Here is a 115,343-nt window from a genome sequence, read left to right as displayed (position 1 = left end):
AGAGTTAGGAGTTAGGAGTATAGGAGTTAGGGCTTGTTAAAGAACTGCTAAGGAGGTAGAGAGAATTAAGTAAAGAGAGTTTAGGAAGATTAGTATAAAAATAATATGGAAGTAAGTAGACAGGTAGGCAGACGAAGTAAATTAAGTAAATTAAGTTAGTTAGTAAATGGATGGACGAATGAATGAATGGATGAGTAAATAAGCAAATAGGTTGGTTAGTAGCAAGTAAATGATAGGTTGTAAGGTTGTAAGTTAGTAGGTAAGTTAGTTGGTAAGTAAGCGGATAGACGAACGGATGAGCAAGCAGATGGATAAGCAGGTAGATAAGCAGACGAACAATAAACGTTTAGTACTTAAGAAAGGGCAGATGGATATACTTGAGGGGTTGTATGGGGGTAGGTTTGGGAGATGTTGGTTGTTTTGGGTTGGGGTTGCTAAACCGTACAAGCCTAATTTTAACAAAACGGAAAAAATGGTGGCTCTTTTTGTATGTAGGAGTGTTGCAGTTGAGTGGTTGGTGTAGGCACTTTATTGACAAACCCCTAATAGTAATGCATGATATAGAAATATGACAAAGAAGACATTGCCCAAGCTGATTACATTGCTACAAAATTTATCAACGAACTCAACTCGAAAAAATCAGACATCTACTAAAGAAAACAAAAAGGCCTTTACTGTTATAGGCATTGTCGCTGCCATCGTTTGTGTGCTTACTGTAATATCTGTCGGCGTGACTTATGTCGCTGCTCTCAAAGATCAATCTCGCCTCGAAAATGACAACATTCCAATTACTATCTCTGGAATCGATGATGAAATAGAGTTAGGCTACCATACAGATAGCCATGAAATAAGCGGAGAGCTTTCGGGGGTTAGTACGTTCTCTCAAGTAACGATTGGTAATACGATCGGAAACCTAACCGATCGCCATAATAACACTGCCAAATTTAAGCATAGATTCGAAAATATCCCTGAAGGTAAAAGGGACATCGTTGTTTCTGTTGTCGACGGTAACCGCCACACAGACAAAACCATTACATTTAAGCGTCAAACCAAAGCCGAGTATGACAAACAAAAGCTTGAGGAAGCTCTCAAAAAAGCTGAAGAATCAACTAAGAAGGCGGAAGCTGAACCAACCGATGAACATATCGAAGGCGCTAAGTTAGATATCAAAAACTTGCCGGACAATAAACGCATGCCATTCTCTGAACGCATTGCAAAATTAGAAAAAGCCAAACAAGAGGAAAAAGAGCGTGCTGAAAAAGCGAAAAAAGACGCTGAGGAGCAAAAAAAACAGGGCAGAGCAAGCTGCTGCCGCGGCAGCAGCAGCCAAAAAAACTCGCCAACAACAAATTCAACAGCAACGACAGCGCCAAGCTGCTGTAGCTCCAGCAGCTACCCCTGCGCAAAACCAAGCGGCAGGCGTGTTCTTCCGGAACTGTAAAGAAGCACGTGCCGCTGGTTATAGCAATATGAGTCGCGGCACGCCTGGATATCGGGAAGAGCTTGATCGTGACCACGACGGGATTGCGTGCGAGAGATAGAGAAGGAGCATGCTATCTGTGCACCAAAGTAGGAGCGCAGTCCTTTTTATGAGATAAATCCCAATAAAGAAATGACAGCTATTTAATGGCAGTATGCTTAAAAGTCCATAGTCGTTTGTGTATATGGAATATCATTACGGGCGAATTGTTAGTTTGATACAACTTAATCGTATAGCAAGCAAATTTAAATTTCAGCGCTATCTCAAAATAAACCAGGGCAAATTACGTAATTAATTGTTTGGGTGTTGAATGACAGACTACTCATAGTGCCATCTCTGCTACTACTTGCGTCCAATAAACTTATTCATTGATTCGTTTACGTTATTAGAGCCAAGGCCACTCCAAGGCTACTCTGTGTTGTATAATATGGATATGAAGATACTTGCAATCGCTGACACAAATCCTCAACTAGATTACCCGCAGTTTGTTGCTGAACATGCTATAGATATCGTGATGACACTAGGTGATTTGGATCGCTCGCAGCTTATCGGGTTAGAGCGTGTTACTACGCCAAAGATTGGCGTGTATGGCAATCACTGTAGCGGTACGTATATGAATGAGTTTGGGATTGTTAATATGCATCTCAACGTATGGCAATGGCGTGGTGTGTCTTTTGGCGGTTTCCAGGGGTGTGTTCGTTATAAAGAAAATCCTGACGCAATTATGTATACACAGCAAGAAGCACGTGAGCTGCTTGCAGGTATGCCGCCAGTTGACGTGTTCTTAACGCATTGTCCGCCGCGCGGCATCAACGATGAGGAAGAATTGGCGCATCAAGGATTTGACGGCTTGCGTACGTATATAGAGCGTACGCCGCCAAAGTTACTACTGCATGGTCATACGTACCCAGCTGAGACAACAATGGTGCGGCAGTTTGGTTTAACACGGATTGAGTACGTGCATAAATATAAGGTGATAGATATTGATTTAGGCGAAGCGTAAAAGATCATATTCAATTACTTGAAACAGGGAGACGATAATGGCATTTGGACCAATCATGAAGTTAACGACCGAATCTGGACTGAAGCTAGAGCTTGCACCGTTTACGCGCGAAGAAGTGTTAGTTTTTATCGCAGGGTTTCAAAAACAGAGCACCAACCAATATAATGGCATGCTGCCGGTAACGGCAGAGATGGAGCAAGAGTGGTTTGACAAGAGGTCGAAAGAGAGCAATGTGATGCTGTGGGGCGTCTGGGTTGTTGAGCGTGATAAGAGGAAACTTATTGGCTACACAGAGATAAATGAAATTAGCCCTTTGGTACCAACTCAGCGTAATATTACACAGGGCTCTACGAGTATTACTCTAACTAATAACAGCTACTGGCGTAGAGGTATTGCAAGTGCAGCGCACTATGCTCGTACGTGGTATGCATTTGAGCAACTGGGGCTAGTTAGGCTAAGGTCGGCGGTTGCACAGGAAAACACTGCGAGCAGACGAGCGCTTGATAAAGTAGGATACTCTCATGTATATGTTGAGCGAAATTTTCAGTTTATTGATGGACATTATGTTCATGAAGATATGCTTGAGTGTCTCAACCCGGCGGATTGGGCATGGCGCTTGTGGTGGGGTGATGATCGTCCGCCACGTAAAAATTTACAGGCACGTAAGAAGACGGAAGCGGCGTTGGCGTGGTCGCGTGAGCACGTTGTGCTCCCCTAGGCGTGGGTGACGCGTAAGGTGTATAAGCGCTGGAAAGTAATGGTCGTAGACGGCGAAATTATGTATGTACATTTTTGTATGCGGCGTGTCGTATAGAGATAGTGTATAATACAAATGTATTTATAGCGTAAGGAGTGCATTATGGCATTTGGACCAATCATGAAGTTAACGACCGAATCTGGACTGAAGCTAGAGCTTGCACCGTTTACGCGCGAAGAGGCGACGACGTTTGCGGATGGTTTTGCACATCACTCAGTTATTCAATATGTGACAAACCGCGTGCAGACGAAAGAAACTGAGGAAGAGTGGTATGACAAGATGATTAAGGACAGGACCTCGCGCGTGTGGGGGATCTGGGTGGTTGAAGATAATGAGCGCCGGCTTATCGGCAATAGCGCATTGACGGATATGGAGCTTCGTAAACATATTCGCCAGGCGGTTAGTGGTTCAGTGATCTGTGATGCAAGCTACTGGGGCAGGGGAATCGCGAGTGCGTGCCACAAAGCACGGACATATTTCGCATTTGAGCAATTGGGGCTGCATCGTATAAAATCGGCAGTGCTACAGCCAAATGGTGGCAGCCGAAAAGCACTGGAACGCAGCGGCTACGCGCTTGTCTACACTGAACGCAATGAGACGTTCGTTAATGGCGCGCTCGTCCATATGGACTGTTTAGAGTGTCTTAATCCGACAGACTGGGCATGGCGGCAGTGGTGGGGCAGCGACCGTCCAACTCAAAAAAGCCTGGAGGCGCGCAAGAGAACCGAGGCGGCGTTAGAGTGGGCGCGGGAAAACGTTGAATTAGTATAAGTTTGCGGCTGTATTAGCGCGCGTACCTTAAAATGCCGGCGGAAAGAGGGCTTTGCTAGTTTTTATGTATTTCATGCAAATTATCAATAACAAGTGCTGGACGGTCGTTATTGATATAATCCGCAAGGTCAATTGACTGTAGAAACTCGGGATAGAGCGTGACGCTAGCAGGATCGACAAATTCACACACAGCGAGCTCTTTAATACCGTGGCTGGTGTTCTCAAGGTTAATGTTGGTGAAGTTGTCAGGGTTTTTGATGGCAAAGAAGAATTCTAGCTCTTCGGCGTAACCAGCACGCGCAGATGGGAATTGCTGGATAAATAATAGATTGCCAATGACGGCGTCTATGCCTGTTTCTTCGTGTAGCTCGCGTGCTAATCCGTCGATCAGCGATTCTTGCGGATCAAGCCCACCGCCGGGTACAGCGTAATAGTGTGATATGTTGTCACCATGCTTGTGTTTAACAGCAAGTAGTTTACCATCTTTATAGATGATGGCGCGGACATTAATGCGCCGTCCGGTGTAGTATTCCATAGATTCTCCTTGGTTTTTTTAGTGATGATAACCAGAGGAACGGATGTTCATTCGTTACAACTCATTGTAGCAGATACGCGGTGAGTGCGATATAATAGGAGTATAGTAACTGGCAGAAAGTGATGGATATAAATTTTGCCCTTTGCCTTTCGGGCGGATCATGCAAAGTTTACACCTGTTACTCTTCTGCTACAAGAAAGGAGCTCTGAATATGAGTATTATTAACCCGAGTGGCAAAGAAATTTTCTCTGTCACGACTGATTTTTGCGGTCGTCCGCTCACGCTAGAGGTTAACCGCGTCGGTTTTCGCACGACTGGAAGCGTGCTGGTGCGCTACGGCGATACGGTGGTACTAGGTAGTGCGCAAGTCGGTTCGCGACCAGTGACGCTGGATTATTTCCCCTTGAGCATTGACTATGAAGAAAAGTTTTATGCAGCCGGCAAGATATCGGGTAGTCGATTTATTAAGCGCGAAGGTCGTCCGAGCGACGATGCGGTATTGGTTGGGCGGCTGATTGATCGTCCGATTCGTCCGCTATTTCCGAAGGGCTATCGCCAAGAGGTGCAGGTAGTAGCAACGGTGCTGAGTATGGATCCGGCATTTCGTCCTGATGTAATCGCGATGATTGCGGCGTCAAGCGCGCTTATGCTAACTGGTACGCCATTTGACGGACCGGTGGCGGGTTTGCGCGTTGGGCGCGTGAACGGCGAGTTTAAAGCGTTCTTAACGCCAGAAGAGCGTGCAGCGAGCGACTTAGATTTGGTAGTCGCTGGTATTGAGCACGGCATCACGATGGTGGAAGCAGGTGCTAAAGAGGTATCGGAAACTGTGATTGTCGATGCGATGACATGGGCGCACCAGATGATGCAGCCGGCAATTCGCTTGCAGAAAGAGCTGGCAGAAAAAGTTGCACCTGTTCGGCAGGAGTATGAGTTAGTATTGCCTAATGAAACCGTTCAGGCAACGGCTGACGCGTGGGTTGACGGCAAGCTGGGCGAGAAAATCCGCCGTCCGTACCCAGAGCGTAATGAAGTCGTCAACGAAATTCGTTGGCAGTTCCACGAGGAGATGGCAAAAACCCTTGATGGCGAGGTTGATTACGATGAGGTTCGCGACGAATACGACGAAGCCTTCACGATGGCGCTGCATAAAGACGTGCGGCGTGGCATCGTTGAAGATGGCATGCGCCCTGATGGTCGTGCACTGACAGAAATCCGCCCGCTGTCAAGCGAGGTTGGTATTTTGCCACGCGCCCATGGTTCAAGCCTGTTTACGCGCGGTGTGACACAAGGTATGAATATCGTAACGCTCGCACCGCTTAGTTATGCACAGCTAGTTGATACAATGGAGCGGACTGACGACGAGCGGCGCTATATGCACCACTACAATGCACCAGGCTATACTGTCGGTGAAGTTAAGCGTATGGGCAGCCCGGGACGCCGCGAGATCGGACATGGCTATCTGGCAGAACGTGCGCTTACAGCGGTTTTGCCGAGCGTTGAGGACTTCCCGTACGCGATTCGCAGCGTAACGGAAATTATGTCGCAGAACGGCTCAACGTCAATGGCGGCAACGTGTTCAAGCTGTCTCGCATTGATGGATGCTGGCGTGCCGCTGACGGCGCCGGTAAGCGGTATCGCTATGGGTTTGATGATGGATGGCGAGACGCCGTATGTGCTAAGCGATATTGCTGATGCTGAGGACTTTGCAGGTGACATGGACTTTAAAGTGACCGGTACAAGCAAGGGTATCACTGCCTTACAGATGGATATGAAGGTGCATGGTTTGCCAGTTGATGTACTGCGCCAGGCGCTTGAGCAATCAAAGTCGGGGCGCGCCTTCATTTTGGAGCATATGCTAAGCATTCTGCCAGCTCCGCGCGAAACCCTCAGCCCGTATGCGCCGCGCATTGAAAAGCTTAAGATTAATCCAGACAAGATCGGTGCGGTTATTGGTAAAGGCGGCGAGGTGATAAACAAGATTACTGCCGAGACGGGTGCTGAGGTTGATATTAAAGAAGACGGCTTAATTACGGTAGCAAGCCCGGATGGCGAGTCAATTGCGAAAGCGGTTGCGTGGATTAAGCGTTTAGTTGAAGAACCGGAAGTTGGTAAAACGTATAGCGGTACGGTAGTTACAATTAAAGATTTTGGCGCATTTGTAAACATCTTACCAGGTGTCGATGGTATGCTCCATATTTCACAGCTATCAAATAAGCGCGTCGGCAAAGTGACGGATATATTGAAAGAGGGGCAACGTGTGCGCGTGAAGCTAACAGCGATTGATGAAAAGGGTCGTCTAAGCTTGACAATGAAGGACGTAGCCCAATCATAGTTACCTCGTGTGGTATGCCGATAAAAATCGTGCACAGTAGCCGGCTATTCTGTTATAATAAGCTAAAACAATATAGGTAAGGGGAAATATGAATAACCAGCCAACACCACCAATGCCACAGACACCACCGCCAACACCGCAGATGCCTCCAGCGCCTACGCAGCCGACAAACGGCCAGCCGCCGGTACCACAAGGCGGACAGCCTTATTCGCCGCCGCCAATGCCGGGAGCTCCATTGCAGCCAGTGCAACCAGTACAGCCGATGATGCCTGGCCAGATGCCGAGAAGCGGCATGAATAAAGGGCTATTATGGGGGATTATCGGAGGAAGTATCGCGCTTGTATTGCTGATCATTGGTGTCATCGTTGCGATTATGCTGCTTAGCGGCCCAAGTACGCAAGACTATAAAGATGCCGCTAAAATGATGTCTGATTTTAAATATTCCGACAATCTGAAAAAGGGGATATCAAATACGAAAGATGCGAGTCAACTTAAGAAGGCTATGGACGGTGTTCTAGCAGAATCGGATGCGCACTTTAATAAGCTCGAAAAGGCAAAAGCGATGCGCGATCCGGAGGTAAAGAAACTATACCAGGAATACCATAGTGAGTATAATAAAGCAAAGAAGCTGTTGCAGAGGTTTGTGAATGTATATTCGGATTACCTAAACTATGTAGAAGCTTGTAACAGCACATCTGTTGGATACGTTTCGTATTTTGATAAGAGCGGCACTCAAGTCGGAGAAGAGTTTGATAAAAGTATTGCAGACTGCTCGAAAGTTCTGAATAAGATGAAAAACTCCGATGACAGCGATACGAAGAAGTATGCTGAAACGATGATCAGTTACTACAATAGTTTGAGAGAGTACTACGTCACGATGGCGAACCTTTATTCGGCGAAGGACTACACTACAAAGTTGCCAAAGTACCCTGATCTTCCGGACGTGAAGGATCCGGTAAGCAGCGTATCAGACAATCTTGATAAGAATGGATTATCTAATAAGGAACAAGACTTGTATAATTTATTGCTAAAAAAAGCTAAAGAGTAGATAATCATAGTAAAAGTAGACGGCGTGCTTTTATGCGCCGGATCGAGAGAAGTTTAAACAGCTCGCTTAGCCTTTTTGGAGAGCGTAAGCACAACTTCAGTAAGGGTGTACAAAGATATACGGGATATAAAGTCTAAGCGTAACAAACTAACCAAGAAAAAATATTCCGGTGGCGTTAGTCACCGGAATATACTGGGATTTGGTGTTGTGGTTGAAGGGCTAAGGTGGTACTGTCGGGGCTATCCGAAGCTAAAGATTAAGAAGTAACTTTTTAAAGCTTATTGTGGATAGAAGCACTATCGGATGTTATGTAACCAATCATGAAAATAGGTTCTCGTTAAGGCTGCAAGTACCGTTGGAGCAAGCGGATATTGTAGAATAGACGCAATAAATGGACAGAGTTTCGCAATTATTGGGGTTAACCCTCTCGCTCGAATAGATGCTGACTCTTATGGTATTGATGTAGCTACAGAGATACTTAAGTTTGCAGTACGTCTAGAAGAAAGAGAATGAAGAGATATCGGTTCAGCACATTTTACTGGGATAAAGAAAAATCCACAAAAGTGAAATTTCAACCGCTAAAAAGAATGCCTATATTGAAGGTTATAGCATGCATGGTTGTTGTCTTCGTGAATAACAATACGGTAGCCATAGCTAGACCGAAACGAGGCTGAGGTCTACCTGGTGGATATGTCGAAAAAGGCGAGACGCCTCAACAAGCTGCAATCCGCGAGGTATATGAAGAAACGGCAGTTGTAATAAAGGATGTAAGGATAGTTGGCGGCTGGTTAGCAGAGAAATTGTTTGAATCAACCCTAAACAAGGACTCCCCGAAGAAATCATACCAATTACTGTTTGTTGCTAAAGCAGAACGAGTTGATGAGTTTGTGAATAAATTTGAAATAATGGAACGCGCTTTTGTGCCAGCATCAAAGCTAACTGAGTACATAACGAGCAACTCTTTTGCGGAAATTTATAATTACCTGAGGCATGAGCATTTCTGTGAGTAGTATAAATTATGCCTGGAAATTTATTTCTAGATGAGCCTGTGAAAAAATCTCTGTAAATTAGACAATACAAAGGTCTCCTATGAAAAGCCCTCAAGCGTTTTTTCTGTAGGGAGCAAGTATATTGCGCCGGCAATGCATCATAGATATATGATTAACGTGCCGACGGATCCCACCTTCACAACGAATGAACCAGAGTCAACTACTCCGTTCTTAATATTATGGTGATACTTCTTGGGTTGAGCCATCAACTACCTCATCTTCCATGGAATTAACCTTTATAGATCAACTATTTAGTTAAAAAGGCATTCTCTATTTTTAGTTTAAGAAGTTCATCTTCTAATTCTTTTATATGCTCAGCACTTGTATTAACAATTCTCTCAGCCGTTTCTTCTTTTATATCTTTCTTAGGATTATCCAAAGTCTTCTTTCGCCCTTTCCTATGAAGTCTTAACGTATCAGGGCCGGCTGTACGAAAGCGGCTAACCCAGTTAATAATCATCTACAACAAAAAGTTTCTTTTCAAAAGAGTATTTTTCTTGTTTTCTGGATCGTATCAAAGCATTATCACCGAATGATTGGTAATTACTCACCCATAGCTTAACGCTATTCTTATCAGGAATACCATATTTTTTGCTAGGCATAGATATCCACCTTCACTATTAAGATAGGCGGTAACAATTTTCTTTTTGAACTCATAGCTATATTTTGTCGTAAGAACCGACCTCCAATTATTAGATTTTAGGTATGACTTTTGGGGGTCGGGTCAGGTTTTGGTATCGTCAACCGAAAAGGATAAGCTGTATCTTTGGCTGAAAGACCATGACTTCGTGGTTATTTTAACGCCGTATGTTAACAGGCGGACTACGTCTGTTGATAATAAGGTCATTATTGTTACGGCATTTCCCATTTATCCTTATCGGCGACGTGATTTTGATAAACTTCTTAAAAAATCTTTTAGAGTACTGTAAAAACAAGAAGTGCCCGTGAGGACACTTCAAGGGCTAATCATACAACATGGTACGTTAACCCTGTTATTGTAGCATACCTTTTGAGGTGAAGCATAATGTACCTACCGACGCATACACGGAGTTGATATTATATCGCTTATTTGCTATAATACAACTAACGTTTTAACTTGGGAATGTCTGCAATTAGTATATGTCTGACTAGGCTTCCCTCGCTTTAGCTAAAGATTTCAAATAGTTTTAATTAAAGGAGTGACATCTATGGGTCAGCAGCGACTCGCAAAACCACAGGCGGACGACGCATCTAAGCGCCCGCAACAACGTAAAAAAACTAATAACACTGTCCTTGACGCTACGACAACACGCAAAGGGGAAGTTTTTCGAGCACAGCGCCGTACGAGTGAAGGTGTGCAAGCGCAGGCGTCGCAGCATGTAATTAACGTGCCGGTGAATAAGTCTGTGTATAACGGCTATGGCGGCAAACAATTTAGTTTGACGATGCAACCGAAAAAACCACGCGCACCGCGTCCAACGCTTAAAATTATTCCGATCGGCGGCGTTGGCGAGATGGGTATCGGCAAAAATATGACCGCGATTGAATACGATAACGATATTATCGTGATCGACATGGGTTTTTTGTTTCCAGGCAGCGATTACCCAGGCGTTAATTACATTACACCGGACATTACCTGGCTTGAGGAGAATAAACACCGTATCCGCGCGCATATTTTTACACACGGGCACTTAGACCATATTGGTTCATTCCGGCATTTTATTTCGAAGATTCCCGCGCCTGTATATAGTACAAAGTTTACGATTGGCATGCTGCAACGCACGTTAGCAGAAACCGATAACACATACGAGCCGGAGTACCATGAAATGAACCCGGAGAATCACGATAGTATTCAGCTTTGCGACTCGTTTAGCGTGGAGTTGGTACGCGTGAATCACTCAATTCCTGATTCGGCGGCGGTCGTGGTGCGTACGCCAGTCGGCAACATCTTAAGTAGCGGCGACTGGCGCATTGAAGAGAACCCAGTGGATGGCAAGAAGTTTGACTTTGATCGTATTCAAGAAATCGCGAAGAATGAAGGTTTCTTGGCCTTCCTGAACGAGTCGACAAACTGCGAATCGGCAGGTACGCACACGCATGGCGAGTTTGATATCCAGCATAGTATTGGCGAAGTCATGGATAAATGGGCAGGCTCGCGTATCATTATTAGTAGTTTTTCGAGCCAGCTGCATCGTATCCAGCTAATTTTAGATGAAGCGCAGCGGCATAGGCGTAAAGTAGCATTTGCCGGCTTTAGTATGATCCAAAACCTTGAAGTGGCACTGCGTACGGGCGTAATCAAAGTACCGAAAGATACGGTTGTCAAAATGGAAGATATTATCAAAATGGCAGATAATAAGGTGACGATTATTTGTACGGGTAGCCAGGGTGAATTTAACGCGGTACTTAACCGCATGGCGACGGGCGCACATAAATATGTGAAGATTAAGAGCTCAGATGTTGTCGTTTTTAGCTCAAACCCGATTCCAGGTAACGAAAAATATGTCGTGCGTACCGTTGACGGACTGATGCGCGAGGGTGGTGAAATCATTCAAAATGGCAAGACGCACCTTACGGGCGTCGGGCCGCTACACTTGTCAGGGCATGGATATTATGATGATCACGTGCGGGTTATCAACGCAGTGAAGCCAACGTATTATATTCCGAATCACGGCGAATTTCATATGTTAGTGCACAATGCGGAGTTGGCAGAAAAAGAGTGCGGTATTCCGCGCGATCATATCTTTGTGTGCGACCCGGGCGATATTATTGAACTCACCCCGAATGGCGCGAAGAAGATCGGGCGTATTCACGCCGGCGGTGTTATGTATGATGATGCAGGGGAAATCGTGAGTGAAGTCGTGTTAAAAGACCGCATTCACATGAGCCAAGAGGGTATGTTTGTCGTCGTGCTAACAGTGCAGCGCGGTACAGGACGACTGCTTACGAGCCCAGATATTATTAGCCGCGGGTTTATTTATTTGCGCGATAATGAAGAGTTGATGGGCATGATTCGCCAGTATCTTAAGCAGAAGGCGTCGCGTAGCTTCACTGGGCGGTACGATATTGAGGTGGTTAAGAAAGAGATTCGCGACGAAATTACACACATTCTCTACGATCAGACGCGTCGTACGCCGATCGTTATCCCGGTTATCAATGAAGTTGGTGTGAATAAAACTGTTGCGCAGCGCCCGCAGATGAATGCGCGTGTGGCAAAACAGCCGCTTATGCCTGCGCCGTCGAAACGGAAATTTCCGCGTAAACAAGTACCTGATACCGAAACTGTCGTGCCGCGCGAACGGCCAGACAGCCGGTCGTACTAGCTGCATGCTTTAAGCAATGAGGGGTTGCTAAATAATCTATCATAGTTTATGATAGGATTTGTATAAGCATTATTGTGATAGGGCGTTAAAAACAAATAACAACTTCGGGAGGGAAAACGTGTTAACGATAGTTGTACAGAAGCACGGAAGACGGGCATCTTTGTTGATGCTAGCGTCTCTGCTGATCGGGGGAGGGTCGGCAGCATATTGGTTTGCATATAATTCACGAGCTCGTGCCGATGCAATTAATAGTACAGATTTCGTGATAACGATTGATACAACAAAAGGCGCGGGACTTAACGGGGCATCAACAGATACGCAGTTTACGTATCCGGGGCTGGGCAGCGATGCGTATACGATTGACTGTAATAATGACGGCGTCGTTGACGCATCGGTTGCTGCAAATACGCCGCATACATGTAATTATTCAACGCCGGGTGTGTATACGGTTCGTATCGCAAGCGCGATACCTCGCGTGAGCTTTAGCGGTCAAGGGGATAAACTGAAGTTGCTTTCTGTCGATCAGTGGGGCACGGGTAAGTGGAGGTCGATGATGAACGCCTTCTATGGGTGTTCAAATATGGACGTTAAGGCATCTGATGTTCCAGATCTTTCGTTAGTGCAGGATTTGTCCGGTATGTTTGGAGATGCTACGTCGTTGAAGGGTGAAGGCGCAAATTGGGCGTGGAATACATCAAATGTAAAATATACCGACACCATGTTTGTGCGTGCGCGTAACTTTAATCAAAATATTGGCAGTTGGGATATGTCAAACGTTGAAAGCATGACTCGTATGTTTAACGATGCGGCGGCATTCAACAACGGCGGCAGTAGCTCAATTAGTGCGTGGAATACCGCTAAGGCAACAAGCATGGAGGGGGTATTCTGGGGCGCAAAAGCTTTTAATCAGCCGGTTGGTAGCTGGAACGTGAGTAATGCGACGAGTTTCGCGATTGTGTTTATGGATGCGGAGAATTTCAATCAGGATCTTTCCCATTGGGATACTTCGAAGGCGACTAATATGAGTAACGCGTTCTATGGCGCTCGGGCATTTGACCGCGACGTTGGGTCATGGGACGTTGGCAGCGTGACGAATATGAATTATATGTTTGATGGCGCCACAGCATTCAACAACGGCGGCAGTAGCTCAATTAATGGCTGGAATACCGCTCACGTCACAACCATGGAAGGAATGTTTCATCGGGCGTCTGCATTTAATCAGCCGGTTGGTGGCTGGAATATGGCTAATGTGGTGAATATGAAGCACATGTTTAGTAACGCAACAGCGTTCAATAACGGCGGCAGTAATTCTATTGGCAGTTGGAACACTGCCAAGGCTGCAAGTATGGAATCTGTGTTTGAGTCGGCAAGGGCTTTCAATCAAAACATTGGCGGCTGGAATATTAGCCACGTTACATCGCTTCATAGAATGTTCAGAGAGGCGGCCTCATTCAACAACGGTGGCAGTAGCTCAATTAATACCTGGGACACTTCAAATGTTACTGACATTGGTGGTGTATTCTGGGTCGCAAAAGCTTTTAACCAGCCGGTCGGTAATTGGAATTTATCGAATAACACCACTTTGTGGGCGGTATTCTTATCGGCGGAAGCGTTCAATCAAGATCTCTCTCACTGGAACACCGCTAAGGTAACCGATTTTTCGCATACTTTTGAAAAAGCATCTTCATTTAATCAATCTCTCAGCAACTGGAATCTTACGGCGGCAAATACCGCTGAGGATATGCTATCAGGCAGTAAACTATCAGTGGGAAATTATGACGCAGCATTGATATCGTGGGATGGGCAATCCGTCAAGCCAAACGTAAAACTAGGAGTTGATAAATTGAAGTATTGCGTTGCTGAATCGGCTCGCGCTCATCTTGTGCAGCAACAGCCTGGTGGCCATGGTTGGACATTGGGCGGCACTGATAGCAAGGACTGCGCTATCTACCAGCCAGCCACGACAACCTTCACCGGTGCAACAACGTTTAATAGTACGACGCCGGTACCGCACGCTCTTGGCACGCTGACCACTGTTGATACTGACCCGACTGTTACGCCGCTTGATACCTTTACCTACAGTTTAACGTGCGCTACGCCGTCTGCACACGATAATCTGTTTAGCGTCTCTGGCAATACGCTTAGTCTGTCGCGAAGTGCCGCGGCTGTTTCTGGACCGGTGCACGTGTGTGTTCGTGTCACTAATAGCCAAGGCCAAACGCTTGATACCGTTTTCACCTTTACTGTCATTGATACAACGCCGCCTGCTACACCAACTGTTGCGCCCGATCTTGTTGCTAGCTCAGACAGCGGCATCAGTGATACAGATAACATTACAAACGTCACTACGCCGACATTCACTCTTCGGTGTAGCGAGCTTGGCGGTCATGTGACACTGTATATTGATGGTGTTGCTCGCGGGACAGCAGCCTGTACTGCTATTGGCCCGGTGACTGTTGTAGCGTCGTCCGCGTTAGGCGATGGTTCGCACACAGTTACATTCACTGAATCTGATGCGCTCAATAATGAATCAGCTGTTTCGCCGAGCCTTGTTGTCGTGATAGATACGACACCGCCGCCAGCGCCGGTTATTACCGTTAACAGTATCACACCGGATAATATTATTAATATAGCCGAGTCAAAAACCAACCAAACAATTACAGGCACTGTTACTGGAGCGAGGGAAGGCGATTTGGTTACAGTTACTGTCAATGGGGTCGCGAAGACTACGCATGTTGCTACCGGCGGCACTTGGTCTGTAACTGTTGCCGGCAGCGACCTTGCTGCTGATGCTAATCATGCGGTTGACGTGCGCATTACAACTGCCGATGATGCCGGCAACCAGGCTACGGGTACGGTAAGCAAGCAGTATGTTGTAGATACTGATGTTGTTGCTCGACCTGCTACGCCGCATCTCGATCCGTCGTCTGACACTGGTGCGAGCAATACGGACAATATCACAAGCACTCTCACGCCAACGATTGTTGATTTTGTGTGCGCACGCGCAGGCGATACGCTAAAGCTGTATGATAACGGCGTTTTATTCAAGACGATTGTTTGTACGAGTGCAGGTACGCATTCCGTAACAATGAATCCGCCGCTTTCTGAAGGTACGCATGCGATTACGTACACAACGACTACTTCGTCTGGTAATGTTTCCGAACCATCACACCCGCTGTCGCTAGTTATTGATACGACTGCGCCAACTGGCTCGCTCACTACGAGTAAAACGAGCGATCAGACGCCGGCGTTAACAGGGAACGTTGATGATCCGCACGCTACAATTACAGTAAAGATTGGTGGTGTAACCTACAATGCTATTAATAATGGCAATGGCACGTGGACGTTGCCGGATAATAGTATTGCGCCAGCTCTTGCTGAGGGTGACCATGATATCACAATTACATTTACGGATCTTGCTGGCAACGTGTATACAACACCAAACACGCTTAAACTTTCGATTTCGATCAACCCTCCAGTTGTAACGAAATCGTCAAAATTTCTTAACCGGCAAACGAATGAAGTAGAGTGGACGATCTCAATTCGTAATCCGAATGATGCAACGCAAACTGTTTCAGCCACTGATCAGTTACCGGGTCAAAGCGCATTTGTTGCGAATAGCGCTGTTTGTGCCGTGACGAGCACCAACTCAACGATTAATACGTGCAATTTTGATCAGCCAGTTAATCCAACGCGCCTCAATGTCGTTGTCGCCCTTGCTGCAAATGAGACGCTTACAGTGAACGTTCGAACAACGACTGCGCTTGATCGTGCGACTGTTACAAATACGGTAAGCGCTCAGTTTACTGCCGACACTGACCCCGACGCTACTGTCGTCGCTAATGCCACTGAAACATTAGCGATTAGTCGTCCAGTAATACCTAATCCTGGCGAAGTTATTAGTAACGTAACTGCTTCTCTCGCAAGCACTGGTACAAATGTGTTTGCTATTGCTGCATGTGCTGGTGTTTGTATTGGTGGCGCGGTGATAGTGTGGAGGAAAAGGAGCTAACGGAGTAATATAGGAAAGGATGGCAAAAAGAAAATCAACCAAACGTGCGGCAACACGCCGCAAAGCGGCGCCACAGCACGAGTTGCCGGAGGGGTATTGGCAGCAGGCGGCGGCAGTGCTATTGATGGCGTGCGCCGTGTTGATTATTGTATCGTGGTTTGGTGCAGGTGGTCCGGTATTGGATTGGCTGCAGCATACGCTGCAAGATATGATTGGTTGGGCAGTATATGTTGTGCCGATTGTTGCATTCTTCATTGCAGTGGAAACGTTTCGTGCTGAAGGTAACCGGTTGCCGCTTAGCGTGAAGATCACATCGCCGCTTGTTGTTGTATGGTGCAGTGGCATTTGTGGGCTGATAATGACAAAGCAGGGAAGCCGTCCGTCGGGCGGTGGCTTGCTGGGCGACGGCATAAACTTATTGATGCTTTCCCTTGTGAGTGCGCCCGTCGGGATTTTTATATACATCTTACTACTTGCGCTCACGATGACATTTATATTCCAGCTGTCATTTGATGATGTGCTGCAGTTTTTAAAAACAGCAGTTATGTCAAGTAGAGAAACAGCGGAAAATGAGGCAAACGTTGAGGTAATGCGCAAAGCTTCCAAACCAAAGCCAAAAGCTATGAGCGAGTTCAAACTCAACGAAGGCGTCCCTACGATGACTGAGGCGGATAAGAAGAAGCTGAAACTTGCGGCGTTGCACGCTCATGACAAGAAAGACGAGCCGGAAGAAAAAGCCGCGATGCTTGCGGTAAGCGATCCGAACTGGCAGTTTCCGAGCCTTGATTTGCTTGAGAAGAGTCAATCGCCTGCCGACGTAGGTGATATCAAGCAAAATGCTGGTATTATACAGGATACGCTACATGAGTTTAACATTGACGTCGAAATGGAGGGCGCAAATATTGGCCCGAAGGTGACGCAATACATGCTGCGACCGCCTGCTGGCATTAAGCTAAATCGCATTACAGCGCTTGAGACAAACATTGCGTTGAATCTAGCAGCGTCAAGTTTGCGCATGGAAGCGCCAATTCCAGGTAAAAAGGCTGTCGGTATTGAAGTTCCAAACAAAAAAGCGGCTGATGTGCGCCTCTACGGCATTCTAAACAGCAGCGAGTGGCGTAAGAGTAAAGCACCGCTCAGTATTGCTATTGGCAAAGACATTTCGGGGCAGCCGTTTGTTGGTGAGCTTAATAAAATGCCGCACCTATTAGTGGCGGGGCAAACGGGTAGCGGTAAGTCGGTAATGATTAATACGCTGTTGTGCAGCTTGCTATACCGAAACGCACCAAGCGATCTAAAACTCATCCTTGTTGACCCGAAACAGGTCGAAATGGCGCCTTATCAAGACATTCCGCATTTGTTAACGCCGGTGATCGTCGAGCCGGAAAAGACGGTAAGCGCGCTAAAATGGGCTGTGAATGAAATGGAGCGCCGTTACACGCTTCTCGCAGATGAACGTGTGCGCGATATTAAGACATATAATCAGAAGGTTGAGTCGAAGGGCAAGAAAATTGGCGTTCAAGATGAGGCGGGTAATGTACAGCAAGTTGATGGCGGTAAGATGCCGTACATCGTGATCGTGATTGATGAGATGGCAGACTTAATGATGATCGCGAAGCGTGACGTTGAAGCACTGATTGTGCGGATTGCGCAGAAAGCGCGTGCAGTTGGCATACACTTAGTGCTAGCAACGCAGCGTCCGAGCGTAGATGTAATTACTGGGCTCATTAAAGCGAATGTACCAGCGCGCATCGCTTTTACTGTGGCAAGCCAGACGGATAGTATTACAATCCTAGACCAAGCGGGTGCGGAGAAGTTGCTGGGGCAGGGCGACATGCTTATGAAAACCGCTAGTATGCCGAAACCGAAGCGTATCCAGGGTGCGTGGGTGATGGATAACGAGGTGAACAAAATTGCTGATCACGTGCGTATGCAGTCGGCGCCGCAGTATAACAATGAAATCATTAGCCAGCCGGTGCAGCTTAATGGTAAAGGCGGCGTAGTGATGGACTTTGGCAACGAGGGTGGCGACGATATGTTTCGCGATGCAGTGAGCGTCGTTGTGCAAATGCGTAAAGCGTCGACAAGCTTGTTGCAGCGCAAATTACGCATCGGCTATTCGCGGGCGGCGCGTATTATTGAAGAGATGGAGGAACAAGGAATTATCGGACCGGCAGACGGTTCGCGTCCGCGTGAAGTACTTATCAGCAGCGTCGACGAGCTTGACAATGGCTCCTAGACAATTGCGCGCGAAATTGCTATAATTACCCTGATATTAAACCTAAGGTTGCGTGCGATAGCGCAACCATCCGTACGGATACCAAAGGAGGTGAGAACGTATGAAAGAGTACGAATTGACCGTGTTAATTCGTCCTGATCGCGAGGCGGAGCTTGATAAGAGTCTCGGTGCGGTTAAAAAACTCGTGGCTGACAATGGCGGCAAGCTGTTGTCAGAAGATAATTGGGGCAAAAAACGCCTCGCATATAAAATTAAAGGCGAAGATTTCGCCGTCTATGTGCTGTTGAATGTTGAGTTGCCAGCTGCGGCGCCATTGAAAATCAGCAATGCGCTCAATATCAGTGATGACGTGATTCGCTACTTGCTTGTGAAAGTCGACGAAAAAGCGCGTATCGCACTTGCTGAAGCAAAAAAGCGTGCTGAAGAACGCGGCGAAGTAAGCAGTGATTTAGAAGCGTAACAGTAAACCATAAGGAGGAGGTCTTATGGCAAAGGGGTTTAATAAAGTAATACTTATGGGCAACCTGACGCGCGATGTTGAGGTGCGTACGACAGCAAGCGGGCAAAGCGTAGCGAACTTCAGCCTTGCCGTTAACCGCAGTTGGCGCGGGCAGGATGGACAGCAGCAAGATCAAACCAGTTTTATTAACTGTGTGGCGTGGGGCAAGGTTGGTGATATTATTGCGCAGTATGTGCATAAAGGTTCGCCGTTACTCGTAAGCGGCCGCTTAGATCAGCGTAGTTATCAAGACAAGGACGGCAATAAGCGCTCCGCGGTTGAAGTTGTTGTCGAAGATTTCAATTTTGTCGGTGGCGGGCGTAGCGATGATCCGTCGCTCAGCGCACCAAGCAGCAATCAATCAACAAATAATAAATCACAAGATGTCGTGGTCGAGGATATCGACGACAAGCCGATTGACCTCAGCGAGATCCCATTCTAAAAAGGAGTTTTAGTATGACAAAGCGATTACGTAAGGATGCGCCAGTCGCATTCGACTACAAAGATGTAAAAACGCTGTTGCGCTTTATTGATCCGTACGGTCAGATTGAGCCGATTGGTAAAACCGGCTTGACCGCCAAGCAGCAGCGGCAGCTAGCACGCGAGATAAAACGCGCGCGCCACTTGGCACTGATGCCGTTTGTGTCGCAAGGGCAATAGCAGAAAATTTTTCAGCGCGTGACCACAATGCTAGTCGTGCGCTGGCGAGTATTTCTACAGGATAAACAAAGGAGGCACTATGTATCAACCAACCGATTTGAAAAAAGGCATCGTTTGCCAAATTGATGGGCAGCCGTACCGTGTTATGGAATATAACCAAAAAGTTATGGGACGCGGCGGTTCAATTGTCAATGTAAAATTGAAGAATTTAATCACGGGGGCGGTAATTCCTAAAACATTTAAGGGGCAAGAGAAAATAGAGCCAGCTGAGGTGACAAGTCGTACGGTACAATATCTCTATAATGACGGATCGGCGTTTTTCTTCATGGATCCGGCAAGTTTCGAACAATTTGAGCTGCCAGCAGACACTGTGGGTGATGCGAAGCAATACTTGAAAGAGGGCGACGAGCTGGCATTGCAATTTTTCGGCGAGCGCGTTATTACTGTTGAGCTGCCAAAAAATCTATATCTGGAAGTGACCTATACTGAAGATGTTGTTAAAGGTGATACGACTTCGAGTGTCTTGAAGGATGCGACGCTTGAAACGGGCGCTGTTGTGAAAGTGCCAGCATTTATTAAAGTTGGTGATGTGATTTCAATTGACACGACAACGGGCGAATACCGCGAGCGCAAAAAGTAGTATACTAAAGAGCATGGCAATAAAGCCAAAACAAACAGCACATGCATCAAAGCGCCGCTCAACTGCATTTCGGCGGCGCGCGGCAAAAACGAAAGAACATTTTAGCCGGCACTACTATTCGCTTATGCCCGAGAAAAAACATCACCGCGTGATGGTGTGGACGGTGTTTTTGCTTGTAACGAGTACAATTATTGGACAAATGATGTATCCGATTGATCGCGCTTTGCCGTTTGCCCGGTTAGGCGATCAGATGGTTGGCTGGCAGACTGATCTGGAGCTGCAAGGCCGCGTTAACAACCGGTTTGAGGTGGCGCACGTAAGGTTCTCAAGCGAAAATACGACATCGAAAGAACGTACGTTAGCAAGCGTTGGCGTGGAGCCGAAATCAACCGATATGGTAGCGAAGCTTATGGAATATCCGTTTTGGCTGCGGTTTGTGCCGGGATCAGTGCTGTGGCAATTGCCAGTGGTGCGTGAGTGGGATCTGCAGATTTCTGACGCGCCGCTGCGCGAATTCAGCCAAACACTGAGCGCGGAGCTAACGCGCCTGCCAGAAAACGCCGAGCTATCAATTGAAAATGGGCAATTGGTTGCGAAGCATGATTCGTTGGGTGTACAGGTGAGCGCGGAGCAGGTGCAAGCGGCGGTACGCTCAGCTGTGATTGCCTATAACGGTACGCCGACAATTGTGGTAGCTGGGACGGTGCAGCAACCGGAAAAAACAGCGGCGGCGCTGGCTGATGTTCGTGCGCAGGCGGAACGCGCGCTTGCATTGCCGCTGCAAATTCAAGCGAACAATATGACGTTTACACCATCGCGAGAAGAAAAAGCGCAATGGTTAGTGCTTGGAACAGACGCATCAGGTAAGACGACGCTGCGGATTGACGACGCGAAGCTTCAGTCGTATCTTACAAACGTTGTGACGGTGCGTGCTGGGCGTGTTGCTGGCGTGACAAAGATTCAACTGCAGAATGGGCGCGAAATACATCGCGAGATAGGCGAAACTGGTTTGGGCGTCAATGCGCCGCCATTAGCTGAAGCGCTGACAAAGTATATGTTGCAGTACACAGGGCGTTCGCCGTTCGTTGCTGAAATGATTGAGATTCAACCGAAAGTCGCATATAGCGGCGACTATACGACGACGCGTGATGGCTTGCAGGCATACATTGATAAAAAAGCTCGTTGGAATACGTGGATTAGTATTCAACAGCTTGATGGCGAAAAATGGCCGCTTGGCGCACGTGATACTGAGAGCGTCGTGAGTGGCAGCACGTATAAGTTGTATGTGGCGCTGTATTTATTTAAAGAGATGAATGAAGGTAGGCACGACTGGAATACGCCAATCCTTGGCACGACAACAAATGCGTGTTTTGACCGCATGACAATCGCGAGCACAAACCCCTGCGCCGAAGAGTGGTTGAACCAATTCGGACGTACAAATCTGAACAATTATTTGTATAGCCGCGGCTTTAGCGCGGCGACGACATTCACGCACCCAGAAGCGGCGCATACATCAGCGCGCGACCTGACGAACTACATGATTGGTCTTGAGCGCGGTACGCTTATTGGCGGCGCGCAGCGCGAGCGGTTGCTGAGCTCGCTGAGTCGTCACCCGTACCGCTATGGCATTCCAGCGGGTAGCAAAGGCAAGGTATGGGATAAGGTTGGATTTGTGTGGGATTATGTCAATGATACAGCGATCGTGCACCATCCGCGCGGTACGTATGTGATGACGATTTTAACGCGCGGGCAGTCGTATGGCGCTATTGCCGCGATGACACGCGACATTGAACGGATTATGTATCCGTGATTGGTATAATGAGGCTATGAAACAGCGGCTTGATAAATTGATGGTTGCGCGTGGACTAGTGGCAACGCGTAGTGAGGCGGCAAACTGGATTCAGCTGGGGCGCGTACACGTGAACGGGCGGGTTGCGGTAAAAGCAGGCGAATTCGTTGATGAAGCGAGCGATGTGACAATGAACGCGCCGGAGCGCTACGTGAGTCGGGCAGGACTCAAGCTTGCGAGCGTTGCGCATAAGTTTGCCGTGTCGTTTGATGACGCGGTTGTGCTTGACGTTGGCAGTAGCACGGGCGGATTTACCGATTACGCACTGCAGCATGGTGCGCGATTTGTGTATGCGGTTGACGTTGGTACGAATCAATTGCATCCAACACTACGCAAGGATGCACGCGTTGAATTACATGAAAAAACCGATATTCGTGATTTTTTACCTGCACAAGTACCTGACATTATTGTGATTGACGTGTCGTTTATTAGTTTGCGCCAGATTTTACCGCACATCCGTACGCTAGCCGGTTTGAACACAAAAATTATTGTGATGGTGAAACCGCAATTCGAAGCGGGACGCAGGCAACTTGGCCAGAGCGGCGTGATTAAAAATAATACGATTCGCCGCCAAATCTTAGCTGACTTCGAGGCGTGGGCAAAGCACTACTTCGTGATTATCGACAAAAAAGATAGCGATGTCGCTGGCGTAAAGGGAAACCTCGAGCGGTTTTATGAGCTTCGATTGGCAAAAAACGGTGGGTAGTTAAATAGGATTGAAACGTGTGTCGCCAGAACAATTACTGCAATGTTATTGACAAATTATAAAATTTATGATAACATGACAAACGATTTAACTTAAGAATTATAGAGAAGGAACCCACCACATGCCCCAAGTAAAACGGAAAACGCCAGAGCAATTTGTTGCTCAGTCACCGATCGGCGAAAGGCTATCAGGGGGGGTATTTGAGCGCAATCTCGCTTCGGGTGCACTGCGTCTTATTGAAATAAATAACCAGTCACAAGAGCACCGAAAGCTTGGCAATAATGAGGCTAAGATTAGTGAAGTGCTGAAGAGTGGTTATTTTGGCATTACTAATGAAAATCCAGAGTTTATTGAGGCAGAGATTAATGATTTATTGATTACCGAAGCTGATGTGCCGCAATCATACTATGATTTGCAAAAGCGAATTGCCCGTGAACGTGGCTATGGCGACATGGAAATTACCGATGAGCTGGAAGAAAAGATCAAGACACTGCAAGACGATCAAGCCGAAAGTTTGATGAAATGGTCGGAGTACTTGCGTAGCGACGAAAATGGTCACGTCTATCCAGATTGGTTCAAGGTCTACACCTGGGAATCGCTCAAGAAAATGGGCGAATTTGACAGAGAAAAAGGCAAGTTTAAAAAGCGTACCAAATCCACCACTGCGCCGTGGCCGGAGCTGAATGCCGAAGCGTTGGTCTATGTTTGGGACAAAATCAACCGCGGCGTGGTTAAAGGCGATGCAGTTGATGATGAAAAGTTGGCTAACCTACTGAATAACGGTAATTTTTCGACGCTTTATGCGCACGCCCTGCACGAAGCTGAGACTGGCGGCATTACGCCGGAACTGAGAGAAATAACCGAGGGTAGGTGGGTGAAATACGATCAGACTCAGAGTTCAGACTACTCTGATTCTTACGAAGAAGATGGCGAATATACAGATGATGCGTTTGTTGATGCTGATAATGATACAGCGATGAGCTTATCACAATCACTGTATGGCAAGGGGACAGGCTGGTGCACGGCGCATGGTAGAACAGCTGCAGATCAATTGCGGGAAGGTGATTTTTATGTGTATTACACTCTGGATGATCAGGGCAATTACACGATACCTCGCATCGCGATTCGCATGGAGAACGGTGTGGTCGCAGAAGTACGCGGGATTGAGTCTGGTCAAAATCTTGAGAGTAATATGATAGATATTGTCGTCGAGAAGCTAAAAACACTCCCAGGTGGCGATGAGTACTTTGAAAAAGTCGAGAACATGAAGCGCTTGACTGAAATTGACGAGCGAGTAAAGGGTGGTGGTGAGTTAACGGCGGATGATATTATATTTTTGCGCTTTAGCGGAGAGATCAAAGGTTTTGGGCATCACGAAGATCCGCGTATTGAAGAATTGCTGCAAGATAGAAGCCTTGATGACGATCTAGATTTAGTGTTAGACGATCCGTCTGTAACTGCGAATGATATTAACGAGATTGTAGAACATTTAAATAATGAAGAAATCGTGAAGAATGTAGATAAGCTATTTTCGGCAGGAGTGAGTATCATTAAACTAGCTGATAGTATTAGATGTTATGAAAAAGAAGAAACTAAAACTACCTACAGAGTTGCGATGGACAAATTAGTGCAAAAAGGTGCTAATAGAGAATATATTTATGGATTATTAGGTGCCATGCGGGCTAGCAGTGATATTTTGGTAAGGCGCTATGATGATAGCTACAGTAACATTGAACAATGGGCTGACAGTTTGAAAAATGCCGTGAATAGTTTATCATGCGACGATGAAATGAAAAACGTGATTGCGCGCGATATAATCTCGTACGAAATGCCAACGCTGGATGGTTATGAGATATACGGCAAAGATTTAATTAATAAACTCATAGACCTTGGCGGTGATCGCACTGAAGTATCTAGGCGTGTACTTCAATCTATGCCGGATTGGGAGATTGATATATTTGGTGTTGATGGATTAGTGCAAGATGGTCTTGATGAAGAAGAAGTTAAAAAATATGTCGCCTCTATGCCGGATGTTATATGAGTAGCTAATTGAAAATCATATAAGGCTAGGTGTTAAATGGGGTGGGCGAAACATTGAATCGAAATTCAACGACATCGTCGGGCTGCATGACGTAATCTTTACCTTCGGTGCGGATTTTGCCGGCGGCGCGTGCGGCTGCTTCTGAGCCAGCGGCTACAAGGTCGTGATAGCTAACGATTTGTGCGGCGATAAATCCGCGCTCAAAATCGCTGTGGATAACGCCAGCAGCTTGCGGTGCAGTCCATCCTTGATGAATTGTCCAGGCGCGCACTTCTTTCGGTCCAGCAGTTAGATAGCTTTGTAATCCGAGGATATCATAGGCGGCGTGAATCATTTGCGTCAATCCCGTTTCCGGCACATCATAACTTTGCAATAGTTCAAGCGCATCGCTTTCGTTGAGCCCTTTGAGCTCGTCCTCAAGCTTCGCACAAATAAATAAGCTGCGTGCATGCGGCACGAGCGCGCGTAATTCTTGCTTGGTCGCATCGTCTGATAACGTTTCCTCATTCACATTGAATACATAAATAACTGGCTTGGCGGTGAGTAGATGAAGATCGGCGATATCGTCGGTAGCAACGGCGGCCATTTCGTTGATTGGTGTGCTGTTCTGCAGCTGCGCCATAATCGTCTGAAGGCGTTCATGCGTAGCGAGCGCTTGAGGGTTTGCTTTTGCTTCTTTTGCGAGGCGCGCCAACCGCGTTTCAAGCGTTTGAATATCGGCGAGAATAAGCTCGGTATTGATCGTTTCAATATCGCGCTTTGGATTGACGCTATTTTCTACATGAACAATATCGCCGTGCGCAAATGCGCGTACAATATGCACAATTGCGTCGCAGTTTCGTATATTTGCGAGAAATTTATTTCCTAAACCTTCGCCGTTTGCTGCGCCTGCGACGAGTCCTGCAATGTCGACGAACGTTACAGTTGCGGGAACTATTTTTTCGGCATGATACATCGTCGCGAGCGTCTCCAGTCGTTTGTCTGGGACAGGCACGACGCCAGTATTCGGTTCAATCGTAGCGAATGGATAATTTGCCGCTAAAATATCATTGTTTGTTAAAGCATTAAATAGCGTAGACTTGCCGACATTAGGCAAGCCAACAATTCCAATTGATAGACTCATATTATCTAGTATACCGCACAGGAGAAAACTGGTGAAATGCTTGTGTTTTTCGAAAAACTTATGCATAATAGAGCCATATGAAATTTCAAAAAGGGCTGGGCGATTTTTTTGCACTGGATATCGGTACCAACGCAGTGCGCGTATTGCAGTTATCTGCAGCTGGCCAGAATAGTTGGAATCTTGTGGCGCACGGCTATGTGCCTGTTGACCGCAAGGTGACCGCGAGTGATTCGCCAGAGGCGCGCCGCCAACTTGGCGAAGTCATTATGACCGCTGTCGGACAAAGCGGCATTAAAACAAAAAATGTCGCGATCGGATTACCGTCTGGCAAGACGTTTACGACAGTCGTTGACATTCCAACGATGTCTGACGCCGAACTAAAAGCAACAATGAAATACCAAATTGATCAGTACGTACCGATGGGTACGGATGACGCTAAGGTTGACTGGGCGCTTTTAGGTAGCTCGCTGCGAGCGCAGAATCAGGAAGAGGTTTTGATAACAAGCGTATCGAAGGACTATAGCGAGGAACGACTTGAGTTGGTCGAGTCGCTTGGATTGAATGTTATCGCTGAAGAGCCGGATCCGCTTGCGATGGTGCGCGCGCTTGTACCGGCGAATTCGGCAAATACTGCGTTAATGTTGGTTGACATGGGCGAACTTTCGACAGACATTGCAATTACCTACGGTGATACGCCGCGGCTAATTCGTACGATCCCGACGGGACTGAATTCGCTTGTTAAGGCTACGGTACAAAACTTAAGCGTACAGGAAGACCAAGCGCGCCAGTTTATTTTGAAATTCGGACTCGCGAAAGACCGACTAGAAGGGCAAGTATTCCGTGCGATTGAAATGACGCTTGATAGTTTCGCCTCGGAGTTGTCAAAATCAATTAAGTTTTTCCAGACGCGCTATCCGAACGTCAATGTGTCGCAGATTCTGCTTTCTGGATTTGGCTCGACGATTCCACAGCTTGATGCATATTTTTCGGATAAGACGAATACGTCTGCGTCGCCAGCGAACCCATGGCAGAATATTCAGATGTCGCAGTCCGAACAGCAAGATCTGGCGACGGTCGCGGCTGAATATGCGACGGCTATCGGTTTAGCAAAAAGGAGGAATCTCTCATGATTGAAGTAAACCTGATTCCGGATGTAAAACGCGAATATCTGCGCGCCCAGCGGATGCGCAATATGGTGGTGTCGGTATCGATCATGGTGATGATTGTTGCCGGCGGTGCAATTGCGGTGCTTGGCGTCGGACTTGGCGCGATCAGCGCTGCAGGATTAGTAAAAGACGGCGAGATTAAGTCGGGTTACCGCCAGCTAAGCGGACAATCAGGTGTGAATGATATAGTGACAATTCAAAATCAGTTAGCGCATGTGTCAGAGTTGGACAAAGCGCGCGGCATCAATTCGCGTGTGTTTGAGGTTGTGAGCGCGGTTAATCCGCCAGCCCCAAATAATATCAAGATTTCGACGATTCGGTTTAAACCGTCGGAAACGTCAATTGCAATTGACGGATCAGCGGCAAATAGCTTCACGGCGACTGACATTATGAAAAAGACGATTTTGAATACAAAAATTCAATATCGCGATGACTCATCGACAAAAGAGGTGCCGCTCGCAAGCGAAGTGACGATTACGAATACGACGTATGCGCAGGAATCTGACGGTTCAACAGCGCTGCATTTTACACTGACATTCTCATATCCGAAAGAGCTGACGTCGAATGGGTACAAAAATGTTACGATCGTGACGCCGACCAGCAGTATCGACGTGACCGACTCAAAGACGCATGTACCGGACGGACTATTTTCGTCGAATTCGTCGAAAAAGGAGGAAAAATAATCATGCCGGAGGTAAAAAAAGATCAATCAGCTGGCAAGCGGCAACAAATCTATAAATCAGGTCGCACAATGTTTGCCTGGGTAGCCGGTGCGTCAGTGATCGCCGGTTTTGCGGTTGTGGTTGCGGGATTCTTGATACAGCGCATCGTGTTTGAATCGAAAGTGGTAGTTGAAAAGCAGAATACCGTGAATACACTTCAGGCGAATAACAAAGCGGTTGATAAGCTACGCGATGAAATTCGTGTCTTGAATACTAATGCGGCACTTAGCTCGGTGAAACTGAATGATAACGAGGAACCGCTGCGCGTTATACTGGATGCCTTGCCGGCGGACAATAATGCGCTTGCGCTTGGCGCATCAGTGCAGAGTTTAGTGGCGCGGACGTCGGATGTGAAGCTTGAATCATTCCAAGTTGGCGAAGATGTTGCGACTAGTGACGATACGGCAAAGTTGGGATCAAGCGTCAAGGGCGTACAGCAAATTCCATTTACAATGTCGATATCAGCAGCGAACCCAGATGCGCTCCGTGATGTATTGAAAAACCTTGAGAAATCTATCCGAGTGATTGATATTGATGCGATGACGATTGAACAAGGGGACTCGCGCGTTGTTATGACGGTAAACGGACATGGATATTATTTGCCGGCAAAAACTATTCAGTTAACGAAGAAAGAGGTAAAGCCGTGAAAAAGACCGATATTGCGATGCTTGTGCTGATCGCTGGGATATCAATGTTATCGGCGTTTTTGATTGCTGATAACATCCCGGCGCTAAAAGTGTCGTCAAAAGGCACGCAGGTTGATACGATTGAAAAAATTAGCGATACTGTCGAAAAACCAAGCGAGGATACGTTTAATTCCAAAGCGATCAACCCAACAGTTGAAACAGTTATCGGACAATCGTCGAGCTAGTCGGAGCATATTCGCATGGCGTTGATGACCGATGATATGCAAGAGAAGCTTATCAAGCTCTTAACGGACGAAGGGCTTGTTTCTCGTGATGTCATCAAACGGGCAGCGCAAGCAGCGAAGCAGAGTAACACGCCTCTCCTTGCGACGCTCACGTCGAACGGAACGATTGATGAAGAGCTATTGACGCACGCAATTGCACAGGTATCGGGTGTACCGTATGTTAATTTAACGTCAAGTATCATTGATCAGAGCATTTTGTCGCTATTGCCGTCCGATATTGCTGAGCGGTTCATGGCAGTGCCACTTGCCGAGGTGCAGAATCGCCTCGCTGTAGCGATGATTGATGCGAATAATGTGCAGGCGGTTGATTACCTAGCGAACCGTATTCAGCGACCTCTGAAAGTCTTTATGGCATCGGAAGCAGGTGTGCGTCACGTACTTGATCAGTATAAGACCGATCTATCAAGCGTTGATGAGGCGGCGCAAGTCTCACAGGCAGAAGCGGCGCAGGAAGCGGCACGCGATATAAAAACAATCGTGCAAGACTCGCCGATTAGCCGAGCACTAAGTACAGTGCTTGAATATGCCGTAAAGAGCCGCGCAAGCGATGTTCATATTGAGCCGCTTGAAAAATCGCTGAAGATCCGCTGTCGTATTGATGGTGTGCTACGCGAAGTGATGCAGCTGCCAAAAAGTATTGAGCCAGCACTGGTGAGCCGTATAAAGATTTTATCCAACTTAAAGATTGATGAGCATCGTATTCCGCAGGACGGACAATTCACAGTGCGCGTAAGCGATAAAGAAGTTGACCTACGTATTGCAATTAGTCCGGTAGTGTGGGGTGAGCAGGTTGTTATTCGCCTGCTTGATAAAGCGGGAAATTTGTTTGATCTAGAACAAATGGGATACGCTGGACGCTCGCTCCGCACGATTCGCAAGGGTATCAAGCGACCGAACGGCATGGTGTTGACAAGTGGTCCAACAGGAAGCGGTAAATCGACGAGCTTATATGCGTTGATTAAGGAAATTAAAACGGACGCAATTAATATTGTCACGCTTGAGGATCCGGTTGAGTATAAGATGGACGGCGTGAACCAGATTCAGGTTAATACTGATGTTGGGTTGACGTTTGCAAATGGACTACGCTCAATTCTGCGTCAAGATCCAGATGTGGTAATGGTTGGTGAGATGCGTGACGGCGAAACTGCGAACCTTGGTGTGCAGGCAGCGCTGACAGGGCACTTAGTGTTTTCAACACTGCATACAAACTCGGCGGCAGGTGTGTTGCCACGCTTGTTGGATATGGGAATTGAGCCATTTTTGATCGCAAGCACGGTTAATACAATTATCGGTCAGCGACTTGTGCGGCGCGTGGCGAATCGACGTGATGCATATTGGTCGACGCCGCTTGAAACGCAGATGATTAAAGAAACGGTCGGGCATTTACTGCCGAAGACAAAAGAGGAAGTCGCGAACATTTCGGCGGATTTAGGCTATAAAGACTTGCCACTTGCCGGTCAAACCGCTTATACTTTAGTGAAGGGGCGCGATACGCCGGCAACGCCACATGGATACGCTGGTCGCGCTGGTATTTTTGAGGTGATGGATGTAACCGAAGCAATTCAGAATTTAATTGTGAAACGTGCTACAAGCGCCGAAATACAGCATAAGGCAATTGAGCAAGGTATGATTACGATGCGTCAAGATGGTTATCTAAAGGCGCTAACAGGAATCACCACATTGGAAGAAGTTAATCGCGTGACGTCGGCAGACACCGCATAAAAGAAAGGGAAGGCTATGCAAAACGAAGAACTTATGATGGAGATATTGCTTGAGGAAGTTGTTAAGAAACATGCGAGCGACTTACATATTCAGGTTGGATTGCCTCCGATGCTGCGTGTTGATGGTTCGCTTTCGCCGGTTGCGGGGACGCAGTCGCTTGACGAAGCGACAGTAGAGCGGTTAGTGTTTCGCATTCTTGATGAAGACCAGCAACAGATCTTGCTGAAAGATAAAGAGTTTGACTTTAGCTTTGCGTTTGGCGATCTTGGGCGTTTCCGTGTGAACGCATTCCATGAGCGCGGTAATCTGGCGGCGGCGCTGCGCTTAATCCCAAATGAAATTAAGTCTGTGCAAGAACTTGGGCTGCCACCAGTGGTCTTATCGTTTGCAGATTATCCGCGCGGACTTGTACTCGTAACCGGACCAACTGGTTCTGGTAAGTCGACGACGCTTGCAGCGCTTGTTGATAAAGTTAATAGCGAAAAGGCGCAGCATATCATCACGATTGAAGATCCGATTGAATTTACACATAAGTCAAAGAAGTCAGTAGTAGTACAGCGTGAAGTCCACTATGATACGTACTCGTTTTCGGCGGCGCTGCGTTCAAGCTTGCGCCAAGATCCGGATGTCGTGCTGATTGGAGAGATGCGTGATCTTGAGACGATTTCGGCGGCGATCACGATTGCTGAAACGGGGCACTTAGTGTTTGCGACGTTGCACACTAACTCAGCAGCACAAAGTATTGATCGTATGATCGACGTCTTTCCGCCGCACCAGCAGCCGCAAATCCGCGCGCAGCTCGCAAATATCTTGATGGGTATTTGCTCGCAGCGTTTAGTACCGTCAATTGGTGGCGGACGCGTTGTTGCGGCTGAAATTTTGGTAGCAAATCCGGCAGTTCGCAACGTTATTCGTGAAGGCAAGAGCCATCAGCTTGACGCAATTATTCAAACTGGCGCCGATCAGGGTATGCAGACGATGGATCGTACGCTTGTAAATTTGGTACAAAGCGGTACGATTACGTACGATAACGCACGGGAATTCGCTGTTGATCTGACGGAGTTTGAAAGGTTGATGAGGGGGTAAAGTGTGAAAAAATTTAACTACGAAGCGCGCGACAAAGCGACAGGCGAAATCGTAAAGTCGCTTGTGCAGGCGGATTCTGAAACATCGGCGGCAAAAGTATTGATTGAGCAGGGCTATATGCCGCTCACGATTAAGGAAGAGGGCGGCGATAACAATGTCTTTGCGCGGTTTGCAAATCGTATTACTAACAAAGACAAAATCGTATTTTCGCGCCAACTTGCGACGTTGATTGGCGCGGGGTTGCCGCTAACGCAGAGTTTACGTACTGTGCTTGACCAGACGAGCAATAAGCGTATGCAAGAGGTTATTCAAGAGATTGTTGCGGATGTCGAGGGCGGTAAAACTCTATCGAGTGCTTTTTCAAAACATCCGGAGGTGTTCAATAAAATTTATATCGCGCTTGTTACTGCCGGCGAAGCGTCTGGCACGCTTGATGAAGCGCTTAAGCGTATTGCCGCCCAGCAAGAAAAAGACGCTGCTATGCTTAGTAAAATCCGCGGCGCTATGATATACCCGGCAATCGTGCTCGTTGTAATGGTTGCGGTCATGCTATTTATGATATTTACCATTGTGCCGCAAGTCGAAAAACTGTACAGTGACATGAAAGAAACGTTGCCACTTCTAACAGCTGTTCTCATATCAGTATCAAACTTTATGATAAAGTTTTGGTGGCTGGCGCTCATTATTCTAGCGGTTATTGCATACTTTGCGCGGCAGTACTTCAAAACAGATGCTGGTATTCGTACGCTTGATACGATTAAGCTCAATATGCCACCGTTTAACGGCATGATGCGCCGTCTGTATATGGCACGGTTTACGCGTACTGGACAGACGCTTTTGGCAACGGGCGTGCCGATGCTTGATATGCTTAAGATATCATCCGAAGCCGTGAATAATGTGATTGTAAGCGAAGAGATTACGCGCGCTGCTGGTAAAGTGCAAAGTGGCAAGGCACTTTCGGCGGCTCTTGAACACGAGGACTATATTCTGCTTATGGTGCCGCAGATGATAAAAATCGGCGAGCAGTCGGGTAAAATTGATGAGATGATGGGTAAGACAGCGCAAGTTTACGAGGATGAGCTTGACGAGCAGATTAAAGCGATCTCGACGATGATTGAACCGGCGTTAATGGTTGTTTTAGCTATTTTTGCGGGTGGCTTGATCGGGGCAATTTTGTATCCTATTTATGGCTTAGTGACTAAGATTCACTAACGAAGCTCTGGACAATGACGCACTCGTGCGTTATGCTGGATATAACCATAAGAAGTGTTCATAAGAAAGGTGGAACGGGAATATGAGCAAACAACAACTTAAAGAGCGTGGATTTACGATTATTGAAGTCGTGCTCGTGCTGGCAATCGCGGCATTGATATTTTTGATGGTGTTTATCGCACTGCCGGCATTGCAGAGCAGCCAGCGTGACACAGCGCGCAAAGAAGATGTGAGCACGGTGGCGTCGGCAATAAATAGCTGGACGAGTAACAACAGAGGGGCGGCTACTTTGACTGATACTGCGCTACGTCCGTATTGGGAGAATCACGTTTCTAGAAATACAACAACCGTGAATGTGAGGGCAGCTCTGACGGCAGCTCAGGCGGTTACTGTAACTGATGCTACTATTGATATCTACCCAAGAGCGACTTGCGGTGAACAGGGAGGTAGCGGTACGTTTAACTTAAGAGTTGGTACGGCGCGTCAGTACGCTCTTGTAACACGAGTTGAGGCTGGTAACGGTTCAGCATTCTGCCAGCAGTTGTAATAAGGTCTGCTAATTATAAAAAGAGGTTGCGGAAAAACGCAACCTCTTTGCTATAATAACAATATGAATATGACTATTCTGGCATGGTTGTTTGGTGTACTCGGGCTTATTATGGGGAGCTTCGCTGGTGCACAGGTGTGGCGGTTGCGCGCGCGGCAGCTATACGAAGATAAAGAAGCCCATGAGTCCTATAGTAAGGATGAGTTTAAACAGCTCAAGCCGCTCCTGGGCAAAAAAGGCAAGCACGATCGCTCGTGTTGCTTGCAGTGTCATCATACACTCGCCTGGTATGACCTAATTCCGATCGTTAGCTGGCTGTCAACGGGTGGAAAATGTCGTTATTGCCGTAAACCAATTGGCTGGTTTGAGCCGGTTATTGAGCTGATAATGGCGGCGCTTTTCGTGGCGTCATATGTGTGGTGGCCGTTTTCGCTTACCGGTGTGGGCTGGGTATTGGCTGCGGGTTGGACATTGTTTGCTTTGTGGTTGGTGTCGCTCGTATTGCTCGTGATGCTTGCGACATATGACTTAAAGTGGCAATTATTGCCAAATCGTCTCACTTGGGCATATGCAGCGCTTGCACTTATCGTTGTTGTGCTGCGATTTGTGCTTGTCCATGATATTGATATATGGTCGCTGGCGGGGGCTGTAGCAATTATGTCGGGATTGTATTTTGTACTGTGCGTTTTATCGCATGGTACATGGATCGGTGAGGGCGACGTGAAGCTCGGACTCGGACTCGGACTCATGCTTGCTAGCTGGGAAAAGGCATTTTTGGCGTTATTTTTGGCGAACTTCATCGGCTGTATTATCGTGTTGCCGGGGCTTATCAGCAAAAAACTGAAGCCGGGCAGTGAAATACCATTTGGTCCACTATTTATTTTAGGCATGTTGATCTCGTATTTTGCAGCTCATCGTATCATAACATGGCTGTTTGCAGTGACAACTTTCTAGTGTTAATTCTGCTACGCTTATGGTAAAATAATCAGTATGAAGAGGGCATCGCGCGGGTTTACGATCATCGAAGTTATGTTATTCCTGGCGGTGACAGGTGTGCTCGCAGCAGGAATCTTAGCATCAGTCGGTTCGACGCTTGGGTTGCAGCGGTATCGCGATGCGGTTGATGGATTTTCGTCGTATATTCAGGGGCAGTACGGGCAGACAATTAATGTGCGCAATGATATTGATAACCATCGTGAATGTGCAGCAGACGGCACATTTCTAGCAGCCCACTCTGCGCCGCCTGGTACAAGTGAGACGTGCGTGATTATCGGGCGTCTGGTCACGACAGCAAATGGACAAACATTCCGATCTCAGCCAATTTATATGTCCGGAGTGACGAGCGCGTTCTTGAAATCTGGCATCGGCGATGATGCAGTTTTTACGGCGGATGCGGCAGCGAATCGGCGGTTGCTTATTGATAGTGGCGTTCAGCCGCAGACTTATCAGCTTGATTGGGGCGTGCGTACGCAGCCGCCGGCAACGGGCGATAATGCGTGGGCGATTGCAATTGTACGTTCGCCGATTAGCGGAGTAATTCATACTTATACAATGCGTCGAGCGTCAGTGGTGCTAGATCAGCTCGTTGTTGATAGTAACCGCCGTGATGATTCGGTGATGTGTATTGATCCATCCGGCTGGTTGGCGGGGCAAGTACTCGGTGTTGTAATTGCAAAAGACGCGCCAGGCGCAAGCGGCGTTGTTACGCGTACGGAGGGCTGTAACTGATGAAACGGTTTGTACGTGGCGATACGGTGATTGAAGTGATGTTTAGCTTCACGGTACTCAGTATGCTTGTTGTCGGTACATATGCGTTAATGAACCGCGGTATGCAGGTGGCGCAACGTTCGCTTGAAATCACGCTCGTACGCCAACAGATTGATTCGCAGATTTCAATGGTACGTTATATCCAGGCGCATCATACCGACGCGTGGCAACAAATCCGTAGCCGATACGTGATCCAGTCTGCGAGTCACGGATCGCATATTAATGTGACGGATTTTGTTGAAAAGAATAGCAATCGGTGTCCGACGCTTGAGAACAACGGACTAACAAGCGGTAGTAAAGCATTTTTCTTGGCGCAAAATTCAGCCCGCAACGATGTGCGCGTCGTTGACGTGACGACATCAGCGGCATATACTGAACCGGCTGTATTTGCGCGTGTTGATCTGTCGAATGCGAGTGCGCCGCAAGCTCAAGGATTATTTATCCAAGTCGTCCGCTCCGAAGCGCACAAGCCTGGTGAAGAAGCTGGCAATGCGTATGATGTATATGTTAATGCGTGCTGGGATAGCGTTGGTACATCTGTACCAACGACAATAGGAACGATAACGAGGATTTATGATGGCAAAAACTAAGAGGGCGACAAGTAGAGGATTCACATTGGTCGAATTGTTGCTCGCGATGGCGGGCGTTGCGGTGCTGCTGATATCAATTGCAGTAACAACGATTCAGCTAACAAATATGTATCATAAGGGTATTACGATAAAGTCGATTAATCAGTCGGGGCGTGAAGTCGGTGATCTGATTCGACGTGATGGCTTGACGATCGGGCAGGGTGAGGTGCGGTTTGTCGCCGCTGATACACAGGGTGCCGGCGGACTTGGGCGGCTCTGTATCGGTTCTCGTAGTTACATATGGAATAGGCCGGAGAGTCTACGCTCCAGCGATCCGTCGGCGGCAGTTCGTTATAATAGTACGGGCGATGCGATTATCTTAGCGCGTGTGGCCGATCCGCTTGGTACATTTTGCATTTCGCAGAATGGTGTGTATGCAACCGATGTTTCGACGACCGGCACAATGCGCGCAACAGAGCTACTCAAGGGGCAAGCTGATTTGGCGGTGTATCAGATGAGTGTGACGCCGATTTTTGATCGAGACGGTGATCGCGCCTTTAACATTTCCTATACACTTGGCACGAACCAAGGTGAAGAAATCAATACGACTGATCAAACATGCCGTACATCAAATGAGGCTGAAAATAACTTTACATTTTGTGCAATTAACCAGTTCAATGAAATTGTAATCATGGAGAAAGCATCATGAATCGGCAGTCTGAAAATGGTATGGTTTCGATTATCGTTGTAATGTTTACGTCGCTTCTATTGATAATCATATCAGTTGGTTTTGTGCGGTTGATGTCGCAGGAAGAAACGCAAGCATCTGATAATAATCTGTCGCAAAGTGCTTACGATTCGGCGGTTTCTGGCGTTGAAGATGCAAAACGCGTTATTACAGCGTGCGCAAATGGCGGTACTGCGAGTGCGGCGTGTACGGCTATTTTGGCGCAACGATGCGATACTGTGCAAAAAGCTGGTATCGCTGCGTCAACAACTGACACGCGGGTGACGATCCGTAGTAATGGTGCGCCGGCTGATAGTACCCAAGGACAGGCGTACACGTGCGTCAAGATTGAGAACGCGACAGATGATGTGAAACATACGCTTGAGGAGGGTGTATCAAAAGTGATTCCGCTTAAAGCAACAAAAGATACGGATCATATTATGGTACAGTGGACGCTTAAAAGCGATGACACGCCGACAATCGCTAATCCGAATGATACGAACCCAAATCATCTGCCACAGCATGATGCGTGGGGCGCGGATGCTCCAGCGATGCTGCGTGTGCAAATTGTTGTTCCTGAAAAGCCAGATGGCAGTATGGAACAGGCTGACTATGACAGCAACCAAGTGATGACGGTGCTCTTGCGACCGACCAGTGTGCGCGGATCAGGCGCGATGATCAATGCGATTTCGCTGCAGGCGACGCGCGCTGCTGGTTCGCAGACGAACGTGACAGTGTCACCGTCGCCGGTGCTATGTTCAGAGACTCGCTTCAATGCGAATCAATATGCGTGTGCAGCAGTCCTTACTATTCCGAATGGACGCCAATTGAAGGCTGGTTCGCGAATGGCATTCATGCGGGTTACGAGCTTGTATGCGCGCACACAGCTTCGAGCATCGTTTGAGGATATCAGCGGTAATGTGACGGCGCAGTTTGATGGTGTACAGCCTCTTGTTGATTCAACTGGTCGCGCTGGCGATGTTTATCGACGCGTTCTGAGTCGTGTCAGCCCGGACGGAGCATTCACGTTCCCCGAATATGCTGTTGATACAACGGGTAGCCTATGCAAAGACTTTTCGGTGAGCGATACGATGGCTATTAGTGGCATATGCGATCCGCGCCCAAAGAAATAATGTAGGTTTGATCATAACCATAACCGATTTAGTTTTCAAAGTGTGGTTTTATATTTCGGTACTGTCGCTGTGAAAACGTTCATATACGTCCCGCAAGTGTTGGTCTGTGACATGCGTGTATACTTGCGTCGTGGCGATACTACTATGTCCAAGCATACTTTGTACACTGCGAATATCCGCACCATTCATGAGTAGGTCGGTTGCAAAGCTATGGCGCATCGTGTGCGGACTGACATGTTTGGTGATTCCAGCAAGCCGTGCGTATTTTGTAACCATTCGCTGTACACTGCGCTGATTAAGCCGCCGGTAGTCCCCGCTTGTGCTCGGCGCTTGAATATTGCGACTGTAGCTTAAGAATAATGGGATGAGCGAATCTGTCCGTGCATGAAGGTATAGTTCTAATTGAGCTGCCGCACGTTTACTAACAAATACTGGGCGGTCTTTCTGGCCTTTTCCGCGTACTGTAAACTCTCGTCGGGCAGTATTGACGTGGTCGCGGTTTAGTCCAACAAGCTCCGAGACGCGCAGTCCACTTGAGTACAATAGCTCTAGGATTGCTCTGTCGCGCAGGTGTGAGATTTCGCCGTCATTTGGTACGGTGTCGAATATTCGTTCAACCTCATCATTGTATAAAAATGTTACTTGTTTTCTATGGACGCGCGGTAGTTCAATTTTATTTGGTGCCATGCTTGGAATGCTTCGTTTGCTGAGGTAATTAAGAAAGCCACGTAATGCAATGAGGTGGTAATTTTGCGTGATTAGTGCGAGCTCATTGTTATTGTCGTCTTTTTGGCGGTTGAGCCATAGGCGGTATTTGCGAACAAGCTCTGGTGTGATTTTGTCAACAGTAAGATCCATGCCTGCAAATTGTAAAAAGCGCTCAAGATACCGGGTATAGTTCTCCGATGTGCGGCTTGATCGACCACGTTCAATCTCAAGATATTCAGCGAAGTCTAATAGCAGCGCAGACATTTCCATACCTCTAGCATACCGCAATTCAAGGTAACTGTAAAAGACATCTGAATAACTTCATTGTTCAGTGGAACGTCGTAGAGAAACGGGGCAATATTTGCTACAATACGAGCTATAAGATAATAGGTATAGGAGGATCCAGTGGCAGGAATAGTAGAACGAACGTTGATTATATTTAAGCCCGATGCTGTGCAGCGCGGCATAGTTGGTGAGATTTTGACGCGATTTGAGCGAGTTGGACTAAAAATTGTCGCGACAAAAATGATTGCGCCAACCAAAGAACATTATTATCGTCACTATGAAGAAATTGGGCAGATGATTACTCGCCGTGGCAAAGAAAAATTTGACATCACGCTTGACATGATGGTGCAGGGGCCAGTGATTGCGATGGTGCTTGAAGGAGTTGAGGCGGTGCAACTAGTACGCAAACTTGTCGGTACGACTGAACCGAAAAGTGCTGCTCCTGGGACAATCCGCGGTGACTATTCACATATGAGCTTCGTGTATGCTGACGCTGAGCATAAGGGTGTGCCAAATCTTATCCACGCTAGCGGCAATGACAAAGAAGCGATTGAGGAAATTGGACACTGGTTTTCAGACGACGAAATTTTTGAGTATAAGTCGCTCAACGATAAATTTACCTTATAATAAAATATCGCATATACCGCTTGATTCGTATTACCATTTTACGAGCTCAAGCGGTATACTAGGTATATGCCTCGGTAGCTCAACTGGATAGAGCAGATCCGTCCTAAGGATAAGGTTGTAGGTTCGACTCCTATCCGGGGTACCAGATAGCAACAGTAGACAAGGTAGGTATGGACGCGACGTTTGAAGGTCAGCATGCGGACGAAACGATTCTTTTCGTTTTTCGGCGCCATATTATTGCGATGCGTAAAGGATTCTATTCATTGCTCATTCCGCTTGCGGTTGGATCAATTCCGCCGCTTATTTGGCAAACGAAGCTTGAGCTATTTCTGATACCGCTTGCTGGACTCGTGCTTGGGTCAATCCTGTTTTTTTACCACTTTCTAATGTGGTACTTTACCGTGTACGTCGTAACGAACGAACGGATTCGTCAGATCACGCAGCGCGGGTTTTTTGGTAAGGATGTTGTAGAGTTGAGTCTAGATAAGGTGCAAAGTATCAGCTATAATATACCAGGGTTCAGTGGCGAAGTTTTTAAATTCGGCACGATTATAATCCAAACATTTGTTGGCGATCTCGTTATCCGTATGGTTGAACACCCGAGTGAGATATACAATAAATTGCAAGACGCGGTTTATGCTGCTGAAGCAAGCCGCCGGAGTACAGATGAAAAGAAAATTGTTGATCAGGCGTAAGAAAAAAGAGCAGGCGAAGGTTCCGCCGCGTATTACAAATGAAACAGTTGCAGAACATCGCGAGCGAGTCATTGCGGGTGGGCGTAAATTTAAGTATCCGATTCAGTATGCACGTCATCGTCTAGTGTTCAACGCGACTATTATTGCAACCGTGGGCGTATTCTTACTTCTTATTGCGGGCTGGGTGCTGATGTATCCAATGCAGAATTCAAGTGGTGTCGCGTATCGTATCTCGCGCGTTATTCCACTGCCGGTAGGATCGATTAATGGTGAAGCGGTTCTGTATAGCGATTACCTCGCATCGTACCGTTCATCGGCATATTATCTGAATAAGAATCCGGAGGTGCGACTCAACACAAACGACGGGCAAGTGCAGCTTAATCACATCAAGCGCCAATCGCTTAATCTTGCGGAGCGTGTTGCATATGCACGTCAATTAGCTCGCCAACATAATATTTCAATCTCTGGCAGTGATGTTGATGCGGTGATTGAACAGGAGCGAATAACAGCAAACGGGCGTGTCTCGCAGGATACGTATGATGCTTCTATAAAGATGTTGTTTGGCGAAAATGCGAGTGACTATCGGTTTAGGACAGCAAACGCAATGCTTGAGAGCCGCGTAGCATTTGCAGTTGACGTAAAGGCGAAGCAGCAAATTGAAGCGGCTATGACAATGCTCAAACAGGGAAAATCATTTGATGATGCTGTGGGTGGAGCGAACGCACTCTCTGGCGGTAAAGCGAACGCAGGGAAAAGCGGATTGATTGATGTGACAAGTAAATTTAACGGATTACGTGTACAGAGTGTTGCGGGGCTAAAAAAAGACGAGCTCTCTGGTATTATGCAGAGCGCGACAGCGGATGGGTTCTATATTGTGAAAATTACCGAAAAAACTGAAAAGAAAATTGCTTTCGATTACGTCCATGTCCCGCTACAGGAATTTACGACGCAATTTGCAAAGCTCAAGACAGACGGCAAAATTCAAGAGTATATCTCCGTTCCTGAGTCGCGGTAGTCGTGGTTGCAATTTAGCGCGTCGTTTGGTACACTACGTCTAGCATATTTGCGCTCGTAGTGAAGCTGGTCTATCACGCCTCCCTGTCACGGAGGAGATCGCCGGTTCGAATCCGGTCGGGCGCGCCATAGAAAATACCTCACGAGTCTGTGGGGTATTTTCTATAGTATAAACGTACTATCTCTGATATAATAAATGCATTGCCGTCTTAGCTCAGTTGGTAGAGCGGCGCATTCGTAACGCGCAGGTCGCCGGTTCAATCCCGGCAGACGGCTCCATGGCATCTATGAATAAGAATAGTACAATACACACTATCAAAAAAATTGTGATGAAGAACCGCTCTCTGATGTGGATGTTGAGCGGCATTTTTATTGCAGCTCTTATATGTAGTATTTGGATTGGCGTGTTGATTCATCCGAGCGATATTACAGTATACTCGCGCTATAGTGCTTTTGGCCAAGCTCATTTTTACAAAGAGCACTGGCAATATTTCTTCTTATTCGTTGCATTTTTCTGGATTGTTGCAGTACTGCATAGCGGCATGATGATTAAATTTACCGTGCTTAGTCGCAAGCTTACGAGCAAGGTTATATTTTGGTATACGCTTGCTGTGTTTGTAGTAGGTTTAATGTATGTACTGAATGTCATATCCCTTGGACAAGCGGCATGACGCACATGGTGGACGACCGGGAGCTGCCTCTTGGTAAGCGTACAAAGCTATATCGATTTTTCGAGATTCTTCCTGGCTTTCTAACGTATTTTATGCTAGCGCTTGTTGTTGTTCTGTCAATCATGCAACCACTATGGGCGGCGATTTATATTTTGCTTGTGATACTAGCGATGTTTGTGCGCGCGATTGGTGTTGCGTATCGGACGATTCATGGGCATCGGGTACTTGTTGCGGCTCAAAAAGTTGATTGGAGCCAGCGACTCCATGATTTAGTGCAGGCGTATCAAGGAAAACTGCCGCCGCACGAAACAAATTTACGAGCGTTTGAATCGCGGCGCCACGCAGCGATTATACGTGCGGTGGTTGATAGGAAACTCAGCATACCAAATCCGGAGCTAATCTACCATGCGGTTATTATCGCTGCGTATAATGAGTCGTACGATGTTATCAAGCCAACCGTCGAGTCGGTTCGGGCGACGACATACGACAATCATAAGCTGATCGTCTATCTCGCATACGAAGAGCGCGGCGGCGAAGGTATTGAGAAAACGGCGCAGCGGCTTAAAAAAGAGTATGCATCGGTATTTAAAACATTTCAGATTATTAAGCATCCAAAAGATTTACCCGACGAGATTCCTGGAAAAGGGCCAAACATTACGTACGCGGGTAAAAAATTACAAGCGTGGTGCGACCGGCAACATATTCCATATGACAATGTAGTTGTTACGACGCTTGATAGCGACAATCGTCCGTATCCGTCATATTTTGACTATGTTAGCTATGAGTATATCGTACGCCCGAATCGCGAACGGTTATCATATCAGCCAATTGCGTTGTATTTTGGTAATATTTGGGATGCGCCAGCACCGATGCGAGTGCTTGCGACTGGTAACTCTTTTTGGACAGTAATTAGTAGTATGCGCCCGCATACACTTCGTAATTTTGCGGCTCATAGCCAGCCGCTCTCGGCGCTTGTCAAAATTAATTATTGGAGTAAGCGCAGCATTGTTGAGGATGGTCATCAGTATTGGCGCAGTTATTTTTATTACAATGGAGACTACAGCGTCGTTCCGATTCATGTACCGATCTATCAAGACGCGGTAATGGCTGATACATTTAGGAAGACAATCATCGCACAGTTCAAGCAGCTCCGTCGCTGGGGATACGGCGCCTCCGATGTACCGTATGTGGCTGTTCGTATATTTACACGCGCTCGCACCGTGCCATTTTGGGAAGGCTTTGCACGGTTTTGGCGCCTGCTTGACGGACATGTTAGTTTATCAACATCGGCTATTATTGTTGCGTTTGGCGGTTGGGTGCCGTTGTTGCTAAATCGAGAAGCATCACGAAATTACACGGTTCATTCACTGCCAATCGTCATTAGCTATATCCAGTCAATCGCGCTGATCGGGTTATTTATTACCATTTTACTGATGATGAAAATGCTGCCGCCGCGCCCTGCGCGCTACAAGCGACGACGCACAGTCGCGATGATATTGCAATGGTTTCTCATGCCAGTTACTGCTATCTGTTATGGAGCGCTTGCGCCGATTAATGCACAAACACATTTATTGCTTGGAAGGTATCTTGAAAGTTTTGATGTAACTGATAAAGCAACATTCGCCTCGCGTGAAAAGGCAAAAAAGAGCAAGAACCGTCGGCGCATGAAAAAGCAGCGAAAATAGAGAGAATAAAAGTAAGAGGTAGCTAGGGATTATCGCGGATAGTCTAGTTCTATATTGAGTCTGCAACCAAAAGAGTAGTGGCGGATGGGCTTTGATTTATTGCCGCCGCTTTGCTTTGAGCGAGTTACGTATAAAATTATAATTAGTTCGCGGCTTTTTAAACTTGTTTGTAACAATAGTCTTAAGTTGCGTCTTGCTAAATTTTGTAACCAACTAGGATTTGCTCGGCGTTAAGAGAAAAATCTGGTTAGGGATTACGAGTGGGCTGTATGAACTTGCCCCAGTTTCTTTATTGCTGTTTCCGGTGAACTACTCGTATCAGTTTATTGTATTCAAATGCAATGGTATAGCGGTCAAGTTTTGACCGTTTTTGATGTGTTCTTTTTTGCTCTTTAGGCATGACCTTATATTAGCATAAGCATAACTTTTTGTCAATTAAAGAATATTTTCACAATATATCACTGTGCGGGTAAATAAAATAAAATCATTAGATTTTTCATGTGGAAAACTACAGTAGATAATGTGAATAAAGGCTGAGGCTGTCCGGTGAGAGGAGCGAAAACTGCATAACTCAGTAATCTTATTGACCAACCCCTTGATGTTTACAGGTGCATAAGACGTTTGTACTTTCTTTGTATAGTGCTGTCGTCAAAGTGACGTAGATGCTGGAATTTGTCTGAGTAGATGAGTGTAATGATAATAAATATCAATCCGGAGACGCTTGTATGGACTCGCGAAAAGTTTGGTTCTGGCTGGAGGAGTAGCTAGCAAAGCTCAATAAAGATATACTATGAGCAATGAATCTCTGCACTCTTCTTAAGCGACACTCTGCGAAAAAAACGATTAAGCCAAAAGATTTTCGTAATATTAATATTAAGGCTAAGAATTTAGCTCTAATGCAATGTCGTAAGTAAGAGCCAAAGAGGCGAGGAATTTTTGATTGTATATTAGAAATATAGGTATGCGGCCACTAATCGCATGAGTTCTGCAATTGTTTGTGACGCGCTAGACCTTAGATTGGTGGGGCTGGATAGTTTGGTTAATGACGATTCGTGCTGGTAAAGAAAAACTACGTATTTGATGTAAGCATATCAATTGTCTTGCGTAGGACTGGCATGCGTTCTATACGTCTACCTGATGGGGTGTGAGAAGACCTTACTTTGAAAATTTAAGATTTAAAAAAAGTCACCCGTTCGGGCGACTGTTTCCGTTTTAGTTCCGATTTGGTGGGCAATAGAGGATTCGAACCTCTCACCTCTTCAACGTCAATGAAGCGCTCTAGCCAAATGAGCTAATCGCCCTGATGAATTTATGGTAGCAAATATATTATATTATTGCAACACGAAGCGCTCTATTGTACAATGACTTTAAGCGGCGAAAGAGCCTAACCATCTCTGGAGCTTCGTGGTAGCGGACGCGGAACACGTGAACTTTCCGGGTCAAGAGAAATAGCCAAGGTGGAACCTCCTGAACGATCGGGACCGAGGCGCGCACGTCATACATCGTACTGCGTGCTTTTATTAATTCAAAAAAGGAGGCAATTGTGAGTGAAGAACAATTATATGCGATGCGACATAGTTTAGCGCATGTTATGGCTGCTAGTGTAAAGCGATTATGGCCGGAAGCCAAATTTGGCGTTGGACCGGTGGTTGAGAACGGTTTTTATTATGACATTGATCTTGGTAGCGTAAAAATAAGCGAGCAAGATTTCAATAAAATTGAAGCAATGATGCGGCGTATTATTGCTGAAGACCAAGATTTTGTGCGCGAAAAACGTCCGATTGACGACGCGATCGTTTGGGCGAAGGAATCGCAACAGCCATACAAAGAAGAATTACTGAACGATCTTAAGCGTTCTGGCACAACAGTGGCGAAAGATTTAGACGCCGCTGAGATGGGTACGATCGCTGATGGCGACGCGGCTGTGAAGGAGGTGACTTTCTACACAAACGGCGATTTTACCGATTTGTGCCGCGGTCCACATGTGGCAAACACACAGGAGATCGGTGCGTTTAAGCTGATGCGTGTAGCGGGGGCGTATTGGCGTGGTAACGAAAAGAATCCGCAAATGCAACGATTGTATGGTGTTGCATTTGCGACGCAGGCAGAGCTGGATGAATATTTGGAGCGTTTAGAGCTTGCGAAGCAGCGCGACCATCGTAAGCTCGGTAAAGAATTGGATTTGTACACGATGTCGCCGCTAGTTGGCATTGGGTTGCCAATGTTTACGCCGCGCGGCACGGTCTTGCGTGATATAGTAGCACAGTACTCGAATCAACTACGACAAAAATATGGTTTTCAGAAAGTTTGGACGCCGCATATCACAAAAAAAGATTTATATGAAAAATCTGGTCATTGGGCTAAATTTGGCGATGAGTTATTTTTGGTGAAAAGCCAGGAAACGAGCGATCAGATGGCGCTGAAGCCGATGAACTGTCCGCATCATACGCAGATTTTCGCATCAAAGCCGCGTAGCTACCGTGATATGCCGGTGCGCTTTTTAGAAACGACAACTGACTATCGTGATGAAAAGACTGGTGAACTTGGTGGCTTGAGTCGAGTACGTTCACTGACGCAAGATGACAGCCATGTTTTCTGTCGACCAGACCAGATTGAGCAGGAGATTAATAATCTTTTGGCGGCAGCGCGAGAGTTGTATGGGCAAATTAACATGAAATTACGTGTGCGGTTGAGCTACCGCGATGAATCGGATGGATATCTGGGCGAGCGTGCTTTATGGGATTCGGCACAAGCACAGCTCAAGGCCGCTGTTGTTGCAAATGGGTTAGACTATTTTGAGCAAGATGGCGAGGCTGCATTCTACGGTCCAAAGATAGACTTCATGGCGACGGATGCAATTGGTCGTGAGCATCAAGTTGCAACTGTTCAGCTTGATTTCGTTCAGCCGGAGCGGTTTGAACTAGAGTATGCAACAGATGATGGTAAATTTACAACACCTGTCATGATTCATTGTGCGCTTTTAGGTTCAATAGAGCGGTTCTTAAGTGTATTTATTGAGCATACTGGTGGTTGGTTTCCGTTTTGGGCAGCGCCAGAGCAAATACGTATTCTGACAATTAATGAAACAGTCACAGATTACGTAGACGAAATAACAACGATACTGCGCGAAATTGTACTGATGACGCCAATAAAATATAATGAAGTAAGATTTACAGTAGACACGCGCAATGAATCACTGGGCAAGAAAATACGAGAGGCGACAGCTATGAAAGTTCCAGTTCAGCTTATTGTTGGGCCAAAGGACAAAAGCGCACGGCAAGTTAGTGTTCGTACACGGGACAGTGAGCAAAAAATTGCACTTGATGAGCTGAAGACGTACATCAAGAAACTCTAAGAGGGCATGCGATGATGATAGAAGGTCTGTATGTCCAGTGTCGGCGAATGTGATGGGTGATAATCAGCTGCCAATTGCAAGTTTGCGCGATCGCGTTTATGCGCTGATGTCTGAGTTACCGAACGATAAAGTTACGACTTATGGTGATTTAGCGGCGTTAGCTGGATATCCATATGCAGCGCGACGTGTTGGTGAAATTGCACATGGTGGTCCGACTAATTTGCCGTGGCATCGTTTAGTGAACGCAAAAGGTGGGCTAGCGATTGGCTTTCCGGAAGGGCGAGTGGCGCAGAAACAGTTACTCGCCCAGGATGGTATAGCCTGTGATGAGCGTTGGCATGTGATTGAATTTGAGGAGCGACGATGGCGACCAGAACTGTGAACGAGGCTCCACTCGTCGTAATCGTTGGTCCGACAGCAAGTGGTAAGACAGGTTTAGCAATTAAGGTTGCTCAGCGGTTTAGAGGTGAAATAATCTCCGCAGATTCTCGGGCGATATATCGCGGGCTTGACATTGGAACGGCAAAGCCGAGTATGAAAGAGCGCGACGGGGTCGCACATTGGGGTTTTGACTTAGTGAACCCTGGTGAGCGATTTACGGCTGCAGATTTTAAGCATTACGCCGATGCGAAAATAACTGACATACGATTACGAGGCAAAGTGCCGATTTTAGTTGGGGGGACAGGGTTGTATGTTGACAGTGTTGTTTATGACTATACATTCACGGCTGTATCAAATGATTTAGAGCTACGCGCAAAATTTGAGCAAAAATCTCTTGCAGAGCTACAAAATTATTGTAATAAGTACAATATTAAATTACCGGAGAATAATAAAAATAGGCGATATGTCATTAATGCAATCATTCGAAAGGGCGCTCTACCGCAGAAGAATACTGATAAATATAAAGACAAGATACTAGTCGGAATAATGACGGATAAAGCTACGCTTAAAGAAAGAATAAGAAATCGTGCAAAAACCATTGTAAATGATACTACGATAAATGAAGCGATACAGGCAGCGCGAACTTGGGGTTGGGACAATGAAGCTATGACTGGAAATATCTATCCGCTGGTTCGAAAATATACAGCAGGAGAGTTGACGCGTAGCCAGTTAGAGGAAAAATTTTGCACGCTTGATTGGCGTTTGGCAAAACGACAGTTGACATGGCTGCGTCGCAATCCGGAAATATCATGGCAGCATCTTGAACAGGCGTATAGCTACATTGCTTGGCGTTTGGATGATAGATAACGACCGTGGTACTATAGAGTAAGAGATTTGATCATGATTGATGCATTATTTGGTTCAAAAACTCGTGTAAAGTTACTCTATTTATTCCTTAACAACCCAGGGCAAGCGTTTTATGTGCGTGAAATTACGCGGTTGATTGGTGAACAAATCAATTCTGTGCGAAGAGAGCTTGCAAATATGCTTGAGGTGGGTATCGTTGCAAGTAATAATATGGATAATAAGCTGTATTATGAAGTAAATCAGCGATATGAGTATTACATACCGATGCGCGCTATATTTGCAGGGCAAACGTCAAAATCAGCTGCAAACGAGGCGCAAGCGGAAGTATACGAAGATATTATTCGCCGTACGGCTGGTGTTCGTGTTGCTATTGTAGCAGGGATCTTAGTAAGCGGATCTGCAAGCAAAGTCGATTTGCTGATAGCGGGCGCTATCTCGCGTGCTAAGATTAAGTCCATTGTCTCAACGATTGAGCAAGCGGTGGGGCGCGAGATTACTTATAGCGTACTCTCGTATGACGAGCTGTACTACAGGTTGAGCGTTCATGATAAATTTATTAGTGATATGCTAAATAATAAGCACCGTGTCATTGTTGATACTGGTGGCATTATAAAAACAGAGCGACAGTAAAGGAGGTGATATGTTTGATATTGAATATAAGGGTGGCAACGCGGTCGTTATTGCAAGTAAAAAAACGTCGTTAGTTGTAGACCCGAAGGTGTCGTTATTTGGACTGAAAGACTTAAAGGTAAAGGACTTAGTCGAGTTTGTTACTGAATCTCGTTTTGCAACTGGCAGGAATGATGCGCAGGTTATCATAAATAGCCCTGGTGAGTATGAGGTCGGCGATTTCACGATCATTGGTATTGCTGCGACACGCCATATTGATACCCCTGACGACGAAAAACGTTCGACGATTTACCGTGTTGAGTGCGGTGAGGTATCACTGGGAATCATTGGAAACATTGCACCTGGGCTAAGTGATGAGCAACTTGAGTCGCTTGGCGTGATTGATATCCTGATTGTACCTGTTGGTGGCGGTGGATACACCCTTGATGCAACAAGCGCTGTTTCAATTGTCCGAGCAGTCGACCCGAAGGTCGTTATACCAGTTCATTATCGTGATGCTGCTCTTCAGTATGAAGTCCCGCAAGATGAAGTCGAAACGTTTATTAAAGAGCTGGGTGCTCCAGTCGAGAATGTAACAAAATTCAAAGTTAAAAACGATAGTTCGTTACCATCGGTTCTAACGACAGTAGTGGTTGCACGTAGCTAATATGTTCTAGGCTTTGTATACCTTAATACAAAAACACCCCGAATGCAGGGGGTGTTTTTGTATATTTCCGCAGCAAGAGTTATTTTGCTGATTGTGCAATAATACCTTTCTTCTTGAGTGTACGGATTGCATGTGCAGAAAGCGTCATCGTTACTTTCTGTCCATTAACAACGAGCGTCTTTTTTTGAAGATTTGGTTTAAAAACGCGTTTAGTGCGACGCAAAGAAAAACTTACGTTATGACCGAATTGTTTACCCTTGCCGGTTAATTCGCAGCGTGATGCCATACTTTTCCACTTCTTATAATTAGTTGATATCAATCTTTTCTAGTATACGCTAGTTTTGGTCTTGCGTCAAGGACTGCTACAATAAGGTACATGGATTTTGGCAACATTATTGCTGTTTTGGTGATTATTTTTGTGTCGATGACGCTACATGAGTTGACGCATGGGATTGTTGCCTATAAACTTGGCGATGACACGGCGCACCTCATGGGGCGCTTAACGCTAAATCCGCTGAAGCATATTGATCCTATTATGACAATCGCACTTCCAATGACGATAATTTTCGCAAACGCATTAACGGGCGCAGCCATGCCGGTCTTTGGTGGCGCAAAACCTGTACCATTTAATTCTGAGAATCTAAAATATGGTGAATGGGGGGTTGCTATGGTAGCAGCAAGCGGACCGTTAGTTAATTTATTGCTCGCGTTCATGTCGTATGCAATAGTGACTTATATAGGCGACGGAAGTGTGGCGGGAAAACTATTAGCTACTTCAGTAGCTGTTAATTTAGGTTTTTTTGCATTCAATATCATTCCGATTCCACCGCTGGATGGTTCTCGAGTCTTTTATGCTATAGCACCTGACTTTATTCGTCGATTTTTCGAAGCAGTAGAATATTACGGTATAGTATTTATCTATATTGCAGTACTTGCTTTATCGCCAGTTTTGACGGTTTACATGCAAGCTGTTATTTACGGGTGTGTTAGCCTGTTTTCTTTAGTTATATAGAACCACGTGATATACTAAGGATAGCCTCTTTTGAGCGTATATGATTTTCCTAACATCATATGATAGGGATTCTAATACCGCTATTCCCGTGGGAATAGCGTGCGGAGACCCACCTTTGCAACAGCAGGGGAATATCAGTCGTTCAGGAGGGGCTTTTATGATATAATACGCAAATGGCAGGCTATTGGATAATCGCTCGCTTGGCTATAGTGAGAGGAAAGTCCGGGCAGTGTAGAGCATGACAGTCGCTAACGGCGACCGGAGGTGACTCTAGGGAAAGTGCCACAGAAACGAAACCGCTATCTCAAGCCTAATTAGGTGACTGGTAGTAAGGGTGAAAGGAGCGAGGTAAGAGCTCGCAGCGACGTACGGTGACGTACGGAGGAGGTAAACCCTGTCAACTGCAAGGAGGCGTGTCTATAGAATTGCTCGTTCGGGCATGCCGCTATCCGCTTGAATTATTCAGCAATGAATAATCTAGATAGATGATTATCCTCGACAGAACCCGGCTTACAGATAACCTGCCAATTTAAAAAGACCGTACTAAATACGGTCTTTTTAAATTTTGTCGGATTAAGCTATTTTGTAACTCGTTTGACGATAGCAGTAAATGCTTTTGGTTCGTTTACTGCTAATTCCGCAAGTATTTTGCGGTCAATTTCTACGTTGGCAGCGCGTAAATCAGCAATGAGCTTACCATACGTCGTGCCGTTTTCGCGAGCAGCGGCGTTGATGCGGGTAATCCAGAGACCGCGAAGATCGCGCCGTCTATTGCGGCGATCCCGGTATGCGTATTGCAGTGATCGGATAACGGCTTGTTTCGCAAGCCGAAAACTACGTGTACGACTATGTTGCATGCCTTTTGCGGCTTTGATGATTTTCTTATGCTTCGCTGAAGCAGTGACTCCTCGTTTAACTCGCATAATCCTATACTCCCAGTGCTCGTTTTACGTTTTTCGCCATGCCGCCTTTAACAACAGCGGCGGTTTTGATATTACGCTTGCGAGATTTACTCTTCTTAGAGAGCATATGGTTTCCGAACGCACGGCGACGGATGAGTTTGCCGGTACTGGTTAGCTTAATACGCTTAGCAGTGCCCTTGTGGGTCTTCATCTTTGGCATTATTTACTCCTTATTACGATGCTGAGGTTGCGCCCAGCCATCACTGGTTTCTGTTCAAGTATTGCCTCATCCTGCAGCTGTTCAAAAACTCTGTCTATGAGCTCGTAGCCCAGCTCTTTATGCGCCATTTCGCGTCCACGGAAGAATATCAAAATTTTTACTTTGTGTCCTTCTTTGAGAAATGAGCGGATTTTTCGTAACTTTATTTCTAGGTCATTACCACCAATCTTCAAGCCGAAGCGCATTTGCTTTAGCTCGCTAGCTTTATTGTTGCGTCGAGCTTTTTGCTGCTCTTTCATTTTCTGGTATTGATATTTTCCCCAGTCAATAATTTTTGCAACAGGAGGGTCAGCTTTCGGTGATATCTCCACTAAGTCAACCCCTGCCTGACGTGCAGCGTTAAGCGCGTCTGCACGACTCATGACACCAAGTTGTGTTCCGTTTGTGTCTATGACACGAAGTTCTTTTGCTCGGATGGTATCATTGATACGAATTTTCGTATTGATCGCAATCTCCTTATAAAAAAGTTACATTAATGAGATAACACTCGCACAATATAGTATCAGAGGTGGGAAGAAAATTCAAGCTCTATGTCCGTTTACAGTATAATGCTTCTGCGGTATGGATTTATGGTGATACTATTCGGACTGATTAAGATTGGCGATTACGCGGATATTTTGAAATAAGTCGTACGGTCTCGGTCTGAGCGTGTCGGGTGCTTTTTGAGTAAATTAGTTGATTTTGAGTTGCGTTTCTACGAATCATAGAACTACCTTGGTTGTTTAAAGATTGTTGTGTTTACAGCTACGTTTACATCTGTTATTTTTAATATTTATTATATTTTGAATCATTTTTTTCGCCAGATATTGTTGATTTTTTAACTACAAATTTGATAAGCGATGGATTAGTTAGCAGTGTAAAATATCGGAGGATAGTAGGGGCTTGAGGTTTGGTCGGTTAACCTGGAGAAATCGTAACCCCATGTAGCTGATGGATGAGTATTAGAAGTAAGAGTAAGTTGTAACTATACTATTGTAACGTTTACCGTCTCATACTCTTATACCATGCACTATAGATATCTAAGCAAATAGTTTTCCTGCGCGTATTCTTATACTGTGGGGGATAAGCAGTTCTCTTCAAGCGCTAACTATTTATTATTAATATGCTTCTAATTTTACGTTATTTACTGGGTGCTCCATTTTGATTCCGTTTTAGTTTTAGTTTTAGTTTTAGTTTTAGTTTTAAATACCGTTTACTGAGTCTATATTGCTTTTGGTATGAAATGGTGATACAGTAAAGGTAGATGCGGGGCTGATACAGCGTTCGACATTTGGACTTTAACAGGCTATTTTGCGTACCGACTTCTGACGTAATCAGAATTAGTAATTGCAACATTTGCAAAGAAAGCAAAAGCATTCTTCGCATCATTGATGCCAAAGCAAGCCGCTTTTGCGCTTGCTGCGTAATATATCGCAGCCATGCTTGGTTTTAACGCTTGCCAGAAACTAAGCGTGTCGTATTTTGCAAGATCGATTCATGCGTGCCCGCTTGAGTGCGGTGAATTTAAATTTTTTTCAGCTCGTAGTTGTTGTATGTTTGTTTGGTTTTCGGGCAACTGCTGCGGTTATTGTAAAAACCGAACTATGTGCGTAGACGAATAGCATGTTACCAAATGGACCCGGGGGCAGTACCCGGCAGCTCCACCATGTAGATTTGACGACCAATTAGGTCGTTTTTTATTGTGTATTTGAACCTACCCCCCGGGCGTGGCAAGGGAACGACGACCCATAGTAATTTTCGACAGTATAAGTCCTTTTCTTTACGGGTTCGTTTTATATTCAGTTCAGTGCTGTGGACTAGTCGATCTCGTTTTAGTTTATTGAATCTCCAATGTATGAGTAACTTATAAGTCATTACATAGTTTAAGTTAGGCTAATCAACACAAGCTATTTAAAAGATCTATTAACATATCTACGGTTTACATTTGCTCCATGCTTATTAACCTGAACCGAAAATAATAAATGCACCAGAAGACATTTCATTTCGCATGAGGATATAAGACGAAACATGTATAGGGCAAACGGCGGTTGCTGATAATAGTTAGAAAAAAAGAGGGAATATCTATGCTTGAGATTGGAGACGATGCCTCTCAGTATAAGTATAGTCTCACTCTTTTTTATTTTGATTCGTCGTTAATCGTCAATATGCACCTGGAATAAATCTGTGGCTCATAGTGAATGTGAGCCACAAAAAAGTGGATGATTCTCATCAACGCGTAACAACTTAGATGCCGCTCGCGTCCACATATATTTTCTTAGAACGCCATAAAAAACAACCACCTGCGAGTAGTGGTTGTTTTTATCGTGGAGTTTTCAGAAATATGTTTATTTTTGGTTCTTGTACAATTTTTTTGCTCAAGAACTACCCCTATAATATGACGGAAAAGTGCTTGTGTCAATAACTTTTTGGGATTTAATCAAGTAAAAAATACCACAAATCATAGCAGTTGTTTTTGATGCGATTTTGAATTTTTATTCTTAGGATGAGGCGGGCGGAACAACAACGATAATTAACCGATCTCTATGTCTCATAATGAAAAATCATTAGCATTTCAGTTACACCATAAGCTTGTGTATTTGATCGGACTTATACGCAGGAAGAAATGGAAATATCCTGATCTCGCATTTTAAAAGTGTCGCCCATTTGTATAGCTGAAAGAACTATATAAACTTCTCTGTATTTTTGTCGTTTGAGATGTAGCCTAATATGGGGGCTCGGTATAGTCTATGCTCATGTTGCTTGAATATGAGATCAGAGTTTTTCTAGCAGAATTAATTTGAAAAGGTTTAAACGCATGGTAGCTTGCATATTGAACTACCATCGCAGCAATGCTTACTGTATTAGAAAAGGCTTGTTTTCAAGGTAAAACTTTAAACGTAGAGCCAACCAAGTAGTACTGCGAACTCAATGATGTCAAAGCAAAAGGGCACTGCAACATTTAATAACCAGCAACGTCATGCAGCTCAGGATAAGCCGGGAATGCAGAGAGGTTTGGCTAGGAAGCATTGGACAATAGAAATTTTAGATAAGCAGACATCTCGGAAACGCATCAAAAGTCGCTAAAGGGAGAGCGGGGCGAAACGTATCTTTGTCGGAGCATGAAGATACGTTTCGCCCGCCCGGATGCTCCTATGGAGCGAGACTGTAATGAAGATCCTCTATAGACTTCAATAAGGCTATCGCACTATTTTCGAAACAGTGTTTTAGCGGTGCTGTCAAAAAGCAGGTTAGCTCATAGAGTCAACTTACTTAACACTAGATGTAGGGTCGGCCTCATGCAATTGTCAGATTTGAGGTCTAACTCAGGTACTTGTAGGACATAATGGTTTGCTAGACGCTATTTATAATCTAGTTCTAGAATGCGTGTGTGAGGTTATTATTCGGCATAATTTTTTGTGGATGCGGCGAGACGGGTTAATAAATTAATTTTTTGATGGACATTTTATTATTTTTAAACTGACTAGAGTGTTGCGCTCTAGTATTGTTTTGGTATATCTTAGACGGTTCGTCGCTACTTTTAGCATTAGTAAAATATGCAGAGCAGGTTTGATAGTTTCGGAATCGTTAATTCAAATCAATCATTTAACGCTCGGGATTTGAGATGGTTTTCTTGTAGAAATTTATTGAATCAAGCACCTGTATTTTATTAAGTATGCATAAGTAAATCATGTAAAAGTTATGTAAGTCGTGTGTTCTTTGTTTGATCGATTGTTTCTTGAAGATACTATAAGAGTGTATCTAGTCTGGCATTTTACGATCCTGTTTTTTGTCTTATTAGAGCAGGCTGTAACATTTACTAGGAAAAGTAAAATGCTTTGTTGTAAAACAAACAAACAGCTCTTTAAGTAGCGCAAAATGGCTGAATAAACAGCAAAACATTCCTTAATGTTGTTAATTTAGCTACGTATAAATTAATCCAACATAAATAATAAAGAACAGAGGTGATATTGATGAGTAAAATACAACATAGTAAATATGTCTACGAAAGTAATGTCAAATATATTGACGTATAGCGTTGTTTGTGCTAGTATTGAAACATAGCTTTGACAAAACAAAAAGCGACAAACATTAACAATTTAAAATACAACACCTTGCAAAGTTAGCTTATACGACGGAAACTAGGTGGCAGCACAAATACTATTTTATGAACATTCTGTGAAGAAATTTTTCATAAAATAAAGAGTTCGTATTTTATGCGAAACGTGATACCACCTAAGCTCCGCCGAGATATGTACTCTTGGCGTTGTAGCGCGCGAAAGCTTGAGCGCTGCGCACCTGATAAATCCTTGATGAAGTTATCGTCGGCGAGAATCAGGTGCGTAGATAATAGACTCGCAATCGCAAGACTAGATGCTCGCGTCACGCGAGCGGTCAATTAGGCTATAAGCAGCTAGCGGCGACCCTAATAGTTGTTTAGAAAGGTGTTTCGTTTTTCGCGAAACTGCTTATATGCCTTTAAGGGTGGTGGTATCATAATAAATATGTTGAGACGCATAGTAGCTTTTATAACGGTTTGTTCAATTGTTGGGGTTCTCGCCATCATGCAGTCGTCTACTCCTTCGCATTCAAGCCCGTTGATTATATTACTGGTGTTCTTACTCTTATATATGTCGGTGCTTGGGGTGCTGACTTTTTTGTTGCATAGTATACGACTTATCTTAGTTCGTATCCGTAGAAGCAAGGCGGGCGACCATTACGGCAGCGTTTCTTTCTCTCGGTCAATCGCATACGGGAGTGTTTTGGCGTTTTCGCCGATTATCCTTATGGCTGTGCAGTCTATTGGTGGGCTGAAGCTGTATGAGATTATGCTCGTTGCTGTGTTTGAGGCGGTGGCAATATTTTATGTTTATAAGCAGCAATAAACCTTTGAAGCGCTAGTAATATTGGTTACTCTTATGGTATAATTTAACAGATATGGAACCTAGGCAGCAGGAACAATTAGCGCCAATTGGAGAAATTCAACCGGCAGCGTCTCAATATGAGGTGGGTGCAGCACAAAATTCTCTTGAAGTAGCACAGAGCGGCGTTGAAAATCACCGTGAGATTGGATCTGTCCGAGCGGAAGCGGTTCAAGCTGCTGCTGCGGCAGCCCCTGCGCTTCCTACTCCGGTATTACCTGCACAGTCAGACGGTGGCGTAGGGGTTTCTGACGATACGACAGCTATGCTAGCGAACGATGATGATCTAATTGAGAAGGAATGGGTCGATAAGGCAAAGAAGATTTTAGCTGAGACGAAAAATGATCCGTATGAGCGCGAGTGTAAAATCAGTGAGCTGCAAATTGAGTATATTAGACAGCGCTATGGGCGAGTGATAGGGCAGGCAGAAGACTAGGATGGGGGCAGAGTGGGCGCACTAGTGGTACTTTTTGTTACAGCAGCGTTAATTGCGGCTGGCGCAACAGTTATATTTTTCGTGTATCGCGGCACACTGCGCGAAGCGAAGAACTACGAGCGCGGACTGAAGATGGTGCCGATTTTAATCCATTTACCACCAGCGAGTGACGATATCGCGGGTGAAAATCGCGATAAACGCGACTTGACCGAGGAAGTATTGTCGCAAGCACAAGTAATGTATAACATTATTGCAAGTACTGCTACGAAGGGATTTAAGAGTCGAATCTACGGTCAGCGTCATCTGTCGTTTGAAATCGTGGCGCGTGATGGGCTTGTGTATTATTATGCTGTCGTGCCGACGGTTCTTACGAGCGTTGTGCGCCAAGCGGTGGCAGCGGCATACCCGTCAGCACGACTCGAAGAGGTAACGGAACACTCGGTGTTTAGCAAAGTGGGAAAGATGAGTGGGACGATTGGCGGTGAATTTACTCTTAAGAAGCATTATTCATATCCTATTGCAACCTACATGGAATCAAAGCGCGATGCATCGCGTGCTTTGCTGAATGCGATTTCTGCAGCAGGACGTGAAGATGGCATTGGGTTACAATTTTTGATTCGCCCAGCACGCGACAACTGGTCAAAGGTTGCCGTATCAATGGCTGAGAAGATTATTAAAGATAAACAGAGTGGCAAGAAGTCTCCGCTCGGTTCATTTTTCTCGCCAAACGAATTGATGGAGGCGCTGTGGAAGCCGCCGACTGGGTCGGCTGATAGCAATAAAGGTCCTGGTGAAGAAAATAAGCAATTAAATGCAGTTGAGCAGGCGACAGTTGAGGCGATCCAGGAAAAGACGCGGTATCCTGGTTATGAGGTTCTGGTTCGTGTGGTCGTGTCGTCGAATACAGCAGCACGTTCGCAGGGTGTCTTGAAGAATATTGTTGCAGCATTTGCATTGTTTGATTCGCCAACGTTTAATGGCTTTAAGTTTAACCTATCAAAGAATATTGAAGAGCTAACCTCATCGTTTATCTTTAGGTTCTTTCCGCAACAGGTTAACCAGAACATATTGAACAGTGTAGAGCTGGCAACGCTTTTTCATCTGCCAGATCAAAACAGTATACCTACATCGCAAGTGAAGCGGCAAATGAGCAAGCAGGTCGATGGTCCGACACAAGTCATGGAAACGGGACTATTGCTTGGCTATAACGAGTTCCGTGGTGTGAAAAAACCGATTCGTTTGAGCGACAAAGACCGTCGCCGTCATATTCATGTGATCGGACAGACTGGTGTTGGAAAGTCTGTGTTGCAAGAGAATCTGGCATACCAAGATATGCTGGATGGTCGTGGTTTTGCGTTCGTTGATCCGCACGGTGACTCGGCGGAGGCGCTCTTAAGTAAAGTGCCAAAGGAGCGCGTTGAGGATGTTGTTTACTTTAACCCAAGCGACATGGACAATCCGATCGGACTAAATATGTTTGAGTTTGATCACCCCGACCAAAAAGACTTTTTGGTGCAGGAGGCAATTGGGATGCTGTATGGATTATATGACCCTGGACATACGGGAATCGTTGGCCCGCGTCTTGAGCATATATTTCGAAACTGTGCGTTGTTACTGATGAGCGATCCGGGAGGTGGTACGTTTATTGATATTCCAAAATTGCTTATTGATGACGCGTTTATGAAGAGCAAACTGAAGTATGTTACCGACCAACAAGTGCTTGACTTCTGGACGAAAGAGTTCCCGGCGTCGCAGCGATCAAGTGAAGCGGGCGAAGTCATTAGCTGGGTTGTGTCAAAGTTTGGGCCATTTATCTCTAATGATGCAATGCGAAATATTATTGGACAGAAGAAAAGCGGATTTAATTTTGCGGATATTATGAATAATCGTAAAATTTTGCTCGCAAACTTATCAAAGGGGAAGATGGGCGACTTGAACTCGAAGCTCCTTGGTATTATTTTTGTGATGAAGTTCCAGGCAGCAGCAATGGCTCGCGCAAACATACCAGAGGAAGAACGTAAAGATTTCACGTTGTATGTTGATGAGTTCCAGAACTTTGCGACCGATAGCTTTGAAACTATCCTTAGCGAAGCGCGTAAGTACCGGTTAAGCTTGGTGCTTGGTAACCAGTTTATGACACAGCTACAGGAAAGCCTGCGTGAAGCAATTTTAGGTAACGTTGGCACGACGATCACCGGGCGTATTGGTATTACTGACGCAGAGATTATGGTAAAGCGCTATACTCCGGTGTTTGACGCGGAAGATCTGACGAAGTTACCAAACTTTGAGTCGGTTTGTGTGGCGCAGATAGAGGGTGTGCCTTCGGCGCCATTTAGTATGAGCTGGGTTCCGCCTATGGGGCAGAGCAATCAGCAGCTCGGTGATGCGCTGAAGCGGCTATCTGCAGTGAAATATGGACATCCACGTGCACAAGTAGAACGAGAAATCTTTGAACGACTTAAAACGGCAGATACTGCACAGTCTGGAGCAAAGACAGGGAGGGCGGCTCCATCCGCTGGGGCAAAGTCTGGTGGCATTGGTGCGCCAAAATCCAGTAGTTCATCATTTTTGGATGAGTGGCTCGCTAAGCGTAAGCAGATGACAGGGGGGAGTGGCCGCCCACCGGCAGCGAATATTGCGAGTACAGGCAAAATGATGCCGCCACAGCCAGCCGCCCCGCCAATGAGCCCGCCTCCGGCGTCTACCTCTGGGGCAATAAGCAATCCGCTCCAATCAGGTGCGACCTCAAAAATGGGCGGTTATCCTGTTGCTAGCCAATCGGCGGCTCAATATGGCAACAATATGCTTCCACAGCAGATACAGCATCCTGGGTTAGCAAATCAGTCGGCAGCCTCTTCGCTGCAATCGGCGAGCAGTCTAACGCCTACATCAACTACCGCTAGCTTACGCGACGATTTTAATACCGTCACGTCCGTGCCGCAAACCGGAATGATATCGTCGCAACAACCGCCACAGCAGTCGTCTGATGGGCGTATGGACGCAGTGTCATCCCGCCAGGATGATGAAGTGACGATAAAATTACGGTAGAGACTTATTTATGTAAAGGTAATGAGTCTGCGAAAGTCTTTTAAGCCTTAACTTGGCTCCTACCTCTATCCCTACCTATCTTTACCAATAATAAGCAGTCGGAAATAGTCGTAGACGAGCCCGACAACCCACCCAAGCCCAAAAGCAGCAATCGTTTCAGTGCCTGATAATTGGTAACCATATGCGCGTGCTATGAGATAGGTGGCAAGCACGAGAACGAACGAGCAAACTGCCCCTGATAAAATAGCGTTTGGTCGCGCGACAGAATTACCGACAGCTTCGCTGGTCTTTTCGACGACTTTGTTATGAATAATTTTACTGAAGGTGCGACTCGGCGCTGACATGTGAGATTGCACTTCGTCCATAGTTTTAGCGAATGCTTTTTCTCGCTCCTGCTTAGAAATCGGTCCTTTACGTCGTTCGGCTGGTGATGGGTCACTCCGCTCCGTTTCTTGGCGATTTTCTTTTTCGGCCTTTGCAACAGCTTCAAGCGTTTCGCGGCGCGCGTTTTCAAGTCTTTCCGCTTTATTTTCGCGAGTTGATTCTCGTTCACGGTTCTCGCTTGCAACTTCGTATTGCTCGGTAGTGAACTCGCGCAACTCATTTAATGACTCTCCCTTTTCGGTTGACCCTGATAACTTTTCGTTGTTCATATACCACCCCTTGTTTTAAATATGTGTTAAATTGTACCAGTACTAAAGTCGCGGCGTATTAAGCGGACTTCTTTTTTCAGTTGGCGTGAGCGTGCGTAGAAGAACGCAACGACGGCGAATATAATCGCTGCAAATGCGATGTTCTCGTTAGGACCGGTATGTGGCAGTTGTGCAACAACTGACTCAACCTTTTTCTGGACAGGGCAATCAACGTTGATATTGACAGTGTTTCCGAATGTATTTGTCATGACGCAGTCGTAGGAATTTGGGTTGCCTGTGCCGGCGCCTTTTGCGGCAATCGTGCTCGCGAGTTTTACGCTAAATATACGAGTCTGTGTCTCACCTGGTTTTAATGTTACTTTTGGCCATGTCAGCAGTGTTTTTGTCGCGATTCCATCTGATGAATTGTCGTCTGTGAGCGTGCCGCCACCAGTGTTTTCTAGACTAGCGTATTGCAGAACATCGGCTAGATCCTCCTTGATCGTGTATTCTGTTGCTTTTAGTCCTTTGTTGGTGACGTTAATTTTGTACACGATTTGATCAGTAGCTTTTGCCGCGATCGTTGTGGCGTCGGTGTTGTTCTGTGACGTATTTTGTGCGGTCTTGGTTTGAATAATTTCAGCATTGCATTTTGTATCGTTGATCCAAATCGTTGAATCGCCGGGACATGGTTGGCAGTTTGGGTCTGTTTTGAGTAGGGCTGGGTTCTGCGGGCACTTTGCTGGTGGAGCGATTGTAAAACCCTTGGTGCACCCAGCGCTCGTTCTATCGCCAAGTGATGTTTTGATCGTTAATTTGACCGAGTAACTACCGGGAGTCTTCTCTGTGTAAGTTGCGACGCTTGAACTACTCTCTATCGTTTTAACAAGTGTGTTGTCACGGTATACCTGAAATATATACTTTGAAATCGTTGCGCCATCTGTGACAATCCCGCTGCCGGTGAATTGATAGGTATCGCCATTCTTTTTGATATCAAGTGCCGAGCATGTTGAGGTCGGATTTTTAGGCGGCGTTGAACAGTTAGGGTAGGTTCCTACTTGACCCGGAGGGCACGCTGGTCGCGGCGGGATAGTAAACGTGATCAAGTTACCGCATGAGCGCATAATGCCAAACCATAAGCCGGTTGATGAGGATCGCCCAACGTAAGCAGAGTAAGAACCGCTATTTCCCCAAAGACGTTGTGGTCGGTAGTAGAATGTACGCGTACCGCCGCTCGTTTTTACGGTATAGCTTCCTTCGCCGCTTGAAGCACCAAAAACAGGCTTCATCCCCCAGGAATACAGTCCCTCACTACTGCGGTGATACTCTAGATTACCGGTTGCTCGTTGGATGTCGGCACGAGAAATACCAATGGCAGTGTATAGATCGCGAATATTATTGACGTTCTGGTCGTAGCTAGACATGACAGCGCTTGGTGTATGAGTGCCGCCGTATACCATGTCGGTAGCATCGGCTGCGCTTGCTGGTTCTGGTGCTTGAAGCATCGTAAATGACTGGACGATAAGCGCGAGAGCAGTAAATATAAGCCCAAGGCGGCGTGTAGTTTCCTCTTTTCTCAGGCGTTTAGCATAAAACCCTAGTTGCCCGACGAGTGCAGGGCTAAACGAAAGGTTTGATACAAGCTTTCTAAACATAGTGCAACCTTTTTTTGTGTTAAAATTTCTGAGATAACTCTCATTTGACTATTAGTTTAGCATATGCGTTTACAGATAGCAATAACTTGAATGAACAATTTTTTTTATGGTATAATCGGTGTAGAAATGAATAATCTGAGTTGACAGTAAGCGAGGGAGATTCCATATGGCTAAACAAAAAGACGACGGTTCTTATGATGGTTCACAAATTCAGGTTCTTGAAGGTCTTGACCCGGTTCGCAAGCGTCCAGGCATGTACATTGGAAGCACGGGTTACGACGGTGTTCATCACTTAATTAAAGAAATTGCCGATAATTCTATAGACGAAGCAATTGCTGGTCATGGTACACGTGTTGACGTGCGAATCCTTGAAGATGGTGGTGTTACGATTACCGATGACGGGCGTGGCATACCGGTAGATAAGCATCCGAAAACTGGTTTGAGCACGCTTGAAACAGTATTAACTGTGCTGCATGCTGGCGGTAAGTTTGGCGGCGGCGGCTATAAGGTATCATCTGGATTGCACGGTGTTGGTTCAAGTGTAGTGAATGCTTTGTCAAGTCGAATGATCGCTGAAGTCGCAAAAAACGGTTCAATATATCGAATTGAGTTTGAACGAGGCAAAACAGTCGTGCCGTTTAAGAAAAGCCGGTTAACGGACGAGAATTGGACGCGCGGCACGCGGATTACGTTTTATCCTGATCCTGAAATATTCAAAGAAACGACGAAATTTGACTATAAATGGGTCGTGAGCTATTTGCGCCATCAGGCTTATCTAACAAAAGGCGTGTATGTGACGGTTTATGATGAGCGCACCAAAGAGCGCCAGGCGTTTTATTTTGAGGGCGGCATTCGCAGTTATGTGAAGAATCTCAACGTTGGTAAGGACGTTCTTGGTAACGAAATTTTCTACGTTGAAAAGCAAGTTGATGATTCGATGGTTGAAGTAGCAATCCAGTATAATGATTCCTATGTTGAAACAGTAAAACCGTTTGCAAATAATGTGTTAACTCCGGACGGTGGTACGCATTTAGTTGGTTTTCGGTCGGCACTCACGCGCGTTATAAACGATTATGCGCGCAAAAATAATTTGCTAAAAGAAAAAGAAGACAATTTATCCGGCGATGATATTCGCGAAGGTTTGACGGCGGTTATTTTGGTGAAGCTGCCCGATCCGCAGTTTGAAGGCCAGACGAAAAATAAGCTTGGCAATCCAGAGGTGCGGCGATATGTCGAACAAGTAATGAATGAATACTTTGCGTATTTTCTGGAAGAGAATCCAGCGATTGCGAAGAAGATTGTCAATAAAGCATTGCTTGCAGCTAGAGCGCGCAAGGCAGCTCGAGCTGCACGTGATAATGTGATTCGTAAGGGTGCGCTTGATGGCGCCAGCCTGCCTGGTAAATTAGCAGACTGTTCAAGTAAGAATCCAGCTGAGTGCGAACTCTACATCGTTGAGGGCGATTCAGCTGGCGGTTCAGCGAAGACGGGGCGCGACAGTCGTACACAAGCTATTTTGCCGCTGCGAGGCAAGGTTTTGAACACTGAACGGGCTCGTCTTGATAAAATGTATGCAAATCGCGAGATACTAAGCTTGATAAAGGGTATGGGTGTCGGTATCGGCGATGCGTTTGATATGCGCGGTTTGCGTTATCATCGTGTTGTGATTATGACCGATGCCGACGTTGACGGTAGCCATATCGCGACACTGCTTATGACATTCTTCTTTCGGTATATGCGTCCGGTTGTTGAAGGTGGTCATATTTATCTAGCAAAGCCGCCACTATTTAAGTTGAAGCTATCGCAGCATAAACAGGAGTATTTGTATAATGAGGAAGCACTTGATGCAAAGTATCAGGAGTTGATTGCTGCCCGCAAAGAAAAAGGTGTCGCGATTGATCCGAGCGAGCCGCTCGTTAGACAAGCAGGATTGAGCGAATCGTCGTTACAGCGTTACAAAGGTCTTGGTGAAATGGATGCTGATCAGCTATGGGAAACGACAATGAACCCGGAAAATCGTGTTTTGGTGCAGGTTCGGCTTGAAGATGCAGAGCGCGCTGATGCAATTTTTACTAAATTGATGGGTGATGAGGTTGAGGTGCGTAAAAACTTTATTCAAGCAAACGCAAAGAAAATGAGTCTTGAGGAACTGGATGTCTAATATGAACGAAGATAATGCAATGCAACAGCAAGAACATAAACCGGTAGAAGGCGAGGTACTGACGCAGACCGACCACAGTCATTCAAAGACTGTTGAAATTCGTACTGTTGAAGATGTTATGGAAGATAATTTCCTGCGGTATTCAATGTCGGTGATTGTTGATCGTGCATTGCCTGATGTGCGCGACGGCATGAAGCCGGTGCATCGTCGTATCGTGTATGTGATGGATAAAATGGGCATCGGCCCATCCTCGAAGACGGTTAAGAGCGCACAGATCGTCGGCGAAGTTATGGGTAAATATCATCCGCATGGCGATTCATCAATATACGATGCAATGGTGCGTATGGCGCAGGATTGGGTTGGACGCTATCCGCTCGTGCAGGGTCAGGGTAACTTTGGCTCTATGGATGGAGATCCGCCAGCGGCAATGCGCTACACTGAAGCAAAAATGACGCGCGTGTCCGAGGCGCTTTTGGCAGACATTGACAAAGAAACGGTTGATTTTCGTGATACATACGACGCGACACACCGGGAACCTGTTGTATTGCCAGCAAAGTTGCCAAACCTGTTGCTTAACGGGCAGGTTGGTATTGCTGTTGGTATGGCGACGAATATTCCGACGCATAATCTTGGCGAGATTGTTGACGCAACAGTAGCATTAATTGACAATCCAGAGGCGACGCTTGACGATCTCATGAAGCATATTAAGGGTCCTGATTTTCCAACAGGGGCGGTTGTATATGGCGGTGCTCCAATGCATCAGGCATATGCAACTGGTCGCGGTAGCGTGACAATTCGCGCAGTGGCGAATATTGAGGAGGCGAAGCGTGGACGTCATCAAATTGTCGTAACAGAGATGCCGTATGGTGTTAACAAGGCAACGCTTATCGAAAAAATTGCCGATCTAGTGCACGATAAGAAGCTCACGACAATCAGTGATCTGCGTGATGAATCGGCGCGTGGTAGTGTTCGCGTGGTAATTGAGTTAAAGAAAGATGCATATCCAAAGAAGGTGTTGAATCAACTTTATAAATTAACGGCGTTACAGACGAACTTCCACTATAATATGCTAGCACTTGTTGAGACTGGCACGAATCCAGTGGCATTGCAGCCGCGAGTACTCGGGTTGCATGATATTCTACATGAATTTATCAAGCACCGCCAAAAAGTAGTGCGGCGACGTACAGAATACGAACTGCGCAAGGCAAAAGAACGGGAGCACATTTTAGAGGGCTACAAAATAGCACTTGATCATATTGATGAAGTAATCCGAACGATTCGTGCTAGTAAAACGCAAGATGAAGCTGAGAAGGCATTGATTGAGAAATTTGGCCTGAGCGTTATTCAAGCAAAAGCAATTCTTGCAATGCAGCTACGCCGTTTAACAGGCTTAGAGCGCGAGGCGATTGAGAATGAGTTGGCTGAGCTGCGAAAGAAAATTGCACACCTCGAAAAAGTCTTGGCAGACGAGAATGAAATTTTGCGTATTATCAAGGAAGAGCTTCTTGAGATCAAGGAGAAATATGGTGATGAGCGTCGTAGTAAAATTATCAACACAGAAGTTGGCAAGTTTAGCGATGAGGAACTAATCCCAGAAGAGGACACAGTTGTATTAGTGACAACAGAAAACTACATTAAGCGTACACTTACGAGTGATTATCGGCGTCAAAATCGTGGCGGCAAAGGTAAGCGCGGTATGACGACGAAAGAAGAAGATGTCATTGATCAGCTTGTACCAGCCAGTACGCACGATTGGCTGCTATTCTTCACGAACAAAGGTCGTGTGTTCCGCCTCAAGGCATATGAGGTGCCGGCAGCGAGTCTTGCGGCTAAGGGTGTCGCAGCAGTTAACTTGCTTCAATTGCAGCCTGAAGAGAAAATTACATCAATCATTAACCTCGCGAAAGATGCAGGGAGTGATGGGTATTTGTTTATGGCAACGACCAAGGGTACCGTAAAAAAGACGGCAATTTCCGACTATGCAAATATTCGAACAAATGGGTTGATCGCAATAAACCTAGATGATGGCGATGAACTGCGCTGGATTAAGCAAACTGACGGCAAAAGCGATGTGATTATATCAACATCTGCCGGTCAAGCGGTGCGATTTAACGAGGAAGAGTGTCGGCCAATGGGGAGAGCGGCACGTGGTGTGCGTGGTGTGCGGCTGCGTCCAAATGACAGCGTAGTCGGCATGGATGTTGTAACATCGGCAGATCAAACACTTCTGGTCTTGAGTGCAAATGGCTATGGAAAAATTACAAAGGTAGCGAATTTCCCAAGCCATAAGCGTGGCGGTGTTGGCATTAAGGCGGCGACGGTTACAGCGAAAACTGGTCCGATCGTTACGGTGCAAACGCTTGAGTCTGACGCGGTTGAAGCGATTATTATCAGTCAGGGTGGACAAACTATTCGTGTTGGGCTGGGTGACATACCAACATTAGGACGTACAACGCAAGGCGTGCGTGTAATGCGGCTTAGTGATGACGACAGCGTGTCGTCAATCGGCATTATGCGTGATTCAGGAGAAGATGAAGGTTAGCATATAATATGACGATTTCTCCATATTTAGTAGCAGTTGCTGTTGGGTGGGTTATTGCTCAGGGCGCTAAGTATATTACGGCAGCGATAAAAGCGCGCAGCTTGCATGTGTTTGATCGGCTATATCTGTCTGGTAATATGCCAAGCGCACACAGCGCAACGGTTGTGTCAATTGCGACACTTATCGCGCTGCGAGATGGCGTTGATAGCGGGCTATTTGGTCTCGCAGTGGTTCTGGCGCTTGTTGTTATGTATGATGCTATGATGGTGCGCCATTCGGTTGGTGAGCAAGGAGCGGTTATTAAGCACATCTTGAAAGAGTCAAATATAGCAGTAAAAGAACCTCATGTAGCGGATGGACATACGCCGCTTGAAGTGATTGTCGGTGTGTGTATTGGTATGCTTGCCGGTATTGTTGTATTTTACACTACAAAATAGCCAAAAAACAGTGTTGACTTGCTAAAAAAATCGCGCTACAATGATGGACAGTCTAGTTGCGAGATGGAAGAAACTGTAGTTCTATTATGTAGTTAGGCGTAGTGCTATTTAACAATTTAATTGTGCAATAATCATCGTCAGTCTATTTTTGAGTAAGATAGACGTTTCAAATCAATGAAACATCTTTTATGGAGAGTTTGATCCTGGCTCAGGATGAACGCTGGCGGCGTGCCTAACACATGCAAGTCGAGCGGCAGCGAGGGGTGCTTGCACCCTGTCGGCGAGCGGCGGACGGCTGAGTAACGCGTGGGAACGTGCCCCAAAGTGAGGAATAACTGCCCGAAAGGGTAGCTAATACCGCATATTATCTTCGGATCAAAGGATTTATCCGCTTTGGGAGCGGCTCGCGTCGGATTAGGTAGTTGGTGAGGTAATGGCTCACCAAGCCGACGATCCGTAGCTGGTCTGAGAGGATGACCAGCCAGACTGGAACTGAGACACGGTCCAGACTCCTACGGGAGGCAGCAGTGAGGAATCTTCCACAATGGGCGAAAGCCTGATGGAGCAACGCCGCGTGCAGGACGAAGGCCTTCGGGTTGTAAACTGCTTTTATAAGTGAGGAATATGACGGTAACTTATGAATAAGGATCGGCTAACTACGTGCCAGCAGCCGCGGTCATACGTAGGATCCGAGCGTTATCCGGAGTGACTGGGCGTAAAGAGTTGCGTAGGCGGTTGTATAAGTGAATAGTGAAATCTGGTGGCTCAACCATACAGGCTATTGTTCAAACTGTACAACTTGAGAGTGGTAGAGGTCACTGGAATTTCTTGTGTAGGAGTGAAATCCGTAGATATAAGAAGGAACACCAATGGCGTAGGCAGGTGACTGGACCATTTCTGACGCTAAGGCACGAAAGCGTGGGGAGCGAACCGGATTAGATACCCGGGTAGTCCACGCCGTAAACGATGGATACTGGCTGTTGGAGGTATCGACCCCTTCAGTAGCGAAGCTAACGCGTTAAGTATCCCGCCTGTGGAGTACGGCCGCAAGGCTAAAACATAAAGGAATTGACGGGGACCCGCACAAGCGGTGGATCGTGTTCTTTAATTCGATGCTAAACGAAGAACCTTACCAGGGCTTGACATCCAGGGAATTTTTGGGAAACCAATTAGTGCCGTTTGGAACCCTGTGACAGGTGATGCATGGCCGTCGTCAGCTCGTGTCGTGAGATGTTTGGTTAAGTCCATCAACGAGCGCAACCCTTGTGTCTAGTTGTATTTTTCTAGACAGACTGCTTCGGTAACGGAGAGGAAGGAGGGGATGATGTCAGGTCAGTATTTCCCTTACGTCCTGGGCTAGAAACACGATACAATGGCTAGTACAATGCGCAGCGAAGCCGCGAGGTGAAGCAAATCGCACCAAAGCTAGTCCCAGTTCGGATTGGAGGCTGAAACTCGCCTCCATGAAGTCGGAATCGCTAGTAATCGCAAATCAGCAAGTTGCGGTGAATACGTTCCCGGGTCTTGTACACACCGCCCGTCAAACCATGAAAGTGACCAACACCCGAAGTCCGATTCGTCGGCCTAAGGTGGGGGGCATGATTGGGGTTAAGTCGTAACAAGGTATCCGTACCGGAAGGTGCGGATGGATTACCTCCTTTCTAGGGAGTAAATAATGCCTGGTAGTTGAGAAATCATTACCGGAGCTAGGTCGGTCTCGTAAACATACTAAGCTTATATGTTTACTTTGTAACCCTTTGGGGTGAGACAAAGCTTACGAAAAATCTCAAAAGTCTGGCAGATTATTGTACAATTAAGTTGTTAAAGTGGTAAATAGTAAAATAAGAGGTTATTTAGAACCTCTTATTTTGTATGAATACGGAATAATATTACCTATTACCGCCGAAGAATAGACTGAAGAACGTAAGTAGAAGCAGCTCGTGCAAGTTGACCATAACGACAATTCCGACACCACACGCGATTAGTCCGTACAACTGGTAGCGGCTATAGCTGCCAACGCCACCACCGAACATATCGGCGAGCTGTCTGTGCCATAATGTGACCGCACCACCTGTGCACAAAATCATAAAACCGATAATAAATGATGTCCAACTAAATGTATATGTCATATTTTTAGTATACCACTTGATATCGTGGTCTGTATAGAGTAAAATAGTTAAAGTTCATGTACATTAAATATTTTTTTACGGGGATATAGCTCAGTTGATTAGAGCACCTGCTTTGCAAGCAGGGGGTCCAGGGTTTGAGTCCCTGTATCTCCACCATAAGATCATGGGCGATTAGCTCAGCTGGTTAGAGCGCGTCACTGATAATGACGAGGCCGGAGGTTCAAGTCCCTCATCGCCCACCATGAACTAATTGTCGTACACTGTATGGGCGCTTAGCTCAGTTGGCTAGAGCACCTCGTTTACACCGAGGGGGTCGGGGGTTCGAGCCCCTCAGCGCCCACCATGAGTCTTTTGCATGAACCATCGCCTTAGGGCGGTGTCTTTTTTATATTTGTTGCGGCTTTGTTATATGTCGTGATTTCCGTGCTGGTTATGGTTTCCACTTCTTGATTGGCTTGTCTATCAGGGCGGATTATTTTTGTATATTGAGGTTGTGGCGGCGTGTTGAAATCCGTCGTTGATTAGCTGGACAAAGGGTAGAGTGAGGAAGATTAGGTGTAATTGTATGGCTGACTTGGTTGAGCAATTTCTTGAGGTGGTCTGAGCTAGGAGGTTTCCTTTGAGGTGCTGAGAGGCGTCGCGCCTACATGGGTAGCGTTGGGCGAGACGAGAATAATCGCTCGCTCTGCGCAGCATGGAGCATATCTCTGAGGTGTTGGAGGTGTAGGATCAAGAGTTTTTTGGAGTTAGTGGTGGTAGCAATCAGGAGAAGACTTCTGAGGACGGTTCCGGGAATGTGGGGGGGCTGGCTGCTTGTTTGCGTATTTGTTGTACTAGGCGAGTAGCGTGGTTTGTCGCCGAAAAATGTATGTGTTTGTCAGTGAGCTATGTGTTTTAGGTGATATTTGCCAATTTCTCCTTGCCTACTGTATCAATATTATTTTATATATGACGACAGCAGAGTTATCTAAAAGACAGCAGATTGTCCGCACCGTGGTCGGATCGCAAGAGCTTGAAGGTGCGCCCATGGACGTTTGTATGAGGTATTCGCTCAAGGGAAACTTTCTGTTGACAACCTACTGGCGTTGGCGCGCCGAATTGTTGAGGACGCTGGTCGTGGCAGTCTAGCTAGTCCGAAGTAGAGGTATCGTATAATAAGAACATGTCGAATCACGCTTCGCCCTCCAACTCTCAGTCCGATCCTCGTCGCAGGCTAATCCGTAATTCTACGGTTGAGTTCTTGATATTCACGGCGCAGGACGGGAGTAGCAGCATCAAGGCGCGGTACGAGGATGAGACGGTCTGGCTGACACAGAAGCTGATGGCTGAGCTGTTTGGTATCTCTCGGGCCAACGTGGCGATGCATCTGCGCAGCATCTATGACTCAGGCGAGCTGGACGAAGCAGTAACCTGTCAGGAACTCTCACAGGTTCGTCAGGAGGGCATACGTTAGGTCTATAACCTTGATGCCATCATCTCGGTCGGCTACCGGTTCGACTCGGTGCGAGCCACCCAGTTCCGCCAATGGGCTACTCGGGTGCTGCGCGACTTCGCCGTCCAGGGCTATGTCATTGACCGGCAGCGCATGCTTCAGGAGCGAGTGGTCAAGATCTGCTTGATGGTGAGTTATCGGTTAAGCCGCCGCGCGAGTATATTAAGCAACTTATGATTAGGGCGACACAAATGATGGACGACCTAATCGTACTTGCGAAGAGGTACCGATGTTGTGCAGATACCGCAGAACAGTATCGTCGGCGACGTCAAAACGGTCGGTGATTTTCTGGGTCAATAGCACATCGGCGTACAGTTGCTCAGTTTGGCGTTTTTGAGCATCGTTCAAGCCTCGTGTTCTCGGTTTGATGTTACGACGCCTGAATCCTGCTGCACTCGGAATCGGTGAGCTGTCGCTGGTGCTGCACCATGTGGCGGACTGACGTGGACGGCGCGGTTGAGTGACTAGTGGAGGCAGTGGGAGAATCGTCGTGATGGTTTGTTGGGGTCGCCCAGCAGGCTGGGCGACCTTTCCGGAGGGAGGCGATGAACTGCAGCAGCTCCTTCCAGTTCTTGGTTTGAGTGGTGCTAGGGCTACCATACAGGTTGCCTCATAAAAGTTAGTGAGGTGTTTTTATTGACGTAAAAGCACTTCGTTTAGTAAAATATATATAAAGTGAATGTTCTCGGCTGTAAGAACCTCTGGCGATTGACGAAATTGAATCGTGGAGAGGCGTTTTGATAAGTCAAAATTACAACAATTTTCCAGTAGAAACTATAGACAAACAGTTATCTAAATGCTACGATGGATGAAGTTGGAAAATCACCACAGCTTGAACGTAGATTGTACGTGCGTCGGTTGTTATGACGCTGGTAGATGTGCGCTCAAGTATGACGGGAGGAGTGCATGTTGTTTAACAATTTAGTGATGTAAGAAAAGATTGACGGCACTAGGATTGTGAATAACAACTACTAGTTAAGTCAATGCATAAAAAGGTACTCAAGGGCACTGTAGTGGATGCCTAGACGTATATTACCGATGAAGGACGTGGAAGACTGCGATAAGCTTCGGGTAGCTGTCAACAAGCTTTGATCCGGAGATTTCCGAATGGGAGAACCTAGCATGAGTAATGTCATGTTGCCTCACGCTGAATACATAGGCGTGTAGAGCGGGAACCAACTGAACTGAAACATCTTAGTAGGTTGAGGAAGAGAAAGTAAATAACGATTCTCGGAGTAGTGGCGAGCGAAACGGGAAGAGCCCAAACCTTATAAGTTTTTGCCTGTTCGCAGGCAAATAAGCTGATAGGCGAATGCTTACAAGGGGTTGTGATATAACACACGACCAAGCCAGAGAACTTGAATTTTTTTCGAGGTATCTGGTTTGCGACTACTGGCTATCAACGGTAGGTAAGGTAAGAAAACGGCGTGGTTAGCAGAATAGTTTGAATGGCTAGCCAAAGAACGTGAAAGCCGCGTATGCAAAAACGACGCTGACCTTATATGTGTTTTATCGAGTAGGACGGGGCACGAGAAACCCTGTTTGAATCTGGCTGGACCACCAGCCAAGGCTAAATATAATATACGATCGATAGTGAACTAGTACAGCGATGGAAAGGTGAAAAGAACCCCGGAAGGGGAGTGAAATAGATTCTGAAACTCAGTGCCTACAAGGAGTCGGAGCCCAGCTTGCTGGGTGACGGCGTGCTTTTTGTAGAACGATCCAGCGAGTTAATTTTTAGTGCAAGGTTAAGTCAGTTGACGGAGCCACAGTGAAAGCGAGCCTGAATAGGGCGACAAGTACTAAGGATTAGACCCGAAACCGGGTGACCTAACCATGAGCAGGTTGAAGCTACTGTAACAGGTAGTGGAGGACCGAACCAGGATACGCAGCAAAGTGTTTGGATGACTTGTGGTTAGCGGTGAAATGCCAATCGAACTCGGAGATAGCTGGTTCTCCTCGAAACAGTTTTAGGACTGGCGTCATGTGGTAGCAGTCGGGGGTAGAGCTCTGTAAAGGACTGGGGGGAGCAATCCTACCCACCCTTAACAAACTACGAATACCGATTGTGGAATCATGGCAGTTAGAACGGCGGAGCTAAGTTCGTCGCTCAAAAGGGAAACAGCCCAGACCATCAGCTAAGGTCCCTAAATTTACGTTAAGTGGGAAACAAGGTGAGATTTCTTAAACAGCTAGGATGTTGGCTTAGAAGCAGCCATTCATTTAAAGAGTGCGTAACAGCTCACTAGTCAAGAGATTTTGCGTGGAAAATGTAACGGGGCTAAACGTAATACCGAAGCTATGGGTTCATACATTTGTATGGGCGGTAGAGGAGCGTTCCTATCAGCGGTGAAGCAGTATTGTAAAGTATTGTGGAGCGTTAGGAAGTGAGAATGCTGGAATGAGTAACCATAAGATAGGTGAGAATCCTGTCGGCCGTAAGAGCAAGGTTTCCTGAGCTATGGTAATCATCTCAGGGTTAGTCGGGCCTAAGCCGAGGCGCATAGCGTAGGCGATGGACATCAGGTTGATATTCCTGAACCGGCGTAGTTTGTACACTGTTCACGGAGAGATATTCGGAGCGGATTCATGGTATGTATTCGTCCAACCGAGCGGGAACGCAAAGGGAGTGAAAGTTACTCTACGGAGTGACGATTCTGAAAAAGGCTCTGGCTAGAAAAGCAGGTGTACGCGTGACTATGTCCGCCCGTACCGCAAACCAACACAGGTGCTCGAGTCGAGTAGACTCAGGCTTACGAGAGAACCTTCGCTAAGGAACTCGGCAATACAGCGACCGTAACTTCGGGATAAGGTCTGCCCCCACTTCGGTGGACGTGTTGTCAGTTTCAAAGCTTAAGGTATGGTTAAAAGAGTATCTTTAATACCATCAATTCTTTTAGAGATAGAACCATGCTTTTGGAACTGAAGCTCAACGCATCTAACGATGTGGGGGTCGCAGCAAAAGAGCCCACGGAACTGTTTACCAAAAACACAGCTCTCTGCTAACACGAAAGTGGATGTATAGGGGGTGACTCCTGCCCGGTGCTGGAAGGTTAAGGGGAACGCTTTACGGTGTGAACTGAAGCCCCAGTGAACGGCGGCGGTAACTATAACCGTCCTAAGGTAGCGAAATTCCTTGTCAGGTAAGTTCTGACCCGCACGAATGGAGTAATCATGTGGGCACTGTCTCAGCGAAGGACTCGGTGAAAGTGCATTGGCGGTAAAGATGCCGTCTGTCCATACCAGGACGAGAAGACCCCATGGAGCTTTACTACAGCTTTACATTGAATACGGTTTCAACATGTGTAGCATAGGTGGGAGACGTTGAAGCAGATACGCTAGTATTTGTGGAGTCGCAATGTGAAATACCACCCTTGTTGTGATTGTGTTCTCACGCTGACCGTTATCCGGTTAGCGGACCGTGTATGGTGGGTAGTTTAACTGGGGCGGTTGCCTCCTAAAGAGTAGCGGAGGCGTTCAAAGGTTGGCTAACTTCGGATGGAAATCGAAGTGATAGTGTATGCGCACAAGCCAGCTTGACTGTGAGGATCACAATCCAATCAGAGACGAAAGTCGGAGCAAGTGACCCGCTGTGAGTACTTTGTACAATGTATGTGGGAACGACAGCGCACACGGATAAAAGTTACCCTGGGGATAACAGGCTTATAGCGCCCAATAGTTCACATAGACGGCGCTGTTTGGCACCTCGATGTCGGCTCATCACATCCTGGAGGGGGAGCACCTTCCAAGGGTTCGGCTGTTCGCCGATTAAAGTGGTACGCGAGCTGGGTTCAGAACGTCGTGAGACAGTTCGGTTTATATCCGGTATGGACGTTAGGAAATTTGAGAGGATCTGCCCCTAGTACGAGAGGACCGGGGTGGACGTACCTCTGGTGTACGGATTGTAGCCACCTGCTGCATTGTCCGGTAGCTATGTACGGATCAGATAAGCGCTGAAAGCATATTAAGCGCGAAACTGACCTCAAGATAAGATTTCCCTATGAGGACACAGAGAGACTATCTGTTTGATAGGTGCAAGGTGGAAGTGTGGTAACATATGGAGCCGAAGCATACTAATAGTCCCATTGCCTTTTTATGTCCTTATCTACGGCGCGAATGTTTGCATTTGTATCGTAGATAAGGTAGACTTAACTAGTAATTGGTGTTCATGAGCACCACTGTCAATCTTTTACAAACCGGCTAAAAACGGACATCGAAGTAAGGGGTTTGGCCCACCAGCGAAGCTATACTGGGACCAAGCGCTTTAAACCCCTTTCTTCGGTGCCCATGGCGAGGAGGAAACACCTGTTCTCATTCCGAACACAGAAGTTAAGCTCCTCAGCGGCGATTATACTGCGAAAGTGGGAAACTAGCACGGTGCCGAATTATAAAAAGACCATCCGAATAGGGTGGTCTTTTTCGATTGGTGCGATTATACAATAGCATAAGATATAGAAAATTAACTATATACATGATTTATAACTATTTGATTTAGCATAATCAAGACTTGGTGAGCTCTTAGTTTTCTTGGGTGTCAGAAATTTGCTCGGCTAACTATGATAGGACGGCTCTTTTAGGTTGTAGCGAAACTAATTTAAGTTGTCTTGTAAACCAAAAGTAAGCCCGAAGAGGGCTTACTACAGCATTCTCGAATCTCGCAGAAAACGAGAATTGTTGTGGTGAACCTTATGGTTTTTGATAAGATTCAAACAGGTGCCTACCTATAATATCGCACCATGCGCATATATGCAATAGTTTTTATATCATAATTTTTCGTTCTGTAACCATTGACAGTTTGAAGCGTTTGTGCTAAAATTAGAGCATACATATAACATATGTGAGGTAACGTGAGGGTTTTGGCAATCTTTTGTAAAGAGGTTCCATAACCCTTTTAATATATTGCCTACAGGGCAGGGAGGATTAGATATATGGCAGGAACAAAGGCAGGCGGCAAAAAAGCAGCACAGAAAAACTTAGCAAAAGACCCTAATTTTTACGCTAAAATTGGCGCAAAGGGTGGTCGCAACGGGCGTACGGGTGGTTTCGCAGCGAATCCGGCGTTGGCGCGTATTGCCGGTGCAAAGGGTGGTCGTATTTCGCGGCGTGGTAAAAGTAAGAAAGTAGCACAAGACGACGCGACACTTGCAGCGTAAATACGCATCGCTTGTATTAAAAATACCCCGAGCTATGGGGTATTTTTTGTTACACGATAACGTCGTAGCTGACATGTGCGTGCATCATTAACTCGCCATGTGTGTAGACAGGCAAGGCATTGGTAGTGATAACGTTTGGTTTGTATACCCGTTGCAGTGCAGTGAGGGCAAAGTGATCGTGTATGCAGCCAATCGCGGTAGGTATCAAGCGTTTCTTCAATGTAGTCTTCGCATATATGAATATTAAACTCACGCGCCAATGTAGTCGCCCGATCCCATGCGCCGCGCTCCATGGTGAGCAGCTCAATGTCTCGTAGATATTGCTTATGGTTTAGCAGTGCGTGTCCGAATTCATGTAAAAGCTGTGCTTCGGCATATTCAGCCGACGCATCATATGTAATAGCACAAGCATTATGATTCCAGCAAAACACCTCGCCTGAGATAATGGTGAGGTGCTGTAAATGCGGTATGTTTGCTGCTTTAGCGCGTAGTTTTGGCAAGAGCCAAGTAATCTTTTCCACAGTAATAACATCCATACACGACCGCTTCTTCAGGGTGCTTTGCCTGAATAATCTTTGGGCAAGGAATGTGCGGTGGCAAGTGGTCAGTTAATATCTCGGACAGAAACTCACCGTAGCGTTCAAAGTATGTACCGACGCTGCCGCCGATAATAATAACGTCGGGCTGTACGATAGGGACGACTGCTAAAAATCCGCGCGACACGCGCCCGGCGATTTGTCGCCATGCACGCTTGCTTTTAATGTCGCGGGCGAATTTTTTGTAATCGCGGACGATAGCGCGCCCCGAAGCGAAGCTTTCCCACTGCCGAACCTTTCCTTTGTATTCAACGAGTGCTCGCCCAGCTTCGCTATAACGCAAGCCGGGGTCAATATAACCATTCGTGCAGATACCACTCCCGATACCGGTGCTGATCGTAACGTAGAGTGACGATCGGGGAATACTGCGCAGCGCGCGCGTTTCTGATAGCCCAGCAAGATTAGCGTCATTCTCGATAAGCACGGGAACGCCCGGCAAAAGGTTCTTGAGTGCTGTATGCGCGTTGAAGTTTGCCCAGCCGAGATTTTGACACCAAACAGCAGTACCGTTACGAATGATTCCCGGTAGTGCAATCACGACAACGTCGACTTTTTTGCCAGTATAACGTTCGCGTATAATTCGCTTTAGCTCTGCGGTGTACTGAGCTGGTTCTTTTGGTGTGGGGAACTTGATCGAGTCGCCCATTCTGCCGTTGTCTGCAAACGAGGCGACGAGCGTTTTTGTCCCACCAGTATCGATCGTAACTATCATACATCTAGCATAACACAGCGTACCAGGCTCACTACCTTTGCGACACATTTATTAGCAGCTATGCCAATCCAATAGATCAAGCGGATAATTTCCATTAATGCTTGAGTGCCGCCTGAACTGGTTGTAGTATGCGAGATACCAATAAATCCTTTCCGGCACAATTGATGCACGTATGTTTGGAGATAAGCATTCCTCTTGGATAGTACGATTGAATCTCTCAATATGGGCATTGTCATTACTCTTGCGCACTCTGGAATGGCGCAAGGCAATCCCTTTAGAATTCAGTTGATCGTGAAACCATTTACCAAACTCTGGCCCGTTGTCGGTTTGTAGCATCGCCAGCGAGATACCGAGATAATCTTGTCCGCGCATAACAAAATGAAAGCTCGCCCGCTGATTGCATTTGGGAGAATACTCAGCATAGGCAGCACGCGAAAAGAGATCTATGAGTGTATAGACATAAAAGCGCCCGCCATCTCTTTGCACGAAATGAATAGTATCCGCCTGCACTAAGTCTCCTGGTTTATTAGCTAGCGGGCGCGGTATATAAGGCCGATGCCGTTTCCACTTGCTTATAGGTTTTTGTGAGACCTTGGCGCCGCAAGGTACGCTTAACGCTACTGAGTGATACCGCTACGCCGCGCTCTTGCAGCTCAAGATGAATAAAATACGCACCGCGGCCGCTCCGCTGTCTTTCTGTTACAATAGCCGCAACTATCTCGTCTGGCAATGTATGAGGATGATGCCGCGGCGCTGAAGACAAGGTCGGTATATGAGCATTCCATGCTAAGTCTAGGGTCTTAGCTTTTTCTATCCATCGATACAGCGTCGTCCGGTGTACGCCGCTCCGGCGGGCAGCTTCAGCGACACTCATGCCTTGGCGTATGACCAGATCTACTGCCGCTCGTCTAGCCTTTGGAGCGTAAGGATTGTTAGAATAAGCCATAGCAGACTACTCCTTTCTGATTAGGTGGTACTAATCTAGTGTAGGATAGTCTGCTTTTTTAGGCAGAGGATGTTGCGAAGGTAGTGAGCCTTTACGCACAGTTGATTTTTATGTAGAAAAGATGGTATAATAAACAAAAGGAGCTTTTTAGAAAGGAGATGGCGATGGCACATCAGAAGGAAAAAGGAGCGATTATCGGATACGTGCTGGTTGGTGCGTTGCTAACAACAGCACTTGCTGGCGGTGTGTATGTGATGCGCCATGGTACAACATCAACAGGCGACGCTACGCAGATGGCTAAGACAAACGAAGTGGCGAAAACTGATGCGGCGGACACAAATAAAAAAGAAGAGGTGAAAAATTCAAATACATCAACGCCAAACGATAAAGCGAATAGTAAAGACTCAGTTGATACTGTTTTAAAACAGCAGGCGGATAAGAATAAAGCTGATACTAAAAAAGCTGAAGATAAAAAGCCGACCGAAGAAAAGGCTGAGCAAAAGACAGGTACGACGACGACACCGACGCCAGCACCGGTTCAGACTCAGCCGAGTAATCAGGCAAGCGTGACACCAGCGACAACGCCGACAACCAGTACGTCGCCAAACTCTGGACTGCCGCATACGTCGACTGCGCCAGCAACAAACCAATTACCGGCAACCGGCCCTGGTGAAACAGTTGTCGTGGCGGTTGCCGGCGTCATTCTATTGGGTGTCAGTATGGCATATATTCGCTCACGACGACTCATCTAGACACTAGAGGTAAAATACGCTATACTAAAGAGCAGTTGATGGCATAGTTGTTTAGTGTGCTTTCAGGGAATATTAACGTTAAGAAAGGAGTATTGGCGGCTTTCTACGATTAGATGGCGGCTAATAACGAGTATTTATGGCAAAAGCCACGATTACAATGGATGACCTTTTGAGCGGCGATGGCGGAAAGCAGCTTGTTGCGGGAGAAATGGTCACCGGGCACGTGTTAAGCGTGCGAAAACACGAAGTATTGATTGATTTGGGTGCGCATGGCGTCGGTTTTGTGCCGCGCCGCGAAGTTGGTTTTGGTCGGCAACTGGCGGTTGGCGATGAGGTTGCGGCAAGTGTCGTTGATGCGGAGCTTGATAACGGCTATAGTCTTTTGAGCCTGCGTAAAGCAGCGAAAGACCGTGGCTGGGAAGAAGTTCAGGCAAAGATGGACGCTGGAGAGATTATTGAGGTGACGCCGCACGACGCAAACCGTGGCGGTTTGCTGGTAGAATACGAAGGCGTGCGCGGTTTCTTGCCGGTGTCGCAGTTGTCGGCAGAGCATTATCCGCGCGTTGGCAGCGCTGATAAAGACGAAATTTTGTCGCGACTAAATGCTTTAGTCGGGCAAACGATTCGAGTTCGCATCTTAGACTGTGACCGCAAGGCGAATAAGCTGATTTTCTCGGAAAAAGAAGCGATCAAAGATGGTCTAGCGGAGCGATTTGAGAAGTTGAAAGTTGGTGATATAGTTACAGGCGTAGTCACGGGTGTGGTTGATTTTGGTGCATTTGTGAATGTTGATGGCATTGAGGGTTTGATTCACATTTCGGAAATCAGCTGGGAGCGCGTCAATAATACATCTGACTATGTGAAGGTTGGACAAAGCGTTGAGGCGAAAATTATTTCAATTGACAAAGAGCGCCTGAGCTTAAGCATGAAGCAGCTGACAAAGGATCCGTGGCTTGATGAAGTCGACAAATTCAAGAAAGGCGATAAAGTCGAGGGTACAGTTACGCGCATTACGCCGTTTGGTGCATTTGTGCAGATTAGTCCGGCAGTTGAGGCGTTGGTTCATGTTTCAGAGATTGGCGGCGGTAATGATGTTGACCCGGAGAAGGTGTTTACGCTTAATGCGCGCAAAGAGTTTGTCATTTTGGATATTGACAAAGAAGGTCGCAAGGTTAGCCTAACGCTGACTGATAAGAAAAAGAAATAGCACCCATGTAAGGTATTCATGGATAATTGTCCCGGCGAGGTGCGGGCAGAAAGGAGCAAGAAATGAGTAAATCTGAAAAAGTATTGATGATTGCCGATTCAATTACTGTAGGAGAACTCGCTGAAACGCTCAATCTGCCAGTTGCGCAGCTCGTCGGTGAATTATTCAAGAATGGTATCGTGGCGACGATCAATCAGCGCATTGATTTTGAGACGGCAGAAATTATTGTTGACGAGTTAAAGTTGGATGTTGATCTACGGCGTAAAAAAGTTGATTCGTCGCCCGTGCAACGATTACATAAACCATCGGCAAATGCGTCGGTACGCCCGCCGATCGTTGCCGTAATGGGGCACGTTGACCACGGAAAGACGACACTACTTGACGCAATTCTTGATATGAAGGTAGTCGAAGGCGAAGCAGGAGGTATTACACAGCATATTAGCGCATATCAGACGCAGCGGAATGGTCGTACGATTACTCTGCTTGACACGCCAGGACATGAAGCGTTTGCAGCGCTTCGCCAACACGGTGCGGCGCTTACTGACGTTGTAATTATTGTAGTGGCGGCAGATGACGGTGTGATGCCGCAGACGGTTGAGGCGATTAAATTTGCCCGCAGTGCCAATGCGAAGATCGTTGTTGCGATCAACAAGATCGACAAAGAAGGCGCGAACGTTGATCGCGTGAAAGCACAGTTGGCAAGCGAATATCAGCTCAATCCAGAGGAATGGGGTGGTGATACAATCATAGTACCGGTAAGTGCAAAAACAGGCGAGAACCTTGATAAACTTCTCGACATGGTGCTGCTTGTTGCTGATATGGAGGAACTGAAAGCCGACGCTGATGTGCCGGCGGAGGGTTTAGTGATTGAGGCGCACATGGAAAAAGGACGCGGTTCGGTGGTGAATTTGCTCATTGAGCAAGGACAGTTAAAGCCAGGACATTTTCTCGTAGCTGGCACGTCGTATGGTAAAGTACGCACATTGCTAAACTACAAGGGAGAAACAATCAAGTCGGCTGGTCCGTCAACACCGGTCACCGTAACAGGATTCAAAGAGCTGCCGCAATTTGGTGATATTTTCACTGTAGTAAAGAACGAAAAGACTGCGCGCTTAGCAGTGGAGCGCGCCAAGATTGAAGCTGAAAAGCAAGCTGCCAGTACCAATGTGACGGGTGCTGATCTGCTAAAAATGATGACAAGAAAGCATGACAGCCAGGAGTTTAACGTCGTTGTAAAAGCGGACGTGCAAGGTTCTCTCACCTCAGTGATGGATAGCCTGCGTTTGGTGGATACGGGCGATGCGATTAACTTACGCGTGATCGGTAGCGGTGTTGGCAATATTAACGAAAGCGATATTCGTTTGGCGGATAGTTCGCAAGCGATCGTGTACGGTTTTAATATTGATTTACCGCCGGCAGTGAAGCGCCTTGCGATGCGCGACCGCGTGCAGGTGCGCTTGTTTAAAGTTATCTATGAGCTGCTAGACGACGCGCGCCAAAGTATGGAGCAGATGCTTGAACCGGATGTTGTTGAGACGGAGATCGGCGTACTTAACGTGAAAGGCGTGTTCCGTACGATGCGCGATGAAGTGATCTGCGGCGGCATGGTAGAAAAAGGCAAGGTTATGGCGCATACGTTAGCGCGCGTTAAGCGTGGCAGTGAGCAAATCGCTGAAGTTGAGGTGATGTCGGTGCAGCGTCAACAGCAAGAAGCGAAAGAAGTGTTTGAAGGTGAAATGTGTGGGCTTAGTATACGTACACACAAAAAGCTCCAATTGGAGATTGGCGATACGCTGGAGTTATTTACGCGCGAATTGGTGAAACGGACGTTGCGATAACAACTTCCATAGATTGTGTAAAAATGCTCTTGACGCTGCTATGCGGATGCGTCTATAATAGACGGCGAGGACGAGTAAAAAGCTTGCATTTTTATGCGAGTTGGTGTATAATATAAAAATCTGTAAAGTTTTAACAAAGGATTGCAATACATGCCTAGAAATCACAGTGAAATGCCATCAAGTGGGCAATTTAGTCGGAACGTCAATGAGCGAGGCGTAGAAGATTTATTATCCGGCGCTGATGTTTCTAGTGGAGACACCGGCTCTATTGGCAATTCTGATTCGCGATTTGCCATAACTATCACTCCAGCAGAGGCAGCTGGATTCAGTAGTGGCGCTCATGATACTTCTAGTGGCGGCGCTGCCAACTCCCGCGGTGAATCAGATGTGAGTCATCAGACTACGCCTGAGGGTGCTCGAGATGACTCTGATAGTAATGATAGGCAAACGTCATCAATGTTAAGACCGGCAGCTGAGCAGGCTACGCCCATAATGAGCGGCTCTGAGGTTGGTAAAGAAACGCAAGGGGAAAGTTCCGAGTCAAGTACTGTGCAGCCAGAATCTCAGCCTGAGTCAGTATCCAGCAGTGAAGACGACAAGCAAACGTCATCAACGCCAAGATCAATAGCCGAACAGTCTGCATCTATAATGAGCGGCTCTAAGATTCATGAAGAGATGCAAGGAGAAAAGTTCAATCAGGAAACTCAGGAGCTTATAAATAGTGACGGAGTTGCCTGGGCGATTGCGAGTGCGCTAAAAGATGCAGCTAAGACTAGGTCGGAGAAAATCAGAGGTGAGGCTAGTACGTACATAGGTGCCGTGGACGCAGTTCTAAAAAGGGCAACCAAACGCCAAGGTCTTCCGTCTGATAAAGAGGAAGTTGATAGCTCTGTTCGTGATGTATTGGACAATAGTCCAGGGCTTCGTTATGTGGTAGAGGCTTCCGCGCGCAGAGGCAGTATGAGTAAGTCTGAACTCGATGAACTTGAAGCTAAGCTTTTGCGGTATAATAGTTTTCTTGCTAAGTCGCAAGCTGCTCTTAGTTTAGACGAGTCTATACCGTCAGTTAATGTTCCGTCTAAGTTTGAAGGGGAAATAAGCCCGGGTTCCGAGGCGCAGGCTTCAGGCAGCAGTGATAAGCAGAAGCCGCAAAGAGAGAACGATAGCAGTGATAATAGTGAGTCCACGGTCGTAGATAAAGATCGCAATACTAAAGAGACTGAGAATGATAAAAATACGATTCAGAATAGTATAAATTTTATCAACCTGCAGTTAGATTTTTGTAGTAATGCACTCAATAGTGACTCTATTAGTGGAGAACTGAAAGAAAGCCTTAAAAAGCACATAAAGATGTTTGAGGAGAGTAGAGATACGCTGCAAGAACAGCTGGGGGATACTGATAAAGGCGAGAAGTCTAGGAAAGCGGAGGCAGAGGCTAGCAAGAGCTTGGATAAATCAGATAAGGGTGTTGATGACGAGCAAACGCCGTCAACGCCAAGATCAGCGGCCGAACAAGCAGCCGAGAAGGAGGAACAAGCGAAAAGAGAGCGTGAACAGGAGCAAGAAGATTATAATGCTGCGCTTGCAGATTACGCAAGGCTGAGATCTGAAGAGGAAACTAAGGGTAGCTTTGCTTCAGAAAAGCTACGTCCACTTAAAGGATTAATTGGACGAATATTCGGAAGAAAGAATGGAACCGAGTCAAGGCATAGTAAGCGAGAAAGAGAGATTATTGAGGCGGAAAATAGATTAAAAAAGTCCGCTCTAAAAATCGCAAAAAGGCGGGCTGAGGCTGCTGAGGCTGTGCTTCCCAGTGAAGATGCTGCTCAAATGAGAGCGGACTTAATGGTTGGCGCGCTGCATAAGTTATTGGACGTAGACGTGCGCCAGGCGATCAATAATGAGATAGCGCAACAGCAGGAGAAGCGCGGATTTATGGACAAGAAATTCCTTGTTCCTATGGGAAGGTGGTTAAGCAAGGGAGGCAAGTGGACAAGGCGAGCTAAGAACTTTGGTGTGGGCATCACTGCTGGTGTATTTGCGCCTATTGGAATTCTAACGGGGGTAGCAGCGGCTGCGACTAGTGCAGCCGTCCATCGTGGTTCACGTCTGGCGGCTATTGACGAAAACCTTAAGCGTCATCAAGACGCTCAAGGAAATGCAATAGCGCAGTTGAGCGGCGAAGAAGTTATGCGGAAATATGATTCCTATAGGAACCAATCTACACCTGATACTGCCATTGGAGATGGTATAGCAGATTTTGCCAGTTGGATGCTGGAGGCGCAGCGCGGCATGAGCCATGATGATGCTAAGCGTTCTATGAAAGAAGCGAGGAAGAACGTGGCGATGATCGGTTTGGGCTTTGGGTTAGGCAAGCTAGCAAGTCTTGGTGCAAATATGCTTCTGGATAGTACAGATACTTCGGTAACCCTTAAAGGAACGAAGCCGGGTAACGTTGAGGTTCACGATATTCCGAAGGGAGCGGAGAAACCTACAGAGTCTCTTGTGGATCGGCTACATGATGCTGCGAACGTTAGTAAACCCGACGGTGATACTTTGTGGGATATTGTAGCGAACGAGATCGGTTCTGATAAAGCGTCAGGAGCAATATATAAGGTGACAGATGCCTTAGAGCAAGCCGGACATACAATAGAATGGATCAACAAAGGTACGGATCATGCGCAAGTATTTATTGATGGTCGTGACGACGTGTCTTATTTATACAGTATGTACAATGTGGGTAAAAGTTTACTCGGGCAATGATGGTAAGATAAATAAAAAGGAGATGATAAGTGTTTGATATCGATGATGCTTTATTGACGAAGGTTGGCTACAATATAGCGATAATGACAGAGAATCAAAAAGACGAGTGTAAGCGAGAAATCCAAGAGGAGCTAAATCAGCGAGTAGCAGAGTGTTTCTTGCCAAAATTGAGCGAAGACGAAATCGTTGAGTTTGAAGATGTGCAAAGTAACCCCGATCGCACGCGACGCTGGTTGGAGGAATTTCACGGCGACTACGCGACGCGCGAGGACTACAAAGCAGTGCGTCAGACGATGGACAGCGACGAAGAAGCGATGAGCTTTTATGCGACGGCGCTGTGGCTGCGTTATGCAATCCCTGGATATCACGATATGATGCAAGAAATATTTGATGATTATATTGGGGGGCTGATTGACATGCGTAACGAGGTTAATAAGCAACTCGGACTTGTTGCATAAGTAACGTAAGCTTTATATACTAAAGGGAGAGAAATGGAGGGATAATGTTTCAGCTAGACGATAATTTTTTGCAAGAAGTGGGGCTTGGTAGCTTGCCGGATGATCAAAAAAAGGCTTTTTTGGAGCATTTTCGCGAGCAGCTGGAGATGCGCGTTGGTACGAAGTTGAGCGATGGGCTAAGCGACCAGCAGCTTGATCAGTTTGAGTCGTTTATTGACCGTAAGATCGATCGCGTCAACGAGTGGTTGGCGGCGAATGTGCCGAACTATGAGCAGGATAAGGTGTACCAGCAGCTTCGCGCGAGCGCACCTGAGGGTATACCGGAGGATGCGCTGCTGGCTGAATATGCAAGTCTGAAGTGGCTCGAAATGAACCGCCCGAATTATCGAGACGTTGTCGCGCAGACGATGAATGAGCTGAAGCAGGAAATTATCGCGAACCGTGATGCGATTTTGGGCGGCGACACGTCTGCTGCGTAGATGTGAATTATTCTCGCTTTTGTAAATAATTTCAGGGAAACACTACTAAATAGTGCATTAAGTAACCGTCTAGTAATAGTTAGGCGGTTATTTATTTATGTTTTTGATCAAATAGAATAACCGCGTAAGAACGCGTCGGCAGACATGGTTTTGCCGCTGGGCGCAACAAGCTCGTCAACTGATAAGAATGCACCGTTTGCGCATGGTAAATCAAGAGGTGTTTTTGCGTTCATAGTAGCGTGTGCTTTGGTGACGATGAGTTTATGTGAGCCAATAGCGACACGTGAGCGCGGAAACTCAAGATGAGCGCGAATGCGCGCCTCGGCTTGATCTGGAGTAAGTATAGCTAAATCAAGGTTGGTATCATTGCGGCTTAGCAGTTGGCAGTAGGTGGCGTTGGTGCTATCTTGCGGCGTCGGCTGGAGAGTACCATTTAAAATGTCGGGTAGCTTTGTGGTAAGAATTGTTGCGCCGATCTGACCGAGCGTCTTGTATAACTCAGGACGAGTCTCAGATTGATTCAGGCTGTAGGGTATTTGATAATAAATTGGTCCGGCGTCCATGTCTTTCGTAAGCTGCATAAGTGTCACGCCTGTGGTTTTATCGCGGTTGGCAATAGCGGACTCAATTGGTGATGAACCGCGGTACTTTGGCAGGAGAGAAGGATGGACGTTGATGATGCCAGGAGTGAATAGATTGATAGCACTTTGCGGAATAATTTTGCCGTAACTGACAAGCACGCCGGCAGGATTTTTTATTAATTTTATATCATTTATGATATTTTTGAGTTTAGTCGGTTGCCATACGGGTATATTATGCTCTGCGGCGTAAACTTTGACGGCGGGTGCAGTGAGTACGCGATGGCGCCCACGCGGCGTGTCTGGTTTGGTGACGATGGCAGCAACATTAAATCCGTTTTCGATGAGCGCACGCAAACTGTATAAGCTGAAATCTTCAGTCCCGAAAAAGATAAGCGGCTGCTTAGTCCCAGAGGTCGTGGTTATCTTTGACATGCGTATTATAGTCGAGCGGATCAAGCTCGCCCTTGTCATTTAGCCGGTAAAATGCATCGGTTTTATCGCGGATGTGGTCGACAAATACGATACCATTGCAGTGGTCGATTTCATGCTGAATGACGCGCGCTAAAAATCCTTCGGCTTTGATGCGGATTTCGTCGCCGTCAATGTTTATTGCTTTGACGCGAATGCGATTATAGCGCGGTACTTTACCGTAAAAATCGCGCACACTAAGGCAACCTTCATAGTCTTCAATAAGCTCGCCTTCGTATTTTATAATTTCTGGATTGATGAGAGCGATAAATTCTTGATTTTCTTTGTTATCAAAGTCGTTACGCACGATAATAACGCGATCAAGTCGGTCAATTTGTACAGCGGCGAGCGCGGCGCTGATTTCGTGTGGACGCGACGCCTCCCAGTCAATACTTGCATCAGTCATGTCTTTAACGAGCTGGCGAACCTCTTCGGTGATGACGTGAACTTTCTGCGATTTTTGACGCAGATGAGGGTTTGGCAGAGTAATAATAGATTCTTTCTTCACAACTCTGTATATTATAACAGATTCATCGGGTCAATGTCATACTGCCAGTGCGTGGATGGTAGCTGTGCGATGATATTGAGTAGGGTGGTGCGTATTGGAGATTTAACGACGATTTGCCAGCGGTGGGTATTGCGTTGCCGTTCGTAAAAAGCGGGGGTTGGACCAAATATGTATAGATTTGGGTAATCTGTGCGAAGTTTTCTAGCAAGTATTTGGGTGTTATTGATAGCGGCTTTTTCGGTTCTGTAGATGCACGTGAGTTTGAGCAAATAAGTAAATGGCGGAAAATGGCTTTTACGGCGCCTGGCAAGTTCGGTAGCATAGAAGGCGGCGTAATCCTGTGTAGCGCCAGTACGAATTGTTTCGTCGTGCGGTTGATATGATTGGATGATAACATTGGTTTGCTGATTAGTGCGCCCGACACGACCGACAACCTGTGACAAAAGTTGAAAGGTGCGTTCGCGTGCCATAAAGTCGGGCAAAGCAAGCCCGGTGTCCGCCTGAATTACGCCAACAGTACTAAGGTGCGGTAGATCAAGCCCTTTAGCGACAACCTGCGTACCGATAATGATGTCAATTGTGCCGTCGTAAAGCTCTTGGTAACGTTTCTCAAGCGTATGCGCGGCAGCAGTATCGCCGTCAAAGCGTGCAACGGTTGCGTGCGGGAAGAGTTTCCTGATCTCTGCTTCAACGAGTTTCGTGCCGATGCCTTTATGAACGATGTCAGTTTCGCGACAGTCGGGACAAGAAGTTGGAACAGGCGCTGTGTTGCCACAAATGTGGCATTGCAATATGTGCTTGTCGATATGAAGCGTGAATGGCACGAAGCAGCGCGAGCAAGTTGCAGACCAGCCGCAATTAGTGCAGAGTGTTGTACTGGCGCTGCCGCGACGGTTATGAAAAAGGAGTGTTTGTTGTTTGCGTTCAAGTGAGGCTGTGATGTGGGCAATGAGTGGGTCGGACAGAAAACGATGTTGAACAAAATTTGTTTTTGATGTCATATTTATGATGTCGACGTGCGGCGGCGGAGCGGCTTGTGCGCGGCATGGGAGTGTAATGATCGAGCTATTGGTGTGTGTGGCAAGGTAATACTCGCTGATGAGTGGTGTTGCTGAACCTTGAATGACGGGTGCGCCATGATGCGCACCAAGCGTGGCGGCGACACGCAAAGCCGAGTATCGTGGCGATTGATCTTGCTTGAAGCTTGGCTCATGCGCTTCGTCGATGACGATAGCGCCAATGTGGGCAAGTGGCAGAAAGAGTGCTGAACGCGGACCGATGGCGATACGCGGAATAGTACTTTGAAGAGCATCAAGCCAAATTTGATGGCGTGCAGACTCGGTTTGCTGTGAATGGGTTAGCAGAATATTAGAAAAATGTTGTTCAAATTCAGCGATAAGCTGTGAAGTGAGGGCGATTTCTGGCACGAGTACAATAACAGATTTCTGCTGTGCCATGATGTGTTTGGCATAGGCAATGTAGACAGCGGTTTTGCCGCTGCCAGTAACGCCATGCAACAAGACTGTCCCGCGTGTGCGCTGTGTGAGCGTATCAACAGCAGCTTGCTGGTCTTTGTTGAGCAAATAATGTGTTCGATCTCGCGAAATTGTTTGGTGGGAATGCGCTACCATGCGGCGTTTTTTTGTGAGACCGCGTGGTAAGATTGTCTGCAGTGTGGTTGCAAGTGGTGTGGCGTAGTAGCGAGCCATCCATAGAGCAGTTTTGAGCAATGGATTTGGTAATGGTGAAATATCAAGCGCATTAGCAATAGCACGCGTCTTGTATGCTGGTTTTCGCGTGTGTTTTATAACGATGCCGGTTAGCGATAATTGACCGACGGGAATAATCACGGGTTGTCCGATTTGTAGAACCTGTTCGCTATGGTAAGTAAAATAATCACTGCCGGCGCGGATAATCTTAGTCGGTGCAACATCATAATAGTGCATATATGGTATTATACCTTGCATAGACGAGAGGGCGACTGCTACTATAAGCGTATGTATTTTGAAAGCAGGGCACAGGCTGGGCGGTTGCTGGCGGCACAGGTTGTTGATAAGTATCGGTATGAGAACTGCGCAGTTGTAGCACTGACAGAAGGCGGTGTGTTAGTTGGTGAACAGATTGCGGCGCAGTTACATTGCGTACTGATGATGCTCGTGACGGAGAGTATTGACGTACCTGGCGAAAATTTGAGCTTTGGTGCAGTGTCGCAGCGCGGAAATTTTACATATAACAGCGAATTTTCGACAGGAGAAATTCAGGAATATACAAGCGAATTTCATGGTTACTTAGACGACCAGAAGCGTGAAGCGTATAGTCGTATCAACCGGCTGATAGGCGATGGCGGCACGATTGACGATAGGATGTTGAAAGATCGTGTTGTATTTTTAGTGTCGGATGCGCTAGCTGACGGTGCAGCGCTGAGCGTAGCGTTTGATTTTTTGAAGCCGATTCGAATAGAAAGGTTAGTTGTAACGACGCCGATTGCAACGGTGTCGGTGGTGGATCAATTACACGTTACGGCGGACGAATTGCACGTGCTTGATGTGAAAGAAAATTACTTGGGAGTGAATCATTATTACTCCGACAATACGGTTCCGACACGCAAAGAAGCGATTCAGAAGATCAGCCAGATTATTTTGAATTGGCGGTAAATATGGTACGCCAAGTGGCTTGAATTGCATCTAGAAAAAATGTAGAATAAAAAGCAACAGTGGTATTAATAAAAAGCAAGAAAGGCTGTTCACGTGCTTGATGTATTTATAACCTCCAGGGTTCGGCGAAAGATCGTGGTGGTATACGCAAAATATCCAGATTTTCGTACGCATGTGCGCGGTCTCGCTAAGCTGATCAAAGAAGACCCGGGTAATATCCAGCGTGAGTTACGCCGGCTTGAAAAGGTGGGTTTTTTGATGGCTGAAAAACAGGGCAATACACGGATTTATTCAACCAACAAGCAGTTCCCGATTTTTAAAGAGCTACAAAGCATCGTGATTAAATCGCAGCAGCAAGCAAGCAGCAATCGACCAAAACGGACAACGTCTGATATTCAACCGCGATGACGCTGTTTGAACGGATTTTAGCAGCACGCGGATTAAATGACGTGTCGGCGCGCCAAGCATTTTTATCGCCGGATTATGCGGCAACAAAATATGATCCATTCCTATTATCAGAGATGGATAAAGCGGTGGCGCGGTTAGTGCTCGCGCGCCAACATCAGGAGAAGGTCGTTATCTATGGCGACTATGATATTGACGGACTGAGCGCGACGGCATTGTTGTTGGATGCATTTCATAGTTTTGGGTTTCAACATCTTGACGCATTTATTCCAAACCGGTTTGTCGAAGGTTATGGCATGACGATTGGTGCAGTTGATAAGGTGCGCGATATGGGCGCGCAGCTGATTGTGACGGTGGACTGCGGTAGTTTGTGCCACACGGAGATTGCATACGCAGCTGAGTTGGGTATTGATACAGTGGTGACAGACCACCACAATATTGCGCCGACACGCCCGCCAGCAGTCGCGACGGTTAACCCTAAATATGCTGATCATGAGTATCCATTTCGTGATTTGTGTGGCGCGGGCGTGGCGTTTAAACTCGTGCAAGCACTGCAGACGCGGCTAGACGGGCTGCCTGACGGGTACGAAAAATGGTTACTTGATTTAGTAGCGTTGGGGACGGTATGTGATATTGTGACATTAGCGGATGAGAACCGGGCAAACGTGTACTGGGGGTTGGAAGTGCTGAAGAAGCAGCGGCGTACCGGGCTAAAAGCATTGATGGCAGTGAGTGGCATTGAACCAGAGACGGTAAACGCACGGCATTTGGGGTTTGGGTTAGGTCCGCGTATGAATGCGGCGGGACGGCTAGATACGGCGCAGCATAGTTTGGATATGCTGACAGCAACAGACGGAATAGAGGCACTGGCGGCAAGTGAAAAATTGGAGGCGTTTAATGTTGAACGGCGTTCAATTCAGGATGAGATTTTTAAGCAAGCTTGTGAACAAGCGGATGGTATGGCGGATGACCGCGTGCTGGTGGTGGCGAGCGAAGGCTGGAATCATGGCGTGATTGGTATTGTGGCGTCGAAGTTAGTCGAGACGTATAAAAAGCCGGTATTTATTATTGGTATTCGCGGTGATACGGCGACAGGTTCGGCGCGTAGTTTTGGTAATTTTTCAGCAGCGGATGCGGTACGTGCTGCCGACGATATTATCTTGCGCGGCGGTGGGCACGGCGCGGCAGCAGGCGTGACACTTGAGACGGCGCAGATCCCAGCGTTTCGCAGGCGGGTCAATGAGTTTTATGATAGTTTGAATTTGATAAATCAAACGTCTTTTTTACAACCACATGCCGATGTTGAAATTAAAGATTTTGCAGAAATAACAGAAGAATTAGTTGAGCAAATCTCTCGAATGGAGCCGTTTGGCAACGGCAACCCTGAGCCGATTCTAAAAATTACGCATGTGGTAGTTGCAGGCGTACGGCGTATGGGTGCAAATGGACAGCATGTGAAAATAGCACTGCGTGATGCAAGTGAAAAGACGCTACAGGTGCTCGCATTTAACGCGCCGGAAATGTTCTTTCGCGAACCGGGCGATGAGATTGCGGCATGGTTTCAGCCAAATATTAATGAGTGGAACGGCGTGCGGACGGTTGAAGGGCGATTGCTGCACGTTGAACTACAACGCGATCTTAAACTATAATGGAATAGGAAATAGACTCTTTGGTAAATGTTAGTTGGTGCTTTACTAAATAATATTTATGACGAAGTATCGCTCTTAGGTTACGGGTTTATAGAAATATAGCCATAACAAGGGAGATGGCACTGATGCTGGCAAACTTAGCTTATACAGGAGAGCATAGCTAGACGATCGTAGATGTTGGAGCTAAATAGATGATGCATCCTTGCAGAAAATGGATGACGAGAGCTAACCAACCAGAGTTGTTTTTAATGGTTTATGGGGCTACTTACGTTTTACGATTATTCTGGGTCGGTTGATCGCACTTTAGCTCAATGGCATTGCTTTTTTATGAAGATTATTCTATAATAAAGCATTATGAGCGAACGATATCCTTCAATATTAGCTACACGGTTAGGTGTAGAGCATAATGTGACGCGGATAGGCGTACCTACGGAAGAGCGTATACTCAAGTCTGGAGAGAGCGGAGAGATTTCGTGGATGGGGTGGTATCTCGGTTCTGTGGCGACAAAAGATGGCGAAGAACGTATCGCTACTGCTGAGCTCGGCGTAGTGGTAGAGGATGAGCGTCTACGGAGAGAACTTGGTGATAGTGCACTATGTTTTGCATACATACCAAAGCTGATGAGGGTGAATTTGGTAAATGGATCAGAATACGAGTTTAATAATACTATAGTTATGCCGGACGGCTCTCGGAAAAGGACTTATAGACCAATAAAGATCGGGCGAGGGGAGCAGCCGGATCTTCCGTGCTGGATATCGCGTGATCATTGTGAAATTACGCGGATACAAGCTGGTAGTATACGCGTTGACAATCATTCTTCTTCCGATATGCAGATTCTAATCCCGGACATGTCCCGTCACATACTTCCACCGGGTGACTCTCACAACAACGAACCAGTGCGACATATTCGTGCTGACGTAGTTCATAAAGCGGATAAAGACGAAGATGCATACTGTCTAGATAAGAAACATGGTATTCTCAGTGTATTTGACGGTGTCGGTGGATTGGAGAATGGCGCGCAAGCTGCGCGGTTTGCTGCAGGTGCGGTACGTAAATTTGCCGAAGATATGTTAGGCCAAAACGCAGAACGTCAGCCGTTACAAGAAGCAATGAAATGGAACATAGAAGCGCTCAACGCTATATCAATGGCAATTAGAGATAGGCGTATTGGTGGCAGTTCAACTGCAACGCTATCGAGGATTATTAAACAACCTGACGGCAGTAGGTTTCTGACATACGCAAACATGGGTGATTCGCGCATATACATCGTGCGTGATAATAAAGCGTGTCAAATAACGGAGGACGATGGAGAAGGATCTTTTATTACTGCTTCTCTAGGAGGTAGTATTATATCAAAGAAAACACCATGGCAATATGGGTGCGTAAAGATACTTCCGGGTGATACGATTCTTGTTGGTACTGACGGTATTTGGGGTGACTATGGTTCCGATGTCATGTCGGATGGTGAGATATCACTGCTGGTGCAGTCTATGCACGCCAAAGGTGTATACAACCCAAAGCTGATAGCACAGGCACTGCTTGACCGATCTCGCAAGCATGACGATAAGACACTCATTGTCGCAAGCTGTTCGTAAGGATTATTGGTTTGTGGTGCGGTGGCTAGGCGTTAGTTGGTGCTAGTAATTCTCTAATTGTCTTTAAGAGGTTTCAAGGACTCTAGGGCTTTTTTTAAGACATTAACACGGGGATCCCTTTCTTAATAGTTATTACTAGGGTATTCTAGTTTAGCTGATTGTACCTTAGTGGTACGGTCAACTTAATTGTGAGAAAGTTTTTATGGACGGATGTATACTAACACACCAACTACAAGATCTATGTAAAGATCTATTACAATATCTACGATTTACGCTTGTTCCATGTTAGTTGACTGTACCCGACGTATACAGGTGATTGCAAAAAATTTCTTCATCTGTTACAATGACAGACGATATGGTACAAGTTACACGGAAAGATGAACGCGAGGCGAACGAAAATATTCTTCGTCGTTTTAACCGTCGCGTGTTGCAGAGCGGAAAACTCGCAAAAGTAAGGGCTTTAATGCGCTTTGAAAAGCCGATTAGTAAAACTGATCGCCGTAACAAAGCAATTCTTCGCAAGGAGCGCAAAGCGGAGAAGCTAGCAAAGATTCGCCTAGGAGTGCGCTAGCAGATGGCGTTAAAGCAACGCATCAGAGATGAAATGAAAGCCGCCCTACTTGGCGGCAATCGTTTTTTGGGTGATACATTGCGTAATTTGAACGCAGCAATCTTAGACGAGGAGGTCAAACAGAATAAGCGCAATGACGGCTTAAGCGACGAAGCGATCGAAAAAGTGATCGCGCACGAGGTCAAGAAGCGGCGTGAGTCGGCGGCGATCTATCGTGAGAATAATCGTGTTGACTTAGCGGAACCAGAAGAGAAAGAGATGACGATTTTGCAGGCGTATTTGCCAGAGCAAATGACCGAAGCGGAACTGCAACAATTAATTGATGAGAAAATTGTAGAGCTTGGCGTGAGTGATTTGCGCAGTATGGGGCAAGTGGTTGGTGCGGTAAAAGCAGCAGCCGGTAATAAGGCTGACGGTGCGATGATTGCTAACCTAGCCAAACAAGCGCTAACGAAATAAATAAACAAAGGAGATTGTAGCGATGATTTTGTTATTTGGTCCGACGGGTGCGGGTAAAAGCATGCAAGGGCAAATGCTAGCGGTGCGCCAGGGATGGAAGTGGCTCAGTACCGGGGAGATGCTGCGCCAGAGCGATGACCCGGAAGTGATTGCGACGCTGAAAAGCGGTGAATTGGTAAGCGATGAATTGACATACCATGTGTTTGAACGCGCTGTGCAGGATGCGCGCGATAAAAAATACCCGAATATCATCGTAGACGGTTTCCCTCGCACGAAAGAGCAAGCGGCGTGGCTTGATGACTATATGGAGCGCATGGACGAGAAAATTGATATCGTCGTAGTGCTAGAGGTGCCAGAACAAGAAATTATGCGGCGCTTAGAGAAGCGCGGACGTATGGAAGATACGCCTGATACGATTGCGCGGCGTATGGCGATATATCGCCAAAAGATGTATCCGGTGCTTGGGATTTTCGCTGAAGCGGGCGTGAAGATTATCCACCTAGACGGTACGGGCAGTGCCGGCGAGGTGCACGATAGGATTTACGACGAGGTGAAGCGCGTATGTCCGAACTAATTACCGGTTTAAAAACTCCTGAGCAAATTCAAGCAATGCGCGAAGGCGGGAAGATTTTAGCGCGGATTTTTGCTGATATCCGCGGATTTGTGCATGCTGGGCAAACTAAACGCGAGATAGATAATTTTGTTGCGCAAAAAATTGTTGGGTATGGCGCGGAAATAACCTATAAGACGCCAGAAGTGAACTTTCCAGGTGCGATTTGTATTAGCGTGAACGACGAAATTGTGCATGGTGCACCGAATGACGATGTGTTGCAGAAAGGCGACGTTGCTAGTTTTGATTTAGTGATTACCTATAAAGGTATGAAAACTGATTCGGCGTTTACGATGGTAGTTGACGATGAGCCGAAAGGCGCGGTGAAGCATTTGCTTGCGACAACCGAACGCAGCTTGTATGCGGGAATTGATGCGATAAAAGGGCCAGTTCGGACGGGCGATATTAGTGCGGCAATTGAGAAAGTGCTGCGGAACGGCAAACTTGGGATTGTGCGCGAGCTGGTTGGGCACGGCGTAGGATTGCATATGCATATGCCGCCGGACATCCCGAACTACGGACGCAAAGGAACGGGTGTACTGCTGCAGCCAGGCGATACGGTGGCAATTGAGCCGATGGCGACGCTTGGTGGTGAGCGGATCGTCCAGCTGGACGACGGTTGGACCTATGCGACGCGCGACGGCAGCCTAGCGGCGCATTTTGAGCACACGATTTTAATCACCGAGCACGGTGCAGAAATCATTACGCAAGCATAGGCGATTTTATACAGGTTATGCTATAATAACCCTATATGCAAGAACAGTCTCGATATGCAGTTGGTATTGATGTTGGCACAACAATGGTTCGGTGTGTCGTTGGCCATATTGATCCAACGACGGGTACGCCGACAATTGTTGGCGTTGGCCAAGCGCCAAATAGTGGTATGCGAAAGGGTACGGTATCGAATTTGAACGGGCCGGCGCAGGCGATTGATCAGGCGCTTGGTGATGCAGAGCGTATGAGCGGTTACGAAGTAAACGCGGCGACGATTAGCGTGAATGGTTCGCATATTGTCAGTACGAAAGCCGACGGCATGATTGCAGTTGGTATGGCAGATCATGAAGTTGTTGAAGAAGATGTGCTGCGCTTGGAGGATGTAGCGACAACAGGTAAAGTACCGGCGAATCGCGAGATTCTTGAGGTTGTGCCGTTTAGTTATACGCTTGATGGGCAGGGCGGTATTAAAGACCCAGTTGGCATGACAGGTACGCGTTTAGAAATTAATGCGAATGTCGTGTCGGCAATGGCGCCATATGTCGCGAACTTACAAAAAGCCGTTGAACTTGCGACAGTGAAGCCGCACGCAACGATTCCGTCGGTGATGGCGGCTGCTAAGGCGGTACTGAATGAGTCGCAAATTGAAAACGGCGTGGCGGTTATTGATTTAGGCGGTGCGACAACAAGCGTGGCGGTGTTTGAAGAGGGCGATCTGCAGTATGTTGGTGTTGTGCCGAAGGGCGGCGTTAATATTACGAATGATTTGGCGATTGGGTTGAAAACTGATCCGGAGGTTGCTGAGAAAGTAAAGTTGCAACACGCAGCAGCAATAGCGCGCGGCGAGCCGCATAAAGTAAGCATAAAGCACGAGAAGGAAACACTGTTCTTTGACCAAGCAGACGTTGACGAAATTGTTGAAGCGAGACTTGAAGAAATCTTTGAGTTGGTAAATAAAGAGCTTAAAAAAGCAGGGCGCGCCGGTCAGTTGCCGAGCGGTGCGGTGCTGACAGGCGGTACGGCAAACTTAAAAGGAATGGCGGAGTATGCGAAATCGCAACTGGGCGTTGCCGTGCGCATCGGTAAGCCGCATGGATTCGGCGGCGTAGCAGATGAAATTGACAAACCGCACTTTGCAGCAGCGGTTGGGTTGATGCTGGTTGATGCTGATGCGGCAACGGTACGTCCGCATAGTAGTGGTATGTCGAAAAAGTCGGGTGGATTTATTAAATCGCTTCTGAGCAAATTCAAGCCGTAAGTAAAAGAGTGGTATACTAGTAGGTAACGTGAGGAATAGTAAGGGGTATAAGGAGTTGCAATGCCGGAAGTAAAACCAAGTGAGATTGAGACATTTGCAAGCATAAAGGTTGTGGGTGTTGGTGGCGCGGGCGGATCAGCGGTAAACCGGATGAAAGACGCTGGGTTAGTTGGTGTGCAGTTTATCGCGATGAATACTGACGCGCAAGCATTACACAATTCAAAAGCTGACGTTAAAATCCACCTTGGTCATAGTACAACCAACGGTCTAGGTGCGGGAGCAGATCCGGCAGTTGGCGAAGCGGCGGCACGTGAATCAATTGATGAAATTCGCGCAGCGCTTGAAGGTGCTGATATGATATTTGTAACGATTGGTGCTGGCGGCGGTACTGGTTCGGGTGCGGGGCACGTGGTCGCTGAAGTGGCGCGTGACTTAGGCATTTTATGCGTTGGTGTCGCGACGAAACCGTTTAGTTTTGAAGGCGAGAAGCGCCGGCAGAACGCCGAGTGGGCGATCGCACAATTGGGTAAAAGCGTTGACACTCTCATCACGATTCCAAATGACCGGCTGTTGCAGACGATTGATCGCCGAACGCCATTGTTAGAAACATTTAAAATTGCGGATGATGTGCTGCGCCAAGGCGTGCAAGGTATCTCGGAGCTAATTACCGAACACGGGTTAATTAATCTGGACTTTGCCGATGTGAAAGCAATTATGAGCAATGCCGGTTCGGCGTTGATGGGTATTGGTCGAGCGAGCGGCGAAAATCGTGCAGCACAGGCAGCACAGCAGGCGATTGAAAGTCCGCTGATTGAGGTGTCAATTGATGGCGCGAAGGGTGTGCTGTTTAACGTCACTGGTGGCTATGATATGAGTATGGCGGAGATTCAAGAGGCAGCAGAAATCATTACGAGTGCTGTATCGCCGGATGCGAATATTATCTTTGGTGCAACGCTAAAACCTGAACTTGAAGATGAGTTAATTATTACTGTGATCGCAACAGGGTTTGACAGCGAGTTTTTCCAGCAGCAAGCTGAGGCGTTAGGGCAGCCGGCAAGTTTGACGCCGACGGCACCTGCTGTATCGATGGAAGAGTCAAACGTTCCGGTTGATGATGTTGATATGAATCTAGATCCGTCACGCGATGATGCTGCGGCGCAGTTTGCTAGCGAATCAACGACTGACATCTGGAATCAGCCAATGGATGATGACGATGATGACACGCCAGCGTTTTTGCGCCGCCGCAAGAAACATAAATCATCCGATGAATAGGAGGGGAGCTTCCTTGCGATGCATACAATAAAAATTGGTGATAGCCGCGTCCTTGAGTCACGTGAGTCGGCAGATGGAATTACGATTCGTCGTCGTCGCGTAACGCCTGATGGCAAACGGTTTACAACGTATGAGCGTTTTGAGCGTCCAAACTTGGCGGTGATCAAGAAGGACGGTTCGCGTGAGTTATTTGAACGAGTAAAGTTAGCAAACTCAATCCGTCGTTCGGTCGGTAAGTTTTTCAAGTCGGAAGTTGAGATTGAAGAGATTATTGATCGGATTGAAGATCGGCTGTATGGTTTAGGAGAAACTGAGATCCCGTCGCACCAGATTGGTGAGCTCGTGCTTGACGAACTTGCTGCATGTAATGAGGTGGCGTATGTTCGGTTCGCAAGCGTATTTCAAAAGTTTGAAACGCTTGATGATTTTGTGAAAATTCTTGAACAGCGTAAGCGGAGTAAGCAATCCTGATGCGTGTCGTTGTTGTAGCAAAAGATAACACTGATTACAGTCGTCAAGTTGCGACCTTTGTTGATGATATGGCACGCCAGACAGGACATGAACTTGAGGTGCTTGATCCGGAATCGCGTGAAGGCGAATCATTCTGTCGAGCGTATGATATTGTTGAATATCCAACGATCGTTGCACTAAGCGCAGACAGTCAGCTGCAAGCTATGTGGCGCGGTTTGCCGTTGCCGTTGATTAGCGAGGTAAGCTATTATGCCGTCCAAAACTAGCGCTTTGACAGACCGCCAGCGGATTATTGTATTTGGCGTATTGCTTGTCGGATCAATAATCGGACTTGTAGCGTCAATAGTGCTGTCGCACGAAGCGCTAACGATTGCAAAGGACAGTAGCAAAGTGCTTGGCTGTGATTTAAACGCTGCAATGAGCTGCAGTTCAGTAGCAAAACATTGGTCGGCGCATGTTGTTGGTGACATCCCGAACAGTTTCGTTGGCATGGTGGCATACCCAGTATTTATCACGATTGCTGTTGCTGGACTGGCGCGTACGCGATTCCCGCGTTGGTTTATGCGCGCCGCTGAGGCTGGTGGATGGGTGAGTCTGGGGTTTGCGGGTTGGATGTTCTATATGAGCTATATTGTAATTGGCGCGCTGTGCCCGTGGTGCTTGACGACGGATGCAGCAGTATTGCTCGTACTCTTTGCGCTTATTCGCCATAACATGCTGACAGACAACCCGATGATTTCCGTAAAACTGGCGCCGCCTAAAAAATGTATTCAGCAAAATTACGATGTTGTCGTTTTTGTTGGCGTTGCCGTTGTGATATGCGCACTAATCTTGCTCAAATATGGTGACAGGCTGGTGTAATCTTTGAATACTGCTTTTGCGTGCTATACTTAAATACATGAAGCGCAATATAGTTATACGAGCATATCTTGGTCTTTCAATTGTAGTAGTGGGGGTGATTTTGTTGTTGCGTAATCTTCATATTATCTCTTTTGACTACTGGGGAGAGCTATGGGGCGGGTTTCTATCACTCTTGCTGATACTCGTGGGGTGCATGATTCTTGTAAAGCACTCGCGGTGGATTTGGGGTTTGTTATTTTTGTCTGCAGGGGCAACGATCGGCCTCCGCGCACTTCATATCGTTGACGTTAACTTTTGGCAGATTGTATGGCCAATTTTGTTTATCGCTGTCGGTTTTGTAGTATTGTTTTCACTCGTGAAAGGCGACAAAATAGCAAGAACGAAAGCTAAACATATGGCAGCGGTATGGTCGGGACAAAGTGAAAAAGTAGAAGGTGAATATACTGGCGGGACTATTTCTTCGGTATTTGGTGGTGTTGATCTTGACCTGCGCCAGTCTGATATTCAGGACGGCGCGGTTATTGAGCTGTTTGTTTTGTTTGGTGGCGTTGATATTATTGTACCGAACGACGTAGCTATAAAAAATGAGGTGACTACTATTCTTGGCGGTGTTGATGATAAGACTATTCCTGGTGCGAAAGCGAAAAAGACGTTGTATATTCGCGGTGAATGCTTTTTTGGCGGCATTGAATTGAAATAATATCGTTGCTTTTCGCTAAAAAAGCCCGTACAATTAAAGGTAAGGCATCTGAGCGGTTATCGCCCGCGATCTCTCGTACGGGAGAGTGCCCTAGGAAGAACAGCTTTTAGCTCAGTAGAACCTGGCGTTCACTCGGCGTAAACGAGTAATTAAGCGCTGAAAGAATCACTTCTTTTGGAATCGAGATGGTACCGTCCGCATGCATGCTTCTCGCGGATTCTCGAAATCAAGAGAGGTGATTTTTATTTGTAGAAAGGAGAATACGAATGAAATTTAAACACGGTACACGTCGGCGGGCAGCAGAATACGAAAAAGATTGGGTAAAGCGTTGGAAGGCTGACAGGACGTTTGAAAAATCGGTCGAACAGCGTCCGGAGGATAATCATTATGTGTTTTATGACGGTCCGCCGTTTATAACTGGTGTGCCGCACCACGGCACATTGCTTAGTAGTATCGTCAAAGACGCCGTGCCACGTTACCAAACTATGAAAGGTAAGCGCGTTGAGCGCGTGTGGGGTTGGGACTGTCATGGATTGCCGGCAGAAGTGTTTACTGAGAAGAAACTAGGTATTAAAGATCGCCGCGATATCGGTACAACGATTAGCCTGGAAAAGTACATCACGACTGCGCGTGAAAACATGGTACAGACCAGTAGCCTGTGGAACGATACGATTGATCGGATTGGTCGCTGGGTAGATATGGATAATGCCTACAAAACCATGGACAAAGAGTACATGGAGAGTGTTTGGTGGGCGTTTAAAGAGCTGCATAATAAAGGCAAAATTTATGAGGGTGAGCGAGTGCTCATGTATTGCACGCGCGATGCGACGCCGCTGTCAAAAGCTGAGGTGACGATGGATGCAGGCGCATACCAAGACGTGACCGATCCGAGCGTGTATGTACGCTTTCAGCTGGAAGACGGGCGAACACTGTTGGTTTGGACAACGACGCCGTGGACGCTATCGGCAAATACAGCATTAGCAATAAATGCTCATTTGACGTATGTTGAGGTTGAAGTTGAAGGTGAACGGCTTGTGCTGGCGAAAGACTTGCTTGATAAGGCATTGACGAATGAAAAGCATGAGGCACTGCCGTATACGTGTGTTGCTGAATATTCTGGTGAGTCGCTCGTTGGCCTGAGGTATAAGCCGTTATTGGGTGTGCATCGCGGCGAACATGCACACAAAATTTATGCAGCTGAATATGTGTCGGCCGAGGATGGTACGGGCATTGTCCATATCGCGCCGGCATACGGCGAGGAGGACTTTAATCTCGCTCAAGCTAACAATATTCCCGTTGTGCACGTTATTGACGAAAATGGATTTTTCACCGAGGGCGATTGGAAAGGCGAGAATGTTTGGGAAAGCAACAAGCGCATCGCTAAAGAGCTGAAAGAACGCGGCGTCGTTTGGAAGATCGACTATATTCGTCACAGCTATCCGCATTGTCACCGTTGTGGCACGCGCTTGATGTACCGGGCGCACCCGAGCTGGTTCTATGACGTACAGGGGCAGAAGGAGCTAATGCTTGCGAAAAATTCCGAGCAAATTACATGGTTTCCTGAACATCTAAAGCATGGGCGGTTTGAGAAAAATATTGAACAAGCGCCAGATTGGAACTTATCACGCGATCGTTTCTGGGCAACAGCGGTGCCGGTTTGGAAGGCGGTTGACGCAGATGGTAATACGCTGCGCGACGAACAGGGCAATAAGCGGCAAATCGTTGTCGGCTCGTATGCAGAGTTGAAAGAATTAAGTGGCGTAGAACTTGATGATTACCACCGTCCGTGGATTGATGCTATTGAGTTTGACTTGACACCTGAAGGCGATGTGCCTCCAGCTGATTATCGCGGCGAACGTATCCACTATACGCGCATTGATAAAGTGCTGGATGGATGGTTTGAGTCGGGCAGCATGCCATTTGCACAGTTCCACTATCCGTTTGAGAACAAAGCGAAGTTTGAGGAAAACTTCCCAGGCGATTTTGTGGTTGAGTATATTGGCCAAGTGCGGGCATGGTTCTATTATATGCACGTCGTTAGCGTTGGTTTGTTCGGCGAAAGCCCGTTTAAACATGTTGTGACGACCGGCGTGGTGGCGGGCAATGACGGTCGTAAAATGAGTAAAAGCTATGGTAACTTCACTGACCCGAATGAGCTGATGGATAAGTTTAGCGCTGACAGCCTACGTTTTTTGCTGTTATCAAGTCCGCTGCTTAATGGCGAGGACTTTGCGCTACATGATAAAGATGTTGGTGACGTGGCGCGCAAACTTAGTATGATTTGGAATATGTACGATTTCTTCACAATGTATGCTGAGGTTGACGGTTGGGAATTTGACGGTACATTGCAGGATCCGCTTAACGATTTAACAAACCCGCTTGATATTTGGATTGTCAGCCGCTTACACCAGCTGGTTGCGGCAGTTGAAAAGCATATGGATGGATATAATATCCCGGATGCGCTTAGTCCGATTTTGCCATTCTTAGATGATGCGAGTAATTGGTATGTGCGCCGCAGCCGCCGCCGCTTCTGGAAATCAGAGGACGACGCGGATAAGAATGATGCGTATAAAACGCTTCACTACGTATTAGTGCGATTAAGCTATTTGCTTGCGCCGTTTACGCCATTCTTAGCAGAGGAACTGTATCATAATCTAACGGGCGACAATGAGTCAGTTCACTTGAAAGATTGGTTGTCGGCAGGCACGGTGAATGAGCTGATTATTGACGAAATGGCGCGTGTGCGTGAATATATCAATGAAGGTTTGAGCTTGCGCGCTAAGGCTGGATTGAAAGTGCGTCAACCGCTCGCGTGCGTCACGGTTTCCGAGAAAGGTAAGACGTTTGATTTTACGCCGATTTTGCTGGAAGAACTTAATGTTAAACGTGTATTATATGGCGATAATGTTGCAATAGATACAGAGATTACTCCTGAACTCAAGCGTGAAGGTCTAGCGCGCGAAATTATCCGCCATGTCCAAAGTGCACGTAAGAAGGCCGGCTTGAGCGTTGATGACCGCATTACATTGCAGCTAGAGACTGCGGACAGCGAGTTGCGCCAAGCGATTGATGAATGTGCGACGGCAATTACTACAGAGACTCTTGCTACATTTGGCGAAACAGACAAAAATTTATCTACTGTAAAAATTGAGGGCGTCGAGCTATCTATCTGTATGGCGAAACGATAATTAAGGGCGCATAGGAGGGGATAGATAACGAGAAGTGAAAGCATAGCGCTCTTATCTTTTCGGATAGCTTTTAACACGCTAGAATATAATAGTGAATATTTTCGTGTTTTTGCATCAGCTGATATTTTTTGCTCGTACAGGCGGTAGCGATTCGTCATCGGGCGGCGGAGGTGGTGGTGCCCTTGTTGTCCTTGCTGGCTCTGTCGGTATAGCTGTAACGGTTCCTAGCATATTCTTGATATATAAGTGGACGCGTTCTATAGTTGCTGCGTATAGTATAGGCACTATTGTCGGTCTAGCGTTGGCTCCGATAGCATTTGCCATAAAACTGCATCCAAATTTGATCATTGGGTACGTAATGGGTGTTATTGAATGCCCGATTTGCTTGATCTGCCAGGATATACAATCGAAACGTTTTGAGGCGGAAGATCGGCGCAAACATCAGAGGATACAGCAACTTATTAGTCAAGCTGCGGTTGGCGATATACTATGGAATGAGCAGCAGATTATTGAACAGGCAACCATGACATTTAATCGATTCCAGTATGACTGGGAAAAGATGAATTTGCCGTCCATTCAACGGTACACAACGCCGAACTATGCGCGCCATATTAGTCTTATGCTGCGCGCGATGGAGCAAATGGGACGGGTGAATATGATGAAAGATGTTGTAGTTCATAGTGCTATCATCGTGGAAGTTGTTGATAATCCCGGTACGAAACGCGATCGGGTGAGCATAGAATTTTCGGCTCAGGCGAATGATTTATTGGTTGAGAAGGCAACAGGACGGGTGCTTACTTCTACAAATGAACCATTTGTAGAACAGTGGAATTTTGTGCATGGCGGTAGTCTATGGATGCTTGACGGCATTAATCGACGGACGAGCGGCTCAAATCATTCCATAACTGCGCTGCGCAAGTTTGCTACACAAAATAATATGTATTTTAGTTCAGGGTTGGGAAATGTATTGCTCCCGGTGAAGGGTCGACTGTTTAAGCGTAGTTTTTTTATAGATGGCGAGATAAATAATCATATTATTGGTTTTTGGTCTAGTGATTTACTAGTGCAGCTATATGTATATAGAGTTGCGCGTAGTGATGGATATAAAAATTATCTCATTGGTCAAGTGAATCTACCGGCATCGTATAATGGTATTATAATACAACGGCAAGAGCAAAAGGCTAAAGGGCTAATTAAGGCGCCGCGCGGTTATGAGAAAATCTCGTTTGAATGGCCTGATTTTAATCGGCGCTATGCTGTATATGCCACGAGTAGAGATAAGGTGGCTAGCTTTGAACTGCTAAATCCAGGATTTATGGGTTGGCTGTATGACCAAAACCTGCGAGTCAATATAGAAGTAGTTGATAACGTTGTTTATTTCTATGCTGATGTTCTACCGAATGGTGATAAGTATGCGGAGATGATGACTGTTCTGCAGAAAGCATATAAAGAATTAAAAGTGTAAGGAGAAGTATGGAAATTACCAAAGCAATTATTCCGGTGGCGGGTTGGGGAACACGCATGCTGCCGATTACCAAAGCGATCGAAAAGTGCATGCTGCCTGTTGGCAAGCGTCCGATTATTGACTACGTTGTGCAGGATTGCCTAGCGGCGGGTATTCGCGAGTTTATTTTTGTTGTGAGTGAGCAGAGCTCGCAGCTTGAGGCGTACTATCGCAGCAATATTCACCTAAATGATTATCTGCGGCGCAAGGGCAAAGAAGATATGCTGCCGCTTATTGCGCCGCTCAAAGCTAATATGCACTTTGTGACGCAGCCGAGCTACGGAAAGTATGGCACGGCGGTGCCAGTAGCCCTCGCAAGTGATTATATTAACACAGATGAATCAGCGGTTGTACTGATGGGTGATGATTTCATGTATAATCCTGATGGTTCAAGCGAAGTGGCGCGCCTTATTGCGGCGACGCCGGCGGGTGAGTGTAGCATACTGGCGAAAGAAGTACCACACGAAAGCATTAGCCGCTACGGTGCGATTGTCATTGACGAGAGCGGTCATTTTCGCAAAATTGTTGAGAAACCACGCCCTGAAGAAGCGCCGAGCGATTACGCCAATATCGGTAAATATGTTTTGACTAAGCAGGTAATCGATTCGTGTGCTACCATTGCGGTATCGCCGCGGGGCGAGTACGAGCTAACCGATGCTGTTACGCGGTTTGCGCAGGCTGGCGGTGCGGTAAAAGTTGTGCCGGCAGTTGGGCAGCATCTGGACGGCGGGTCGCTTGATGGTTGGCTGTATGCGAATAATGTTGTGTGTGGTTTGATAAAGCACAACCAGTAAAGTATAATCAACTATATGAATCCGCAAATACAGTCACCGCAAGTCATGGGTGCAAACCAAGGAGGGCAGCCCGTGCCGCAATCTTCGCAGATGCTAAGCTCGTACGATCAAATGCCGCTTATCGCCTGCTCTTATGTTAATAAATTTAATAACATGACGATCTTTGGCATGTCTGTCTGTGCTCTTGAGTGGACGACAGCTAATAGGATTCGTCTCATTCGTCTTGATGATGCGACCGGTCGTCCGTTGGGTGTAGAATTTGATATTGACCCATCGCAAGTGACAAAAATATCGCAGAATACCTATATGTTGACGATTGGCATTGGTGGGCGCGACGTTAGATTTGATTTCGCTCCGCGACAGGGCAAGGGTATTGTAGCGCTTGGCATGGCGCTGTTTGGTACGTTAGGAGCGAGTATCGCCTTGGCAAGTCGTACAAACAAAGCGCGTCAAAATGGACTTGATTGGTGGGTGGAAGCGTTGAGAAATGCTGCGCCGTACGCTAAGGTTGTGAATGCTGCCGCTATGCAGGCTTGGATTGGTTTAGGTATAGCGGGTGTTGTTATTTTTCTTGCAATTTTGGCTGGTATAGTATCCGCACGCCTGGACGGCGCCCTTTAAAGAGTCGTTATAAACGTAAAAGGGTGTCTATAGCAATCAGAGACGACAATCTGTACTCTAGGCTTGCGAGAACAGAGAGTTAGAGTGTCGAGCAAGCCTCTTTTTGATGCGATTCGTCTAGCTCGCACTTCACTTGGTCAAGGACGTCTTGCCTGTTAGCTGTTTGATATGGTAAATCGTATTCTTCTGTTGAAGCCAAAAAATTCCCCTGGTTAATGATAACTCCATCGTGTGGCCAAAAAAATCTACATGTACAATTGTTTTTAGTTGAGAATTGCGTAAGTCCTTCAATAACTTAGCAGTGATATCTTTTTCCGAGCGGCTCATCCTGTCTTCTTTAGGGTTTCGTTTGTGGCTAGCGAATACAATAGAATAGCTGATAGATCTACTCTTGTCTTTATCCTCAGGGGGTCTCGCATATATTGCGGTAACTTCAGGCTGCGACACTGCAGTGGAGACTGCGTCAAATGCCAGCCAGCTAAAATCATCGCCGCTGAATCCTTTGACGTCCAGTTTATGCCCATTATTGTCCCATATACGAGACATATTGGGACAGTCCGGGATCGTTGCTCGAATGAACATTTTTTTCACTTTGCTTGCTGAAGATGAAGTCGTTAATGAACTGCACGATATAGAGCCAGCAGGGTGTTGGTCGTCGTAACTTGAGGTCGCCCAAGCGTTAGACATGCCACCCTCTAGCTCGTGCCGTAGAGCAGTGAGTGTAGGCGGAATATCGTTTTGATACTTTTCTATACCCGACAGCGAGTTGCTGATGAACGCCAGTTCGCCGCCGGCATAGGATTGCTTGTATATGACTTTGGTATTGGAGAACTTAGATTGAAAGATCGGGATGGAGCTTTTTAGTATCTCTAAGGCTTGATCGTTCGTCGTATTGTCTTCGCCGACGATCGTAAGCTTTGCCTCAAAACCAAATCCGTTATATCCGAAACCGACCTTAGATACCGCTGACTTGACGTGTGGCAATTGCCTGACCTTACTGACAAGATTATTTGTTTGCATGCCGGCAAATGATGGTCCTAAGGTAGCATGCCCAATGAGATATATAATGCCCGTGAAGAGATAAAGGACATATGCAATGAATAAAAGACCAGGTATAGCGCCAATGCCAATCGCGATACCAATAGCAAGGCGAGATGATTTTTTTCTCGGCGGTATCGGCGGCGGAACTGGTGTGATGATTGGTTGTTGTGCTGGCGGCATAGGTGCTCCCGTTGATTATTCGGTTGTTTGTGTAATTCTACTCTGATTATATCAAAGAGTAGGCGATTGGCTTATATGCGATCACGGTATAGTTTGCTGGAGCATTGTAGAGGGTAACGATCAAGCATAGGTTACATTTGTTGTTTTTGTTATTTTGTGTTATTATATCAAACTATGACTGATAAACTAAACGACAAGTGTGGTAACGGTAAGAGTGAGGAGGCGCGACCGGAAGATGGACGGTTGCATGAAGCGGGAGTAGAAGAAAGTCTTGGTAGTCTTGCGGAATTTGCTGCGATTCTTCTTCGCAATATGGAGAGCTCTGGGAATCTTGATGGTACTGATAGTTTTGATACTGTCTTCTCGCAGAGTAAGCAAGAAACGTATTTTCACCAAGATGTTGCGAAAGCTCTAGGCAAGCTTCGGGAACGCATGACGAATATAGATGATACGTCAGTGATCATCTATCCTGGCAGCAGCAGCGATGAGACGCTTGCGCGCGTTTTTGGTCCTGGAGTGATCCATGTTGATCCGGATGAACATGCAATGGATGTTATGCGGGAAAAAGGGTATAACGTTGCAGAGATGACAATAGAAGAATATGTGAGTAACATGCCGGAAGAAGGTAGGGTTGATGTCGTATTCTCGTATAATTCTGGACTCGTGCCGCAAGAACTGCTAGATAAGATTCCTGTAGGCTGTTATGTCATTGCGAATAACTGGCACGGATCAGCTAACAGCCTAGGCAAAAACCCTCGTGTTACGCTTGTATGTGCTATTGATCCTGAAAGCAAGTCGGGTGAAATAATTAACGAAGAAGAAGCGCAAGCGGCGCTTGGTACTACAACTACTAAGTCTGGAAATATGGATATAGATATAGAGAAAAACCCTAACACGCTATGGCTGTTTGAGAAAAACGACGAGTCTGCTGCTGAGTGAGTGGATAGCTTTAAATACCTCATAGGCTTTCGTCACCTAACGCAGGAGTCTTACGTAAAAAAGAGATCAGGATAATCAATGCATGGGCAGCCACCTACCTTGCACACTACACGGCTCTTTACCTAGTAGGTTTTAGAGAACCACTTCTAGGTTACTATCGTGAATAGTCATAACCATAGCAAAGGAGACTATAGTAATACTAGACAAACGCTAAACAAATCTGAGTCAATGTGGAGTATAGCTAAACGACATATGAATAAGCTCTATAGACAAGCATATAGTTAGCTACTAAATAACTAAGCTTATGTGCGTTATATAAACCTAACCCAATTTAGCCAAACTAAGTCAAGCTAATTTATACTCGACTAGCTACATGAATTATGCAAAAAGGCTTAAGACTATTTTGGGTTGGGTGACTGTATCTGCTATTACTATTTACCCACAAATATTCAAATAGTTTTTTAGCTATTTTCTCAACCTAAAAATACCGGATATCGATATCCGGTATTTTTTATCTATTTTACCCCTGTTATCTTTTATCCTTTTTTCTCTTCCTTTATATATAAATATATAGAAGAGAATTATAGAGGAAAATCATAGAGAATAATTACGAAAAGAATTTAGGCATAAATAAAATATGGAAGCAGTAGATAAACAGACAGACAGGTAAGTAGATAAGTAGGTAGGTAAGCAGGGATAGATATGCTTGGAAGTGTTGTATGGGTGTAGGTTTGGGAGTTGTTAGTGTTCTGTTTTAGGTTGCTAAAATGGATGTATACAACAAGTTGCAATAATTGGTATGCTCTGTTACAATATAACAGATCTGAATTAAATTAACGTTTAAGGAATGAAATGAAAGCAGTCGTAAAGATCTCTGGCAAGCAGTATCTTGTCAGCGAAAAAGAGACCCTGCGGGTGGATCTCCTCCCGGAAGGAACGAAAGAGCTCACCCTCGACGCACTCATGACTATTGACGGTGACAAAGTAGCGGTCGGTACTCCTGTAGTGAAGGGCGTGAACGTAAAAGCGAAAGTTGTTGAAGCATTGGTGAAGGGCGATAAAATTCGTGTTATCCGGTACAAGGCAAAGAAACGTGTTCACAAAGAGAACGGTCATCGCCAGAAGTACTCGCTCATCGAAATTGCAGCAATTAAATAGCAGTAAAAAACTCCTCGTATAATCTCTCGAGGAGTTTTTCATATCTAGAGTAGTTTTTGTCTTCTCAATTCAGCTCATGGTATAATAGGGTCTAAAGAGAGGGAATAGAAACAGCGTGACAACGATTATCGCAGTAACTAATCAAAAAGGCGGCGTCGGTAAAACGACGACGTCAATCAATCTTGCGTATTATTTGGCAAAAAGGGGTAAACGGACATTATTAATCGACTTTGATCCGCAGGGCAATGCGACGAGCGGTCTGTCAATTGATAAGCAATCGCTCGATACGACAATGACGGAAGTGATTATGGGCAAGAAAAAGCTTATTGATGCGGTAATGCCGACCGAGTTTACTAACCTATGGATTGCGCCGACGACGCCGGAGTTGGCAAATGCCGAGGTGGAGCTGACACAGGTGCAGCACCGGTTTAGCCGGCTAAAATATGCGATTCAATTGACGCCGACGCAGTATGACTTTGTCATTATTGATTGCCCGCCGAGTTTAAGTCTGCTAACGGTTAATGCATTGATCGCAGCACAGTATGTGTTGTTGCCAGTGCAGGCGGAGTTCTATGCGCTTGAGGGTTTGGGGCAGCTGCTTGAGACGATGAAACTAATTCGTAAAAACCTTAATCCGACGCTTGACCTGATTGGCGTGCTGCCAACTATGGTTGATAGCCGTACATCACTATCGACGCAAGTACTTGATGAGATTTCTAAGCATTTTCCAGCGAAAGTATTTAAAACGAAGATCCCGCGCAATGTACGGCTTGCCGAAGCGCCAAGCCATGGGCTGCCAATTGGCGCGTATGATCGATTTAGTAAGGGCGCACGCGCCTATAAAGCAGTGACAAAGGAGGTACTTGATCGTGTCGGCTAAAAAGGGTTTAGGGCGAAGTTTCGATTCGTTAATTCCGACAGAGTTGCTAGACGAGTCATTTGATCCGACATCTGAGCAGGATGACCGTGTAAGTGATTTACGCTATATTAAACTCAGTGAGATAACGCCGGATCCCGACCAGCCGCGCCGTGCGTTTGATGAAGTATCGCTTGATGAGCTAGCGGCGTCGATAAAAGAGCATGGCGTGTTGCAGCCGATTGTTGTGGCGCCAGATAAGCAGGGCTACAAAATCGTTGCGGGTGAACGACGATTTCGCGCCTCGCAGCGGGCAGGACTTGAAAAAATTCCGGCATTAGTACGGACGCTGTCAAGCCAGCATAAGTTAGAGCTATCGCTTATCGAAAACTTGCAACGCAGCGATCTGAACCCGCTTGAGACGGCGACAGCATATCTAAAATTGCGCGATCAGTTTAATTTAACGCTTGAGGAGATCGGGCAGCGCGTTGGCGGCAAAACGTCGGCGGCAATTAGCAATACGCTACGCTTGTTGCGGTTGCCGGCGTCGGCGCGCGATGCGATCGTAGCAGGTGATATTCGCGAAGGGCAGGCGCGCCCGTTGATTGGTTTACCTGAGAGTGTGGTTGACGAAATCATTCCGCGCATCATAAAAGAAGGCTGGAGCGCGCGTGCAATTGAAAGCTACGTACGTCGCCAAAAAGCAAATGGGCTGGGTGGTCGTACAATGCGCCAGCCAGCGCCACGTAAGTTGCGTTATACTGAAGAGCAGACGTATTTTGCTGATCGATTTAAAACGCCAGTTGAGGTGCGGACAAATCGCCGCGGTTCAGGACAAATCGTTATTTCATTTCAGGATCATGCGGATTTTGAGCGGATCTCAAAGTTGCTTGGCTAAGAACACGGAAACTAGAATGTCGTTATCTTTGAAAAAGGAAAGAGACGCACTGAAACTGGTCCGACAACGTCGTGGTTAGGAACGAAGCCAAGTCCGGTACGCGAATCGTACGAACTGCTACCAATACGGTTGTCGCCAGCGACAAATAGCACACCTTCAGGTACAGTCGTGTCGACATCGCCGCTTGATGGACTTTGCGGTCCAACGCCACCTCTACGGTACTCGTCGTCGGGATGAAATCCATTTGGGTGCTCGCGATTGTAGACGGTAAGTGTACCGTCTTTGACGGTAACGCGCTCACCGGGGAATGCGATGACGCGCTTCACGATAAATTCATCATGCATGCCGGCTAAAAAACGCGGGTTCTTGAAAACAATAATTTGCCCGCGGTTTGGTACGTACGGTTTATTTTTGAGTAATGCTGCAGTTACGGGCAGTCGGTCAACGATAAGCCGGTCGCCATCGGCAAGCGTATGATCCATACTATGCCCAGATACTGAAAAGCTACGGAACACGTATGTGTTGATTAGCAGTGTGCCGATCAAGACAAGTAAGACGAACCCAATGAAGTTGAGGATGTCTTTTACCCGTGGATGACGCGTCAAATAGCTTGCTTCCATCTTTTTTACTATACCCGCCACGCTCCAAAAAGACAAACGGAAACCATAGCCGCGATGGTTTTATTTTCTGCGCATTTCCGCTATAGTAAACAAGAGCTATGAGTAAACGAGCAGTAGACGGTTTTGTTCCGCGGCGTCAGTTGCCGGAAGTATCGGTAGAGGGTCTAGAACGTTCACCGAGCGGCAATAGTATGCGGCGGCGTGTAACCGCGTCAGGCGCAAACCACACAGGGCTGCCAAAGCCATTATCTTCGCCAGCGCCATCGCGAGCGGCGCAGCGAGCGTCAACTGCCGGGAGATCTGACCGTGCAGATATTGATGCGTCGTTACAGGAAATTGGCAATTTGTCTGATCTTGATGTATCGCCGACACCGAGCGGTCGAAGAAGGCGTGACAAAAAATCTCACAAACCAATATCTCGTCGCCGCAAAATTATTAAACGCGGGATTATTGCATTCATCTTGATTATTGTACTGACCGCCGGCTGGTTCGCATATCGTGCGTTAATGGCGAGCAAATCGGTGTTTAAGGGCGACTTGTTCGGGTTGGTACAGCAGAAACCTCTCAAACAGGATGCGAACGGTCGTTCAAATATTCTTATTCTCGGTACATCTGAAGATGACGAAGGGCACGAAGCAGGGTATCTAACTGACTCGATGATGGTGCTAAGTATTGATCAAAACAAGAAGAACGCATATATGGTCAGCGTTCCGCGCGATCTATACGTGAAGTACGGACGCGCCTGTGACGCGGGGTATGCAGGCAAAATTAATGTGTATTTCAATTGTGTGAACAACGATTGGAAGTCAGATAGTGCGGAAGATGAGCGTCAGAAAGAAACGCGTTCGTTTGTGGGTGAAATTCTAGGTATGGATCTGCAGTATAGCGTGCATGTAAATTACTCGGTGATGCGTGATTTAGTAAGCGCAATCGGCGGCATTAAAGTGAATATTGAAAGCCGCGATCCGCGCGGAGTGATGGATAGCAACTTTGATTGGAAATGCGGTACAACGCGGGCAGAGAGGCAGGAACGTTGTCCGCGCGGGCATTACATTAGCTATCCGAACGGCGAGGTTGAACTTGATGCTGAACATGCTCTGTATCTTGCTATGGCGCGCGGCGATATCGCGCCAACCTATGGATTTGAGCAGTCGAATTTTGACCGCGAGAAAAACCAGCAAAAAATTATGATGGCAATCCGCGAAAAAGCGCTTAGCACGGGTACGCTCACTGATTTCTCGAAAGTCACGAAACTCGTTGAGGCAATTGGCGCGAACCTGCGTACGAACTTTGAGACAGGCGAAGTGCGAACGCTTGTTAGCCTAATGCAGTCGATTAAACAAGATGAGATCAAAAGCGTCAGCCTCGTTGACGCTAATCCGGCAATTCTAACAACCGGTACGGTTGGCGGTGCGAGCGCGGTAGTGCCGGTGGCGGGTACGTATAACTATAGCGGTTTGCAGGCGTACATTAAAAAGCACATTTACGCAACGGCGATTACGAGAGAAGAACCGCGCGTCGTTGTCCTTAATGGCTCTGGAATTGCAGGAGTGGCGCAGGCTGAAGCGACCAAGCTTGAAGCGCTTGATATATCGGTCAACACAGTTGGTAATGCGCCGAGCGGACAAACATATTCGTCAAATAAGATATATCGTGTGGGTGAAAAGGTAAAATCAGCGACCGAAGAAAGACTAAAATCACTCTACCATACGAATATATCACCCGGAAACGAGTTATCGGGCGTGGTATATAATGCGAATACTGATTATGTGATTATCATCACGAAGGCGCAAAGCTCGAAAACCAGTAATTAAGCATGGATTCATAGTATAATAAAAGACGATGGATTTGATAAAATCGCACAAACACCGCTCGCGTATTAGTGAAGCGATGTATATTTTACTCAATGTATTGCTTGCTCTTGCGATGTTCGCTGTGACATACGTATCTGGATCGCCGTGGATCGCCGTAGCACTTGTATCTATGAGCAAATGGCGCGTCTTAGCGGTACGTCCGCGATTTTGGTTGGCGAATCTGATTACAAATACCGTTGATCTTATTGTTGGGCTAAGCTATGTGACGCTCGTATATTGCATGATGGGGTCGGTTGGCGTGCAGGTGGCATTGACGGTGCTCTATATCGTGTGGTTATTGATCATCAAGCCGCGTTCAAAACACACCTACGTTGTTGTGCAGGCAGGAGCAGCGCTTTTTTTGGGATTAACCACCGTTTCTATGATGATGTACGAGTGGAATCCGGCGTGTTTCGTTGCAGCGTCGTGGATCATCGGCTGTATCGCTATGCGCCACGTTATAAATACATACGATGAACCGTATAGTAATTTATATAGTTTCGTTTTTGGTGTCGTGACGGCAGAATTGGCGTGGATTTCGTATCACTGGATGGCGGCGTATGCAATTCCAGGCTTGAGTCCGATTCGGCTATCGCAGTTTGCCTTGTTTACGACACTGTTTTATTTTGTTGCTGAACGGGCGTACCGCAGCTATCATGCGTATGGCGAGGTGCGCCGTAACGATATCATACCGCCTGTCGTACTTACTGCGCTTGTTGTGATTGCTACCTATGTGTTTGCAGTTATTTATGGCAGCGACGCGCTTTAAGGTGGTTTTAAGCTGTATTTTTGAAAATAGTCCGAAGAAAGGTGAGTAGTATGGCAAATACGAATAGCACATCAAAAACAACAAAGCATAAAGCGACTGCGCCGCATGCCGTGCCGGCGCCTCCGGTTTTAGAAACTATTTCGCCGGTTATGCAGTCAAAACGGTCGCGCCGCGCACTTCCGTGGATTGTCACATCGGTGATTCTTTCGATTGCGCTCGTTGTAGGCGCAGCTTCAATAGGTGCGTATTTATACGCGACTCACCGTAGTACTGCTGTATTAACACCAGCACGCGATGGTAATACAACGGCGACAGCGAGTGAAGCATCAGTTTCAAACGTGATAGAAAAAGTGTCGCCAAGCGTTGTGTCGATCGTAACAAATACGACTAAGCGGACAATATACGGTGCGGCGCAAGCTCGG

At 46.6% G+C, this 115,343-nt stretch carries 102 protein-coding genes, 7 tRNA genes, 3 rRNA genes, 2 other RNA genes and 2 pseudogenes (1 of these 116 cut by a window edge); 92 read left to right on the top strand and 24 right to left on the bottom strand.

What is annotated here, in order from left to right:
- The first annotated feature begins 1,250 nt into the window (after positions 1-1,250).
- From J5A52_04995 to J5A52_04980, 4 genes are all read left to right on the top strand, one after another.
- Positions 1,251-1,541, top strand: coding sequence for an excalibur calcium-binding domain-containing protein (locus J5A52_04995; protein QUB37458.1), 291 nt, complete (start codon positions 1,251-1,253; stop codon positions 1,539-1,541).
- A 372-nt stretch (positions 1,542-1,913) separates the two neighbouring features.
- The gene (locus J5A52_04990) at positions 1,914-2,483 is read left to right on the top strand and encodes a metallophosphoesterase (protein ID QUB37457.1); all 570 of its coding nucleotides are present in this window, start codon (positions 1,914-1,916) and stop codon (positions 2,481-2,483) included.
- Between the two features lie 37 nt (positions 2,484-2,520).
- The gene (locus J5A52_04985) at positions 2,521-3,201 is read left to right on the top strand and encodes a GNAT family N-acetyltransferase (protein QUB37456.1); all 681 of its coding nucleotides are present in this window, start codon (positions 2,521-2,523) and stop codon (positions 3,199-3,201) included.
- A gap of 141 nt (positions 3,202-3,342) precedes the next feature.
- Entirely contained in the window at positions 3,343-4,011 is a 669-nt protein-coding gene (locus J5A52_04980) for a GNAT family N-acetyltransferase (protein ID QUB37455.1), read from the top strand.
- Positions 4,012-4,066: 55 nt separating this feature from the next.
- On the opposite strand, the gene J5A52_04975 is transcribed toward J5A52_04980, so the two are convergent.
- Positions 4,067-4,546: an NUDIX domain-containing protein gene (locus J5A52_04975; protein QUB37454.1), complete on the bottom strand. Its 480-nt coding sequence runs from the start codon at positions 4,544-4,546 to the stop codon at positions 4,067-4,069.
- A 211-nt stretch (positions 4,547-4,757) separates the two neighbouring features.
- Between J5A52_04975 and pnp the strand changes: the two genes are divergently transcribed.
- From pnp to J5A52_04960, 3 genes and pseudogenes are all read left to right on the top strand, one after another.
- On the top strand, positions 4,758-6,881 hold the full coding sequence (gene pnp / locus J5A52_04970) for a polyribonucleotide nucleotidyltransferase (protein QUB37453.1): 2,124 nt from the start codon (positions 4,758-4,760) through the stop codon (positions 6,879-6,881).
- A gap of 88 nt (positions 6,882-6,969) precedes the next feature.
- Positions 6,970-7,929, top strand: coding sequence for a hypothetical protein (locus tag J5A52_04965; GenBank protein ID QUB37452.1), 960 nt, complete (start codon positions 6,970-6,972; stop codon positions 7,927-7,929).
- A gap of 677 nt (positions 7,930-8,606) precedes the next feature.
- Positions 8,607-8,939: pseudogene (locus J5A52_04960) on the top strand (NUDIX domain-containing protein).
- A gap of 286 nt (positions 8,940-9,225) precedes the next feature.
- Here the strand turns inward: J5A52_04960 and J5A52_04955 are convergent.
- Together J5A52_04955 and J5A52_04950 are read right to left on the bottom strand one after the other, a co-directional pair.
- Positions 9,226-9,438 carry a hypothetical protein gene (locus tag J5A52_04955; protein ID QUB37451.1) on the bottom strand — a complete coding sequence of 71 codons (213 nt, stop codon included), beginning with the start codon at positions 9,436-9,438 and terminating at the stop codon, positions 9,226-9,228.
- Positions 9,428-9,580, bottom strand: coding sequence for a hypothetical protein (locus tag J5A52_04950; protein ID QUB37450.1), 153 nt, complete (start codon positions 9,578-9,580; stop codon positions 9,428-9,430). The genes J5A52_04955 and J5A52_04950 overlap by 11 nt, the downstream gene beginning before the upstream one ends.
- A 585-nt stretch (positions 9,581-10,165) precedes the next feature.
- On the opposite strand from J5A52_04950, the gene J5A52_04945 reads away from it, so the two are divergent.
- From J5A52_04945 to J5A52_04900, 10 genes are all read left to right on the top strand, one after another.
- A complete protein-coding gene (locus J5A52_04945) occupies positions 10,166-12,280 on the top strand; it encodes a ribonuclease J (GenBank protein ID QUB37449.1) in 2,115 nt (704 codons plus the stop codon).
- Between the two features lie 118 nt (positions 12,281-12,398).
- On the top strand, positions 12,399-16,292 hold the full coding sequence (locus tag J5A52_04940) for a BspA family leucine-rich repeat surface protein (protein ID QUB37448.1): 3,894 nt from the start codon (positions 12,399-12,401) through the stop codon (positions 16,290-16,292).
- A gap of 19 nt (positions 16,293-16,311) precedes the next feature.
- Positions 16,312-18,531, top strand: coding sequence for a DNA translocase FtsK 4TM domain-containing protein (locus J5A52_04935; protein ID QUB37447.1), 2,220 nt, complete (start codon positions 16,312-16,314; stop codon positions 18,529-18,531).
- A gap of 100 nt (positions 18,532-18,631) precedes the next feature.
- Positions 18,632-18,991, top strand: a complete 360-nt coding sequence (rpsF, locus tag J5A52_04930; GenBank protein ID QUB37446.1) for a 30S ribosomal protein S6 — start codon at positions 18,632-18,634, stop codon at positions 18,989-18,991.
- Between the two features lie 25 nt (positions 18,992-19,016).
- The gene (locus J5A52_04925; GenBank protein QUB37445.1) at positions 19,017-19,472 is read left to right on the top strand and encodes a single-stranded DNA-binding protein; all 456 of its coding nucleotides are present in this window, start codon (positions 19,017-19,019) and stop codon (positions 19,470-19,472) included.
- A 14-nt stretch (positions 19,473-19,486) separates the two neighbouring features.
- Positions 19,487-19,690, top strand: a complete 204-nt coding sequence (locus J5A52_04920) for a 30S ribosomal protein S18 (GenBank protein QUB37444.1) — start codon at positions 19,487-19,489, stop codon at positions 19,688-19,690.
- Between the two features lie 79 nt (positions 19,691-19,769).
- On the top strand, positions 19,770-20,330 hold the full coding sequence (gene efp / locus J5A52_04915) for an elongation factor P (GenBank protein QUB37443.1): 561 nt from the start codon (positions 19,770-19,772) through the stop codon (positions 20,328-20,330).
- A gap of 13 nt (positions 20,331-20,343) precedes the next feature.
- Positions 20,344-22,140, top strand: coding sequence for a serine hydrolase (locus J5A52_04910; GenBank protein ID QUB37442.1), 1,797 nt, complete (start codon positions 20,344-20,346; stop codon positions 22,138-22,140).
- 16 nt (positions 22,141-22,156) lie between these two features.
- The gene (locus tag J5A52_04905; protein ID QUB37441.1) at positions 22,157-22,885 is read left to right on the top strand and encodes a TlyA family RNA methyltransferase; all 729 of its coding nucleotides are present in this window, start codon (positions 22,157-22,159) and stop codon (positions 22,883-22,885) included.
- 121 nt (positions 22,886-23,006) lie between these two features.
- Positions 23,007-24,926 carry a hypothetical protein gene (locus J5A52_04900; protein QUB37440.1) on the top strand — a complete coding sequence of 640 codons (1,920 nt, stop codon included), beginning with the start codon at positions 23,007-23,009 and terminating at the stop codon, positions 24,924-24,926.
- A 25-nt stretch (positions 24,927-24,951) separates the two neighbouring features.
- Here J5A52_04900 and ychF read toward each other — a convergent pair whose 3' ends face one another.
- Complete coding sequence (gene ychF, locus J5A52_04895; GenBank protein ID QUB37439.1) at positions 24,952-26,049, bottom strand: redox-regulated ATPase YchF; 1,098 nt, start codon at positions 26,047-26,049, stop codon at positions 24,952-24,954.
- Between the two features lie 77 nt (positions 26,050-26,126).
- On the opposite strand from ychF, the gene pilM reads away from it, so the two are divergent.
- The 13 genes from pilM to J5A52_04830 all read left to right on the top strand — a co-directional run bounded on the left by pilM (position 26,127) and on the right by J5A52_04830 (position 37,631).
- The gene (gene pilM, locus J5A52_04890) at positions 26,127-27,179 is read left to right on the top strand and encodes a type IV pilus assembly protein PilM (GenBank protein ID QUB37438.1); all 1,053 of its coding nucleotides are present in this window, start codon (positions 26,127-26,129) and stop codon (positions 27,177-27,179) included.
- A complete protein-coding gene (locus J5A52_04885) occupies positions 27,176-27,898 on the top strand; it encodes a hypothetical protein (protein QUB37437.1) in 723 nt (240 codons plus the stop codon). Before pilM ends, J5A52_04885 begins: the two co-directional genes overlap by 4 nt.
- Before the next feature lie 2 nt (positions 27,899-27,900).
- On the top strand, positions 27,901-28,584 hold the full coding sequence (locus J5A52_04880; GenBank protein ID QUB37436.1) for a hypothetical protein: 684 nt from the start codon (positions 27,901-27,903) through the stop codon (positions 28,582-28,584).
- Positions 28,581-28,808, top strand: a complete 228-nt coding sequence (locus J5A52_04875; protein QUB37435.1) for a hypothetical protein — start codon at positions 28,581-28,583, stop codon at positions 28,806-28,808. Before J5A52_04880 ends, J5A52_04875 begins: the two co-directional genes overlap by 4 nt.
- Before the next feature lie 15 nt (positions 28,809-28,823).
- Positions 28,824-30,590, top strand: a complete 1,767-nt coding sequence (locus J5A52_04870; protein QUB37434.1) for a type II/IV secretion system protein — start codon at positions 28,824-28,826, stop codon at positions 30,588-30,590.
- 36 nt (positions 30,591-30,626) lie between these two features.
- Positions 30,627-31,676 (top strand): type IV pilus twitching motility protein PilT, encoded by a 1,050-nt coding sequence (locus J5A52_04865; GenBank protein ID QUB38017.1) that lies wholly within the window; start codon positions 30,627-30,629, stop codon positions 31,674-31,676.
- A 3-nt stretch (positions 31,677-31,679) separates the two neighbouring features.
- On the top strand, positions 31,680-32,888 hold the full coding sequence (locus J5A52_04860; GenBank protein ID QUB37433.1) for a type II secretion system F family protein: 1,209 nt from the start codon (positions 31,680-31,682) through the stop codon (positions 32,886-32,888).
- A gap of 82 nt (positions 32,889-32,970) precedes the next feature.
- On the top strand, positions 32,971-33,435 hold the full coding sequence (locus J5A52_04855; protein QUB37432.1) for a prepilin-type N-terminal cleavage/methylation domain-containing protein: 465 nt from the start codon (positions 32,971-32,973) through the stop codon (positions 33,433-33,435).
- Between the two features lie 63 nt (positions 33,436-33,498).
- Positions 33,499-34,389 carry a prepilin peptidase gene (locus J5A52_04850; protein QUB37431.1) on the top strand — a complete coding sequence of 297 codons (891 nt, stop codon included), beginning with the start codon at positions 33,499-33,501 and terminating at the stop codon, positions 34,387-34,389.
- A 36-nt stretch (positions 34,390-34,425) separates the two neighbouring features.
- Positions 34,426-35,163, top strand: coding sequence for a prepilin-type N-terminal cleavage/methylation domain-containing protein (locus J5A52_04845; protein ID QUB37430.1), 738 nt, complete (start codon positions 34,426-34,428; stop codon positions 35,161-35,163).
- Positions 35,163-35,792: a hypothetical protein gene (locus tag J5A52_04840; protein QUB37429.1), complete on the top strand. Its 630-nt coding sequence runs from the start codon at positions 35,163-35,165 to the stop codon at positions 35,790-35,792. The genes J5A52_04845 and J5A52_04840 overlap by 1 nt, the downstream gene beginning before the upstream one ends.
- Positions 35,776-36,480 (top strand): type II secretion system protein, encoded by a 705-nt coding sequence (locus J5A52_04835; protein QUB37428.1) that lies wholly within the window; start codon positions 35,776-35,778, stop codon positions 36,478-36,480. The genes J5A52_04840 and J5A52_04835 overlap by 17 nt, the downstream gene beginning before the upstream one ends.
- Complete coding sequence (locus tag J5A52_04830) at positions 36,477-37,631, top strand: hypothetical protein (GenBank protein QUB37427.1); 1,155 nt, start codon at positions 36,477-36,479, stop codon at positions 37,629-37,631. Before J5A52_04835 ends, J5A52_04830 begins: the two co-directional genes overlap by 4 nt.
- Before the next feature lie 48 nt (positions 37,632-37,679).
- On the opposite strand, the gene J5A52_04825 is transcribed toward J5A52_04830, so the two are convergent.
- Positions 37,680-38,609 (bottom strand): tyrosine-type recombinase/integrase, encoded by a 930-nt coding sequence (locus J5A52_04825; protein QUB37426.1) that lies wholly within the window; start codon positions 38,607-38,609, stop codon positions 37,680-37,682.
- Between the two features lie 144 nt (positions 38,610-38,753).
- Between J5A52_04825 and J5A52_04820 the strand changes: the two genes are divergently transcribed.
- From J5A52_04820 to J5A52_04785, 8 genes are all read left to right on the top strand, one after another.
- Positions 38,754-39,251, top strand: coding sequence for a nucleoside-diphosphate kinase (locus J5A52_04820; protein ID QUB38016.1), 498 nt, complete (start codon positions 38,754-38,756; stop codon positions 39,249-39,251).
- Positions 39,252-39,319: 68 nt separating this feature from the next.
- Positions 39,320-39,396: transfer RNA gene (locus J5A52_04815), tRNA-Arg, on the top strand.
- Between the two features lie 25 nt (positions 39,397-39,421).
- Positions 39,422-39,946, top strand: a complete 525-nt coding sequence (locus J5A52_04810) for a PH domain-containing protein (GenBank protein QUB37425.1) — start codon at positions 39,422-39,424, stop codon at positions 39,944-39,946.
- Entirely contained in the window at positions 39,918-40,961 is a 1,044-nt protein-coding gene (locus tag J5A52_04805) for a hypothetical protein (GenBank protein QUB37424.1), read from the top strand. Before J5A52_04810 ends, J5A52_04805 begins: the two co-directional genes overlap by 29 nt.
- Before the next feature lie 50 nt (positions 40,962-41,011).
- Positions 41,012-41,089 (top strand) — tRNA-Asp (locus J5A52_04800).
- 74 nt (positions 41,090-41,163) lie between these two features.
- Positions 41,164-41,239: transfer RNA gene (locus J5A52_04795), tRNA-Thr, on the top strand.
- Positions 41,240-41,289: 50 nt separating this feature from the next.
- Entirely contained in the window at positions 41,290-41,631 is a 342-nt protein-coding gene (locus J5A52_04790) for a hypothetical protein (protein QUB37423.1), read from the top strand.
- 8 nt (positions 41,632-41,639) lie between these two features.
- A complete protein-coding gene (locus tag J5A52_04785) occupies positions 41,640-43,316 on the top strand; it encodes a hypothetical protein (protein ID QUB38015.1) in 1,677 nt (558 codons plus the stop codon).
- Positions 43,317-44,540: 1,224 nt separating this feature from the next.
- Here J5A52_04785 and J5A52_04780 read toward each other — a convergent pair.
- Positions 44,541-44,617 (bottom strand) — tRNA-Val (locus J5A52_04780).
- Between the two features lie 242 nt (positions 44,618-44,859).
- Here J5A52_04780 and thrS point away from each other — a divergent pair.
- The 5 genes from thrS to J5A52_04755 are packed head-to-tail and all read left to right on the top strand — an operon-like array spanning position 44,860 to position 49,195.
- Positions 44,860-46,671: a threonine--tRNA ligase gene (thrS, locus tag J5A52_04775; GenBank protein ID QUB37422.1), complete on the top strand. Its 1,812-nt coding sequence runs from the start codon at positions 44,860-44,862 to the stop codon at positions 46,669-46,671.
- Between the two features lie 52 nt (positions 46,672-46,723).
- Entirely contained in the window at positions 46,724-47,053 is a 330-nt protein-coding gene (locus J5A52_04770; protein ID QUB37421.1) for an MGMT family protein, read from the top strand.
- Entirely contained in the window at positions 47,035-47,919 is an 885-nt protein-coding gene (miaA, locus tag J5A52_04765) for a tRNA (adenosine(37)-N6)-dimethylallyltransferase MiaA (GenBank protein ID QUB37420.1), read from the top strand. The genes J5A52_04770 and miaA overlap by 19 nt, the downstream gene beginning before the upstream one ends.
- A gap of 33 nt (positions 47,920-47,952) precedes the next feature.
- Positions 47,953-48,549, top strand: a complete 597-nt coding sequence (locus tag J5A52_04760) for a transcriptional regulator (protein QUB37419.1) — start codon at positions 47,953-47,955, stop codon at positions 48,547-48,549.
- 10 nt (positions 48,550-48,559) lie between these two features.
- Positions 48,560-49,195: an MBL fold metallo-hydrolase gene (locus J5A52_04755; GenBank protein QUB37418.1), complete on the top strand. Its 636-nt coding sequence runs from the start codon at positions 48,560-48,562 to the stop codon at positions 49,193-49,195.
- Positions 49,196-49,274: 79 nt separating this feature from the next.
- Here the strand turns inward: J5A52_04755 and rpmB are convergent, their stop codons facing one another.
- On the bottom strand, positions 49,275-49,481 hold the full coding sequence (gene rpmB, locus J5A52_04750) for a 50S ribosomal protein L28 (protein QUB37417.1): 207 nt from the start codon (positions 49,479-49,481) through the stop codon (positions 49,275-49,277).
- A 90-nt stretch (positions 49,482-49,571) separates the two neighbouring features.
- Between rpmB and J5A52_04745 the strand changes: the two genes are divergently transcribed.
- Both J5A52_04745 and rnpB read left to right on the top strand, forming a co-directional pair.
- Positions 49,572-50,207, top strand: a complete 636-nt coding sequence (locus tag J5A52_04745; GenBank protein ID QUB37416.1) for a site-2 protease family protein — start codon at positions 49,572-49,574, stop codon at positions 50,205-50,207.
- Positions 50,208-50,383: 176 nt separating this feature from the next.
- An RNA gene (gene rnpB / locus J5A52_04740) (RNase P RNA component class A) lies at positions 50,384-50,736 on the top strand.
- A 49-nt stretch (positions 50,737-50,785) separates the two neighbouring features.
- Here rnpB and rplT read toward each other — a convergent pair.
- Genes rplT through infC form a run of 3 tightly spaced genes read right to left on the bottom strand, consistent with a single transcriptional unit; the run spans position 50,786 to position 51,841 of the window.
- Positions 50,786-51,130, bottom strand: a complete 345-nt coding sequence (rplT, locus tag J5A52_04735) for a 50S ribosomal protein L20 (protein QUB37415.1) — start codon at positions 51,128-51,130, stop codon at positions 50,786-50,788.
- A 4-nt stretch (positions 51,131-51,134) separates the two neighbouring features.
- Positions 51,135-51,329 carry a 50S ribosomal protein L35 gene (rpmI, locus tag J5A52_04730; GenBank protein QUB37414.1) on the bottom strand — a complete coding sequence of 65 codons (195 nt, stop codon included), beginning with the start codon at positions 51,327-51,329 and terminating at the stop codon, positions 51,135-51,137.
- On the bottom strand, positions 51,329-51,841 hold the full coding sequence (gene infC / locus J5A52_04725) for a translation initiation factor IF-3 (GenBank protein ID QUB38014.1): 513 nt from the start codon (positions 51,839-51,841) through the stop codon (positions 51,329-51,331). The genes rpmI and infC overlap by 1 nt, the downstream gene beginning before the upstream one ends.
- Before the next feature lie 795 nt (positions 51,842-52,636).
- On the opposite strand from infC, the gene ssrA reads away from it, so the two are divergent.
- Positions 52,637-53,035, top strand: a transfer-messenger RNA (tmRNA) gene (gene ssrA / locus J5A52_04720).
- A 2,522-nt stretch (positions 53,036-55,557) separates the two neighbouring features.
- Here ssrA and J5A52_04715 read toward each other — a convergent pair.
- On the bottom strand, positions 55,558-55,752 hold the full coding sequence (locus J5A52_04715) for a hypothetical protein (GenBank protein QUB37413.1): 195 nt from the start codon (positions 55,750-55,752) through the stop codon (positions 55,558-55,560).
- 118 nt (positions 55,753-55,870) lie between these two features.
- Between J5A52_04715 and J5A52_04710 the strand changes: the two genes are divergently transcribed.
- The 3 genes from J5A52_04710 to J5A52_04700 are packed head-to-tail and all read left to right on the top strand — an operon-like array spanning position 55,871 to position 59,771.
- A complete protein-coding gene (locus J5A52_04710; protein QUB37412.1) occupies positions 55,871-56,251 on the top strand; it encodes a hypothetical protein in 381 nt (126 codons plus the stop codon).
- Positions 56,252-56,303: 52 nt separating this feature from the next.
- Positions 56,304-56,723, top strand: coding sequence for a hypothetical protein (locus J5A52_04705; GenBank protein QUB37411.1), 420 nt, complete (start codon positions 56,304-56,306; stop codon positions 56,721-56,723).
- Between the two features lie 12 nt (positions 56,724-56,735).
- Positions 56,736-59,771: a TraM recognition domain-containing protein gene (locus J5A52_04700; protein ID QUB37410.1), complete on the top strand. Its 3,036-nt coding sequence runs from the start codon at positions 56,736-56,738 to the stop codon at positions 59,769-59,771.
- Between the two features lie 71 nt (positions 59,772-59,842).
- Here the strand turns inward: J5A52_04700 and J5A52_04695 are convergent, their stop codons facing one another.
- Positions 59,843-60,424, bottom strand: a complete 582-nt coding sequence (locus J5A52_04695) for a hypothetical protein (GenBank protein QUB37409.1) — start codon at positions 60,422-60,424, stop codon at positions 59,843-59,845.
- A gap of 26 nt (positions 60,425-60,450) precedes the next feature.
- Positions 60,451-62,058 carry an LPXTG cell wall anchor domain-containing protein gene (locus J5A52_04690; GenBank protein QUB37408.1) on the bottom strand — a complete coding sequence of 536 codons (1,608 nt, stop codon included), beginning with the start codon at positions 62,056-62,058 and terminating at the stop codon, positions 60,451-60,453.
- Positions 62,059-62,224: 166 nt separating this feature from the next.
- Between J5A52_04690 and gyrB the strand changes: the two genes are divergently transcribed.
- From gyrB to J5A52_04670, 4 genes are all read left to right on the top strand, one after another.
- On the top strand, positions 62,225-64,219 hold the full coding sequence (gene gyrB, locus J5A52_04685) for a DNA topoisomerase (ATP-hydrolyzing) subunit B (GenBank protein QUB37407.1): 1,995 nt from the start codon (positions 62,225-62,227) through the stop codon (positions 64,217-64,219).
- Positions 64,220-64,238: 19 nt separating this feature from the next.
- The gene (gene gyrA / locus J5A52_04680) at positions 64,239-66,761 is read left to right on the top strand and encodes a DNA gyrase subunit A (GenBank protein ID QUB38013.1); all 2,523 of its coding nucleotides are present in this window, start codon (positions 64,239-64,241) and stop codon (positions 66,759-66,761) included.
- Positions 66,762-66,769: 8 nt separating this feature from the next.
- Positions 66,770-67,198: a divergent PAP2 family protein gene (locus J5A52_04675; GenBank protein QUB37406.1), complete on the top strand. Its 429-nt coding sequence runs from the start codon at positions 66,770-66,772 to the stop codon at positions 67,196-67,198.
- Positions 67,199-67,383: 185 nt separating this feature from the next.
- Positions 67,384-68,859, top strand: a 16S ribosomal RNA gene (locus J5A52_04670).
- A 228-nt stretch (positions 68,860-69,087) separates the two neighbouring features.
- Here the strand turns inward: J5A52_04670 and J5A52_04665 are convergent.
- Complete coding sequence (locus J5A52_04665; GenBank protein QUB37405.1) at positions 69,088-69,327, bottom strand: hypothetical protein; 240 nt, start codon at positions 69,325-69,327, stop codon at positions 69,088-69,090.
- 79 nt (positions 69,328-69,406) lie between these two features.
- Here J5A52_04665 and J5A52_04660 point away from each other — a divergent pair.
- The 5 genes and pseudogenes from J5A52_04660 to J5A52_04640 all read left to right on the top strand — a co-directional run bounded on the left by J5A52_04660 (position 69,407) and on the right by J5A52_04640 (position 70,996).
- A tRNA-Ala gene (locus J5A52_04660) sits at positions 69,407-69,483 on the top strand.
- Positions 69,484-69,492: 9 nt separating this feature from the next.
- Positions 69,493-69,569, top strand: a tRNA-Ile gene (locus tag J5A52_04655).
- A gap of 24 nt (positions 69,570-69,593) precedes the next feature.
- Positions 69,594-69,670, top strand: a tRNA-Val gene (locus J5A52_04650).
- A gap of 605 nt (positions 69,671-70,275) precedes the next feature.
- Positions 70,276-70,455, top strand: a complete 180-nt coding sequence (locus J5A52_04645; GenBank protein ID QUB37404.1) for a hypothetical protein — start codon at positions 70,276-70,278, stop codon at positions 70,453-70,455.
- A 34-nt stretch (positions 70,456-70,489) separates the two neighbouring features.
- Positions 70,490-70,996: pseudogene (locus J5A52_04640) on the top strand (virulence RhuM family protein).
- Here the strand turns inward: J5A52_04640 and J5A52_04635 are convergent.
- Complete coding sequence (locus J5A52_04635; protein ID QUB37403.1) at positions 70,997-71,167, bottom strand: hypothetical protein; 171 nt, start codon at positions 71,165-71,167, stop codon at positions 70,997-70,999.
- Between the two features lie 640 nt (positions 71,168-71,807).
- On the opposite strand from J5A52_04635, the gene J5A52_04630 reads away from it, so the two are divergent.
- The 3 genes from J5A52_04630 to J5A52_04620 all read left to right on the top strand — a co-directional run bounded on the left by J5A52_04630 (position 71,808) and on the right by J5A52_04620 (position 75,972).
- A 23S ribosomal RNA gene (locus J5A52_04630) occupies positions 71,808-74,917 on the top strand.
- Between the two features lie 179 nt (positions 74,918-75,096).
- Positions 75,097-75,205, top strand: a 5S ribosomal RNA gene (gene rrf / locus J5A52_04625).
- Positions 75,206-75,747: 542 nt separating this feature from the next.
- Positions 75,748-75,972, top strand: coding sequence for a hypothetical protein (locus J5A52_04620; protein QUB37402.1), 225 nt, complete (start codon positions 75,748-75,750; stop codon positions 75,970-75,972).
- Positions 75,973-76,004: 32 nt separating this feature from the next.
- Here J5A52_04620 and J5A52_04615 read toward each other — a convergent pair whose 3' ends face one another.
- Genes J5A52_04615 through J5A52_04600 form a run of 4 tightly spaced genes read right to left on the bottom strand, consistent with a single transcriptional unit; the run spans position 76,005 to position 78,226 of the window.
- Positions 76,005-76,493 (bottom strand): hypothetical protein, encoded by a 489-nt coding sequence (locus tag J5A52_04615; protein ID QUB37401.1) that lies wholly within the window; start codon positions 76,491-76,493, stop codon positions 76,005-76,007.
- Complete coding sequence (locus J5A52_04610) at positions 76,453-77,280, bottom strand: ROK family protein (GenBank protein QUB37400.1); 828 nt, start codon at positions 77,278-77,280, stop codon at positions 76,453-76,455. The genes J5A52_04615 and J5A52_04610 overlap by 41 nt, the downstream gene beginning before the upstream one ends.
- A gap of 51 nt (positions 77,281-77,331) precedes the next feature.
- The gene (locus J5A52_04605) at positions 77,332-77,790 is read right to left on the bottom strand and encodes a transposase (protein ID QUB37399.1); all 459 of its coding nucleotides are present in this window, start codon (positions 77,788-77,790) and stop codon (positions 77,332-77,334) included.
- 16 nt (positions 77,791-77,806) lie between these two features.
- Entirely contained in the window at positions 77,807-78,226 is a 420-nt protein-coding gene (locus tag J5A52_04600; GenBank protein QUB37398.1) for a helix-turn-helix domain-containing protein, read from the bottom strand.
- Positions 78,227-78,390: 164 nt separating this feature from the next.
- Here J5A52_04600 and J5A52_04595 point away from each other — a divergent pair, with 164 nt between their 5' ends.
- The 6 genes from J5A52_04595 to J5A52_04570 all read left to right on the top strand — a co-directional run bounded on the left by J5A52_04595 (position 78,391) and on the right by J5A52_04570 (position 85,723).
- Positions 78,391-78,978, top strand: coding sequence for an LPXTG cell wall anchor domain-containing protein (locus tag J5A52_04595; protein QUB37397.1), 588 nt, complete (start codon positions 78,391-78,393; stop codon positions 78,976-78,978).
- Positions 78,979-79,114: 136 nt separating this feature from the next.
- Positions 79,115-80,185: a S1 RNA-binding domain-containing protein gene (locus tag J5A52_04590; GenBank protein QUB37396.1), complete on the top strand. Its 1,071-nt coding sequence runs from the start codon at positions 79,115-79,117 to the stop codon at positions 80,183-80,185.
- A 62-nt stretch (positions 80,186-80,247) separates the two neighbouring features.
- Positions 80,248-82,023: a translation initiation factor IF-2 gene (locus tag J5A52_04585; protein QUB37395.1), complete on the top strand. Its 1,776-nt coding sequence runs from the start codon at positions 80,248-80,250 to the stop codon at positions 82,021-82,023.
- A 150-nt stretch (positions 82,024-82,173) separates the two neighbouring features.
- Positions 82,174-84,786: a hypothetical protein gene (locus J5A52_04580; GenBank protein QUB37394.1), complete on the top strand. Its 2,613-nt coding sequence runs from the start codon at positions 82,174-82,176 to the stop codon at positions 84,784-84,786.
- Between the two features lie 29 nt (positions 84,787-84,815).
- The gene (locus J5A52_04575) at positions 84,816-85,244 is read left to right on the top strand and encodes a hypothetical protein (GenBank protein ID QUB37393.1); all 429 of its coding nucleotides are present in this window, start codon (positions 84,816-84,818) and stop codon (positions 85,242-85,244) included.
- Positions 85,245-85,288: 44 nt separating this feature from the next.
- Positions 85,289-85,723, top strand: coding sequence for a hypothetical protein (locus J5A52_04570; GenBank protein QUB37392.1), 435 nt, complete (start codon positions 85,289-85,291; stop codon positions 85,721-85,723).
- Between the two features lie 107 nt (positions 85,724-85,830).
- Here the strand turns inward: J5A52_04570 and fmt are convergent, their stop codons facing one another.
- Genes fmt through priA form a run of 3 tightly spaced genes read right to left on the bottom strand, consistent with a single transcriptional unit; the run spans position 85,831 to position 89,226 of the window.
- Entirely contained in the window at positions 85,831-86,736 is a 906-nt protein-coding gene (gene fmt / locus J5A52_04565; GenBank protein QUB37391.1) for a methionyl-tRNA formyltransferase, read from the bottom strand.
- Positions 86,705-87,280: a peptide deformylase gene (def, locus tag J5A52_04560; GenBank protein ID QUB37390.1), complete on the bottom strand. Its 576-nt coding sequence runs from the start codon at positions 87,278-87,280 to the stop codon at positions 86,705-86,707. Before def ends, fmt begins: the two co-directional genes overlap by 32 nt.
- An 11-nt stretch (positions 87,281-87,291) precedes the next feature.
- Positions 87,292-89,226: a primosomal protein N' gene (gene priA, locus J5A52_04555; protein ID QUB37389.1), complete on the bottom strand. Its 1,935-nt coding sequence runs from the start codon at positions 89,224-89,226 to the stop codon at positions 87,292-87,294.
- A 51-nt stretch (positions 89,227-89,277) separates the two neighbouring features.
- Here priA and J5A52_04550 point away from each other — a divergent pair, with 51 nt between their 5' ends.
- From J5A52_04550 to J5A52_04465, 18 genes are all read left to right on the top strand, one after another.
- Positions 89,278-89,934 carry a hypothetical protein gene (locus J5A52_04550; GenBank protein ID QUB37388.1) on the top strand — a complete coding sequence of 219 codons (657 nt, stop codon included), beginning with the start codon at positions 89,278-89,280 and terminating at the stop codon, positions 89,932-89,934.
- A gap of 93 nt (positions 89,935-90,027) precedes the next feature.
- Complete coding sequence (locus J5A52_04545; GenBank protein QUB37387.1) at positions 90,028-90,342, top strand: winged helix-turn-helix transcriptional regulator; 315 nt, start codon at positions 90,028-90,030, stop codon at positions 90,340-90,342.
- Positions 90,339-91,988, top strand: a complete 1,650-nt coding sequence (gene recJ / locus J5A52_04540; protein QUB37386.1) for a single-stranded-DNA-specific exonuclease RecJ — start codon at positions 90,339-90,341, stop codon at positions 91,986-91,988. Before J5A52_04545 ends, recJ begins: the two co-directional genes overlap by 4 nt.
- 354 nt (positions 91,989-92,342) lie before the next feature.
- Complete coding sequence (locus J5A52_04535; GenBank protein QUB37385.1) at positions 92,343-93,584, top strand: SpoIIE family protein phosphatase; 1,242 nt, start codon at positions 92,343-92,345, stop codon at positions 93,582-93,584.
- 355 nt (positions 93,585-93,939) lie between these two features.
- Positions 93,940-94,155 (top strand): hypothetical protein, encoded by a 216-nt coding sequence (locus J5A52_04530; protein QUB37384.1) that lies wholly within the window; start codon positions 93,940-93,942, stop codon positions 94,153-94,155.
- A gap of 3 nt (positions 94,156-94,158) precedes the next feature.
- On the top strand, positions 94,159-94,614 hold the full coding sequence (locus J5A52_04525; GenBank protein ID QUB37383.1) for a GatB/YqeY domain-containing protein: 456 nt from the start codon (positions 94,159-94,161) through the stop codon (positions 94,612-94,614).
- A gap of 22 nt (positions 94,615-94,636) precedes the next feature.
- Positions 94,637-95,188 (top strand): nucleoside monophosphate kinase, encoded by a 552-nt coding sequence (locus J5A52_04520; GenBank protein QUB37382.1) that lies wholly within the window; start codon positions 94,637-94,639, stop codon positions 95,186-95,188.
- A complete protein-coding gene (gene map / locus J5A52_04515) occupies positions 95,176-95,940 on the top strand; it encodes a type I methionyl aminopeptidase (protein QUB37381.1) in 765 nt (254 codons plus the stop codon). Before J5A52_04520 ends, map begins: the two co-directional genes overlap by 13 nt.
- A 35-nt stretch (positions 95,941-95,975) precedes the next feature.
- On the top strand, positions 95,976-97,196 hold the full coding sequence (ftsA, locus tag J5A52_04510) for a cell division protein FtsA (protein ID QUB37380.1): 1,221 nt from the start codon (positions 95,976-95,978) through the stop codon (positions 97,194-97,196).
- A 60-nt stretch (positions 97,197-97,256) separates the two neighbouring features.
- Complete coding sequence (gene ftsZ, locus J5A52_04505) at positions 97,257-98,468, top strand: cell division protein FtsZ (protein QUB37379.1); 1,212 nt, start codon at positions 97,257-97,259, stop codon at positions 98,466-98,468.
- Positions 98,469-98,486: 18 nt separating this feature from the next.
- Positions 98,487-98,939 (top strand): transcriptional repressor NrdR, encoded by a 453-nt coding sequence (gene nrdR / locus J5A52_04500; protein ID QUB37378.1) that lies wholly within the window; start codon positions 98,487-98,489, stop codon positions 98,937-98,939.
- Positions 98,939-99,205: a hypothetical protein gene (locus J5A52_04495; protein ID QUB37377.1), complete on the top strand. Its 267-nt coding sequence runs from the start codon at positions 98,939-98,941 to the stop codon at positions 99,203-99,205. The genes nrdR and J5A52_04495 overlap by 1 nt, the downstream gene beginning before the upstream one ends.
- Entirely contained in the window at positions 99,189-99,800 is a 612-nt protein-coding gene (locus J5A52_04490) for a vitamin K epoxide reductase family protein (protein QUB37376.1), read from the top strand. The genes J5A52_04495 and J5A52_04490 overlap by 17 nt, the downstream gene beginning before the upstream one ends.
- Before the next feature lie 37 nt (positions 99,801-99,837).
- Positions 99,838-100,500: a hypothetical protein gene (locus tag J5A52_04485; protein QUB37375.1), complete on the top strand. Its 663-nt coding sequence runs from the start codon at positions 99,838-99,840 to the stop codon at positions 100,498-100,500.
- A gap of 266 nt (positions 100,501-100,766) precedes the next feature.
- A complete protein-coding gene (locus J5A52_04480; GenBank protein QUB37374.1) occupies positions 100,767-103,688 on the top strand; it encodes an isoleucine--tRNA ligase in 2,922 nt (973 codons plus the stop codon).
- A 91-nt stretch (positions 103,689-103,779) separates the two neighbouring features.
- Entirely contained in the window at positions 103,780-105,153 is a 1,374-nt protein-coding gene (locus J5A52_04475; protein QUB37373.1) for a hypothetical protein, read from the top strand.
- Between the two features lie 8 nt (positions 105,154-105,161).
- Entirely contained in the window at positions 105,162-105,986 is an 825-nt protein-coding gene (locus J5A52_04470) for an NTP transferase domain-containing protein (GenBank protein QUB37372.1), read from the top strand.
- A 15-nt stretch (positions 105,987-106,001) separates the two neighbouring features.
- On the top strand, positions 106,002-106,607 hold the full coding sequence (locus tag J5A52_04465) for a hypothetical protein (GenBank protein QUB37371.1): 606 nt from the start codon (positions 106,002-106,004) through the stop codon (positions 106,605-106,607).
- Between the two features lie 129 nt (positions 106,608-106,736).
- Here the strand turns inward: J5A52_04465 and J5A52_04460 are convergent, their stop codons facing one another.
- On the bottom strand, positions 106,737-107,828 hold the full coding sequence (locus tag J5A52_04460; GenBank protein ID QUB37370.1) for a hypothetical protein: 1,092 nt from the start codon (positions 107,826-107,828) through the stop codon (positions 106,737-106,739).
- Positions 107,829-108,002: 174 nt separating this feature from the next.
- On the opposite strand from J5A52_04460, the gene J5A52_04455 reads away from it, so the two are divergent.
- The 4 genes from J5A52_04455 to J5A52_04440 all read left to right on the top strand — a co-directional run bounded on the left by J5A52_04455 (position 108,003) and on the right by J5A52_04440 (position 111,679).
- On the top strand, positions 108,003-108,767 hold the full coding sequence (locus J5A52_04455) for a hypothetical protein (GenBank protein QUB37369.1): 765 nt from the start codon (positions 108,003-108,005) through the stop codon (positions 108,765-108,767).
- An 852-nt stretch (positions 108,768-109,619) separates the two neighbouring features.
- The gene (gene rplU, locus J5A52_04450) at positions 109,620-109,925 is read left to right on the top strand and encodes a 50S ribosomal protein L21 (GenBank protein QUB37368.1); all 306 of its coding nucleotides are present in this window, start codon (positions 109,620-109,622) and stop codon (positions 109,923-109,925) included.
- A 115-nt stretch (positions 109,926-110,040) separates the two neighbouring features.
- On the top strand, positions 110,041-110,805 hold the full coding sequence (locus J5A52_04445; protein ID QUB37367.1) for a ParA family protein: 765 nt from the start codon (positions 110,041-110,043) through the stop codon (positions 110,803-110,805).
- Positions 110,795-111,679, top strand: coding sequence for a ParB/RepB/Spo0J family partition protein (locus tag J5A52_04440; protein ID QUB37366.1), 885 nt, complete (start codon positions 110,795-110,797; stop codon positions 111,677-111,679). The genes J5A52_04445 and J5A52_04440 overlap by 11 nt, the downstream gene beginning before the upstream one ends.
- An 11-nt stretch (positions 111,680-111,690) precedes the next feature.
- Here J5A52_04440 and lepB read toward each other — a convergent pair whose 3' ends face one another.
- Complete coding sequence (lepB, locus tag J5A52_04435) at positions 111,691-112,299, bottom strand: signal peptidase I (protein ID QUB37365.1); 609 nt, start codon at positions 112,297-112,299, stop codon at positions 111,691-111,693.
- 98 nt (positions 112,300-112,397) lie between these two features.
- Between lepB and J5A52_04430 the strand changes: the two genes are divergently transcribed.
- The 3 genes in view from J5A52_04430 to J5A52_04420 are tightly spaced (at most 50 nt apart) and all read left to right on the top strand, a layout consistent with a single transcriptional unit that may run on beyond the window.
- Positions 112,398-114,113 (top strand): LCP family protein, encoded by a 1,716-nt coding sequence (locus J5A52_04430; GenBank protein QUB37364.1) that lies wholly within the window; start codon positions 112,398-112,400, stop codon positions 114,111-114,113.
- A 28-nt stretch (positions 114,114-114,141) separates the two neighbouring features.
- On the top strand, positions 114,142-114,921 hold the full coding sequence (locus J5A52_04425) for a hypothetical protein (protein ID QUB37363.1): 780 nt from the start codon (positions 114,142-114,144) through the stop codon (positions 114,919-114,921).
- A 50-nt stretch (positions 114,922-114,971) separates the two neighbouring features.
- Positions 114,972-115,343, top strand: the start of a protein-coding gene (locus J5A52_04420) for a trypsin-like peptidase domain-containing protein (protein QUB37362.1). 855 nt of this gene lie beyond the right edge of the window; the window shows 372 of its 1,227 coding nt (coding positions 1-372); its start codon is at positions 114,972-114,974; the stop codon falls past the right edge of the window.

The sequence above is a fragment of the TM7 phylum sp. oral taxon 349 genome, assembly GCA_018127705.1.
GTDB lineage: Bacteria > Patescibacteriota > Saccharimonadia > Saccharimonadales > Saccharimonadaceae > Saccharimonas.
Note: the sequence above shows the minus strand (reverse complement) of the source record. Positions and strands in the feature narration are given on the sequence as shown.

Coding starts and splice junctions, on each gene's coding strand:
- rpsF (QUB37446.1), top strand. CDS start 18,632: ATGAAAGAGTACGAATTGACCGTGTTAATTCGTCCTGATCGCGAGGCG.
- gyrB (QUB37407.1), top strand. CDS start 62,225: ATGGCTAAACAAAAAGACGACGGTTCTTATGATGGTTCACAAATTCAG.
- J5A52_04835 (QUB37428.1), top strand. CDS start 35,776: ATGATGGCAAAAACTAAGAGGGCGACAAGTAGAGGATTCACATTGGTC.
- priA (QUB37389.1), bottom strand. CDS start 89,226: ATGCACTATTATGATGTTGCACCGACTAAGATTATCCGCGCCGGCAGT.
- J5A52_04490 (QUB37376.1), top strand. CDS start 99,189: ATGCCGTCCAAAACTAGCGCTTTGACAGACCGCCAGCGGATTATTGTA.
- J5A52_04525 (QUB37383.1), top strand. CDS start 94,159: ATGGCGTTAAAGCAACGCATCAGAGATGAAATGAAAGCCGCCCTACTT.
- J5A52_04585 (QUB37395.1), top strand. CDS start 80,248: ATGAGTAAATCTGAAAAAGTATTGATGATTGCCGATTCAATTACTGTA.
- gyrA (QUB38013.1), top strand. CDS start 64,239: ATGCAACAGCAAGAACATAAACCGGTAGAAGGCGAGGTACTGACGCAG.
- ftsZ (QUB37379.1), top strand. CDS start 97,257: ATGCCGGAAGTAAAACCAAGTGAGATTGAGACATTTGCAAGCATAAAG.
- lepB (QUB37365.1), bottom strand. CDS start 112,299: ATGGAAGCAAGCTATTTGACGCGTCATCCACGGGTAAAAGACATCCTC.
- J5A52_04460 (QUB37370.1), bottom strand. CDS start 107,828: ATGCCGCCAGCACAACAACCAATCATCACACCAGTTCCGCCGCCGATA.
- J5A52_04910 (QUB37442.1), top strand. CDS start 20,344: ATGGCAATAAAGCCAAAACAAACAGCACATGCATCAAAGCGCCGCTCA.
- J5A52_04810 (QUB37425.1), top strand. CDS start 39,422: ATGGACGCGACGTTTGAAGGTCAGCATGCGGACGAAACGATTCTTTTC.
- J5A52_04945 (QUB37449.1), top strand. CDS start 10,166: ATGGGTCAGCAGCGACTCGCAAAACCACAGGCGGACGACGCATCTAAG.
- J5A52_04600 (QUB37398.1), bottom strand. CDS start 78,226: ATGGCTTATTCTAACAATCCTTACGCTCCAAAGGCTAGACGAGCGGCA.
- ftsA (QUB37380.1), top strand. CDS start 95,976: ATGCAAGAACAGTCTCGATATGCAGTTGGTATTGATGTTGGCACAACA.
- J5A52_04570 (QUB37392.1), top strand. CDS start 85,289: ATGTTTCAGCTAGACGATAATTTTTTGCAAGAAGTGGGGCTTGGTAGC.
- J5A52_04880 (QUB37436.1), top strand. CDS start 27,901: ATGCCGGAGGTAAAAAAAGATCAATCAGCTGGCAAGCGGCAACAAATC.
- J5A52_04905 (QUB37441.1), top strand. CDS start 22,157: ATGAAACAGCGGCTTGATAAATTGATGGTTGCGCGTGGACTAGTGGCA.
- J5A52_04675 (QUB37406.1), top strand. CDS start 66,770: ATGACGATTTCTCCATATTTAGTAGCAGTTGCTGTTGGGTGGGTTATT.
- J5A52_04485 (QUB37375.1), top strand. CDS start 99,838: ATGAAGCGCAATATAGTTATACGAGCATATCTTGGTCTTTCAATTGTA.
- J5A52_04965 (QUB37452.1), top strand. CDS start 6,970: ATGAATAACCAGCCAACACCACCAATGCCACAGACACCACCGCCAACA.
- J5A52_04665 (QUB37405.1), bottom strand. CDS start 69,327: ATGACATATACATTTAGTTGGACATCATTTATTATCGGTTTTATGATT.
- J5A52_04535 (QUB37385.1), top strand. CDS start 92,343: ATGAGCGAACGATATCCTTCAATATTAGCTACACGGTTAGGTGTAGAG.
- J5A52_04550 (QUB37388.1), top strand. CDS start 89,278: ATGTATTTTGAAAGCAGGGCACAGGCTGGGCGGTTGCTGGCGGCACAG.
- J5A52_04530 (QUB37384.1), top strand. CDS start 93,940: ATGGTACAAGTTACACGGAAAGATGAACGCGAGGCGAACGAAAATATT.
- J5A52_04770 (QUB37421.1), top strand. CDS start 46,724: ATGGGTGATAATCAGCTGCCAATTGCAAGTTTGCGCGATCGCGTTTAT.
- map (QUB37381.1), top strand. CDS start 95,176: ATGTCCGAACTAATTACCGGTTTAAAAACTCCTGAGCAAATTCAAGCA.
- J5A52_04840 (QUB37429.1), top strand. CDS start 35,163: ATGAAACGGTTTGTACGTGGCGATACGGTGATTGAAGTGATGTTTAGC.
- J5A52_04900 (QUB37440.1), top strand. CDS start 23,007: ATGCCCCAAGTAAAACGGAAAACGCCAGAGCAATTTGTTGCTCAGTCA.
- J5A52_04430 (QUB37364.1), top strand. CDS start 112,398: ATGAGTAAACGAGCAGTAGACGGTTTTGTTCCGCGGCGTCAGTTGCCG.
- J5A52_04695 (QUB37409.1), bottom strand. CDS start 60,424: ATGAACAACGAAAAGTTATCAGGGTCAACCGAAAAGGGAGAGTCATTA.
- pilM (QUB37438.1), top strand. CDS start 26,127: ATGAAATTTCAAAAAGGGCTGGGCGATTTTTTTGCACTGGATATCGGT.
- efp (QUB37443.1), top strand. CDS start 19,770: ATGTATCAACCAACCGATTTGAAAAAAGGCATCGTTTGCCAAATTGAT.
- J5A52_04950 (QUB37450.1), bottom strand. CDS start 9,580: ATGCCTAGCAAAAAATATGGTATTCCTGATAAGAATAGCGTTAAGCTA.
- pnp (QUB37453.1), top strand. CDS start 4,758: ATGAGTATTATTAACCCGAGTGGCAAAGAAATTTTCTCTGTCACGACT.
- J5A52_04480 (QUB37374.1), top strand. CDS start 100,767: ATGAAATTTAAACACGGTACACGTCGGCGGGCAGCAGAATACGAAAAA.
- J5A52_04925 (QUB37445.1), top strand. CDS start 19,017: ATGGCAAAGGGGTTTAATAAAGTAATACTTATGGGCAACCTGACGCGC.
- J5A52_04755 (QUB37418.1), top strand. CDS start 48,560: ATGTTTGATATTGAATATAAGGGTGGCAACGCGGTCGTTATTGCAAGT.
- J5A52_04465 (QUB37371.1), top strand. CDS start 106,002: ATGAATCCGCAAATACAGTCACCGCAAGTCATGGGTGCAAACCAAGGA.
- J5A52_04980 (QUB37455.1), top strand. CDS start 3,343: ATGGCATTTGGACCAATCATGAAGTTAACGACCGAATCTGGACTGAAG.
- J5A52_04590 (QUB37396.1), top strand. CDS start 79,115: ATGGCAAAAGCCACGATTACAATGGATGACCTTTTGAGCGGCGATGGC.
- J5A52_04495 (QUB37377.1), top strand. CDS start 98,939: ATGCGTGTCGTTGTTGTAGCAAAAGATAACACTGATTACAGTCGTCAA.
- J5A52_04845 (QUB37430.1), top strand. CDS start 34,426: ATGAAGAGGGCATCGCGCGGGTTTACGATCATCGAAGTTATGTTATTC.
- J5A52_04705 (QUB37411.1), top strand. CDS start 56,304: ATGGAACCTAGGCAGCAGGAACAATTAGCGCCAATTGGAGAAATTCAA.
- J5A52_04935 (QUB37447.1), top strand. CDS start 16,312: ATGGCAAAAAGAAAATCAACCAAACGTGCGGCAACACGCCGCAAAGCG.
- rplT (QUB37415.1), bottom strand. CDS start 51,130: ATGCGAGTTAAACGAGGAGTCACTGCTTCAGCGAAGCATAAGAAAATC.
- J5A52_04425 (QUB37363.1), top strand. CDS start 114,142: ATGGATTTGATAAAATCGCACAAACACCGCTCGCGTATTAGTGAAGCG.
- J5A52_04920 (QUB37444.1), top strand. CDS start 19,487: ATGACAAAGCGATTACGTAAGGATGCGCCAGTCGCATTCGACTACAAA.
- J5A52_04990 (QUB37457.1), top strand. CDS start 1,914: ATGAAGATACTTGCAATCGCTGACACAAATCCTCAACTAGATTACCCG.
- J5A52_04690 (QUB37408.1), bottom strand. CDS start 62,058: ATGTTTAGAAAGCTTGTATCAAACCTTTCGTTTAGCCCTGCACTCGTC.
- recJ (QUB37386.1), top strand. CDS start 90,339: ATGACGCTGTTTGAACGGATTTTAGCAGCACGCGGATTAAATGACGTG.
- J5A52_04580 (QUB37394.1), top strand. CDS start 82,174: ATGCCTAGAAATCACAGTGAAATGCCATCAAGTGGGCAATTTAGTCGG.
- J5A52_04985 (QUB37456.1), top strand. CDS start 2,521: ATGGCATTTGGACCAATCATGAAGTTAACGACCGAATCTGGACTGAAG.
- fmt (QUB37391.1), bottom strand. CDS start 86,736: ATGTCAAAGATAACCACGACCTCTGGGACTAAGCAGCCGCTTATCTTT.
- J5A52_04955 (QUB37451.1), bottom strand. CDS start 9,438: ATGATTATTAACTGGGTTAGCCGCTTTCGTACAGCCGGCCCTGATACG.
- J5A52_04825 (QUB37426.1), bottom strand. CDS start 38,609: ATGGAAATGTCTGCGCTGCTATTAGACTTCGCTGAATATCTTGAGATT.
- J5A52_04830 (QUB37427.1), top strand. CDS start 36,477: ATGAATCGGCAGTCTGAAAATGGTATGGTTTCGATTATCGTTGTAATG.
- rpmB (QUB37417.1), bottom strand. CDS start 49,481: ATGGCATCACGCTGCGAATTAACCGGCAAGGGTAAACAATTCGGTCAT.
- J5A52_04520 (QUB37382.1), top strand. CDS start 94,637: ATGATTTTGTTATTTGGTCCGACGGGTGCGGGTAAAAGCATGCAAGGG.
- J5A52_04790 (QUB37423.1), top strand. CDS start 41,290: ATGAAGAACCGCTCTCTGATGTGGATGTTGAGCGGCATTTTTATTGCA.
- J5A52_04865 (QUB38017.1), top strand. CDS start 30,627: ATGGAGATATTGCTTGAGGAAGTTGTTAAGAAACATGCGAGCGACTTA.
- J5A52_04975 (QUB37454.1), bottom strand. CDS start 4,546: ATGGAATACTACACCGGACGGCGCATTAATGTCCGCGCCATCATCTAT.
- J5A52_04805 (QUB37424.1), top strand. CDS start 39,918: ATGAAAAGAAAATTGTTGATCAGGCGTAAGAAAAAAGAGCAGGCGAAG.
- J5A52_04645 (QUB37404.1), top strand. CDS start 70,276: ATGACGACAGCAGAGTTATCTAAAAGACAGCAGATTGTCCGCACCGTG.
- ychF (QUB37439.1), bottom strand. CDS start 26,049: ATGAGTCTATCAATTGGAATTGTTGGCTTGCCTAATGTCGGCAAGTCT.
- J5A52_04620 (QUB37402.1), top strand. CDS start 75,748: ATGGCAGGAACAAAGGCAGGCGGCAAAAAAGCAGCACAGAAAAACTTA.
- rpmI (QUB37414.1), bottom strand. CDS start 51,329: ATGCCAAAGATGAAGACCCACAAGGGCACTGCTAAGCGTATTAAGCTA.
- J5A52_04760 (QUB37419.1), top strand. CDS start 47,953: ATGATTGATGCATTATTTGGTTCAAAAACTCGTGTAAAGTTACTCTAT.
- miaA (QUB37420.1), top strand. CDS start 47,035: ATGGCGACCAGAACTGTGAACGAGGCTCCACTCGTCGTAATCGTTGGT.
- J5A52_04610 (QUB37400.1), bottom strand. CDS start 77,280: ATGATAGTTACGATCGATACTGGTGGGACAAAAACGCTCGTCGCCTCG.
- J5A52_04855 (QUB37432.1), top strand. CDS start 32,971: ATGAGCAAACAACAACTTAAAGAGCGTGGATTTACGATTATTGAAGTC.
- J5A52_04745 (QUB37416.1), top strand. CDS start 49,572: ATGGATTTTGGCAACATTATTGCTGTTTTGGTGATTATTTTTGTGTCG.
- J5A52_04710 (QUB37412.1), top strand. CDS start 55,871: ATGTTGAGACGCATAGTAGCTTTTATAACGGTTTGTTCAATTGTTGGG.
- rplU (QUB37368.1), top strand. CDS start 109,620: ATGAAAGCAGTCGTAAAGATCTCTGGCAAGCAGTATCTTGTCAGCGAA.
- J5A52_04470 (QUB37372.1), top strand. CDS start 105,162: ATGGAAATTACCAAAGCAATTATTCCGGTGGCGGGTTGGGGAACACGC.
- J5A52_04850 (QUB37431.1), top strand. CDS start 33,499: ATGAATATGACTATTCTGGCATGGTTGTTTGGTGTACTCGGGCTTATT.
- J5A52_04455 (QUB37369.1), top strand. CDS start 108,003: ATGACTGATAAACTAAACGACAAGTGTGGTAACGGTAAGAGTGAGGAG.
- J5A52_04885 (QUB37437.1), top strand. CDS start 27,176: ATGATTGAAGTAAACCTGATTCCGGATGTAAAACGCGAATATCTGCGC.
- J5A52_04595 (QUB37397.1), top strand. CDS start 78,391: ATGGCACATCAGAAGGAAAAAGGAGCGATTATCGGATACGTGCTGGTT.
- J5A52_04870 (QUB37434.1), top strand. CDS start 28,824: ATGGCGTTGATGACCGATGATATGCAAGAGAAGCTTATCAAGCTCTTA.
- nrdR (QUB37378.1), top strand. CDS start 98,487: ATGCATACAATAAAAATTGGTGATAGCCGCGTCCTTGAGTCACGTGAG.